The following is a 115,343-nucleotide window of genomic DNA, read 5'->3' as shown; positions in this document are numbered from 1 at the left end:
CTGTCGGGCGTGGTGGAGTACAGCACCGACCTGTTCGACGAGGCCACCGTGGCCGGGATCGTCGAGCGGTGGCAGCGGCTGCTGCGCTCCGTCGTCGCCGACCCAGGCCGGCGGATCGGCCAGGTGGACGTGCTGTCCGCCGACGAGCTCCGCGCGCTGCTCCCGGCGCGCACCGACCGCAGTGAGGCGCCGTCGGAGAGCAGCCTGACCGCGCTGTTCGAGCGACGGGTACGGGCGAACCCGGCCGCCACCGCCCTCACCGATGGCGACGTCACCCTCACGTACGGCGAGTTGAACGCACGCGCGAACCGGCTGGCGCACGCCCTGATCGACCGGGGGGTGGGTCCGGAGCAGCGCGTGGCGCTGGCCCTGCCGCGCTCGGCGGACCAGGTCGTGGCCGTGCTCGCCGTGCTCAAGGCGGGCGGTGCCTACCTCCCGGTGGACCCGCAGTACCCGGCCGCCCGGATCGCCTACCTGCTCCAGGACGCCCGGCCCGCGCTCCTCGTGACCACGAGCCGGATCGGCGACCTGCCGGGCGCGGACCCGGTGGACCGGCTGCTGCTGGACACCGCCGACCTGGACGGGCTGCCGGACACCGACCCTGAGGTCTCCCTCGACCCGGGTTACGCCGCCTACGTCATCCATACCTCCGGCTCCACCGGGCACCCCAAGGGCGTGGTGGTCACGCACCGGAACGTGGTGCGACTGTTCGGCACCACCGAGAAGCTGTTCGGTTTCACCGCCGAGGACGTGTGGACGCTCTTCCACTCCTACGCCTTCGACTTCTCGGTGTGGGAGCTGTGGGGTCCGCTGCTGTACGGCGGCCGGCTGGTGGTCGTGGACCACGAGACCAGCCGCTCGCCCGGCCGCTTCCTGGACCTCCTCGCCCGCGAACGGGTGACGGTGCTCAACCAGACGCCGTCCGCGTTCTACCAGCTGATGCAGGCGGACGCGCAGGCCCCCGAGACCGGCCGCGCGCTCGCGCTGCGCACGGTGGTGTTCGGGGGCGAGGCGCTGGAGCACGCCCGGCTGGCGAGCTGGTACGAGCGGCACCCGGACGACGCGCCCCGGCTGGTCAACATGTACGGCATCACCGAGACCACGGTGCACGTCACGTACGCGGCGCTCGACGGGGCCGGAACCGCCGCGGGACAGATCGGGGCGGCCGTCCCCGACCTGCGGACGTACGTGCTGGACGCCCACCTGCGGCCGGTGGCGCCGGGCGTGCCCGGCGAGTTGTACGTCGCGGGCGCCGGCCTGGCGCGCGGATACCTGAACCGGCCCGGCCTGACCGCCGGGCGCTTCGTCGCCGACCCGTTCGGACCGCCGGGATCGCGGATGTACCGCAGCGGCGACGTGGTGCGCCGCGCGACGGACCGCAGCCTGCGCTACGTCGGCCGGGCCGACCAGCAGGTGAAGGTGCGCGGCTTCCGCATCGAGCTCGGCGAGATCGAGGCGGCGCTGGCCGCGCACCCCGGCGTCGCCCAGGTCGCCGTCCTGGCCCGACAGGACCGTGCCGACGACACCCGGCTGGTCGCGTACCTGGTCCCGGCCGCGGACGCCGCACCGGGTTCGGCCGACCTGCGCGGGCACCTGCGCGAGCGGCTGCCGGAGTACATGGTGCCGTCGGCGTTCGTCGTGCTGGACGCGCTGCCGCTGACCGCCAACGGCAAGCTGGACCACCGGGCCCTGCCCGCCCCCGACCTCGGCCCGGCGGCCACCGCCCGCGTGCCGCGCACCCCGCAGGAGCAGATCCTCTGCGCGCTGTTCGCCGAGGTCCTGGGCGTGGCGTCGGCCGGCGTCGACGACGGCTTCTTCGACCTGGGCGGCCACTCGCTGCTGGCGACCCGCCTGGCCGCGAGGATCCGCGCGACGCTCGGCGTGGAAATGCCGCTGCGCACCCTGTTCGAGGCGCCGACCCCGGCCGGCCTGGCGGCCGCCCTGGTGGCGGCCGGACCGGCGCAGGCCGCCCTGGCACGCCGCGAGCGCCCCGAGACGATCCCGCTGTCGTTCGCGCAGCGGCGGCTGTGGTTCCTGCACCAGCTGGAGGGCGCCAGCGCGAACTACCACATCTCCCTTGCCTGGCGGCTCTCCGGGGATCTGGACCGGCGGGCCCTGGAGGCCGCCGTGGCGGACGTGGTGGCCCGGCACGAGAGCCTGCGCACCGTCTTCCCGGCAGTGGACGGCGTTCCGTACCAGCAGGTGCTGGACGTCGTGACGGCCCGCCCGCAGCTGTTCACGAGCCGGACCACCGAGGCCGGGCTGCCGGCCGCCCTGGCCGAAGCGAAGGCCCGTCGGTTCGACCTGGCGGTCGACGTGCCGCTGCGCGTCTGCCTGTTCGAGCTGGCGACGGACGAGCACGTGTTCCAGCTGGTGCTCCACCACATCGCCGGCGACGGCTGGTCACTGGGCCCGCTCGCGCAGGGCCTGACCACCGCCTACGCGGCGCGCTGCCGCGGCGAGCAGCCGCAGTGGGAGGAACTGCCGGTCCAGTACGCCGACTACACGCTGTGGCAGCACGAGCTGCTCGGCGACGCCGCCGACGGGGACAGCCTGTTCGCCCGCCAAGCGGCCTACTGGACCCGGCAGCTGGCCGAACTGCCGGAGCAGCTCCAGCTGACCGGGGACCGGCCCCGCCCGGCGGTCGCCTCCCACCGGGGCGGTTCCGTGCGTGCCGCGCTGGACGCCGAGCTGCACCGCGGTCTGCGCGAACTCGCCCGAGCCCACGGCACCAGCCTGTTCATGGTGCTCCAGGCCGGGCTGGCGGTGCTGCTGAGCAGGCTCGGTGCGGGCGACGACATCCCCGTCGGCAGCCCGGTCGCGGGCCGGACCGACCAGGCGCAGGACGAGCTGGTCGGCTACTTCGTCAACACCCTCGTGTTCCGCACCGACACCTCGGGCGATCCGACGTTCGCCCAACTGCTGGGCCGGGTGCGGGACACCGCGCTGGCCGGGTACGCCCACCAGGACCTGCCGTTCGAGTACCTGGTCGAGGCCCTCAACCCGGTGCGGTCGCTGGCGCACCACCCGCTGTTCCAGGTCATGCTGGTGCTGCAGAACGCACCCCGGGCCGACTTCGCCCCGCCCGGGCTGCGCGTCGTCGACATGCCGTCGACGTCGACCACCGCCAAGCTCGACCTGGTCTTCACCCTGTCCGAGCGGCACGCGCAGGACGGCTCCCCGGAAGGGATCGACGGGGCCGTCGAGTACACCAGCGACCTGTACGACCCGGCCACCGTCGAGACGATGATCGAGCGGTGGGAGCGGCTGCTCCGCGCCGTGGTCGCCGACCCGCAGCGGCGGCTCAGCCGGTTCGGCCTGCTCACCGCCGAGGAGCACGACGAGCTGACGGCGCTGGGTACCGGCGCGGCGGCCCCGGCCTTCACCGAGGGTCTGCCGGAGCTGTTCCGGGCCCAGGTGCGTGCGACTCCGGACGCCGTCGCGCTGGTCGGGCGGGAAGCGACACTGACGTACGCGGAGCTGGACGCGCGGGCGAACCGGCTGGCGCACGCCCTGATCGACCGGGGCGCGGGGCCGGAGCGGCTGGTGGCAGTGGCCCTGCCGAGGTCGGCCGAGCTGGTGGTGGCCGTCCTCGCAGTGCTGAAGACCGGCGCCGCGTACGTTCCCGTCGATCCGGAGTACCCGGCCGCGCGGATCGCCTACGTGCTCGACGACGCCCGGCCGGTCCTGATGGTGACCGACTCCCGCACCAGGGGTCGACTGCCGGACGGTCCGGCCGGGTGGCTGGTGACCGACGCCCCGGAGACGGCCGCGCTGGTGGCGGCCTGCCCGCCGACGGACCCTGCGGTGGCCATCGATCAGAACCACCCGGCCTACGTCATCTACACCTCCGGTTCCACCGGCAGGCCCAAGGGCGTGGTGACGACGCACGGCGGCCTGCGCAACCTGTTCGCCAGCCAGCGTCCGCTGCTGTTCCCCGAGCGGACGAAGGAACGGCTGCGGGTGGGGCTGACCACGTCGGTGTCGTTCGACGCCTCCTGCGACCAGATGTCATGTCTGTACGCGGGCCACGAGCTGCACGTCCTGGACGAGGCGACCTGGTCCGACCCGGAGGCCTTCGTCGAGTACGCCGCGCGTGCCGGGCTGGACTATGTCAACGCCACCCCGTCCTACCTGCAAGTCCTCGTCGCACGGGGGCTTCTGGACGATCCGCGGTGGCGTCCGGCGGTGCTCTCGATGGGCGGGGAGACCGTTCCGGACCAGCTGTGGGAACGGCTGCGGGCGGCCGACGAGGTGTCCTGCCTGAACTACTACGGGCCGTCCGAGTGCACGGTCGACTCGGTCTTCGCGCCGCTGGAGTCGAGCCCGCGCCAAGTGATCGGCCGACCGCTCGGGGGCGTCCGGCTGCACGTGCTCGACGGCACCCTGCAGCCGGTGCCCGCGGGCATGCCGGGTGAGCTGTACATCGCCGGCGCCGGCCTGGCACGGGGTTACCTGAACCGGCCGGGTCTGACCGCGGGACGGTTCGTGGCGGACCCGTTCGGGCCGGCCGGCACGAGGATGTACCGCACCGGCGACCTGGTGCGGTGGGGTTCGGACAGGAACCTGGAGTTCCTCGGCCGTACCGACGACCAGGTCAAGGTCCGGGGATTCCGGATCGAGCTCGGTGAGATCGAGGCGGCACTGGCGGAACACCCGCAGGTCGCGCAGGCCGCCGTGATCGTCCGGCAGGACCGGGCGGGGGACGCCCGTCTGGTCGCCTACCCGGTGCCCGCCACCGGGGCGGAGCTCCGGCCGGAGGACCTGCGGGCGCACCTGCGCGAGCGGCTGCCGGACTACATGGTGCCGGCCGCGTTCGTCTCCCTCGACGCCCTGCCGCTGACCGCCAGCGGCAAGCTGGACCGGCGCGCCCTGCCCGAGCCCGAGGCCACCGTGACGCGGTCCGGACGGGCACCGCACACCCCCCGGGAACAGGTGCTGGCCGGCTTGTTCGCCGAGGTGCTGGGCCTGCCCCAGGTCGGGGTCGACGACGACTTCTTCGACCTGGGCGGGCACTCCCTGCTGGCCACCCGGCTGGTGGCCCGGGTCCGTACGACCCTGGGCGTCGAGCTGGCGCTGAGCGCCCTGTTCCAGACCCCGACCGTGGCCGGGCTGGCCGCCGGTCTGGGCGGCGCGGACCGGGCCCGTCTCGCCCTGGAGCGGGCGGAGCGGCCCGAGCTGGTGCCGCTGTCGTCCGCCCAGCGCCGGCTGTGGTTCCTGCGCCAGCTGGAGGGCGCCGGATCGGTCTACAACATGCCGCTCGCGTGGCGGCTCTCGGGACCACTGGACGTGGCGGCGCTGGAGGCGGCGCTGGGCGACGTCGTCGACCGGCACGAAACCCTGCGCACGGTCTTCCCGGCCGCGGACGGCGTGCCCCACCAGAAGGTGTTGGCCACCGCGGATGCGCTCCCGGAGCTGTCCCTCACCCCGGCGGGCGAGACGGACCTGCCGGAACTCCTGGCGGGGGCCGCAGTGCGCGGATTCGACCTCGCGGCCGAACCACCGCTGCACGCCGAGCTGTTCGAGGTGTCGGCGGACGAGCACGTACTGCTCCTGGTGATGCACCACATCGCCGGCGACGGCTGGTCGCTGGGCCCCCTGGCCGCCGACCTGGCCACCGCGTACGCGGCGCGCCGCCGGGGCGAGGAGCCGCAGTGGACGCCACCGCCCGTGCAGTACCCCGACTACACCCTGTGGCAGAACGAGCTGCTCGGCGACCCGGCCGACCGGGACAGCCTGTTCGCCCGCCAGCAGTCCTACTGGACCGAGCGGTTGGCGAACCTGCCGGAGCAGATCCGGCTCCCCGCCGACCGCCCCCGCCCCGCGACGCCCTCCTACTCCGGCGGCCACCTCGCGGTCGAACTGGACGCCGAGCTGCACGCCGGCCTGCTCCGGCTGGGCCGGGAGAACGGCGCCAGCGTCTACATGGTGCTGCAGGCCGCCCTGGCGGCGCTGCTGGACAAGCTCGGCGCGGGAACGGACATCCCGGTCGGCAGTCTGATCGCCGGCCGGACCGACCAGGCCCTGGACGACCTCGTCGGGTTCTTCGTCAACACCCTGGTGCTGCGGACCGACACCTCGGGCGACCCGACGTTCGCCGAGCTGCTGGGCCGGGTCCGCGAGGGCGCGCTGGCCGCGTACGCCCATCAGGACCTGCCGTTCGAGCACGTCGTCGAGGCTCTCAACCCTTCCCGGTCGCTGGCACGCCAGCCGCTGTTCCAGGTGCTCCTCGCGCTGCAGAACGTCCCCCGCACCGAATTCGCGCTGAGCGGTCTGGCCGCCGAGATCGTCCTGGTGCGGACGCCGACGGCGATGTTCGACCTCGGCTTCCACCTGCTGGAGCGCGGCGGCACCGGCGGGCCGGCCGAAGGCATCGTCGGACGGGTCGAGTACAGCACCGACCTCTTCGACCACGCCACGGTCGAGGCCCTGGTCGCCCGGTGGCTGCGCCTGCTGGCGACGGTGGTCGCCGAGCCGGACCGGCCGCTGAGCCGGATCGACGTCCTCACCGGCCAGGAGCGGCACGAGCTGCTGGTCGCGCGCAACGACACCGCCCGCCCGGCTCCCGCCACCGGCCTGCCCGCTCTGTTCGAAGCACGGGTCCGGGCCACCCCGCAGGCCCCGGCGGTGGTGTTCGAGGACACCGTGCTGACCTACCGGGAGCTGAACCTCCGGGCGAACCGCCTGGCGCACGCGCTGATCGCCCGCGGGGTGGGCCCGGAGCAGGTCGTGGCGCTGCGGCTGCCGCGCTCCGCCGAACTGGTCGTCGCCGTCCTCGCGGTGCTGAAGACGGGTGCGGCGTACCTGCCGGTCGACCCGGAGTACCCGGCCGCCCGCATCGCGTACATGCTCCAGGACGCGCGACCGGCCGTGGTGCTCGACGACCTCGACGACCTCGCGGCCGTCACCCCGGCAGCGGGGCAACCGGAGCACGATCCGGCCGTCGTCGTGGACGGGCGGCACCCGGCCTACGTCATCTACACCTCGGGCTCCACCGGCCGGCCCAAGGCCGTGGTGATGCCCGCCGCCGGACTGCTCAACCTGCTGGCCTGGCACCACCTGGCCGTCGGGGGCGAACCCGGCACCCGGACCGCGCAGTTCACCGCGATCAGCTTCGACGTCTCGGTGCAGGAGATCCTCTCCGCGCTGCTGTACGGCAAGACCCTCGTGGTGCCGACCGAGGAGCAGCGCCGCAGCGCCGAGCTGTTCGCCCGCTGGCTGGACCGGCACGGGGTCGAGGAGCTGTTCGCACCCGATCTGGTGGTCGAGGCGCTGGCCGAGGCCGCCGAGGAAGCCGGACTGGACCTGCCGGACCTGCGGCTGGTCGCGCAGGCCGGTGAGGCGATGCGCCTCGGCGGTGCCGTGCGCCGCTTCCAGGCCCGGCGGCCGGGCCGGGTGCTGCACAACCACTACGGTCCCGCAGAGACCCACGTGATCACCGCCTACCAGCTGCCGGCCGACCCGGCCGACTGCCCGCTGCCGGTGCCGATCGGCCGTCCGATCGCCAACTGCCGGGCGTACGTACTGGATGCGGCCCTGCAACCGGTCGCCCCCGGCGTGCTGGGCGAGCTGTACCTCGCCGGGGCCGGACTCGCCCGCGGCTACCTGAACCGGCCCGGGCTCACCGCCACGCGCTTCGTCGCCAACCCCTACGGGCCCGCCGGCGCCCGCATGTACCGCACCGGTGACCTGGTCCGCTGGCGCGCCGACGGGGAGCTGGAGTTCGCGGGCCGGGTGGACCACCAGGTCAAGATCCGCGGGTTCCGGGTCGAGCCGGGCGAGATCGAGGCCGAGCTGGCCGCGCACCCGGGTGTCGCCCGGGTCGCGGTGCTCGCCCGGGAGGACCGGATCGTCGCGTACGTCGTCCCCGTGGCCGGGACCGGGGCGAGCGCGGCGGCGCTGGCCGCGTACCTGCGCGACCGGGTGCCGGACCACCTGGTGCCGTCCGCGTTCGTCCTGCTCGACGCGCTGCCGCTGACGCCGAACGGGAAGCTGGACCGGGCGGCGCTGCCCGCGCCCGAGCCGGGCGCGACCGCTGGCGGCCGGGCGCCGCGCACGCCGCAGGAGCAGATCCTGTGCGAGCTGTTCGCCGAGGTACTGGGCGTGCCGCGGGCCGGGGTGGACGAGGACTTCTTCGAGTTGGGCGGGCACTCCCTGCTCGCCACCCGGCTGGTCTCGCGGGTCCGGGCGACCCTCGGCGTCGAACTGGAACTGCGCAGCCTGTTCCGGACGCCGACACCCGCCGGGCTCGCGGCCGGGCTGCACGACGCCGGCACCGCACGGCAGGCCCTGGTTCCCCGGCCCCGTCGCGCACCGATGCCGCTGTCGTTCGCCCAGCGCCGGCTCTGGTTCCTCCAGCAGTTCGGGGCGCCGAGCGCCACCTACCACATGCCGCTCGCCCTGCGGCTGTCCGGCGACCTCGACCGTGCGGCGCTGAGCGCCGCGCTCGCCGACGTGGTGGCCCGGCACGAGACGCTGCGCACGGTCTTCCCGCACACCGCCGGAGTCCCGTACCAGCGGGTGCTGGACACCGGCGAGGTCGCCGTCCCGCTGACCGTACGCGCGGCCGGCGAGGCGGAGGTGCCCGCCCTGCTGCGCGAGGCGGCGGTGCGCGGATTCGACCTGACCTCGGAAGTACCGCTGCGGGCGGAACTGATCGCGGTCGCGCCGGACGAGCACGTGCTGCTGCTGGTCATGCACCACATCGTCGGGGACGGCTGGTCCATGGGCCCGCTGGCCCGCGACCTCGCAACGGCCTACACCGCCCGGCGGGGTGGCGGGGCGCCGGCGTGGCCGCCGCTGCCGGTGACGTACGGCGACTACACCCTGTGGCAGCACGAGGTCCTCGGCGACGAGCAGGACGCGGACAGCGTGTTCGCCCGCCAGGTCACCTACTGGACACAGGCGCTGGCCGGACTGCCCGAGCAGCTGCAGCTGCCTGCCGACCGGCCGCGCCCGGCCACCATGTCGTACGGCGGCGACCTGCTGGACGTCCGGATCGACGCCGGACTGCACGCGGCACTGGTGGGGTTGGCCCGGAGCTCGGGTGCGACCCTGTTCATGGTGCTGCAGGCCGCGCTCGCCGCGCTGTACACGCGGCTGGGCGCGGGCACGGACATCCCGATCGGGAGCCCGATCGCGGGGCGTACCGACGAGGCGCTGGACGATCTGGTCGGGTTCTTCATCAACACGCTGGTGCTGCGCACCGACACGAGCGGCGACCCGAGTTTCACCGAGCTGCTGGGGCGGGTGCGGGAGACGGCGCTGTCGGCGTACGCGCACCAGGACGTGCCGTTCGAACACCTCGTGGAGGCGCTGAACCCGGCCCGGTCCCTGTCCCACCACCCGCTGTTCCAGACCGGGCTGGTCGTGCAGAACGCGCCGGGCGGTGACTTCGAGCTGCCGGGTCTGCAGGTCTCCGGGGTGACCGTGCTCACCGGGACCGCGCGGCTCGACCTGACCTTCGGGTTCGCGGAGGAACACGGGCCCGACGGCACGCCGGCCGGGCTCAGCGGTGCGGTCGAGTACAGCACCGACCTGTTCGACCGCTCGACCGTCGAGGCCCTGGTCGCCCGGTGGACCAGGCTGCTGGCCGCGGTCGCGGCCGCCCCGGAGCGGCCGATCGGCGGGATCGACCTGCTGTCCGACGAGGAGCGCCGCGAACTGCTGCCCGCCGCCGGGAGCGGGGCCGCCACCGCGAGCCTGCCGGAGATGTTCGCGGCGCAGGTGGCGGCGACACCGGACGCGGTCGCGGTCGTCTGCGGTGACGTCGAGTGGACCTACGACCGGCTGAACGCCCGTGCGAACCGGTTCGCGCATGCGCTGATCGCTCAGGGCGTGGGACCGGAGCAGGTCGTGGCGGTCGCACTGCCGCGGTCGCCGGAGTCCGTGGTGGCCGTCCTCGGCGTGCTGAAGGCCGGGGCCGCGTACCTGCCGGTGGATCCGGCGTACCCGGCGGCACGGATCGCGTTCATGCTGGACGACGCGCGGCCGGCCGTGGTGGTCGATGATCCGGCACTGGTGGCCGGGTCTTCCGGCCGGCCGGAGACCGATCCGGGTGTCGTGGTGGACGCCCGGCACCCGGCGTACGTGATCTACACCTCGGGTTCGACGGGCCGCCCCAAGGGCGTCGTGGTGAGCCACGCCGGCGTGCGGGGCCTGGTGGCGGCGCAGGTCGAGCGGCTCGGGGTGGCGCCGGGCAGCCGGGTGCTCCAGTTCGCCTCGCCCAGCTTCGACGCGTCCTTCTGGGACCTGTGCAGTGCCCTCCTCACCGGTGCCGCCCTGGTCCTGGCCCCGGCCGAGGCCCCGCTGGAGGCCCTGACGGACCGCCGGCTCGGCGTCACCCACGTGACGCTGCCGCCCTCGGCCCTGGCCGCCGTGGAGAGCGCCGACCTCACGGCCACCACCCTGGTGGTGGCGGGCGAGGCCTGCACGCCGGAGCTGGTCGCCCGGTGGGCTCCCGGACGCCGGATGATCAACGCGTACGGTCCGACGGAGACGACGGTCTGCGCGACCATGAGCGACCCGCTGTCCCCCGGGCCCGGTGCACCGCCGATCGGCCGGTCGGTCGCGGGCTTCCGGGTGTACGTCCTCGACGAGCGGCTGCGCATCGTGCCGCCGGGTGTGGTGGGCGAGCTGTACGTCGCCGGCCCCGGTCTGGCGCGCGGCTACCTGAACCGGCCCGGGCTGACGGCCGGGCGGTTCGTCGCCTGCCCGTTCGGCCCGGCCGGTGCGCGGATGTACCGCACCGGGGACGTGGTGCGCCGCCGCAACGACGGCGAGCTGGAATACGTCGGCCGCGCCGACGACCAGGTGAAGGTGCGCGGCTTCCGCATCGAACCCGGCGAGGTCGAGGCGGCGCTGGCCGAGCACCTCGCGGTCGCCCGGGCCGCCGTCCTCGCCCGGGGCGACCGGCTCGTCGGCTACGTCGCGGCCGGTCCCGACGCGGCCGTCCGCCCGGCCGAGCTGGCGGCGTACCTGCGTGACCGGCTGCCCGACTACCTGGTACCGGCCGTCTTCGTGGTGCTGGACGTGCTGCCGCTGACGCCGAACGGGAAGCTGGACCGGGCGGCGCTGCCCGCTCCCGACCCCGGCTCGGCCGAGGCCGGGCGGGCACCGCGCACTCCGCAGGAGCAGATCCTGTGCGGGCTGTTCGCCGAGGTGCTGGGCCTCGCCCGGGTCGGGGTCGACGAGGACTTCTTCGACCTGGGCGGGCACTCCCTGCTCGCCACCCGGCTGGCCGCGCGGGTGCGTTCCGTGCTCGGTGTGGAGCTCGGGCTGCGCGCGCTGTTCCAGGCGCCCACCGTGGCGGGCCTGGCCGGGGCGCTGGCCGGGGCCGGCCACGCCCGCCCGGCGCTGACCGCGCACGCGCGGCCGGAGGCGGTGCCGCTGTCCTTCGCCCAGCGCCGGCTCTGGTTCCTGCACCGCATGGACGCCGCCGCCGCGACGTACCACATCCCGCTGGCGCTCCAGCTGACCGGGACGCTCGACCGGGCGGCTCTGGACGGGGCGCTGGCCGACGTGGTGACCCGGCACGAGAGCCTGCGGACGGTCTTCCCGGAGGTCGACGGCGTACCCTGCCAGCTCGTCCTGGACCCGGCCGAGGCCCGGCCCCGGGCGCGACTGACCGAGGTTTCGAAGGCAGAACTGTTCGAGCGACTGGCCGAGTTCGCACGACGGCCCTTCGACCTGGAGGCCGAAGCACCACTGCGGGTGGAGCTGCTCGCACTCGCGCCGGACGAGCACGTGCTGCTGCTGGTGATGCACCACATCGCCGGTGACGGCTGGTCCACCGGCCCGCTGGCACGCGACCTGGCCGAGGCGTACGCCGCCCGGTGCGAGGGCCGCGCGCCGCACTGGCCGGACCTGCCGGTGCAGTACGCGGACTACACGCTGTGGCAGCGCGACCTGCTGGGCGACGCCACCGACCGCCGGAGCCGGTTCGCCGAACAACTCGACTACTGGAAAGGTCAGTTGTCGGACCTGCCGGAGCTGCTCCAGCTGCCCACGGACCGGCCGAGGCCGGCCGTCGCCGGCTGGCGCGGGGACCACGTCGGACTGGAGATCGGGCCCGAACTGCACGCCGCACTGCTGGAGTTGGCTCGAAGGTCCGGTGCGAGCCTGTTCATGGTGCTGCAGGCGGCGTTGGCGGCGCTGTACACGCGGCTGGGAGCGGGCACGGACGTCCCGATCGGGAGTCCGATCGCGGGGCGTACCGACGAGGCGTTGGACGATCTGGTCGGGTTCTTCGTGAACACGCTGGTGCTGCGCACCGACACGAGCGGCGACCCGAGTTTCACCGAGCTGCTGGGGCGGGTGCGGGAGACGGCGCTGTCGGCGTACGCGCACCAGGACGTGCCGTTCGAGCACCTGGTGGAGGTGCTGAACCCGGCCCGGTCCCTGTCGCACCACCCGCTGTTCCAGACCGTCCTGGCGGTGCAGAACGCTCCGATGGGCCGGTTCTCGCTGCCCGGCCTGGACGTCGCCACCTACGCGGTGTCCACCGGTACCGCCAAGTTCGACCTGGGTGTGAGCCTCGTCGAACAGTTCGGTCCGGACGGCAGCCCGGCGGGGATCGTCGGCGCGGTGGAGTACGCCACCGACCTGTTCGACCGCTCGACGGTCGCAGCGCTCGCCAGGCGCTGGACGCGCCTCCTGGAGGCCGTCACCGCAGACCCGGACCGGGCGATCGGACGGATCGAGCTCCTCGACGCCGACGAGCGGCACCGTGTGCTGGAGCAGGGCGACGCGACCGCGCAGGAGGTGGCGGCCGTCCCGGTGCCGCAGGCGTTCGCCGTGCAGGTGGCGGCGACACCCGACGCGGTCGCGCTGGTGCGGGGCGATGCCGAGTTGACGTACCGGCAGCTGAATGCCCGCGCGAACCGGTTCGCGCACGCGCTGATCGCCCGGGGTATCGGACCGGAGCAGACCGTGGCCGTGGCCCTGCCGCGCTCGGTGGAGTCCGTGGTGGCCCTGCTGGGCGTGCTGAAGGCCGGGGCCGCGTACCTGCCCGTGGACCCGGCGTACCCGCAGGCCCGCATCGCGTACATGGTGGCGGACGCCCGTCCGGCACTGGTGGTCGACGACCCGGCGCTGGTGACCGAGGTGTCCGCATGGCCGGACACCGACCCGGTGGTCGCGCTCGACGTCCGGCATCCGGCCTACGTGATCTACACCTCGGGCTCGACCGGCCGCCCCAAGGGCGTCGTGGTCGCCCACGGCGGCGTCGCGAGCCTGGTCGCCGCACAGATCGAACGCTTCGCGATCGAACCCGGCAGCCGGGTGCTCCAGTTCGCCTCGCCCGGCTTCGACGCCTCGGTGTCGGAGATCTACACCGCCCTGCTCCGCGGCGCGGCCCTGGTGCTGCCCCCGGCGGCGGACCCGGTCGCCGCGCTGACCGACCGGGACCTCGCGGTCACCCACGTGACCGTGCCCCCGTCCGTCCTCGCCACCGTGCCGGACGGCTCCCTGCACGTGTCGACCCTGGTGGTGGCGGGCGAGGCGTGCCCGCCGGAGCTGGTGGACCGCTGGGCGTCCGGGCGCCGGATGGTCAACGCGTACGGTCCGACCGAGACCACGGTGTGCGCGACCATGAGCGACCCGCTGTCCCCCGGGGCGGGCGTGCCCCCGATCGGCCGTCCGATCGTGGGCGCCCGGGTGTACGTACTGGACGAGCGGCTGCGGCCGGTCCCGACGGGCGTGGCGGGAGAGCTGTACGTCGCGGGCGCGGGACTGGCACGCGGCTACCTGAACCGGCCGGGCCTGACGGCCGGGCGGTTCGTCGCCTGCCCGTTCGGCCCGGCCGGTGAGCGCATGTACCGCACCGGGGACCTGGTGCGCTGGCTGGGCTGGGGGCACCCCCGGCCGGAGGCTGGGGAAGGCCGGCTGGAGTACGTCGGCCGCGCCGACGACCAGGTGAAGGTGCGCGGCTTCCGCATCGAACCCGGCGAGGTCGAGGCGGCGCTGGCCGAGCACCCCGCCGTCGCCCGGGCCGCCGTCCTCGCCCAGGGCGACCGGCTCGTCGGATACGTGGTCCCGCACCAGGACGAGGCCCGGGACAGTGGCCTGGAAGCGGACCACGTGGGCGAGTGGCAGGACATCTACGACGCCCTGCCCATCACCCCCGGGGAAGCCGACTTCGGCGAGAACTTCGTCGGCTGGAACAGCAGTTACGACACGAGCCCGATCCCGGTCGAGCAGATGCGGGAGTGGCGGGACGCCACCGTGGCCCGCATCCTGGCCCTGCGCCCCCACCGGGTGCTGGAGGTCGGCGTCGGCACCGGACTGCTGCTCTCGCAGATCGCACCGCACTGCGAGACCTACTGGGCGACGGACTTCTCCGCCACGGCGGTCGACGCGCTGACCGCGCAGGTCGCCCGGCAGGACGATCTGGCCGGGCGCGTCGTGCTGCAGACCCGCCCGGCGCACGACACCGAAGGCCTGCCGGCCGGGCGCTTCGACACCATCGTGATCAACTCGGTGGTGCAGTACTTCCCGTCCGCCGACTACCTCGCGGACGTGATCGGGAAGCTGATGCGGCTGCTCGCCCCCGGCGGCACGCTCTTCGTCGGCGACGTCCGCAACCTGCGGCTGCTGCGCCCGCTCGCCACCGCGGTCCAGCTGCACCGGGCCGGTGCCGACGGCGACCTCGCAGCGGTGCGCCGCGCGGTGGAGCAGGCCGTCAGGGTGGAGAAGGAACTGCTGGTCGACCCGGACTTCTTCACCGTCCTGCGGGAGCGCGGCACGGACATCGCAGCGGTGGCCGTGGAGGTCAAGCGCGGCCGCCACCACAACGAACTGAGCCGCTACCGCTACGACGTGACGCTGCACAAGCCGCCGGTCGGTCCGGTGGTTCCGGACCGCCCCGTCGAGCTGGAGTGGGGCCGGCAGGTCGCCGGGTTGGACGAGCTGCGCGAGCTGCTCGCCCGGCCGCACGCGGATGTGCTGCGGATCACCGGGGTGCCGAACCGTCGCGTGGTGCGGGAGTCCGCCCTGGCCCGGGCGGTACAGAACGGCGACAGCTCGCTCGCCGAGCTGCTGGAGCAGCTGCACGCCCCGGAAGAGAGCGAACTCCCCGACCCGGAGGACTTCCGGAGCATCGGGCAGGAGTTCGACCGCTGGGTGGGCGTCACCTGGTCGGCCACCGTGGCCGACGCCGTGGACGTCGTCTTCGCCGACCCGCGGGCGCATCACGGCTCCCCGGTCGAACCGTACCGGTCGGCCCCGACCACCAGCAGGCCGCTGTCGTCGCTGACCAACCGCCCGACCGGCAGCCGCGGCACCGGCGCGCTCCTCGGCGAACTCCGTGCATGGCTGCGCGGGCGACTGCCCGATTACCTGGTCCCGTCGGCGTTCGTGGCGCTGGAGACGTTGCCGCTGACGGCCAGCGGCAAGCTGGACCGCCGCGCGCTGCCCGCGCCCGACCTCGGGCCGGCCGGAGCAGGGCGGGCGCCGCGCACCCCGCAGGAACAGCTCCTCGCCGGGCTGTTCGCCGAGGTGCTCGGCCTGGCCCAGGTCGGCGTCGAGGACGGTTTCTTCGACCTGGGCGGACACTCACTGCTGGCGACCCGTCTGGCCTCCCGCGTCCGGGCGACGCTCGGCGCGGAGCTGGAGGTCCGGACGCTGTTCGAGACGCCGACCGTGGCCGGACTGGCGGCCCGTCTCGACGGCTCCGGCACGGCGCGGCCCATGCTGACCACCCAGCCGCGGCCCGAACGGGTGCCGCTGTCCTTCGCCCAACGCCGCCTGTGGTTCCTGCACCGGATGGACGGGCCGAGCGCCACCTACAACATGCCGTTCGCACTGAGTCTGACCGGCGGCCTCGACCGGTCGGCCCTGCACGCCGCGCTCGCGGACGTGGTCGCCCGGCACGAGAGCCTGCGGACGGTCTTCCGCGAGACGGACGGCGTGCCGTACCAGGTCGTGTTGAGCGCTTCGCAGGCGCACCCCGAGCTGCCGGTGGTCGAGCTCGACGAGAGCCGGCTGGCCGAGCGGCTGGCGGAGGCGGCCCGGCGCGGCTTCGACCTGGCCGCGGAACCGCCGGTCCGGGCGGAGCTGTACGCGCTCACGCCCGACCGGCACGTGCTGCTGGTCGTGGTGCACCACATCGCCGCCGACGGCTGGTCGATGGGCCCGCTCACCGGCGACCTCGCGGCGGCCTATGAGGCGCGCTGCCGGGGCGAGGAACCGCAGTGGTCCCCGCTGCCGGTGCAGTACGCGGACTACACCTGCTGGCAGCGCGACCTGCTCGGCAACACCGCCGACCCCGACAGCCTGTTCTCCCGGCAACTGGCTTACTGGAAGGACGAGCTGACCGGGCTGCCGCAACAGCTGCAGCTGCCCGCCGACCGGCCCCGGCCGCCGGTGGCCTCCCAGCAGGGCGGCCAGGTCGCGGTCCGGCTGGACGCCGACCTGCACCGGGCGCTGCGGGACCTGGCCACCGCGCACGGCGCCAGCATGTTCATGGTGCTCCAGGCCGGCCTCGCTGCTCTGCTCACCCGGCTCGGCGCGGGCACGGACATCCCGATCGGCAGCCCGATCGCCGGCCGCACCGACCAGGCGCTGGACGAACTCGTCGGCTTCTTCGTCAACACCCTCGTGCTGCGCACCGACACGAGCGGCGACCCCGGCTTCGCCGAACTGCTCGGCCGGGTGCGGCAGAAGGCGCTCACCGCGTACGACCACCAGGACGTGCCGTTCGAGTACCTGGTCGAGGTGGTCAACCCGGCGCGGTCGCTGGCGCACCACCCGCTGTTCCAGATCATGCTGGGCCTGCACAATGCGCCGGGCGGCGACTTCGACCTGCCCGGCCTGGATGTGGCCTCCTACCCGGTGGCCGCCATTACCGCCAAGTTCGACCTCGGTGTGAGCCTCGCCGAACGGTTCGGGCCGGATGGAAGCCCGGATGGGATCGTTGGTGCGGTCGAGTACGCCACCGATCTGTTCGACCGTTCGACGGTGGAGACGCTCTTCGTCCGGTGGACCAGGTTGCTGGCCGCGGTCGTGGCTGCTCCAGAGCTGCCGATCGGCAGGATTGATCTGCTGTCCGCCGGGGAGCGCTGCGAGCTGCTGCCTGCCGCCGAGGGCGGCCCGGTCGCCCGGCCCCTGCCGGAGCTGTTCGCGGCGCAGGTGGCGGCGACGCCGGACGCGGTCGCGGTCGCCTGTGGGGGTACCGAGCTGACGTACGCGGAGCTGGATGCGCGGGCGAACCGGTTCGCTCATGCGTTGATGGCGCGCGGTGTGGGGCCGGAGCTGGTCGTGGCGGTGGCGCTGCCGCGGTCGGTGGAGTCGGTCGTGGCGGTCCTGGGTGTACTGAAGGCCGGGGCCGCGTATCTGCCGGTCGATCCATCGTATCCGGAGGCACGGATCGCGTTCATGCTGGATGACGCGCGGCCGGCGGTGATGGTCGACGATCCGGCGATGGCGGCCGATGTCTCAAAATGGCCGGACACCGATCCGAAGGTCGCGCTCGACGTCCGGCACCCGGCCTACGTGATCTACACCTCGGGTTCGACGGGGCGGCCGAAGGGTGTGGTGGTCGGTCACCGCGGTGTGGCGAGTCTGGTGGCCGCGCAGATCGAGAGGTTCGCGATCGAGCCCGGCAGTCGGGTGCTGCAGTTCGCCTCGCCGAGTTTCGACGCGTCGGTGTCGGAGATCTTCACGGCCCTGCTGTGCGGGGCGACGTTGGTCCTGCCCCCTGCGGGGGATCCAGTGGCTGCGCTGACCGAGCCGCTCCTAGGGGTCACGCATGTGACTGTGCCTCCGTCCGTCCTGGCGGCTCTGCCGGAGGATGGGGTGGGCGTGTCGACGCTGGTGGTGGCGGGTGAGGCGTGCGGGCCGGAGCTGGTGGCCCGGTGGGCGCACGGGCGCCGGATGGTCAACGCCTTCGGTCCGACGGAGACGACGGTGTGCGCGACCATGAGTGACCCGCTCTCGCCTGGGGCAGGTGCGCCGTCGATCGGCCGTGCGATCACCAACACGCGGGTGTACGTGCTGGACGAGCATGTGGAGCTGGTGCCGCCCGGGGTGGTGGGGGAGTTGTATGTCGCGGGCGCGGGCCTGGCGCGCGGCTACCTGAACAGGCCGGGCCTGACGGCCGGGCGGTTCGTGGCCTGTCCGTTCGGACCGGCGGGTGCGCGGATGTACCGTACCGGGGATCTGGTGCGTTGGCGTGCCGATGGTGAGCTGGAGTACGTCGGCCGCGCCGACGATCAGGTGAAGGTGCGCGGGTTCCGGATCGAGCTCGGCGAGATCAAGGCGGCGTTGGCCGCGCACCCCGGCATTGCTCAGGCAGCAGTCATCGCCCGCGAGGATCGGCCGGGCGACAAGCGGCTCGTCGCCTACCTGGTGCCGGCTCCCTCGGGGGCGCCCGAGGCGGGTGAGCTGTCCGAGCGGCTGCGCCGCGAACTGCCCGAGTACATGGTGCCGTCAGCGTTGGTCACCCTGGACGTGCTGCCGCTGACCGCCCACGGCAAGCTGGACCGGGCCGCTCTGCCAGCCCCCGACTACGGTGCGCCGGACGCCGGGCGCGGTCCCCGGACGCCGCAGGAACAGCTGCTGTGCAGCCTGTTCGCCGAGGTCCTCGGGCGGGAGCAGGTGTGCATCGACGACAGTTTCTTCGACCTCGGCGGGCACTCCCTGCTGGCGGCCCGCCTGGCGTCCCGGGTCCGCGAGACCCTGGGCGTGGAGCTGGGCCTGCGCATGCTGTTCGAGGCGCCGACCGTGGCCGGGCTTACGGAGCGCCTGGTCATGAACGATCCGGACGACGCGTTGGACGTGGTGCTGCCGCTGCGTTCGACCGGGACCGCAACTCCGCTGTTCTGCATCCACCCCGGTGGCGGCATCAGCTGGTCGTACAGCGGGCTGCTGAACCACGTCAGTCCTCAGCACCCTGTCTACGCGGTCCAGGCCCGCGGCCTCGGCCGGCCCGAACCCCTGCCGACGTCCTTCGAGGAGATGGCGGCCGACTACGCCGACCAGATCCGCAAGATCCAGCCGGAGGGCCCGTACGCGCTCCTCGGCTGGTCCGCCGGCGGGCTGATCGCCCACGCGGTCGCCTGCGAGCTGCAGGCGCGCGGCGAGCGGACCGCCATGCTGGCGATCCTCGACGCCTACCCGGTGAAGGACGTGCAGTTCGAGGAGATGCCCGTGCCCACCGAGCGGGACGTGCTCGCCGGGGTGCTCGACGTCGACCCGGACGAGCTGGGCGACCGGGCGCTGACCTACAGCGAGGTTGCCGAGGTCCTGAACCGGCGGGGCAGCGCGCTGGCCGGCCTGACGGAGCGGCAGATCGAGGTCATCGTCCAGATCATGATCAACAACGCGAAGCTGGCGGTCGACTTCGTCCCCGGCAGCTTCGACGGAGACCTGTTGCTGTTCAACTCCACGATCGACCGGGCCGATGACAACACCGGGCCCGGCACCTGGCGCCCTTACATCGCCGGCCGGATCGAATCGCACGAGATCACCACCCGGCACGACCGGATGACCGAAGCGGGCTCGCTGGCCCAGATCGGACCGATCCTGGCCGCCGAGCTCGCCGAGCTCGCCGAGGCCACCGGTGACACCACCCTTTACCACCAGGAGGACTGATTCCCATGACCAATCCGTTCGACGACCAGGACGGCACCTTCCTCGTTCTCGTCAACCAGGAGAACCAGCACTCGCTCTGGCCGCAGTTCGCGGACGTCCCGGAGGGCTGGACTGCCGTCTGCGGCCCCGGCACCCACGCCGCCTGCCTGGAGTACGTCGAGCAGACCTGGACCGACATGCGGCCCAAGAGCCTCGCCGACGCCATGAACGCCCAGCGGTAGCGCGGCCCGCAGTGAACCTGACCGACACGACGGACGAGGCCCGCTCCACGGTGGGCCTCGCCCCGCCCCACGACCTCGCCTCGGACCTGCTCACCGTCGAGGCCCTGCGGGACCCGTACCCGTTCTACGCCCGGATGCGGCGCGAGAGCCCCGTGCACTACAGCGCCCAGGGGATCTGGTACCTCACCCGGTACGCCGACGTCGAGGCCGCCCTGGGCGACCTGCGGCTGTCCATCGACCGGGACCGGATGACCAGCGCCCTCGGCGCGCTGGGCGGCGACCTGAAGGCCCTCAGCCGGCTCACCGAGCGGCTCGGCCGGGTGATGACCAACACCGACCCGCCGGACCACGCCCGGCTGCGCAAGCTGGCCAACCGGGCCTTCACCGCCCGGCGCGCCGAAGCCCTGCGCGACGGTATCCAGCGGATCGTCGACCGGCTCGTCGACGAGGCGGTCGCGGCGGGGCCGACCATGGACCTGATCGAGGCGGTCGCCTCACCGCTGCCGCTGTCCGTCATCTGCGAGCTCTTCGGCATCCCGCCCGAGGACCGCCCGCAGGTCAAGACCTGGTTCCGCCGCTTCGGCCGGATGGGCGAGGACATCGACAAGTCCGAGGCGGCGATCGAGCAGTACGAGGAGTACCTCGCCCGACTCATCCGCCGACGCCGGGCCGACCCGGGCGACGACCTGATCAGCGCCCTGGTCGCCACGCAGGCGCAGGACGACCGGCTCACCGACGCCGAACTGCTGTCCACCTGCTTCGTCCTCATCACCGCCGGCGAGGAGACCACCACCCACCTCATCGGCAACAGCACCCTCGCCCTCCTGCGCCACCCCGACCAACTGGCCCGGCTGCGCGAGAACCCCACACTGATCCGCACCGCCATCGACGAACTCGCCCGCTACGACACGCCGACCCAGGCGATCGTCCGGGTCGTCGCCGAGGACGTCGCGATCGGCGGGCGGACGCTGCGCGAGGGCGAGCTCGCCTACCTGTTCCTCGCCGCGACCAACCGGGACCCCGAACGCTTCGAGGACCCCGACCGGCTCGACCTGACCCGCCCCGGCAACCGGCACCTCAGCTTCGGCAACGGCCCGCACTTCTGCCTCGGCGGCCCCCTGGCCAAGCTCCAGGCAGAGGTCGCCATCGGCACGCTGGTCCGCCGGCTCCCCGACCTGCGGCTGGCCGACGGCGCGACCCTCGCATGGCGGCCCAACCCACTGCAACGGCGACTGAGTGCCCTCCCGCTCAGCTACTGACAGCCATCAACGATGACGAAGGAGAAGTGACCATGGCCCGAGAGTTCGAGGTCCGCCGGGAACAGGACCTGCCCGCCACGCCCGAGCAGGTCTGGGAGGCGGTCGCCACCGGCGCCGGCAACCTCGGCTGGCTGTACCCGATGGAGGTCGAGCCGCGCGTCGGCGGCAAGGCCACGCGCGGCGACAGCACCGTCGTGGCGTGGGAGCCGCCGCACCACTTCGCGGTCCGGGCGACCCAGGACGGCGGGTTCTCCAACACGCTCACGTACCGCATCGAGCCCGCCGACGGCGGCACGAGCCACCTGCGGATGGGGATCCACTGGGTGCACACGGGCGTCGTCGACGACAGCTGGAACTGGGACACCAAGGCGGACGCGGCCGAGAAGCACGTCGACTTCTACCAGCACTCCCTCCCCGAGTACCTGAGGCACTTCGCCGGCCGCCCCGCCGTCTACGTCAAGGCCGCCCGTGGCGAGTGCACCGAGGACCCCGCCGACTTCGCCGACCTGCGCCGGCACCTCGGCCTCCCCGACGACGCGGCCGTCGGCGACCGGCTGTCGCTCGACCTCCCGGGTACGGACGGCCGCTCGACGGAGGTGGTCGTGGACTGGCTGAGCCCCGACTTCGTCGGCCTGCGGGGCCCGGACGCCCTGTACCGGTTCTTCAACGGCAGTTCCTGGAACTCCCCGATCTGGCTGGGCCACCACCTGTTCGCCGAGGACGCCGACGAAGACCTGGCCACCAAGGCCTGGAACACCTGGCTGGCCGGCGCCTGACCCCGTCGCACGACACGGCCGGAGGACTTCTGGTGGAAACACTCGTCCCGGCGTCGCCCCGCGACCGCTGGTAGCCCGCTCCCGGATCCATGGGCCCGGTGCCGTCCGGCACATCGACCACCGGACGGCAGCGGCCCCGTCACCCCGCGCCGCGCTCAGCGCCGACGGCCCGGGCTCCGGCCAGTTGCTCCCGCGCGGCAACGGCTTGCCGCTGCCCCGCCCGGAACGCGGGTACCCACGCCGACATGTCCAACGGGTCCGTGCCGAGCACCGCTGCCGAGGCCTCGTCAGGGAACAGCGACACCCACGTCTCCACGTCCGTCGCGACCGACGCTTCCTGCCCGACAGCCTGACGTGCCATCGGCTCCACCACGACCACCGTACGCGCGCCGGCCGCGAGGTCCACGTTGGTGCCTGCCCGCAGCGCGCCGTCGATGTAGTGGCGCCCGCCGACCGGGACGGGAGGCGCCGCGCCGGGGAACGCGCTGGAGGCCGCGACGGCAGCCGCCAGCGGGACGCCGCTGTCGCGGTCCCAGACCACCGGCTCGCCGCTTCCCGCCTCCACGGCAGGGATCAGCAGGCGGTGCTCAGCCGACCAGGTGTCCGTGCCGACGAGTCGGCGTCGCGCCGCGACCAAGGCTCGCCCGGCCTCCGGATCGGCCGCGCCGAGGGCGAACCGCCCGACCCGTCGGCGGGCCTCCTGCGGTGGCAGGCCGGCACCGAGGACCGCGAAGACCTCACCCATGAGCCGCGGGTCCCCCTGCGGCGGCCGGGGACCGCCGCCGCCGTCACCGGCGGGGTCGGCGAAGTGCGCGAGGTTCCGGCCGGTGGTCAGCGCGGCGCCCACGATCGCGCCGGCCGAGGTACCGACGACCAGATCCGCCGCGGCCAGGTCGACGCCCAGCCTTCGCAGGCCATGGACGAGTCCGGCCGTCCAAGCGGTACCGACGGGCCCGCCCGGGCCGAGCACGAGCGCGCTGTCCCATGCATGCATCGTTCCCCCATCCGTTGCTGCGGCGATCTCCACCCTAAGACGAACGGGTCGAGGGGACCGCCCGCAGGCATGGAGCCGGAGCGCGGCGAACGACAGCGCACCCGGGCCGGATCCGGTCAGGGACGCTTCCGTCCGTCCGAACCCCCTTCCCCCCACCTGCGCGGTGCGCCGAGCGTAGTGATCGCCTCCAGGGAGCCAGACGCGAACCCGGTCGGCGGCACCGGAGGACACGGCACCGCGGGACGCGAACCCGGAGTCCGACCGGCACACCGGGTGCGGACCACCGACCACGACAGCCCGTCGGGCCGGGAACACGTCCTGGTCGGAATCAGCGCAACAGAAGGGAGTCGTGATGGCACCACGTTCACGACAGTTCAGCAGACGTCAGATACTCACCGCTTTCGCCGGGGTGGCAGCCGGTTGTGCGCTGCCGAACTGCACGGGCGCGCCGTGCGCACCGCTGCTGCCGCGGCCCTGGTGGGGGGTGCGGCGGACGTGAGGGCGTTCCTCGACGAGAAGCTGCCGGCGGCTCGGGCCGAGGACAACAGGTTCACGCTCACCCAGTCCCTGGTCACGGCGGGCAGGGCAACGCGCGAAGGCATCGGCGCGGCGCTGTCGGGCGGCACGGCGGCGGTCGAGACCTTCCTCAAGGGCGGGTTCCAGACCGCGGTGCGCGAGGACCTGAAGGTCGCCGTGACCACGGTCATGGCCCACGGTGGTCGTGCCGTGAAGCGGGATGCGTCCGCTGCGCTGGCGGCCGATCCGGACTTCGCGTTGCGCGCCTTCCTCAGCGGCGGCCAGTTCACCGCTCGTGAGGAGGACGAGCGGGTGCAGGTGACGTCCGTCCTCGTGACGGCGGCGTCACCGCAGGTGCGGGAGTACGCGCAGCGGGCACTGGACGACGGGACGCCGCGGGCGATCCGGTGGTTCCTCGAAACGGGCCAGTACATCGCCCGGGCCCGTGACGAGGAGACCGCGACGATCCAGCAACTGGTCAAGGTCGTGGAGACGGAGGGGCAGCGCGCCGGCCTGAAGACCGACGAGGCCGTCGAGCTGTCGCAGCAGGCGGTCAAGGCTGCCGAGAAGGCGAAGGAGGCGGCGCTGGAGGCCAAGGCCGAGGCCGAAGCCGCCGAACAGGACGTCCAGCGCTCCGCCGGGGCGGCGAACAAGGCGGCGCAGGCGGCCCGGGGCGCGGCAGCCGCCGCGGCGACCGCTGTGTCGGCCTCGCGCACGGCGCAGGCAGCCGCGCAGCGTTCGGTGGCGGCCGCACAGGCCGCCGCCGCAGCGGCCGCAGCGGCGGGACACGCCGCGGCTCGGGCGTACCAAGCCGCGATCGGGGCCTCCAAGGACGCAGCGATGGCGGATGCGGCCCGTGCGGCGGCGCAGGCTGCCACGGCCATGGTCGCGTTCGTCCGTACTGTGGCTCAGAAGGCCGACCTCGCGGCCGCGGCTGCCGAAGCGGCGGATTCCGCGACGCGGCCAACAGTGCCGCCGATCACGCCGCGAAGGCGGCCGCGGCCGCTGTGGAAGCGGCGAACCATGCCGGCCAAGCGGTCGACTACGCCGACCGGTCGACGGCGGCAGCCAATGCGGCCGTCGAGGCGGCGAACAAGGCCGCCGACGCCGTCGACAAGGCACGTGCGGTCGAACAGACGGCTCGTGAGGCCGAGACGGCCAGGCTGGCCGAGGAGACCGCCGAGGCGATCGAGCGGGCGCGGCTCGAGGCGAGCGCGGAAACGAAGCAGCTCGAACGGTACGACCGGGAGCGGACGCAGGAGGCACGCCTGTCCGAGGAGCTGTTCGCGCTCATCGGCTCCGCGGAGTCGGCGCTGAAGGCCGGCAGGACCGCGGATGCCGTGGCGGCCGGACGCAAGGCAGCGATCCAGTTCATCGGGCGGGCGGGAACGTGGACGCGGGAGGCGGCGGAGTTCGCGCTCGCCGGCTCGGACGAGGATGTCGTCCACTGGATCGACGCCGACCGCCTCATCGCTCTCCACCAGGACAACGTCGAGAACCTCGCTGCCATGGCGGCGATTTCGACCAGGAAAGTGGCCCTGGCTGCCGTGGAGGTGCTCAAGACCGAGGACCCCGCGAAAGTGAAGGCGTTCCTCGAGAGCTCAAGTCAGTGCACGGAGTGCGGACCGACGATTCCGGCAACACCCACCTCGCGATGACCGCCGAGAACGACCGCGTCGAATACGACATCCCCGCAAAGACCTGGGAAGGGGTCGGCGAGTCCGTCGACGGCCGCGAACACATCCTGGTCGAAATCCGCATCACCAAGTAGTCCGCGCCGCCTTGTGACGAGGACCGCACGGCGACCGCGGCACCCTCGCGATCCGCGTCGAGCTTCACGTCACCGGCCGACCACCGGTCCCGCACACAGCACGACCGACTCCGACGCACACCCCACCGCATCCTGTTCCTGAAGGAAACCGCACATGTCTGCACTCCGTCCGCGCACCGCGCGGATATCGGGCCTGCTCGTCACTGCGACCGCGGTCGCCGCGGGCCTCGTTCCCGCCGGCTCCGCCCACGCGTCTCCGGCCCGGAGGTGGCGGCCGGCCAGCACGCCTCCGTCGTCAAGCTGAACATCGGCGACGAGGCGAACGGCCGCGGATGTACCGGCTCCGTCGTCGACGTCTCCTGGGTCCTGACCGCCGCGAGCTGCTTCGCCGCGACGCCCGGTACTACGGTGCCGGCCGGTGCGCCCGTGCTCAAGACCACTGTGACCCTCGGCGACGGCCGGCGCGTCGACGTCTCCGAGCTCGTCCCCCGCACCGACCGGGATGTCGTCCTGGCCCGCCTCGCCACTCCCGCCGGCGGCACCGCGCGCATCAAGCAGGCGAACGCCGCCCCGGCAGCCGGCGCCGATCTGACCGCCGTGGGCTACGGACGGACCAGGACCGAGTGGGCGCCCGGCAAGGCCCACACCGGCGCGTTCACCCTCAACACCTCCGACGCCACCTCCCTGACCATCACGGGGAAGGGCACCGACTCCCTCTGCAAGGGCGACACCGGCGGCCCGCTGCTGAACGCCGCCGGTGAGCTGGTCGGCGTCAACAGCCGGTCCTGGCAGGGCGGCTGCCTCGGTACCGACCCTGCGGAGTCCCGCACCGGCGCCATCGCGGTACGCACCGACGACCTCGGCGGTTGGATGGAGGAGACGGCACGACGTTCCCTCGCACAGGGTGGCCTGAACGGTGACGGCCGCTCCGACGCGGTCATGGTCTACCACCACGCCGACGGCTCCGTCGCCTTCTACAGCTCCCTCGCCAAGACCGACGGCGGTTTCGGCGACTCCACCGCCGGCTACACCGTCCCCGCCAACAGCTGGGACCGCAACGCCATGAGGCTGATCACCGGCGACTTCAACGGCGACCACCGCACCGACATGGGCATGATGTACCGCCACGCAGACGGCACCATCAAGATGTACACCGGCCTCGCCAACACCGCCGGACTCATCCAACCCTTCACCAGCAGCTACACCACCCCCGCCACCGCCGGCTGGGACTGGAACGCCATCCAGCTGCACTGACCCTCTCGCCGGACACGGTGCCACCACCCCCCGTCTCCCGCCTCGGCGCCCCTCGGCGCCAAGGCGGGACGGTCGTCCCGGCCGCTGCCGGGGCGGCGAAGGGGTTGGCACGCGGGGCCGACGGAACCGGGTAACGTCTTTGTCATGTTCTTCCAGACGCCGATGTACGAGTGAGAGCGCGACGGGCCGCCTGACGTCCTTCGACGTCGCCGCGCCCGTACCCCACCGATGAATCCGTAGATCACTTCACATCACCACCGGGAGAACCCGTGTCCGACAGCAAGAACATCAACAACCCCGTGGGCCAGGGCGGCGGCCAGCGCAAGAGGCTGTCCCGCACCGAGCGGCAGAACAACGGTCCGCACCGCAACCTGGACCGCCAGGGTGCCGCCGCCCAGAAGGCGGAGCTGGTGCGCAAGATGCGCGAGAAGGCACGCGCGGCCGAGGAAGCCGGACAGTCGAGCGACGACACCGCACGGAGCTGACGCACCGCCGCCGCAGGACGGCACCGCACGGGGCAGCCGCGGATCCGGCAGCCCCGTCACCCCCAGCGGTTCAGCGCACCCTTCCCCTGGGCTTCAGGTGGGTGGGGGGCAGTGCCGGCGCCGGGATCGGGGGGCCGTCGTAGCCCTTGACCTCGCCGTAGCGGGTGCCCTCCATCCAGTCGTGGCGGAACTGCTCGATCTCCTCGTGGGAGCGGCCGATCCAGTTCCAGAACATCACGATCTCCTCCTCGAACGGCTCGCCGCCCAGGAGCATCAGGCCCGCGTCCGAGGCTGCGCGCAGCGGGAGTTCGGTGCGGCCGCAGCCGAGGTAGAGCATGGATCCCGGGAGGACCGGGACGCCGTCGACGTGGGCCTCGCCGGACATGGACAGGACCGCGTACTCGAAGTCGGGGTCCAGGGGGAGCCGGGCCTCGGTGCCCGCCGCCAGGGCGATGTCCGCGCCGACGATCGGGGTGTACGCGGTGCCGGGCGAGGTGGCCGTGTCGAGGGTGCCCAGGATCACGGTGGCGCTCAGGCCGGGGGCGGTCACGTGCGGCAGCTCGGCGTGGTGCTGGAAGTGCGGCTCCACGTCGCGGTGGGCGTCGGGGAGGGCCACCCACAGCTGGGCGCCGTGCAGGAACCGGCCGTGCGTGCGGGGGCTCTCCTCGGAGTGGCTGATCCCGCGGCCCGAGGTCATCAGGCCCAGCTCGCGCGGCCGGATGGTCTGCAGGCTGCCGACGCTGTCGCGGTGGAGCACCTCCCCGGCGTGGAGCCAGCTCACCGTCTGGAGGCCGGAGTGGGGATGGGGCGCAACCTGCATGCCGGGTTCGCCCGCGATGTCGTCCGGGCCGTAGTGGTCGACGAAGCACCAGGCGCCCACCATGCGGCGCCCCAGGTTCGGCAGGAGTCGGCGGACCTCGGTGGATTCCCCGAGCTTGACCGTGCGCGGGCTGAGGAGCTCGCGCACGGGTTCGGCCACGACGAAGCCGCGGCCGCCGCAGGCGGAGAGAGCGGGCTGGCGATCAAGATTGCTCATGCGGACCAACTTAGTACCGCCGCGGGCGCCGTGTTCCGTGGAATGCCAGGCTCCCCTCCCGTGTTGGAGGGGGCGGACGCAGCACCCGAGCAGCGGAAGGAACCCGATGGACGCGCCGACGACGTACTACGAGCAGGGGACGGCAGCCGAGCGCTGGGCGCGCGCCCGGCTCTTCTTCGACGCGAAGGAGTACGCGACGGCCGCGAAGGTGCTGGACGCGCTGGCCGCCGAGGTCCCCGAGCAGCTCGCCCCCCGGCTGCTGCTGGCCCGCGCCTACTACCACTCCGCGCAGCTCTCGCGCGCCGAGCAGGAGCTCCGCGCGATTCTGGAGCGCTGGCCGGTGGAGGACTACGCGCAGCTGCTGCTCGGCCGCACCCTGGAGCGTCGGGGCCGCGCCGCGGAGGCGGCGCCGTACCTGCGGCTGGCCGCGGCGATGGCCGGCGACTTCCCCGAGTAGCGGCCGGGTCCGCCGCTCTTCCCGGCACGCGCGCACGCCGTCCGGCCCCTCCCGCCGCGCGTGCGTGCGGGGGCGGGGGGCCGGCTCGGTTAGCCTGGGGGCACGATGAACCGTCTGACCACGCCTTTCGGCTCCCACGAGCTCACCCGCTTCCCCGCCGACCCGCGCGACCGCCTCCGGGCCTGGGACGCCGCCGACGAGTACCTGCTGCGCCACCTGGACGCCGGTACGGGCGAGCGCGGCCCCGTGGACCTGGCCGGCGCCGGGCAGGTCACCGTGCTCGGGGACCGCTGGGGGGCGCTGGTGACGGCGCTGGCCGCGTACCGGCCGGCCCAGATCACCGACTCCGCCCTGACCCGGGCCGCCACCGAGGCCAACCTGGCGCGCGCCGGGGTGGCCGAGGGCACGGTCACGCTGCTGACCACGCAGGACGCGCCGCCGCAGCGGATCGACGTGCTGCTGGTGCGGGTGCCCAAGAGCCTGGCCCTGCTGGAGGACCAGCTGCTGCGGCTCGCCCCGCACGTCCATGCGGGCACGGTCGTGGTCGGCACCGGCATGGTCAAGGAGATCCACACCTCCACGCTGAACCTCTTCGAGCGGATCCTCGGCCCGACCAGGACCTCCCTCGCCGAGAAGAAGGCCCGGCTGATCTTCTGCACCCCGGATCCCGCGGTCACGGCGGCCGCGACCGCCGCCGCGCCGGCCGGCGGCGGCTGGCCGCTCACGTACACGCTGGACGGGGACGCCGGCTCGGGGGCCGGGCTGACCGCGGTCAACCACGCGGGGATCTTCTGCGCGGACCGCCTCGACGTCGGCACCCGGTTCTTCCTGCAGAGCATCCCGACCAACACGGACGGCGCCCGCGTCGTCGACCTGGGCTGCGGCAACGGCATCGTCGGCACGGCGGTCGCGGTCGCCGACCCGGGCGCGGAGGTCGTCTTCGCGGACGAGTCCTACCAGGCGGTGGCCTCCGCCCGGGCCACGTACGAGGCGAACGTCCGGCGCGGCTCCCGCGACCGGGCCGAGTTCCTCGTCGGCGACGGGCTGTCGATGCTGCCGGCCGGATCGGTGGACCTCGTCCTGTGCAACCCGCCGTTCCACTCGCACCAGGCCATGACGGACGCGACGGCGCTGCGCATGTTCGCGCAGTCGCGGCGGGCGCTGCGGCCGGGGGGCGAGCTGTGGATCGTCGCCAACCGCCACCTCGGCTACCACACGCACCTGCGCCGCCTCTTCGGCAACAGTGAAGTCGCCGCGAGCGAGCCGCGGTTCGTGGTCCTGCGGGCCGTGAAGCGGGAGAAGCGCCAGCGCCCCATGTGACCAGCCGGTACGTCCTACACTCGGCCGCGTGAGCAGCCTGGTGCGGGACGACGTGGACGGCGCGGACGGCGTGGACGGCGAGAGCGGCCAGGAGGGCCGGGAGGGCGGCGGCGCCGCTGCGGTTCCGGGCCGCTACCGCCGGGAGGAGCTGGCGCTGGCGGCCGGCGTCAAGGTGCGCAACCTGCGCTACTACCAGGAGCGCGGGCTGCTGCCGCCGCCGCGCCGGGAGGGCCGGATCGCCTGGTACTCCGAGGACCACCTGACCCGGCTGCGTCTGATCAGCGATCTGCTCGGGCGGGGTTACACGGTCAACGGCATCGGGGAGCTGCTGCACGCGTGGGAGGCGGGCGGGGGCCTGTCCCAACTGCTGGGCCTGGAGCGGGCGATGACCCGGGACTGGGTTCAGGAGGACCCGGTCACCATGACCCTGGCGGAGCTGGCCGAGCTGTTCGGGCCGGCGGCGACGGCCGAGGACACCCGGCGGGCGGCCCGGCTGGGGTACGTACGCATCGACGGGGACCGGGTCACGCACCGGAGCCGGCGGCTGCTGGAGGCGACGCTCACGCTGGTGCGGCAGGGCGTGCCGCTCGCGGAGATCCTCGACGCGGGGGACCTCGTCCAGACACAGGCGGCGGCGCTCGCCGACCGGTTCGTCGGACTGTTCCGGCGGCATGTGATCGGCCCGGACGGGCTGGAGCACCTTTCGGCCACGCAACTGGATCACATCAGCAGCGCGGCGGCGGCGCTGCGTCCGGTGGCCGGCGAGGTCGTGGCCACGGAATTCGCCCGCGCGATGGCCCGGAGGATGGAGGACGAGGTCGCCGAACTCCTGGGCACGGAGCGGTAGGCGGGACGGGACCGACGGGTAGGACTCGGCCGAAACGGTACGCCCGAGCAACCTTGCCAACCCCTATTGGCACTCTTACATTCAACTCGTCGGTAACAACGGTGCACAGCCGAAATAAGGGACGATCCCCATGACCGATTCCCCGCACTTATCGGACGTATCCGGCCCGCCCGGCAGTGCTGCCTCGGCCCCCGACGAGGGTGCCGGCCGGGTCCGTTGGCGTCGCTTCGCCGTCCTGACCCTCCCCGCCGTGGCCGTGACCGCCGGCCTCGGCATCGCCCTCGCGCAGGGCGCGCTCGCCGCCTCCTTCGCCGTCTCCGGCCAGCAGTTCAAGGTCGCGGCGTCGAGCCTCGACGGCGAGGGCTTCGCCCAGTACGGCAGCATCGACGTCAACGCCCGCCAGGAGCTGATCCCGGTGGCGGTCACCGCCATCAAGGAGGCCCGCCTGCACAACCTGTGCCAGTCGGTCGTGACCTCGCTCCCCCTGGTCGGCGACATCTCGCTCAACCTCACCGCCGGCAAGAACGCACCGGTCGAGGCGAGCAACCTCTTCGTCGACGCCACCCAGCTCTCCGGCAACGCCGTCTTCACCAACATCGAGATCGGCCGCGACGCCTCCACCCTCGACAAGGGCCCGGCGGAGGCCGTGGGCATGCAGGACCTGTTCGCGCAGCAGGCGGACACCGTCAGCATCACCGATCTCCAGCAGACCGCGTGGGCGACCAACGCGGGCACGTTCAAGCTCTCCGGGCTGAGCATGGGCATCAGCAAGGGCAAGAAGGAATGCTTCTGAGCCGCTGGCGGCGGTGGCGGCGCACCAGGCCGTTCTGGGGCGGGCTCTTCGCCGTCCTCGCCGGAGCCGAGATATGCGTCCTGCCGCTGGCACCGCTGAAGGTCATGCTCCAGCAGGGCGTGGCGGGCATCCCGTCGGTCCTCATGGGGATCGTCATGATCGTGCTCGGTCTCACCGCCTGGTTCGCCCCCGCCCAGCGCGGCCTCGCCGGGGTCCTCACCACGCTCATCGCGACCGCCGCGCTGGTGCTGTCCAACCTCGGCGGGTTCCTGATCGGCACCCTGCTCGGCATCCTCGGCGGCGGCCTGATGTTCGCCTGGCAGCCGTACGCCGCCCCGCACCCCGCGTCAGCGCAGGACGCCGCGTCCACGCAGGGCACCACGTCCGCGCAGGGCACGCCCGCGGGGGGCTCCCCCACACCCCCGCAGGCACCCTCTCCGTCCCCTCCCACCCCCGCACCCGCTCCCCCCTCCGCCCCGCACCACGATCCCCAAGGAGCACAGCCATGAGCCGAAAGCGCACCGCGCTCGCCCTCGGGATGGCAGCCGCCGGAGTGCTGTCGGTGGCCTCGGCCACCGCCACCGCCACCGCCGTGCCCCGGCCGGTCGCCGGGTCGACGACCGTCACCCCGGCCGGCCACTCCTTCAAGGCCACCCTCAGCGGGAAGGCCACCCTCAAGGCCGGCGCGGTCACGGTGACCTGCACGGTCTCGGTCACCACCGGCGCCGTCCCGGCCGCCCCCGGCAACCAGAACCCCGCCGGACCGGTGTCGTCCCCGATCACCCCGCCGACGTACAGCTCGTGCACCGCCAGCCTCCCGGGCGTGACCCCGACGGTCACGACCAGCGGCGCCTGGTCGGTGTCGATGCAGTACGGCTCCCCCGTCACCGCCACCATGACGGTCCCGGCCGGCGGGCTCGTCCTGCAGACGAGCGGCCTGGCCAACTGCACGGTCACCGCCGCGCCCTCCGGCCCGGCCAACGTCTCCGGGACCTGGGCCAACGGCGCCCCGCCGAGCCTGACCTTCACGAACGCCACCGTGCCGGTGACGGTCACCGGCGGCTTCGGCTGCCCGACCAGCGCCACGACGTCCACCTTCAACGCCGTCTACAAGATCACCGACACCACCGACCCGGCCCAGCAGATCACCGTCGGCCCCTGACCCCCGGCCGGCCCGCGCACGGGCGGGCCCGCCCGCCCCGGACCTCCCGGGGGCGGGCGGGCCCGGCCTGGCGTACGTCAGGGGCCCGCCGGCCCACGGCGCTAGCCCCGGTAGGCCTCCAGGAGCCTCAGCCACACCTCGCTGATCGTCGGGAACGACGGAACCGCGTGCCACAGCCGGTCGACCGGCACCTCCCCGGCGACCGCGACGGTGGCCGCGTGCACCAGCTCGGCCGCGCCCGGCCCGACGAAGGTGACGCCCAACAGCACCTCCCGGTCCAGGTCGACGACCATCCGGGCGCGCCCGCGGTAGCCGTCGGCGTACAGCCCGGCCCCCGACACCTTCCCCATCTCGTAGTCCACGGCGCGGACCCGGTGGCCGGCCCGTTCGGCCTCGGCGAGGGTGAGGCCCACCGCCGCCGCCTCCGGGTCGGTGAACACCGCCTGCGGCAGGGCCCGCCGGTCGGCGGTCGCCGCGTGCGCACCCCACGGGCCGTCGTCCAGTTCGGGGGTGCCGGCCGCGCGGGCGGCGATGGCCGCGCCCACGATCCGGCCCTGGTACTTGCCCTGGTGGGTGAGGAGGACGCGGTGGTTGACGTCGCCGACCGCCCACAGCCAGTCGTGCCCCGGCACCCGGCAGCTCTCGTCCACGTCGATCCAGTCGCCCGGCGTCAGCCCGACGGTCTCCAGCCCCAGGTCGTCGGTCCGCGGCGCGCGGCCGGTCGCCATCAGCAGCTCGTCGCCCTCCACGATCTCGCCGCCCTCCAGCACCACCCGGACCGGCCCGGCCGGCCCGTCGCGGACGACCGCTTCGGCCGAGACGCCGGTACGGACCTCCGCGCCGGCCTCGCGCAGCGCGTCCGCGACCATTTCCCCGGCGAAGGGCTCCATCCGCGGCAGCAGCCCGGAATCGCGCGCCAGCACGGTGACCTTGGAGCCGAGCGCCTGCCAGGCCGTCGCCATCTCGGCGGCCACCACCGAGCCGCCGACGATCACCAGCCGGCCCGGCACCTCCCGGGCGGAGGTGGCCTCGCGACTGGTCCACGGCCGGGCCCCGGCGATCCCGGGCAGCGGCGGGATGACGGCGCGGCTGCCGGTGGCGACCACCACGGCGTGCCGGGCGGAGAGGACGTGGTGCTCGCCCTCGGCGCCTTCGACGACGACCTTGCGGGTCCCGGCGAGGCGGCCGTGGCCCCGGTAGGTGTCAGCGCCGATCGAGTTCAGCCAGTCGACCTGGCCGTCGTCCTTCCAGTTCCCGGTCCAGTAGTCGCGGTGCGCGAAGACCGCCTGTGGGTCGAGGCCGCCCGTGACGGCACCCGCCAGCCCGGGCACCCGGCGGGCGTCCGCCCTGGCCAGCGCGGGGCGCAGCAGCGCCTTGCTGGGGACGCAGGCCCAGTACGAGCACTCGCCGCCGATGAGCTCGGCCTCCACGAGGGCGGTGCTGAGCCCGGCGGCACGGGTCCGGTCCACGACGTTCTCGCCGGCCGGCCCGCCGCCGAGGACCACGACGTCGTACTCCACCTCTTGCGCCATGCGCGCCTTCCCAGGGGTGTCGGGGCCGGTGATCGGGGTGGTCCCCCGGCCGGTCCCCGTCACACTAGCCCTGGTCCTGCTCCGCGGCGGCGATCTTCGCGCGGACTTCGTCCATGTCGAGGGCGCGGGCCTGCCCGATGAGGTCCGTCAGGGCCGGCTCCGGCAGCGCGCCGGGCTGGGCGAAGACGGCCACCCGGTCCCGGACGATCATCAGGGTCGGGATCGAGGTGATCGCGAAGGCCGCGGCCAGCTCCTGCTGGGCCTCGGTGTCCACCTTCGCGAACACCAGGTCGGGATTGGCCTCGGAGGCCTTCTCGTACACCGGGGCGAACTGCAGGCAGGGCCTGCACCAGCCCGCCCAGAAGTCGATCAGCACGAACGGGTTCTCGCTGACCGTTCGGTCGAAGTTCTCTTTGGTGAGCTCGACGGTAGCCACGTTTCCAGACCTCCTGATTGGCTCGTACGGTCCTTGAACGAACGACCCGCCCCGCGCATTCCGGCCAGGGGCCGAAGGGGGGACGGGCGCCGACGGACGGACGCACCGGCTGGTGCACTAGAACGGGTGCCCGGCCGGAGCGGACCGCAGCGTGCTCCAGCGCAGCTCGGTGAACGCGTCGAGGTTCGCCTCGCCGCCGAAGCGGACCCCGGTGCCGGAGGCGGCGACCCCGCCGAAGGGGGCCACGGCCTCGTCGTTCACCGTCTGGTCGTTGACGTGCGCGATCCCGGTCGGGATCCGCGCGGCGAGCTCCAGACCGTGCGCCGCGTCCCGGGTGACGATGCCGAGGGAGAGGCCGTACGGGCCGGCCGAGGCCAGTTCCACCGCCTCGTCCTCCGTCGCGAAGGACCGGACGGGCGCCACCGGCCCGAAGACCTCCTCCGCGTACGCGGGCGTGTCGTCGCCGACGCCGGCCAGTACGGTCGGCCGGTAGAACAGGTCCTCGTGGGTGCCGCCGGCCACGAGCTTCGCGCCCTGCTCCGCGCTGGCCCCGACCAGCGCGTGGACCCGGTCGAGCTGGGTGCGGTCGATCAGCGGCCCCAGGTGCACCTGCTCCCGGTACGGGTCCCCCACCGCCAGCGACTCGGCGCGGGCGGCGAGCCGCTCGACGTACTCGTCGTACAGGGAGGCGTGGACGAGGTGCCGGCCGGTGGTCATGCATATCTGGCCCTGGTGGAAGAAGGACCCCCAGGAAGCCTGGGCCACGGCGGCCTCGACGTCCGCGTCGCGCAGGACGAGCAGGGCGGAGTTGCCGCCCAACTCCAGGTGCAGCCGCTTGAGGTGACGGCCGGCCAGTTCGCCGACGGCCCGGCCGGAGGCCGTGGACCCGGTGAACGACACGACCCGCACGAGGGGGTCGGCGACCACTGCCGCCCCGGTGTCGGGGCCGCCGGGCAGCACCTGGAGCAGCCCGGCGGGCAGACCGGCCGCGGCGAACACGGCGGCGAGCGCGAGGCCCCCGCACACGGCGGTCCGGTGGTCCGGCTTGAGGAGTACGGCGTTGCCGAGGGCCAGTGCCGGGGCGACGGAGCGGATCGACAGGATCAGCGGGGCGTTGAACGGGGCGATCACCCCGACCACCCCGGCCGGGACCCGGCGGGTGAAGGAGAGCCGGGGAGCCTCGCTCGGCAGCACCTGCCCGGCGGGCCGGGAGGCCAGGGCCGCGGCCTCGTAGCACTCCTGGGCGGCGACGTGCAGCTCGAAGTCCGCCTTGCCGGGTATGGAGCCCGACTCGCGGACCAGCCAGTCGCGCAGCTCCGCGGCGTGGGTGGTGAACAGGTCGCCGGCCCTGCGCAGGACGGCGGCCCGCTCGGTGTGCGGGGCCGGGCCCCAGTCCTGCTGCGCCGCCCGGGCCCGCGCGGCGGCCTCCGCGACGTCGGCGGGTGCGGCCAGGTCGACGGTGGCGAGGGTGCGGCCGGTGGCGGGCTCGACGACCGGCGCGGTACCGCCGGTGAGGGTCGGCCCGTCCTGCCAGAGCGTCGGTTCGAGGAGCGGCATGGCGCGGTGCCTCCGGAGGGGTCGGCGGAACGGCTGGCGGCGGGGGGCGGCGGCAGAGCAGCACGCGCCATCGTGCCAGACCGCCAGGCACCACATCTGTTCAGTTATTGGGCAGTTGAGGCCCGCGTTGACCGGAAACGATCGCTGCGGGCCCGTCGCTGCTCAGCGCTCCAGGACCAGCGCGATGCCCTGTCCGACCCCGATGCACAGCGCCGCGATGCCCTTGCCGGAGCCCGCCGCGGCCAGCTGGTGCGCCACCGACCCGGCGAGCCGGGCGCCCGAGGCGCCGAGCGGGTGCCCGATCGCGATGGCCCCGCCGCGCGGGTTGACGACCGCCGGGTCCAGCTCCGGCCAGGCGGCGAGGCAGCCCAGCGCCTGCGCCGCGAAGGCCTCGTTCAGCTCCATGACGGAGAGGTCGGCCAGGCCGGTGCCCGCCTTGGCGAGGGCCCGCTGCACGGCCTCGACGGGGCCCAGCCCGAACAGCTGCGGCTCGATCCCGGTCACCGCGGAGGCGCTGATGCGGGCCAGCGGCTCCCGGCCGGTGGCCGCCAGGCCCGCCTCGTCGGTCAGGAGCAGCGCTGCGGCGCCGTCGTTGAGCGGGGAGGCGTTCGCGGCCGTGACGGTACCGCTGCCGTCGGTCCGGAAGACCGGCTTGAGGCGGGCCAGCGCCTCCGGGGTGGACCCCTCGCGGATGCACTCGTCGCGGACGAGGTCGACGTCCGGGTACGGCACGACCTCCTCGTCGTACAGTCCGGCCGACCAGGCACCAGCCGCCTTGCGGTGGCTGTCCAGCGCGAACAGGTCCTGCGCCTCGCGGGTGATGCCGTGCTTCTCCGCGATGAGTTCGGCACCCTCGCCGAGGGAGACGGTCCACTCCTCGGGCATCCGCGGGTTGGTCATCCGCCAGCCGAGCGCGGTCGACCACATCTGCTGGTGGGTGGCGGGGAAGGGGCGCTCCGGCTTCTGCACCACCCAGGGCGCGCGGGTCATCGACTCCACGCCGCCCGCGATGGCGACGGACGAGTCGCCCAGGGCGATGGACCGGGCGGCCTGGATCACCGCTTCGAGGCCCGATCCGCACAGCCGGTTGACGGTGACGCCGGGCACGGTCACGGGCAGTCCCGCGAGGAGCACCGCCATGCGGGCCACGTCCCGGTTGTCCTCGCCGGCGCCGTTGGCGTCGCCGAAGACGACGTCGTCGATCCGGGCCGGGTCGAGGGAGGGCGTACGGTCCACCAGCGCGCGCACCACGTGCGCGGCGAGGTCGTCCGGGCGGACCCCGGCGAGGGCGCCGCCGAACTTGCCGATCGGGGTGCGGACGGCGTCGACGACGTACACGTCGCGGACGGTGCGGATGCTCATCGCGTCTCTCCTGGGCGGATCCGTGCGGGCGGCGGCGGGACGGTGCCGCCGTCGGCACCGGGCACGACGCCGGGCGCGCCCAGTGGGGCGCGCCCGCAGTCTCCGTCCGCCGGTCACCGCCTGTCAACGGCGGCAGGGGGCGGGGTGGCACGGCGTGCCGGGGCCGGGTCGGCCGGGCCCGCGGCGCGGGACCAGGTGGATCGGGTGGATCGGGTGGATCAGGTGGAATCGCGGCGGACGGCGGTGGCGGCCACCGGGCCGTGCCGGTCGGGGGTCTCCTCAGGCTCCCGTACCGCCCGGTCCACGAGCTCCGCGAGGTGGTCACCGGTCGGCATCTCGAACCGCACGGTGCTCAGCCGGGGCCGCAGCAGCCGGCCGAGGAGCAGGTCGCCCGCCCCGATGACGGCGACGTCCTCGGGGATCCGCAGCCCCTCGTCCAGCAGGGCGCGCATGAGCAGCATCGCGTACTCGTCGTCGTACGCGAACACGCCGTCCAGGCCGAGGGTGCGCCAGCGGGCGGCGAGCTCCGCGGCGGACTCCTCGGTGTAGGCCATGGTGAGGGGCACGACCGGGGGCACGGCCGGGGGCACGGCCGAGCGGACGGCCGAGCGGGCTCCCTCCAGGCGGGCCGCGGCGGACAGCGCCGGACCCTCCTCCGCCGGGACGACCACGCCGATCCGCCGGCGGCCGCGTTCCAGCAGGTGGGCGGCGGCCCGGGCACCCACCTCGGCCTGGTCCGTGATCAGGGCGTGCGCCCCGGGGACCCGTGCCGGGCCCATCGTGATCACTGCGCGGGCCCCGGCCCGCTTGAGGGTGCCCACGTTGTGGGCCGACGGCGTGATCCGCCCGAGGCAGACCACGGCGACGGGACGCAGCTCCGCCCAGGCGCGGGCCGCCTCGTCACCGCTGAGGCCGAGGCTGCCGTACTGGACCACCGTGTAGTCGAGGCGGCGCAGCGCCCGCTGGAGCTCGTTGAGGAAGCCGCTGTGCAGCGGGCCGACGGGGCCCTCGGAGGCGGGCAGCAGCACGATCCGGGTGTGGCCGGCGCGCAGGCTGCGCGCGGCGGCGTGCGGCACGTACCCGAGCTCCTCGGCGGCCCGGCGGACCCTGCGGCGGGTCGGTTCGCTGATGCGGACCGCTTCGGCGTTGTTGAGGACGTACGAGACCGTCGCGCGCGAGACCCCGGCAAGGCGGGCCACGTCGGCGCTGGTGGGCGCGGACGGCGGCGTCGGCGCCGCGAGGGACGGCTTCGGCGGCTTCGGCGGCTTCGGTGACTGTGTCATCGCCGTGGCATCCTTCCAGACCGGTTGCGGCCGGGGTCGGGCATGTGGCCGGATGTGGGCCCGCACGGCGGCGCCCCTGCATCGCCCCCGGGAGCGGACCCGCCGCTGCTCCCGCGGGTGCCGGTACCGCGGCCCGGTGGTCGCGGGGCTCTGGCGCGATCACGCCCCTCCCGGACCGGTGGTGGCGACAATGCCCGTGTATCGCAAGCCCGTTCGGAACTGGAAGGAATCGGCGGCATGCAGTTGCACACCCGTACCTGGGGCGAGGGCGACCGGCTGGCCCTGCTCATCCACGGCATCATGTCCGACCACCGGACGTGGCGGCGCGTCGGGCCCGCCCTCGCCGAACGCGGCTACCGGGTCATCGCCGTCGACCTGCGCGGGCACGGCGCCAGCGGGCGCGGCACGTACGGCCCGGACGTCTTCGCGGACGACGTCGTCGAGACCCTGCCCACCGGGGCTGAGCTCGCCGTCGGCCACTCGCTCGGCGCGCTGACGCTGTCCCTGGCCGTCGACCGGCTCCGGCCGCAGCGGGCGGTGTACTCCGATCCGGCCTGGGGGCTGGCCGGCGCCATGCAGGGCGTCAACCTGGGGTTCCTCGCCCAGTTCAAGCACGCACCGCGGGAGCAGGTGAAGGCGCTCAACCCGCGCTGGGAGGAGGAGGACGTCGACAACGAGCTGGCAAGCCTGGCCGTGTGGGACGAGGCGACGGCCGAGGGCCTGGCCCCGCTGGTCGACGCGGACCTGCTGCCGGACGCGCCCGTGGTGCCCTCGCTGGTCCAGCTCGCCGACCCCAGCCTCTTCCTGTCGGCGGAGCAGGTGGCCGAGCTCCAGAAGCGCGGTTTCGAGACACGTACGGTCGCGGGCGCCGGACACACCGTCCACCGCGACGACTTCGCCGGGTTCATGGCCTCGTTGGAGGGATGGGTCTAACTCTAGGGAATCGATGACCTCTGGCGTTACCGTCGGTTCTACTGATCGGTAACGGGGAGGGGTTGAGGGGCGATGGCCGTCTCATCGGGTACGCAGGCGCCGACCGCCGGCCTGGCTGCCATGGCGCAGGAACTCGCCGAAGGGCGCGTCTCCTCAAGGGAGTCGACGGAGCGGGCGCTGGAGCGGATCGCCGCCGCCCAGCCCCGGCTCAACGCCTTCCGCATCGTCCGCGCCGAGGCCGCGCTGGCCGAGGCCGACGCCGCGGACCGGCGGCTGGCCGCCGGCGAGCGGCTGCCGCTGCTCGGTGTGCCGCTGGCCGTGAAGGACGACATGGACGTGGCCGGGGAGCCGACCGCGTTCGGCTGCGCCGGGGACTTCCCGCCGAAGGCCGCCGACAGCGAGGCGGTACGCCGGCTGCGCGCGGCCGGCGCGGTCGTCGTGGGGAAGACCCAGACGCCGGAGCTGGGGCAGTGGCCGTTCACCGAGGGGCACGCCTTCGGGGCGACCCGCAACCCGTGGAACCCTGACCACACGCCCGGCGGCTCCTCCGGCGGCTCGGCGGCCGCCGTCGCGGCCGGCCTGGTCCCGGCGGCCCTCGGCTCCGACGGCGCGGGGTCGGTCCGCATCCCGGCGGCCTGGACACACCTGGTCGGGGTCAAGCCGCAGCGCGGCCGCATCTCCACCTGGCCCGAGCCGGAGTCGTTCCACGGGCTCACCGTCAACGGGGTGCTCGCCCGCACCGTCGCCGACGCCGCGCTGCTGCTCGACGCGGCGAGCGGCCCGCACCCCCGGGACCGGCACCGTCCGGCCCCGATCACGGCGGTGGCAGCCGCCGCCCGGGCCCCGCGGCGGCTGCGGATCGCCCTGTCCTTCGGCATGGCCTTCACGGCCACCCCGAAGTCCCTCGACCCGGAGGTCCGCGCGGCGGTGGAGCGGCTCGCCGGGCGGCTCGAATCGCTGGGCCACGAGGTGGTCCCGGAGGACCCGCGGTACGGCCAGATCGGCCTGACCTTCGTGCCCCGGGCCGCCACGGGCGTACGGGACCACGCGGCGCGGGTGCCGGACACGGGGCTGCTGGACCCCCGCACGCACGGGGCGATGCGCACGGGCCGGATCCTGGGCGGGCTCCCGCTGCGCGTGTCGCGTCGGGCGGAGTCGTACCTGCGGTGGCGGATCGGGGAGCTCTTCGGCCGGTTCGACGCGGTCCTGACCCCGACGACGGCCACCCCGCCGCTGCGGATCGGCGCACTGGCCGGGCTGAGCACCATGGCCACGGACCGGGCGATGATCGCCGCCTGCCCGTACGCCTGGACGTGGAACGTCCTGGGCTGGCCCGGGGTGAACGTCCCGGCGGGATTCACGACCTCGGCCCTCCCGATCGGAGCCCAACTCCTGGGTCCGGAGTCCTCGGAGCCCGTCCTGCTGAGCCTGGCCGCGCAGCTGGAGGCGGAGGAACGGTGGCAGCGGCACTGGCCGGGGGAGGCGGCCACGGCCTGACGGGCGGCGGGAAACGGGGGGTGGCGTCGCGCAGCCACCACCCCCTGTCCACAAGGGTGTTGGGCCCCCTTGCCGTCATGTCGTCATGTAAGTTCCCATGAGGAACTTACATGACGAGGGGGCAGAGGCGATGGATCAGCAGACCTGGACGGCCGTGGACGCGTACTTCGAGGGACTGCTGGTCCGTGAGGACGATGCGCTCGTCGGCGCCGTCGCCGACTCCACCGCCGCCGGTCTGCCCGGCCACCAGGTCGCACCCAACCAGGGCAAGTTGCTGAACCTCCTCGCCCGCATCCACGGCGCCCGCCGCATTCTGGAGATCGGCACGCTCGGCGGCTACAGCACCATCTGGCTCGCCCGGGCGCTGCCCGCCGACGGAGAGCTGGTGACCCTGGAGGTCGACGAGGCGCGCGCCGACGTCGCCGCCGCGAACCTCGCGCGGGCCGGGCTCGGGGACGTCGTCGACGTGCGGCGCGGGCCGGCCCTCGAACTGCTGCCCGGGCTCCTCGGCAGCGCGCCGTTCGACCTCGTCTTCATCGACGCCGACAAGCCGTCCAACCCGGAGTACCTGGAGTGGGCCGTCAGGCTCACCCGGCCGGGCAGCGTCATCATCGGCGACAACGTCGTCCGTGACGGCGCCGTCGTCGACGCCGACAGCACCGACCCCCGCGTCCAGGGTGTGCGGCGGTTCACCGAACTCATCGCCGAGCACCCGCGGTTGACGGCGACCGCCCTGCAGACCGTCGGCAGCAAGGGTTACGACGGCCTGGTCCTCGCCCTCGTCACCGACTGACTCCCCCACCCCTCCCCCGCCCCCGCGGCGCGCGGGGGCGGTAGCCTCGCGCCCGTGACGGCACACACGCACCACCACCCCGACCCCGTCGAGCAGCCCGGGCGCAGCGGCACCACCGCCACCACCGAGGCGGACCCGGAAGCGATCGGACCGGTACGGACCTCGTACGCCCCCGTCCGCGACGGGGATCCCGACCCGGGCGAGATCGTGTGGACGTGGGTCCCGTACGAAGAGAACGACGGCCGGGGCAAGGACCGCCCGGTGCTCATCGTCGCCCGGGAGACGGGCCGGCCGACGCTGCTCGCCGTACAGCTGTCCAGCAAGCGGCACGACGACGACCGGGAGTGGGTGCCGATCGGGGTCGGGCCGTGGGACCGGGCCGGGCGGGAGTCGTGGGTGGCCGTGGACCGGGTGCTGCGGGTGCACGAGGCGGGGATGCGGCGGGAGGCGTGCGCACTGGACCGCGGCCGGTTCGGGCTGGTCGTGAACCGGCTGCGGGAACGGTACGGCTGGGCGTAGCGGCCCGCCGGACCCGCCTGCGACCTGCCACGGCCCGGCCCGACCCGGCGCGCGCCGCATCCCCTCAGCCCTCCCGCACCGCCCCCGGGCCGGTGGCGGCGCCCCCGCCCTCGCACCCGAAGGCCCGTTCGAACGCCTTCCGCGGTGTCGGATCGCGGTCCAGGACGGCGAAGACCACCCGTTCGAAGACGCCGGCGAAGCGGCCGGCCAGGAGGCCCCGGAAGGCCTCTGCGACGTCCGCCGGGTCGTTGCGGAACACCCCGCAGCCCCATGCGCCCAGCACCAGCCGCGGGTACCCGTGCAGGGCCGCGGTCTCCAGGACGCGCTCCGCGCGCCGGGCCAGCGCGGCCGGGATCTCGGCGGCGCGCTCCGGTTCCTGGCGGCGGATCGTGCCGGCGTTGGGGGCCGGGGAGGTCAGGAAGCCCGCCCTGAAGGGCTCCTCCAGGAGTTCGCCGCGGTCGTCACGGAAGACGGGCACGCCGGGCGAGTGAATCACCCGGTCGGTGTAGAAGGTGCTGCGTTCCGCGCGGTGGACCTCGTAGTACTCGGGAGCCCGGAGCAGCGTCTCGTACAGGGCGGAGGCCCGGCACAGCGCCTCCTCCTGGGCCTTGGCGCCGCGGACGTAGCCGCCCCCGGGATTGCGGGCCGAGGCGAAGTTCAGGACGGCCACCGCGCCCGGGCCGGAGGGGTCCGCGGCGAGCCTACGGGCTGCGACCGTGCTGCTCTCCCCCGTCACCTCGATGGCCGTCCGGTACTGCCTGGCCGGAAGCCGTCCGTCTGGAATGACCTGGTTCGGCCCATATATTCTGGTCTCTGCCCTGGCCTCCGCCAGGGCGGCGGCCAGGGAGACGTGCCGCCCCGTTCGCGTTCGGTACCCACCGGACGCCAGGATCGTCGCGTTCTCCCGCGCGATCTCACGCAGTCTGCTGCTCATCGGGCCATCATCAGTCGCAGTTGGGCACCGGTTCCACTCACATTTGCGCAAACGCGACCGGATTCGGCTCTTCAGCCGGACAAGGACGGGTAGGCATGGTCAGGTCACAGTCCAGGACAGGAGATTCGGCCATGCCCCAGGGCTCATCCCCTCCATCCGCACCGACGTCCGCATCTGCACCACCATCACCCGCACCACCCACCTCGTCTTCACCCGCCCCCTCCCCCATCACCGAGGGCGCCGCCGAGGACCTGGTCCACGGCATCTGCTTCAAGACCGGCCCGCCCCGCGTCCTCGGCGCCGAGCTCGAATGGCTCGTGATGGACGCCGAGCGGCCCGGTGAACCGCTGTCCCCCGACCGGCTGACGGCCGCGCACGACGCGGCCCGCACCCTCCCCCTGCACTCCCGCCTCAGCATCGAACCCGGCGGCCAGCTGGAGCTCAGCTCGGCCCCCGCCGACTCCCTCTCCGCCTGCGTGGACACCCTGCAGGCCGACCTCACCGCCGTACGCAGCACCCTGCGCTCCCAGGGGCTGGTCCTGCGCGGCATCGGCCGAGACCCCCGCAGCCCCGTGCACCGGCTGGTGCACAGCCCCCGCTACGACGCCATGGAGGCGTACCTCGACCGCTTCGGCCCGGCCGGACGGGCCATGATGCGCACCTCCGCCTCCGTACAGGTCTGCGTGGACGCCGGCTACGAGGAGCCGGGCCCGCTCGGCTACGGGCGGCGCTGGCGGCTCGGCCACCTGCTGGGCGCGGTGTTCGTGGCGGCGTTCGCCAACTCCCCGGCGACCGGGGGCCCGTACGCCGGATGGGTGTGTGCCCGGCAGGGGATCTGGCGGGACCTGGACGCCCGGCGGGCGCTCGCCCCGCCGTTGGACGCCAAGCCCCGGTCGGGGTGGGTCCGGCACGCGCTGGACACCGAGCTGATGTGCATGCGGGCGAACGGCAACGGGCCCTGGACGGCGCCCCGCGGCATGACGTTCCGCGACTGGCTGCGCGCCACCACCCCGTCCCCGGCCCTGCCCTCGACGCCGGCCCCCGGCACGCTGCGGGCGCCGACCGCCGAGGACCTCGCGTACCACCTGACCACGCTGTTCCCGCCGGTGCGCCCGCGCGGCCACCTGGAGCTGCGGATGATCGACGCGCAGCCGGGGGACGACGGCTGGCTGGTGCCGGTCGCGGTCGTGCACGCACTGTTCGACGACCCGGAGGCCGCCGAGACCGGGTACCGGGTGGCCAAGGCGCTCGCCGACCGGTACGGGCAGGTGCGCGCGCCCCGCAACCCGCTGTGGCAGTCCGCGGCCCGGTACGGCCTGGCCGATCCGGCGCTGCGGGCGGCGGCAGCCTTCTGCTTCCGCGCGGCGGCGGAGGCGTTGCCCCGGCTCGGGGCGAGCACGCACGTGCAGGACACGGTGGGTGCCTTCATCGAGCGTTTCGTGCTGCGCGGGCGCTGCCCGGCCGACGAGAACGCGTACCAACTCACCGGGACGGGGGCCCGCCCATGACCGCTGAACCGTTCGTGTCCGAATCCGCTGCGCCCGGTGGGCCCGCGGAACTCCGTGAGCGGGCCCTGGCGGCCCTGACCGCGGCCCGGGTCCGCACGGCCGCGCTGACCGACGCGGTGACCGACGAGGACCTGACGGCCCAGCACTCGCCGCTGATGTCGCCGCTGGTGTGGGACCTCGCGCACATCGGGAACCAGGAGGAGTTGTGGCTGCTGCGCCGGGTCGCCGGCCGTGAGGCCATGCACCCGGAGATCGATCCGCTGTACGACGCCTTCGAGCACCCGCGCTCCGAACGGCCGAAGCTGCCGCTGCTCGGGCCCGCCGAGGCCCGCCGGTACACGGCCGAGGTGCGCGGGCGGGTCTTCGACCTGCTGGAACGGACGCCGCTGGAGGGCACCGCGCTGCTCGACTCGGGCTTCGCCTTCGGGATGATCGCGCAGCACGAGCAGCAGCACGACGAGACGATGCTGATCACGCATCAGCTGCGGCGGGGTGCCGCGGTGCTGGCCGCCCCGGATCCGGCGCCGCCGCCGGGGCCGCCGCCGGCCCTGTCCGAGGTGCTGGTTCCGGGCGGCCCGTTCACCATGGGGACCTCTGCGGAGCCGTGGGCGCTGGACAACGAGCGGCCCGCGCACGTCCGGGAGACGGGACCGTTCTGGATCGACACGGTGCCGGTGACGAACGCCGCGTACCAGGCGTTCATCGCGGACGGCGGCTACCTCGACGACCGCTGGTGGGTGCCGGAGGGCTTCGAGCAGATCCGCCGGCACGGGATCGGTGCGCCGCTGTTCTGGTACCGGGAGGCCGGCCAGTGGCTGCGCCGCCGCTTCGGGGTGACCGAGCCGGTGCCGGAGGAGGAGCCGGTCCTGCACGTGAGCTGGTACGAGGCGGACGCGTACGCGCGCTGGGCGGGCCGGCGGCTGCCGACGGAGGCGGAGTGGGAGAAGGCGGCCCGGCACGATCCGGCGACCGGGCGCTCCACCCGCTACCCGTGGGGGGACTCCGATCCGACGCCCGCGCACGCCAATCTGGGGCAGCGGCACCTGCGTCCGGCGCCGGCGGGCAGCTACCCGGCGGGGGCGTCCCCGCTCGGGGTGCGCCAGCTGATCGGCGACGTGTGGGAGTGGACGTCCTCGGACTTCCTGCCGTACCCGGGGTTCCGGGCGTTCCCGTACCGGGAGTACTCGGAGGTGTTCTTCGGGCCGGAGTACAAGGTGCTGCGCGGCGGCTCGTTCGCGGTGGACCCGGTGGCCTGCCGGGGCACGTTCCGCAACTGGGACCTGCCGGTGCGGCGGCAGATCTTCTCCGGGTTCCGGACGGCGAGGGATGCCTGATGTGCCGCCATATCGCCTATGTGGGGCCGGAGGTGCCCCTGGGGCGGCTGCTGAGCGATCCGGAGTACTCGCTCGTCCGGCAGTCGTGGGGGCCGCGGCGGCAGCGCCACGGCACGGTGAACGCCGACGGCTTCGGGGTGGGCTGGTACGCGGAGGGTGATCCGGTGCCGGCCCGCTACCGGCGGGCGGGGCCGATATGGGGGGACCTGACCTTCGCGGACCTGGCCCGGGTGGTGCGGGCCGGGGCGGCGCTGGCCGCCGTACGGGACGCCACGCTGGCGGGGGCGGAGGGGGAGGCCGCAGCCGCCCCGTTCACCGGCGGACGGTGGCTGTTCAGCCACAACGGCGCGATACGGGGCTGGCCGGGCACGGTGGCCCCCCTCGCGGCGGCCCTGCCGCCCGCGGACGTACTGGCGCTGGCCGCGACGACGGATTCGGCCCTGGTCTGGGCGATGGTGCTGCACCGGCTGCGCCGGGGCGACGACCTGGGCACGGCGCTCGCCGAGCCGGTGCGGGAACTCGCGGAGGCCGCGCCCGGTTCCCGACTGAACCTGCTGCTGACCGACGGCCGGTCGATCGCCGCGACGGCCTGGGGGGACTCGCTGTGGTACCTCGCCGATCCGGCCGCCCAGCGCGTCGTGGTGGCGTCGGAGCCGTACGACGACGATCCGCGCTGGCACGAGGTGCCCGACCGGACCCTGCTGACCGCACAACGCACACGGGTCGACCTGACCCCGCTCAAGGAGACCGTCCAGTGAGTGACTTCCAGTTGACCCGCACCCTCGACGAGCACGCCGCCGATTCCGCGCTGCGCGAGGACGTGCTGAACGGGCTGACGCGGTCGCCGAAGGTGCTGCCGCCCAAGTGGTTCTACGACGCCCGCGGCAGCGAGCTGTTCGACGAGATCACCCGGCTGCCGGAGTACTACCCGACGCGCGCCGAGCGGGAGATCCTGCTGGCCCGGGCCGAGGAGATCGCCGCGGTGAGCGGGGCCCGCACCCTCGTGGAGCTGGGTTCCGGTTCCTCGGACAAGACCCGGCACCTGATCGCGGCGATGCCCGCGCTGGACACGTACGTCCCGGTGGACGTGAGTGCGAGCGCGCTGGAGGGCGCGGCGCAGACCCTGCAGGCGGAGCACCCGCAGCTGCGGGTGCGGGCGATGGTGGCCGACTTCACCGAGCCGCTGCGGCTTCCGCAGACGCCCGGGCCGCGGCTGGTGGTGTTCCTCGGGGGGACGATCGGGAACCTGCTGCCGCCGGAGCGGGCGGCGTTCCTGTCCTCCGTACGGGCGATGCTGTCGCCGGGGGACGCGCTGCTGATGGGGACGGACCTGGTGAAGGACGAGTCCGTGCTGGTGGCGGCGTACGACGATGCGCAGGGGGTGACGGCCGAGTTCAACCGGAACGTGCTGGCCGTCATCAACCGGGAGCTGGGTGCGGACTTCCGAGCCGAGGACTTCTCCCACGTCGCCGTGTGGAACCGGGAGCACGAGTGGATCGAGATGCGGCTGCGGGCCCGGTCGGAGCTGGTGGTGAAGGTCCGGGCCCTGGATCTGCTGGTGCCGTTCGAGGAGGGTGAGGAGATCCTCACGGAGGTCTCCGCGAAGTTCCGTCAGGAGGGCGTGCGCAAGGAGCTGGCGGCGGCGGGGCTGGAGCTGGCCCGGTGGTGGACGGACGCCGAGGGCCGGTTCGCGCTGTCCCTGTCGGTGGCCGACGGCGGGTCCGGCTGGGCGGGCAGGCCCGGCAGCAGTGCCGTGGGGGCGGGTACGGAGACCGGGTCGTCGGAGGTGATCGCGGCCTGAGCCGCGGCCGCGAGGTCCCGCCGGTGCGCGAACCGGCCCGGCGGGATCCGCGGCAGCAGCCGCACCTCGGCGCGGATGCCGCGGGCGCGCAGGATCCGCCACAGGGAGGCGGTCAGCGGGTCGTCGCCGACGAAGGAGGCGGCCCCGGCGGTGTCCCCGCCGGGCAGCCGGTAGTCGAGCCGGATCGGCTGGACGGGGACGCGTGCGTCGAGGGCGGACTGGAACGCGGCCCGCCGGAACGACCCGTGGGCGCGCCCGCACCAGGTGCTGCCCTCGGGGAAGACGGTGACCCGGTCGCCGGCCAGCAGGGCGCGGGTGAGGGTGGCGACGGTGTCCGGGAGGGCACGGATGCGGTCGCGTTCGATGAACAGGGTGCCCGCCTGGGCGGCGAGCCGACCGAGGCCGGGCCAGGCGCGGATGTCGCTCTTGGCGAGCATCCGGGAGGGCAGGACGGCCGCGACGAGGGGGATGTCCAACCAGGAGACGTGGTTGGCGACGACGAGGCGGGCGCCGTCCGCTCCCGCACTTCCGTGAACGGTGATCCGCAGTCCGAAGACCCGTACCAGCGCGGCCGACCAGGCCCGGATCACGGTGTGCCGGGGGCCTGCCGGCAGGAGCCGCACCGGCGGCGCGCCCAGGACGCCGAGGAGGATCAGGCCGACGGCGGCGGTGAGCCGCAGGACCGCGCGCGGGACGCCGACGGTGTGCCCGTCGTGGTCGGCGCAGTCCTGCGGGGTGCAGGGCGAGGTGGGCAGCCAGACGCTCATGCCGTCGGGACGAGCGAGAGGAAGTGCTTGAGGTAGCGCGGATTGGTGCGCCGCAGCGAGAGCAGGACGTACAGGTCGGCGCAGCCGAACTCGGCGTCGTATGCGGGCTCTCCGCAGACCCAGGCGCCGAGCCGCAGGTAGCCGCGGAGCAGCGGCGGGAGTTGGCTGCGCTCGGGGAAGGTGATGCCCTCCGGGTTCCAGGGGGTGTGGGGGGTGACGCGGTACTCGACGGGGGCGAGGTTGCGGGGCAGGACGTTGTCGCGGGTGGCGGCGGCGAGCCCCCCACCGTCGGCGAGCGGTATCGAGCAGCACCCGGCGAGCCAGTTGTGCCCGGAGCGGTCCATGTAGCGGGCGAGGCCCGCCCAGATCAGGGCGATGGCGGCGCCGTTGCGGTGGTCGGGGTGGACGCAGGAGCGGCCGACCTCGACGAGGTCCGGGCGGATGGGGGCGAGGGCGGAGAGGTCGAACTCGCTCTCGGAGTAGAGGCGTCCGGCGATGGCGGCGCGCTCCGGGGGCAGCAGCCGGTAGGTGGCGACGACCTGCTCGGCCTCCTCCTCGACGACGAGGAGGTGGTCGCAGTAGGCGTCGAAGGCGTCGGAGTCGAGGCCGGGCTCGGGACCGTCGAGGCGGGCGCCGAGCTCCCCGGCGAAGACCTGGTGGCGCAGCCGCTGCGCGGCGCGGACCTCGTCCTCGTTGCGGGCGAGGCGGACGGTGTAGTGGGGGGTGACGGCGGGGGCGGCGGCGGTGGGACCGGCGCCGGGGGCCGGGACGAGGGCGGGGACGGGGGCGGGAGCGGCGAGGGGGGAGAGGGCGGACGGCGAGAGGGGGGCGATGGTCATGGCGGCTCCTGGTCCGGGCACGGAGTGCGGGCCGCAGGTGTGGCGACCCGGCTCCTTTACTTCTTCCGTGACCGGCTGGACTCGACATGACCGCTTCGCGGCAGGCGGATGTGCGGAGTCTGAACTCGCCGGGGTCAGCGGGCCGGGTTCAGCACCTTGGTGATCTTCTCGGAGGCGGCCTTGGCGGCCTTCCCGGGGTCCTGGCCGCTGAGGACGGCCGTCATGTAGGACTTGATCGGATTGTCGGCCTCGACCTCGGCCCAGCGGGCGGACTTGGGGGTGGCCCGGCCCTGTGCGGCGCCGGCGGCCATGCTCGCGGCGCCTTCGTCGCCCTCGACGACGTGGGCGAGGCTGGTCTTGTTCGGCACGTAGCTCATGGTGCGGGCCAGGTCGGTCTGCCAGCGCTCGCTGACCAGGTCCGTGATCACGTCGAGGGCGTGGTCGCGCTGCCCGGTCCTGGCAGGGATGATCAGGACGGAGCCGCCGGTGAAGACGGCGCCGGGCTTGTCGGAGGTCTTGCCGGGGACGGGGAAGAAACCGAGCTTGCCCTTGAGGGCGGGGTCGGCGGCCTCGATGGCCGCGGCCTGGCCGGGCGGGGCGATGATCTGGGCGACGTTGCCCCGGGCGAACACGTCGGCCTGCGGGGGCGTCTCCTCGTCGGCGTCCTTGGGGCCGTCGCCGAGGGCCTGGAGCTGCTTGTAGAACTCCATGCCGGCCAGGGCCCTGTCGTCGTGGAGGGCGCCGCTCCAGGTGCCGTTGCCGTCGGTGGCGAGGTCGCCGCCCTCGTCCCAGATGAAGCCGGACAGGACGTACCAGTTCTGGCCGGGGAGGTAGATGCCCTGCTGGTCGCCCTTGTCGAGCTTCCGGGTGACCTGGAGCCACTCCTGGCGGTTCTTCGGCGGGTTCTTGATCCCGGCGCTCGCGAAGAGGTCCTTGTGGTAGATCACGACGCGGTTGGCCGCGTACCAGGGGACGCCGTACTGGGCGCCGTTGATGCTGCCGGGGTCGGCGAGGCCTTCGAGCCAGTCCTGGTTGCCCCAGGTGCGGAGCCCTTCGAGGGTGAGCTCGGACAGGCCGCCGGTCTCGATGTACCGGGCGACCTGGGTGTTGCCGACCTCGATGACGTCGGCGCCCTCCCGGCTCCTGCCGGACAGCACGGCGTTCACCTTGTCGCCGACGCCCGTCCACTCCTGGATCCTGACGTCGAGGTCGGTACCGGGGTGCTCCTTCTCGAAGGAGGCGGTGAACCGGGCGACGAAGTCCTCCGATGCGCTGCCCTTCATCAGCCAGAGCGTCACCTTCTGCGGCTCGGGGGCCGCGCCTGCCGGGCCGCTGCACCCGGTGAGGGCGGCCGCGGCCATGAGGGCGGTACACGCGGCGGGGAAACGCATCTTCACGTGGGGCCACCTTCCGGGTGATCGGAACTGGCTTGAAAATTGGCATAGACCAATGGGCCGGTCAAGGCTCTTTCACCCGGGACTTGTCGTGGCACAGTTCGCGTAAGAGGACGTACTGGGGCACCGTAGAACACGACATAGCCCCCACTCTCGGGAGACCTCCATGTCCAACCACACCTACCGGGTGACCGAAATCGTCGGCACGTCCACCGAGGGCATCGACCAGGCCATCCGCAACGGGATCGCCCGGGCCAGCCAGACGCTGCGCAAGCTGGACTGGTTCGAGGTCACCCAGGTGCGCGGCCACCTGGAGGAGGGCCGGATCGCGCACTACCAGGTGGGACTGAAGGTCGGCTTCCGGCTCGACGAGGAGGACTGACACACGCGACGGCAGGGCCCCCGGGGGTGCACCCCGAAGGCCCTGCCGCTCGACCGCCCGGGATCAGGTACGGCCCTCCACCTCCTGTGCGGCGCGGAGCTCCGGCGCGTCCGCCGCCCAGGTCGCCGGCACCACCCGGAACCCCGCGGCGCGCGCCGCCCGGCACACCAGCTCGTCGTCGTCCACCAGCATCCGCACCTCGCGCCCGCGGGCGATGCGCCGGAGCACCTCCAGCTTCGCCGTGCGGGCGGGCCGGCGGTCGCCGTTCCGCCGCATCCACAGCCGACCCTCCGGGAGCCCGTGCCGGGCCAGCCACTCCACCGTGTCCGCCCGGCAGCGCTCCGGGCGGCCGGTCAGGTACACGACCTCGCAGTCGGCGGCGCGTTCGACCGCCAGGGCCACACCGCGCGCGAGCGGAGGATCGGCCGGGGCCGCGGCGAAGAAACCCTCCCAGTCCCGGGGGCGGCGCTCCAGGAAGTGCTGGCGGTGGTCGGTGCCGGCCAGGGTGTTGTCTATGTCGAAGACGGCCAGCGGCGGGCGATCGGTTCGGTCACTCATACGGGCCAGCCTAAGGAATTGCGGGTCGCCGTCCGCCGCCGGAAAACCGGTACCCCGCGAGGTGCCGGCCGTGCCAGGCTGACGGGCTGACGGACCGTCCCCCGCCCCCGCCGCCGCGTGCGGTCGGGCCCCCGCCACGGGAGCACCCTTGACACCACCCCGGCTGATCCCCCTCGTCGAGCAGTTCGACTTCGCGTACGAACGCCTCGCCGCGCGCATGTCGGGGCCCTTCATGGACAGCGGCGACGGAACGCGGACCCAGGTCGATACCCCGCTGACCGACGAGGAGTACCTCTGGGAGCCGGTGCCGGACTGCTGGTCCGTACGGCGCCGCACCGAAGGGCCGGGCCCGCGGGCGACCCTGCTGGCCGGCGCCGGCGACTGGGGGCGCGACGCGGCGGCCTACCCGCACCCCTGGCCGCCGCCGTTCACCACCCTGGCGTGGCGACTGAGCCACCTCGGCGAGATGCTGACCCTGCGCGCCGACCACACGACCGGCACCCGCACCCTGACCCGGGACGACCATCCGGTCAGCGGGACCGCCGCGGAGGCGGTCGCCGCCTTCGAGGCCGGGGCAGCGGCCTGGCGGAAGGCGCTGCTGGGCCTCGACGACACCGCGCTCGACACCACCGGCTACTGCACCTACCCGCACGGCAGCGACCCGGAGGAGCCCCTCCTCGACGTCGTGTGGTGGGTCAACCAGGAACTGCTGCACCACGGGGCCGAGATCGCCGTGCTGCGCGACCTGTACCGCTACCGCCCGGGCGGGAATCCTGGCGGGCGCGAAACGTTGGGACCTGTGTGATCCGCAGACTCTCCGTCCTCGACCGGTCCCGCACCCGCGAGGGCCACCCCACGTCCCAGGCCCTGCGCGACACCGTCGAGCTCGCCCGGCAGGCGGAAGGGCTCGGGTACCACCGGTTCTGGGTGTCCGAGCACCACAGCGTGCCCGGAGTCGCCGGCTCCGCGCCGACGGTCCTCGCCGCGGCCGTCGCCGGAGCCACCCGCCGCATCCGGGTCGGGACCGGCGGGGTGATGCTGCCCAACCACCGGCCGCTGGTCGTCGCCGAGCAGTTCGGGGTCCTGGAGTCCCTCTTCCCCGGCCGCATCGACATGGGGCTCGGCCGCTCCGTCGGCTTCACCGGCGGGATCCGGCGCGCCCTCGGCCGGGACACCGGCGACGCCGACCGGTTCGAGGAGCAGCTCACCGAACTGCTGGGCTGGTTCGACGGCACCCAGCGGGCCCACCCCGAGGTGCACGCCCACCCGGCCGAGGGGCTGGCCGTCCCGGCATTCGTCCTGGCCACCGGCGAGGGCGCCGAGATCGCGGCCCGGGCCGGGCTGCCCCTGGTGGCGGGCGACCTGCGCCGCCGGGACAGGGTCGCCGAGATCGTCGAGCGGTACCGCACCGGGTTCCGGCCGTCCGCGCGGCACCCGGAGCCGTACGTCGTGGTGTCCGGGACGGTCGCCGTCGCCGCCACCGAGGAAGAGGCCCGCCGGATCCTGGTGCCGGAGGCCTGGTCGCTCGCCCGCTCGCGCACCCGGGGCAGTTTCCCACCGCTGCGCCCGGCGCAGGAGATCGAGGCTCTGGAGATGACCGCGAAGGAGCGGGAGCTGTACGAGGGCGCGCTCGCCGGGCACCTCCACGGCACCGCGGAGCAGGTGGCGGCCGAGCTGGCCGAGGTGTCCGCGCTGACCGGGGCGGACGAGCTGCTGGTGACCACCTCCACGTACGACCGCGGCGCCCTGCTGGACTCCTTCGGGCGGCTGGCCCGCCTGGCCGGGCTGGCGGGTCCCTGAGCCGACGGAGCCCCCGTAAGGTGGGGCGAATGCACCAGACCGCCGAGCCCGCCGAGCCTCCCGCACCCGCCGAGCGCCCGTCCGCCCCGCCCCAGGGCCGCGATCCGTTCATCCGGGTGCGGGGTGCCCGCGAGCACAACCTGCGCGGCGTCGACGTGGACATCCCCCGCGACGCCCTGACCGTCTTCACCGGGGTCTCCGGCTCCGGCAAGAGCTCGCTGGCCTTCGGCACGCTCTACGCCGAGGCCCAGCGCCGCTACTTCGAGTCGGTGGCCCCGTACGCCCGCCGTCTGATCCACCAGGTCGGCGCGCCGAAGGTCGACTCGGTCACGGGGCTGCCGCCCGCGGTCTCCCTGGAGCAGCGGCGCTCCTCCCCCGGCTCCCGGTCCTCGGTCGGCACGGTGACGCTGCTGTCCAACTCCCTGCGCATGCTGTTCTCCCGGGCCGGTACGTACCCGAAGGGTGCACCGCGGCTCGACTCCGACGCCTTCTCCCCCAACACGGCCGCCGGGGCGTGCCCTTCCTGCCACGGAATCGGCAGCATCCACCGGACCAGCGAGGAACTCCTCGTCCCCGACCCCGGGCTGTCGATCCGTCAAGGGGCCGTCGCCGCCTGGCCCGGGGCATGGCAGGGCAAGAACCTGAGGGACATCCTGGAGGTGCTCGGCCACGACGTGGACGTGCCGTGGCGGGAGCTGCCGGCGGCCGACCGGGAGTGGATCCTGTTCACCGAGGAGCAGCCGGTGGTGACCGTGCACCCGGTGCGGGACGCGGACCGGATCCAGCGGCCCTACCAGGGCACGTACATGAGCGCCCACCGCTATGTGATGCGGACCTTCGCGGACAGCAAGAGCGCCACGCTGCGGGCCCGCGCCGAGCGGTTCCTGACCGACTCCCCCTGCCCGGGCTGCGGGGGGCGGCGGCTGCGGCCGGAGGCGCTGGCGGTGACCTTCGCGGGCCGGACGATCGCGGAGCTGGCGGCGCTTCCGCTGACCGCCCTGGACCGGGTGCTGGCGGAGGCCGCGCCCGCCGGGCCGGGCGGGGCGGGCGTGGCAGGCGTGGCGGGCAGGGCGGGCGGGGCGGGCAGGGCGGGCGGGACCGGCGGGGAGGCTGCGCGGGTGCTCGCCGAGGACCTCCGGTCCCGGATCGGGCCCGTCGTCGAGCTCGGGCTCGGCTACCTGAGCCTGGAGCGGACCGCGCCCACCCTGTCGGCGGGCGAGCTGCAGCGGCTGCGGCTGGCGACGCAGCTGCGGTCCGGTCTGTTCGGCGTGGTGTACGTGCTCGACGAGCCGTCGGCGGGGCTGCATCCGGCCGACACCGAGGCGCTGCTCGGCGTACTGGACCGGCTCAAGGCGGCGGGGAACACGGTGTTCGTGGTGGAGCACCACCTGGACGTGGTGCGGCACGCGGACTGGCTGGTGGACGTGGGTCCGCGGGCCGGCGAGCACGGCGGGCGCGTGCTGCACAGCGGGCCGCTGCACGAGCTGGCCGCGGTGGCGGAGTCGGCGACGGCGCAGTACCTGTTCGACGGGGACGGCCCGGTACGGGAGGAGCGGGCGCTGCGGGCCGCCACTGGTGTCGTCCGGCTGGAGGGCGTCGACCGGCACAACCTGCGCGGCGTGGAGGTGGAGTTCCCGCTCGGGGTGTTCACGGCGGTCACCGGGGTCTCCGGATCGGGCAAGTCGACGCTGGTGGGGCAGGTGCTCGCCCGGGAGGTCGGGGAGCGGCTCGCCGAGCCGGACTACCCGGTGCGGCGGCTGGTGGAGGTGGACCAGAAGCCGATCGGCCGCACCCCGCGGTCCAACCTGGCGACGTACACCGGGCTCTTCGACGTGGTGCGCCGGCTGTTCGCGGCCGCTCCGGAGGCGCGGGCGCGCGGCTGGAAGGCCGGCCGGTTCTCGTTCAACGTGGCGGGCGGCCGGTGCGAGACCTGCCAGGGCGAGGGCTTCGTCTCGGTGGAGCTGCTGTTCCTGCCCAGTACGTACGCCCCGTGCCCGGACTGCGGGGGCGCGCGGTACGACGGCGAGACGCTCCAGGTGCGGTACGAGGGGCTGCACATCGCGGAGGTGCTGGCGCTGACCGTGGAGTCCGCGGCCGCGTTCTTCGCCGGGGTTCCGGCGGCGGCGCGGAGCCTGCGGGCGCTGGAGGAGATCGGGCTGGGCTACCTGCGGCTCGGGCAGCCGGCGACCGAGCTGTCGGGCGGCGAGGCCCAGCGGATCAAACTGGCGACGGAGCTGCAGCGGCAGCGCCGGGACCACACCCTGTACGTGCTGGACGAGCCGACGACCGGGCTGCACCCGGCCGATGTGCGGGTGCTGCTGCGGCAGTTGCACGGGCTGGTGGACGCCGGGCACTCGGTGGTGGTCGTGGAGCACGACATGGACGTGGTGGCGGGCGCGGACTGGGTGGTGGACCTCGGTCCCGGCGGCGGTGCGGACGGCGGCCGGATCGTGGCCGCGGGCACACCGCAGCAGGTGGCGCGGGCCGGACGGGGCCGCACGGCGGGCTACCTGGCCCGGGCACTGCGCACGGCGTGAGGACCGCTCGCGACGGGCAGCCCTAGGCGTCGCCGGCGAGCAGGTGTTGCCCGACCTCGCGGAAGCTCCAGCGGCCCCGGCTGCGGGTGAACAGCCACACCAGGTCGTGGCGGTCGGGCCAGACGGCGGGGACGCCGAGCACCTGGTGGGCCCCGAGGGCGCGGATCAGGCGCGGGACGCCCTGGTGCTCCCAACAGACCAGCACCGGCTTCGGGGCGGCCAGTACGGCGCCCGCCAGGGCGGCTTCGGCGCCGACGGCGAACTCGGTGCGGATGCGGGTGTGCAGGGCGGCGGCCAACGGGGCGACGGTCTGGCGGCAGTGGGCCGGAGCCGCGGCCCCGCCGGCGGCGAAGACGGCGGCGGGGCGGGGCAGCAGGGCACTGCGGGTCGGCGTGAAGAGGCGGGGCAGTGCCTCGGCCCGGCGCAGGCCGCGGGCGGCGAGGTAACCGGGGCTCTCGTTGCCGGCGCCGTCCTCGCCGGTGTCCCCGGTGTACGGCTGCTCCGCGTGCCGGACCACCATGACCAGCGCGTCCTCGGCCGCGGCTCCCCCGGGGCCCGGGGCCGGGGGGTGGGCCGGCTCCTCGGCGGAGCAGCCGGCCGTCGCGAGGGTGGTGAGGGCGGCGGCCAGCACCGTTCGGCGTCGCGGCCCGGACCCGCGGAGGGCTTCTGGCATGGGGCCACTGTTGCCCATGTGCCGGGGCGGTCGGGGGCGCGGCACGTCGTGCCCGGGCACGAGCGCCCGGTCGGCCGAGCGGACAGCCGGGCGGGCGGGTGACCGGATCATCCGATCGGATCAGCCATGGGAGCTCGGGGAGCGGGCCGAGCGGACCGGCCGGCGGGACCTGGCCGGCGGCCCGCGCGATCGGGTGGGCCATCGGCGCAGGCCGGGAGAGTGAGGGGTCAGCCCCGGGTCCTGCCGCCCTTGCCGAGGGCGCGCAGCCACTCCCGGTTCATGGCGGCGATGGACGGCAGCGGGATGCCCTTGGGGCAGGCCGTGGCGCACTCGCCGGTGAGGGTGCAGCCGCCGAAGCCCTCCTCGTCCATCGCGGCGACCATGTCCAGGACGCGGGTCTCCCGCTCGGGCGAGCCCTGCGGCAGCACGTTGAGGTGGTTGATCTTGGCGGAGGTGAAGAGCATGGCGGAGCCGTTGGGGCAGGCCGCCACGCACGCGCCGCAGCCTATGCACTCGGCGTTCTCGAACGCGTGGTCGGCGGCCTCCTTGGGCACGGCGGTGGCGTGTGCCTCGGGGGCCGAGCCGGTGGGGGCGGTGATGTAGCCGCCGGCCTGGATGATCCGGTCGAAGGCGCTGCGGTCGACGACGAGGTCCTTGACCACCGGGAAGGCGGCGGCGCGCCAGGGTTCGACGTCGATGGTGTCGCCGTCGGTGAAGGACCGCATGTGCAACTGGCAGGCGGTGGTGCGTTCGGGGCCGTGGGCATCGCCGTTGATGACGAGGCTGCAGGCGCCGCAGATGCCCTCGCGGCAGTCATGGTCGAAGGCGACCGGGTCCTCACCGCGGAGGATGAGGTCCTCGTTGAGGGTGTCGAGCATCTCCAGGAAGGACATGTCGCGGGAGACGCCGTCGACCTCGTAGGTGACCATGGCGCCGGGGGTGTCGGGGTTCTGCTGGCGCCAGACGCGCAGGTTGAGCCTCATGCGTAGCTCCGCTGGGTGGGGTGGACGTACTCGAAGACGAGGTCTTCCTTGTGGAGGACGGGCGGGGCGCCGGTGCCGCGGAACTGCCAGGCGGCCGCGTAACCGAACTCCTCGTCGCGGCGGGCGGCCTCGCCGTCGGGGGTCTGGGACTCCTCGCGGAAGTGGCCACCGCAGGACTCGGAGCGGTGGAGGGCGTCGAGGCACATGAGCTCGGCGAGTTCGAGGTAGTCGACGATGCGGTTGGCCTTCTCCAGCGACTGGTTGAACTCCTCGCCGGTGCCGGGCACCTTGATGCGCCGCCAGAACTCCTCGCGGATCTGCGGGATCCGGTTGAGTGCCTTGCGCAGGCCGGCGTCGTTGCGGGCCATGCCGCAGTACTCCCACATGAGTTCGCCGATCTCGCGGTGGAAGGAGTCCGGTGTGCGGTCGCCGTCGACGGCGAGGAGCCGCTCCAGGCGGTCGCGGGTCTCGCGGACCGCGGCGGCGACCTCGGGGTGGTCGCCGTCGACGGGATCCTGGTGGGGGTGGCGGGCCAGGTAGTCGTTGATGGTGGAGGGGAGGACGAAGTAGCCGTCGCCGAGGCCCTGCATGAGGGCGGAGGCGCCCAGGCGGTTGGCCCCGTGGTCGGAGAAGTTGGCCTCGCCGATGGCGAAGAGGCCGGGGACGGTGGTCTGGAGGTCGTAGTCGACCCAGAGGCCGCCCATCGTGTAGTGCACGGCGGGGTAGATCCGCATCGGGACCTCGTACGGGTCCTCGGCGGTGATCCGCTCGTACATCTCGAAGAGGTTGCCGTACTTCTCCTCCACCTTGTCGCGGCCCATGCGGCGGATGGCGTCGGCGAAGTCCAGGTAGACGCCCTGGCCGCCGGGGCCGACGCCGCGGCCCTCGTCGCAGACGTTCTTGGCGGCGCGGGAGGCGATGTCGCGGGGGACGAGATTGCCGAAGGAGGGGTAGATCCGCTCCAGGTAGTAGTCGCGCTCCGCTTCGGGGATGTCGGCGGGCCGGCGGGTGTCGCCCTTGGCCTTGGGGACCCAGATGCGGCCGTCGTTGCGCAGGGACTCGCTCATCAGGGTCAGCTTCGACTGGTGGTCGCCCGTGCGGGGGATGCAGGTCGGGTGGATCTGGGTGAAGCAGGGGTTGGCGAAGTACGCGCCGCGGCGGTGCGCCCGCCACACGGCGGTCGCGTTGGAGTTCATGGCGTTGGTGGAGAGGTAGAAGACGTTGCCGTAGCCGCCGGTGGCGAGGACGACGGCGTCCGCCCGGTACGTGGAGATCGCGCCGGTGACCAGGTCGCGGGCGACGATGCCGCGGGCCCGGCCGTCGACGACGAGCAGGTCGAGCATCTCGGTACGGGCGTGCATCTCCACGTTGCCGGCGGCGATCTGCCGGGACAGCGCCTGGTAGGCGCCGAGGAGGAGCTGCTGGCCCGTCTGGCCGCGGGCGTAGAAGGTGCGGGAGACCTGGACGCCGCCGAAGGAGCGGGTGTCGAGGAGGCCGCCGTACTCGCGGGCGAAGGGCACGCCCTGCGCCACGCACTGGTCGATGATCTCCACGGATATCTGGGCGAGGCGGTGGACGTTCGATTCGCGGGCCCGGAAGTCGCCGCCCTTGACGGTGTCGTAGAACAGCCGCTGGATGGAGTCGCCGTCGTTGCGGTAGTTCTTGGCGGCGTTGATGCCGCCCTGGGCGGCGATGGAGTGGGCGCGGCGCGGGGAGTCGGAGTAGCAGAACTGGACCACGTGGTAGCCCTGTTCGGCGAGGGTGGCGCCGGCGGCGCCACCGGCCAGGCCGGTGCCGACGACGATGACGGTGTGCTTGCGGCGGTTGGCCGGGTTGACGAGCTTGGCCTCGAAGCGGCGGCGGTCCCAGCGCTCGGCGATGGGGCCGTCCGGGGCCTTGGTGTCGGCGAGGGGTTCGCCGGTGGTGTAGCGCGCGTAGTCGTTCACGGTCAGTTCACCACTCCGGTCATGACGGCGACGGGGACGGAGACGAACCCCGCGAAGAGGAGGAGGGCCAGGGCGTTGGCGAGGGCTTTCAGGGTCCGGTCGCGGCGGGCGCTGCCCGCGCCGAGGGTCTGGGCGGCGCTCCAGAAGCCGTGCCGGACGTGCAGGCCGAGGGCGGCCATCGCGGTGATGTAGACGACGTTGCCGTACCAGGTGGAGAAGGTGGCGAGGACGTTCTCGTACGGGTGGCCGGCCCAGGCGCGCTCGTTGACGGTGAGCGTGGTGAGGTCGAGCAGGTGCCAGACGATGAACAGGCCGAGGATGACGCCGCCCCAGCGCATGGTGCGGGTGGCGTAGCTCGCGCGGCGTCGCTTGTGGGCGTACCCGACCGGGCGGGCCTTGATGTCGCGGCGGCTGAGCTGGTAGGCGGAGACGGCGTGGGCGACGACGGCGGCGAGCAGTACGACGCGGGCGGCCCACAGGCCCCAGTGGCTGTGCAGGAAGGGCTCGCCCATGTGCCGCAGCCAGTGGGCGTAGCCGTTGAAGTCGTCCGCCCCGAAGAAGATCTTGAGGTTGCCCATCATGTGGACGACCAGGTAGCCGAGCATGATCAGGCCGGAGACCGCCATGACGGCCTTCTTGCCGACGGTGGATTCCCAGAGCGTGCGCGTGGTGGACGGCCGTCGGCCCGTCCGCGTTGCCAGAGCCATGGAACAAGACGCTACGGACGGGCAGCCCGAGAGGTCCAAGACATGATGGTGCTGATCCCGATAGGCATGGGCTATGGGAGCGGCTAGCCTGGGGGGATGCAGTTCCAGCAGCTGGTGTACTTCGTGGCGGTCGCCGAGACCCGGCACTTCACGCGGGCGGCGGAGCGGGTGCACGTGGCCCAGCCGTCGCTCTCCCAGCAGATCAAGGCGCTCGAGCGGGAGCTGGGGGCAGAGCTGTTCAGCCGGGCGCGGGGCAACATCGCGCTCACCGATGCGGGCGAGGCACTGCTGCCGTTGGCGCGGCGGATCCTGGCGGACGCGGACACGGCGCGACTGGAGGTGCAGGAGCTGGCGCAGCTGCGGCGCGGGCGGGTCCGGCTGGGGGCCACGCCGAGCGTGTGCACGGGCCTGCTGCCGGACGTCCTGCGCGCCTTCCACACCGAGCATCCGGGGATCGAGCTGCTGATCGAGGAGAGCGGCTCGCTGGATCTGGTCCGGGAGCTTGCGCGCGGGGCCCTGGACCTGGCCCTGATCGCGCTGCCGCTGCCTCCCTCGGCGCCTGCGCTGGACACGGTGGAGCTGCTCACGGAGGACCTGGTGGTGGTCTCCTCGGCGCAGCTGCCACCTCCGGGGGGCGGCGGTCCGCTGACCGTGTCGGGTCTGCGGGACGAGCCGATGGTGATGTTCCGTCACGGCTACGACCTGCGGGACCTGACGGTGGCGGCCTGCCGGGCGGAGGGGTTCGAGCCGGTGTTCACGGTGGAGGGCGGCGAGATGGACGCCGTGCTGGGCTTCGTCCGCGCGGGTCTCGGGGTCGCGGTGGTGCCGGCGATGGTCGTCGGCCATGCCGGGCCGGGCCTGCGCCGCACTCCGCTGGAGGGTGCTCCGCTGCGCCGCACGATCGCGCTGGCCCACCGCACGGACGTCGCACCGCCGCGGGCGGCCCGCGAGCTGAAGCGCATGCTGCTCGGCGGCTGACCCGCGGGCCGGCGCGCGGCCCGCGGCGGGCGGCCGTCAGGCGCGGGGTACGGGCAACTCCTTGTCGAGCCCGTCGGCCAACATGCCGAAGGCCAGGTCGGCGTCGGCGACGGCCGCGGGGTGGGCCTCGTCGGCGCTCATCCCGCCGGCGATCCGCCGCCAGTTCTCCCGGGCCAGCTCGTGCCGGACCGTCACCAGGTGCGCCGCCGCCAGACGCGCCGGGAGCGGCGGGACGGATTCCGACTCCAGTACGGCGGCGAGCAGTTCGACCTCGCGGGCCGTGTAGTGGACCAGCCGGGATTCCAGGCTGGCGGTGCCGAAGAGGAGCTGCTGGAAGGCGAGTACCTCCGGGTGGTCGCACAGGCCGGTGATGGGGTCGTGCTCGGCGAGGGCGGCCCGGAAGTGCGCGTGCACCGCGGCAACCGGGGACCGGCCGGCGGGCCGGTCGCGCACGATGCGGGCCGCCTCGTCCTGGTGGTCGGCGAACCGGTCGAGGACCAGGTCCTCCTTGCTCGGGAAGTACCGGAACAGGGTGGGCTTGGAGACCTCGGCCTTCGCGGCGACGTCCGCCACCGACACCGCGTCGAAGCCCCGCTCCAGGAACAGCTCCAGTGCAGTGGCCGCCAGCAGGCGGCGCGTGCGGAGCTTCTTGCTCTCGCGCAGACCCTTCGTGCTCTCCATGGACAGAACCTACCACATCTTCGTGACCGAGTAAATTTTGTAACCGGGTTGCTTTTCCTAGTGGGAGCCGCTTTCCTTGAGACAACGACGAGGAGAGGACATCCGATGACCGACGTACTCATCACGGGTTCCGGCCCGACGGGACTCACGCTGGCGTGCGACCTGGCCCGCCGCGGCCTGGGCGTGCGGGTGGTGGAGCAGCGCGCGGAACCGCACCGCGAATCGCGCGGCAAGGGCCTGCAGCCCGACAGCCTCGGCGTCTTCGCCGAACTCGGCGTGGGCGCGCGCATGGCCGCCCTCGGCCGCAAGGGGCTGGTGCTGCGCAAGTACTTCGACGGCGCCCCCGTGCGCGACACCCCCACCGTCGGCGACGGACTGCTCATCGGCCAGTGGCAGGTCGAACAGGTGCTGCGCGACCGGCTCGCCGAACTCGGCGTGCACGTCGAGTACGGGGCCCGGCTCGCCGCTGTCCGACAGGACGGGACGGGCGTGGACGCCGAGCTGGCGGACGGCACGGTGATCCGGGCCGCGTACCTCGCCGGGTGCGACGGCGGGGGCAGCACCACGCGCAAGCTCCTCGGGATCCCCTTCGAGGGGCACACCGCGCAGGAGGAGGAGATGGTGCTCGGGGACGTGCGGGCGCCCGGGCTCAGCCGGGAGTTCTGGCACCAGTGGTTCACCTCGGACGGGGGCGGGATCCTGCTCTGCCCGATGCCCGGGACGGACGCCTTCCAGCTCCAGGCCTCGCCGGAGCGGGACGCGGAGGGCAGGCAGCTGCCGCCGTCGCTGGAAGGCTTCCAGCGGCTCTTCGACCGGCACGCCCGGATGCCGGGCATCCGGCTGGCGGACCCCACGTGGTTGTCGTCCTGGCGGGTCAACGTGCGCATGGCCGCCCGGATGCGCGAGGGCCGGGTCTTCCTCGCGGGCGACGCGGCCCACGTCCATCCGATAGCCGGCGGGTTCGGCATGAACACCGGCATCCAGGACGCGGCCGCCCTCGCCCGGACCCTGGCCACGGCCCTCACCGGGACCGCCGGGCCGGACGTGCTCGATGCCTACGAGGCGGAGCGGCTGCCGGTCGCGGCCGAGGTGCTGGCCGACACCACCCGGCGGCACGAGCGGGTGGTCGAAGCGGTGCGCACCCCCGGCAACGGGACCGAGGCCGGGGCCGCGTAACGCCGCGGGACTGCGCGGCCGGGCCGGGCGCGGGGTCAGGAGGGGGCGGGGACCGCGTCGGAGAGGGAGAGGGCGTGGATGCGGTCGGGGGCGCCGGGGCGGGCGTAGTACCAGCCCTGCGCGGTGTCGCAGCCGAGTGCCCGCAGCTGGGCCGCCTGGGCGCCGGTCTCCACCCCCTCGACGGTGACGGCGAGTTCGAGGCTGTGCGCCAGCGCGACGATGCCTTCCACGATCTTGACGTCGACCGGGTTGGCGGGCTGCTGCTGCATCCCCTTGGTGAAGGAGCGGTCCAGCTTCAGCACGCTGACCGGCAGGCGGCGCAGGTTCGCCAGGTTCGAGTAGCCGGTGCCGAAGTCGTCCAGCGCGATGTCGACGCCGAGCTCGGCGAGCCGGTGCAGCGGTTCCAGGAGCTCGTCGTCGGCGCCGATCAGGGCCGACTCGGTGACCTCCAGGCACAGGGCTCCGGGGGCGAGGCCCGCGCTCTCCAGCACCGCGACGGTGTCCGCGACCAGCCCGGGGTGCTGGAGCTGGGTCGGCGAGAGGTTGACGTTGACGCGCAGCGGCGAGCCGCCGTGCTCGCGCTGCCAGGTGCGGGCCTGGCGGACGGACTCCTCCAGGACCCAGCGGCCGAGCGGCACGATCAGCCCGGTGCGTTCGGCGAGCGGGATGAACCGGTCCGGGCCGAGGACCCCGTACTGCGGGTGCTCCCAGCGCACCAGCGCCTCGGCGCCGCGCACGCTGCCGTCGAGCATGTGGACCAGCGGCTGGTACTCGATGAAGAACTCGCCGCGTTCCAGCGCCGCGGGCAGGGCGTTGGTCAGGCCGTGCCGGGTGATGGCGCGGGCGTCGGCCTCGGCGTCGGCGAACTCGAAGCGGCTGCCGCCGGCCGCCTTCGCCCGGTACATGGTGATGTCGGCGCTGCGCAGCACCTCGGCCGGGGTGCGCTCCCCCGCGGGACCCTCCACGATGCCGATGCTGCCGCGCACCGACAGCTCCCGGCCCTCGATGCGGATCGGCGCCGAGAGGGCGGACAGGATGCGGACGGCGAGCTCGGTCACCTTCTCCTCGGTGTCCGGGCCGGTGGTCAGGGCGACGAACTCGTCGCCGCCGAGCCGGGCGACGACCTCGCTCTGGCCGGTGACGCAGCTCTGCAGCCGGTCGGCGACCTCCACGAGCAGCCGGTCGCCCGCCGAGTGGCCGAGGCTGTCGTTGACCGCCTTGAACCCGTCGAGGTCGAGGTAGCACAGCCCGAAGCGGCTGCCTCCGATCCCGCTCAGGGCCTTCTCCAGCCGCTCGAAGAACAGGGTCCGGTTGGGCAGGCCGGTCAGCGCGTCGTGGGTGGCCTCGTAGCGGAGCCTCAGGTTCAGCAGCCGGCGCTCGGTGGTGTCCTCCATCAGTGCCAGCTGGTACTGCGGGGTGCCGTCGGCGTCGCGCAGCAGCGACACCGTCAGGTTGGTCCACAGGACGGTTCCGTCGTGCCGGTAGTACGGCTTCTCCACGCGGTAGCTCTCGCGTTCGCCGCGCACGAGCTCGCCGTACATCCGCCACACCTGCGGGGCGTCGTCGGGGTGCCCCCACTCGCTGACGTTGCGGCCGTGGACGTGCCCGCCCATGCCGCCGAACATCTGCAGCAGCGCGTCGTTCACCTCCAGGACGTTGCCCTCGAGGTCGGCGATGCCGATGCCGACGGCCGCGCCCTCGAAGACCGCCCTGAAGCGTTCCTCGCTCGCGTGCAGGGCCTGCTGGGCGTCGACGCGGGCGGTCAGCGCCGAGCGCGCGATGGCCTCCTGCTCCTTGAGGGTGCGCTCGCGCAGGGCCCGGGCGAAGCCCGCCGCGATCTGGTGCTGGAGCCGGGCGCACCGGGACCGGTACTCCTCGGCGCCCTCCACGCCGACGCCGTCGGGGCCGCAGTAGAGCACGAGGTACGACTCGACCACGCCGAGCGTGCCGGCCAGCGCCTCCGGGTCGGTGCAGTGCACGGCGACGAGCTCGGCCCCGACCCGCTGGGCGGCGGCCGCGTCGAAGGGCCGGGCGTGCAGGGCCTCGGCGAGCGTGCGGGTGAGCGGCACCAGGTGCTGCTCGAACTCGACGCGGGTCAGCGAGGTCGCCGTGAACGGGAAGATGGCTCGGCCCCAGATGGTGGCGAAGCGCCCGATCCGGTCCTCCAGCCCGCTGCGCAGCGCGGCGGGGCCCGCCGGGGTCGCCGACGGGCCGGCGGGCGGGTCCTGGAGGGGCTCGCCCTGCGCGGGGTGCGCGCTCTTCGGGGTCGGTGTGCCGGGAGGCACCGCGGCCGGGGATCTCACGCCTTGCGTCCCACTCCGGCGAAGCCCGCGAAGGCGTACGGGTCCTCCGGCATCTCGCCGTCCTGGGGGGCGGCGAGGCCTTCGGGCTGCCAGTTCGGCATGGACACGAGCCCGGGGTCGACGAGTTCGAACCCGTCGAAGAAGCGGACCACCTGCTCGCGGGTGCGCATCACGAGGGGGCTGCGGATGTCCCGGTAGACGTCGACCATCCCGCCTGCGACCTCCTCGGACAGCGGCAGGCCTTCATACGAGGCATGCGTGAGGACGAGCAGACTACCGGAGGGCAGGGCGTCGCGGAGTTCGGCGACGGCTGCGTACGGGGCGTCCGCGTCCTCCACGAAGTGCAGCACGGCGACCAGCAGCAGGGCGACCGGACGTTCGAGGTCCAGCAGCCGGGCGACCTCGGAGGAACCCAAGACGTCCTGCGGCTTGCGCAGGTCGGCGGTGACGACCCCGGCGCGGTCGCTGCCGGCGAGCACGGCCCTGCTGTGCGCGACGGCCACGGGGTCGTGGTCCACGTACACGACGCGGGCCTCGGGGCTGGCCTCCTGGGCGACCTCGTGGACGTTGCCGAAGGTGGGGATTCCGGAGCCGATGTCGAGGAACTGGGTGACGCCCTGGTCGACGGCGTAGCGGACGGCGCGACGCATGAAGGCGCGGTTCGCCTGCATGATCTTGGGCAGGCCCGGGGTGAATTCCATGGCGCGGCGGGCGGCCTGCCGGTCGACCTCGAAATTGTGCGAGCCGCCCAGGTAGTAATCGTAGATCCGGGACACGCTCGGCACCGATATGTCGATCCCTGGCGGGGCCCAGGCGGGGCGCTCCATCGCGGTCTCCAAGCCGTAGTCCGTGGCGGTCGTCCGGGGTAGGACACCTGTCCGAGCCGAATGTACTGATCATTGCCCAAGGGAGCGAGCAAAAGCGGAAATTGGTGATCCGTTCTTCATCACACACCAAAGACCCCGACGGCCTCCGCCGCCACGAATGACCGAAACCGACAAGTCTCTTATGCCGAGCGACAAGGTCGCGACCGAGCCGCACCGTTTCATGGCTCAAACCTCTACGGTCCGCGCGCCACCCGTTCGGACGAACCAGAGCCGAGCCCCGCGTGCGCGGGCGCGCCCGAGCCCATGATCCCGGCGTGAACAGAGCCTCTGCCAGGCACCTGATGGTGGCCCCGGTCCTGCTGTGGGCGGCGTTGTCCGCCACCCCGGCCGTGGCCGATAGCTGCGCATACGCGACGATCCGGTCCGGTGACGGCTCGGCGGCCGTCACGGCGGTCGCGGTCGCCGGCAGCGGGGCCGTGGCCGTGGTCCGGGGTGGCGCACATCACGCCGACGGTCCGTCAGACGGCGGCGGGAACGGCCGGGGAAGCGGCCACGACGGCGGCCAGGGAAAGGGCCACGACAAGGGCCGCGGAAAGGGCCACGGACACCACTGCCCGCCGCCGCCTCCCCCGCCCTGCCCGCCGAAGCCCACGCCCGGGCCCACCCCGACGCCGACCCCGAAACCCACGCCGAAGCCCACCCCGCCGCCCAAACCGACACCCCCGCCCGTCCCGAAGCCCCCGCCCCCGCCCCCGCCCGCTCCCCCGGCCCCGCCGAAGCCGCAGCCGAAGCCGGCTCCCGCGAAGCAGTACGCGGCCCCGGTCGCGCCCCCGCCTCCCCCGGCTCCGCCCGCACCGCCACCGCCACCGCCACCGCCCGCGAAGAAGGTCGTGGCCAGGCCGGTCTACCGGGCGCCGGCCCGCAAGCCGGTGGAGCACCACATCTCACCGGTCACCTTCACGCTCATGACCGCGGCCCCGGCGGTGCTCGCGCTGGCCGCACTGCGTCCGCGCTGAGGCCCCGACCCCGTCCCCGGCCCCGTCCACCCGCGCCCCCCCTTGGGAGTCGTCTTGTCGGAATGGCTCGTCCTGACCATCGCGATGGCCGCGGCCTGTGCCGTGGTGCTGGCCATCGTCTTCATCAACCACCGGCGGATCGGCGACGACGACGATCCCAGCGAGACTCCGGACGTCATCGAGTACATGACGATGATGATCGGGGTGATCTACGCCATCGTGCTGGGCCTGGCCATCGCGGGCGTCTGGGAGGGCCGGGGGGCCGCCCAGGAGTACGTGCGCCAGGAGGCCCAGGCCCTGCACGAGATCAGCGCCCGCTCCGAGGTCTACCCGGCCGAGGTGCGCAAGAAGATCCGGGCCGACGTCGACGCGTACGTGTCCCACGTCGTGGACACCGAGTGGAAGCAGATGGCCGAGCAGGGCACCCTCACCGACCGCGGCGCGGAGCTGCTGGAACGTATCCGCCGGGACGTGACCGACTACGAGCCCCAGACCGACCACGAGGGGCAGGCCTACCAGCCGCTGGTGGACCAGGTGGCGCTGGTGGACGACGCCCGCAGCTCCCGGGCCGGGAGCGCGGGGGCGACCATGCCGGGGGTGGTGTGGTTCGGCCTGATCACCGGGGCGCTGGTGACCGTGGGCCTGGTCTTCACCCTGCAGATCCGGCGCTCGTTCAGGGAGTTGCTGCTGGCGGGCCTGTTCAGTGCGCTGATCGCGTTCCTGCTGTTCCTCATCTGGGACTTCGACGCGCCGTTCGGGCGCGGCATCGCGGCCACCGCGGAGCCGTTCCTCGCCCAGTTCCCGCACCTGGACCTGGGCGGCTGACCGGCGGGAGACCCAGGGGGCACCCCCCGGAGGCGACCCCGGGAGGCGGGCAGAGGAGGCAAACCGGGGAGGGGCCCTCCGTCCCCGGTTCGGCCCACCGATGTGCCCCATTCGCCCGTTCCTGATCGCGGGCCACCCCGCCCGCGCCTAGCGTGTCGAGCGTCGAGGTGCATCCCCCTCCCCGTGCGGAAACGGTTCCGCGGCTGCTCCTCGGGATCCGGAGGACCAATCATGGGTGCGATACGTACCTCCGCCACTGCCCTGGTCGGCACCGGCGCCGCGGCCGCCCTGATCGCGTTCGGCGTCCTCGGCCCGCCCGGTGCGGGGGCGGCCGGGGCCCAGCCGATCACCTCGTTCGGCTTCGCCGTCACCCCGGCCACGGTCGCCCCCGGCGGCCAGGTGACGCTCTCCCTCAGCGGTTGCAACGCCGCCCACGCCACCGTCTCCTCCGGTGTCTTCGACACCGTGACCGTCGAACGCGGCAGGACCGCCCGGGTCACGGTGGACCGCGACGCCCGCCGCGGGGCCGTGTACTCGGTGACCTTCACCTGCAACGGCGAGAACGGCTCGACCGACCTCACGATCACCGGCGGCAGCACCCGTCCCACCACGAGTTCCACGTTCGGGGCTCCGGCCGTCGCCGTACCCCCTCCTGCGGCGCGCCCCGCGCGCGGGGTCCGGGGCGGGCTGGGCGGCAGCGTCGCCGGAATGGACCCCTGGGCCGTCGGCGCGGGAGCGGCCCTCTTCCTCGCCGCCGCGGCCGGGACCGGGTACGCGGTCCGGCGCCGCGCGGGCGCGCGCGGACACTGACGCCGTGCGCGTCGCCGGAGCGCCGACCGGCGAGCGCCGACCGCCGGCGGCCCGGGGTCCTGCGGGACCCGGGGCGACCGGCGGTGTCCGGGGCCAGGACCGGGGAGGCCCGGCCGGTCGTCAGGCCCGGCTGCGGACGGGGCGGCGCCGGCGCAGCACGTGGGCACCCGCTCCGAGGGCCGCGGCCCCCACGAGGCTCGACCCGATGGCGGTCTCGGCGGTGGACGGCCCGATGGAGCCTCCGAGACCACCCTGTGCGCCCCGGCCTTCGAGGATCGTGAAGCGGTGCGTGGCGACCAGGCTGTTGTCGTCGCACTTGACCGACAGCGTGTGGTTGCCGGGCGAGGCGTGGTTGAAGATCCGGACGGTGGCGAACCCGATGGACCCGGCCGACAGCCGCTCCTGCTGAAAGTTGTTGGGCGACCAGACGGTGCCGCCGCGCAGGCAGCCGGCCGCGCTGACCTGCATGGTGGAACCCTGGTGCACGGAGTACGGGTTGACCGTCACGTTGCTGGGCCCGTTGCCGCCGCCCCCCGGCGATCCGGCCGCTGGCTGACCGGCCGCGGGCACACCGGCCGCGGGCACACCGGCCGCTGGCTGACCGGCCGCGGGCACACCGGCTCCTGGCGAGCCGGCCGCCGGGGCGTCGTTCGCCGTGGCGAGGGGCGTACTGAGTCCGATGGTGGCGCTGGCCGCAGCGGCCACGGTGAGAGCGCGCAGAACACGCATGGTGGAACCTCCAGCGGAAAGCGCCCCGGAGCGGTCGCCCGGGATGATCGACGAGAACGCCTCCCAAGCACGACCCTCGGGCGGGCCCGCAACCAGCGCATGTCCGGCTTTGGGCCGCACGGTTGAGCGACACGCCGGGCGGTGCGCGCGTCGTCTGACGGATCCGCAGGTCACGACCCGTCAGCTGTTTATGTGATGAATACCTGGATGGGCGCACCCCGTAGGACCCCGCCACCCGTTCGCCGTTCAGCGATCGCCGTCTTGCGGAAACGGCCTTAGCGTGCGGGGGAAAGGGCGTACCGGGGTGGGACGCGAACGCGGGTCGGGACCCCCGCGTCGGGAAGGGATTGCCATGACCGAGGACGAGAGCGAGCAGCCGCGCAGGAGATGGTCGCCTTGGGGCGTGCTCGCACTGGTCATGCTCAGCGGGCTCGCCGTGATGCGCAACGGAGCGGACGTCGGGGACGGTCCGCCGCAGCCGACCGCCGCCGCGGCGGTGTCGGCGCCCGTGGGGCAGCCGCCGGGTGCGTCACCGGGTCCTGCGACCGCGTCGCAGGTGTTGGACCACTCGTCGGTGCAGCGCATCCGGATCCCGGCGATCCGGGTGGACGCGCCGGTGATGACGGTGGGCCTGGACGCGCAGGGCTGGGTCGACGCCCCGCCGCCCGAGGACCCGAACCTCGCGGGCTGGTACCTCAACGGCATCTCGCCGGGCCAGCGCGGGTCCTCGGTGATCGTGGGCCACGTCGACAACGCGGCGGGGCCGGCGGTCTTCTACGGGCTCGGCTCACTGCGCAAGGGCCACCGGATCGAGGTGGACCGCTACGACGGGCGCACGGCGGTGTTCGAGGTGTACGGCGTGGAGGTGTTCTCGAAGGACACCTTCCCCGGATCGCGGGTGTACGGGGACACCGGCCGGCCGGAGCTGCGGGTGATCACCTGTGGCGGCGGCTACTCGAAGGCCCGGGGCTACGAGGGCAACGTCGTCGTCTTCGCCCGTATGGTGGAGGCCCGCTGAGCGCCCTCCCCGGCCTCCCACCACTTCCGCCCGCCCCGCCGGGGAGACGCCTCCTCAGCGGGGCGGCAGCGTGGGCAGCGTCATCCGGTAGCCGCGGGCGATCAGCTGGGGCAGGTAGGTGTCGAGGGCCCGGACGCTCTGCGAGCGGTCGCCGCCGGCGTCGTGGTTGAGCACGATCACGCCGGGGGCGGCGCCCTGCAGGACGTGCGAGACGACCACGGACGTGCCGGGATCCGTCCAGTCCATGCTGTCGACGGTCCAGGCGAGCGGTTCCATGCCCAGTTGGGCGCCGATCTCGAACGCGGCCCGGTTCCAGGCCCCGTAAGGCGCCCGGAACCAGACGGGCGCCTCCCCCACGGTCTTCGCGACGACCTCGCTGGTGGAGGCGATCTCGTCGGCGAGTCCGGGCCGGCTGAGCCGCGGGATCAGGGGATGGGACCAGGTGTGGTTGCCGATGACGTGGCCCTCGTCGGCCATCCGGCGCAGCAGGTCGCGGTTCTCGTCGGCCCTCTCCCCGCAGACGAAGAAGAGGGCGGGGACGCGGTACCGGGCGAGGGTGTCGAGGATGGTCGGGGTGTAGCGGGGGTCGGGGCCGTCGTCGAAGGTGAGCACCATGGCGCTGGCCGTGCTGGCTGCGGGCGGGAGTTCGAGGATGGGCCGGGTGCGTACGACGGGCCTCGCCACCGGAGGGCGCAGCGGCCCCTCGGCGGTCATGGGGCTGAGCCGGTACGCGGTGCGGCCCGGGGTCTGCGGCCGCACGGCGCGGACCCCGCCCGGTCCGGCGGCTCCGCCGGCGCCGGGCTGCCCGAGGGCCGTTCCGGCACCCGAGCCGGCACCCGAGTCGGCTCCCGCGCCGGTGCCCGCAGCGGTGCCCGCCCCCGGCCCGCCTCCGCCCGCGGGGGGCGGGTGGCCGGGCAGTGCGTCCTCTCCGGCGGCGAGGAGTCCTGAGGCGGCGGCGATTCCGAGGAAGACGGCGGTGCGCACGATCACGCGCCGCCCTACTGTCGGCTCGTCATTTTTCATTATTACTACGTACCAACGAGACCGCCGCGGATGCCGGGAGGCGCGGACGCGGCCCCTTCCGCCCACCCGTTCAGCCGCGCCGTACCAGCGGGAACGGCAGGGTCTCGCGGATCGTCAGGCCCGTGAGGAACATGACCAGCCGGTCGACGCCGATGCCCAGACCACCGGTCGGCGGCATCGCGTACTCCAGCGCGTCCAGGAAGTCGTCGTCGAGCTCCATCGCCTCCGGGTCGCCGCCCGCCGCCAGCAGCGACTGGGCGGTGAGCCGGCGCCGCTGCTCGACGGGGTCGGTGAGCTCCGAGTAGGCGGTGCCCAGTTCGGTGCCGAAGGCCACCAGGTCCCAGCGCTCGGCGAGGCGCGGGTCGCCCCGGTGCTGCCGGGTGAGCGGGGAGACGTCGGTCGGGAAGTCCTTGTAGAAGGTGGGCAGCAGGGTCTTCTCCTCCACCAGCCGCTCGTACATCTCCAGCACCACGTCGCCGCGGGTGTCGTCGGGGGCGTGCGGCACCCCTGACCGGTCGCACAGCCGGCGCAGCGCGTGCTCCGGGGTGTCGGCGTCGACCTGTTCGCCGAGTGCCTCGCTGATCGCCCCGTACATCGTCTTGACCGGCCAGGGGCCGGAGATGTCGTGGACGACGAGCTTGCCGTCCGGGCCCGCCTTGTGGGCGACGGGCGTGCCGAACGCGGCCGTCGCGGCGCCCTGGATCAGTTCGCGGGTGAGGTCCAGCATCACGTCGTAGTCGGCGAAGGCCTGGTACGCCTCCAGCATCGTGAACTCGGGGTTGTGCTTGTAGGAGACGCCCTCGTTGCGGAAGGTGCGGCCCATCTCGAAGACCTTCTCCAGGCCCCCGACGCAGAGCCGCTTGAGGTACAGCTCGGGCGCGATGCGCAGGTAGAGGTCGAGGTCGTAGGCGTTGATGTGGGTGCGGAACGGCCGGGCGTTGGCCCCGCCGTGGATCTGCTGGAGCATCGGGGTCTCGACCTCCAGGTAGCCGCGGTCCAGCAGCCCCTGGCGCAGTGCCTGGACGGCCGCCGAGCGGGCCCGTACGACGTCGCGTGCGTCGGGGCTGGCGACCAGGTCGAGGTAGCGGCGCCGGACCCTGGCCTCGGGGTCGGCGAGGCCCTTGCGCTTGTCGGGGAGCGGGCGCAGGCATTTGCCGGTCAGCAGCCAGGAGGAGACCACGAGGGAGGGCTCGCCGGTCCGGCTGGTGCCGGCCTCGCCGGTGACGAGGACGTGGTCGCCGAAGTCGACCCGGGAGGCGAAGGAGTCCAGGACCTCGGGGCCGGTCTCGTCGCGGGTGAGCATCAGCTGGAGGTCCCCGGACCAGTCGCGCAGGACGGCGAAGACGACGCCGCCGAGATCGCGTACGACCATCACCCGGCCGGCGAGGGTGGCCCGCTCACCGGTGCGGGTGCCGGGCGGGTGCCCGGGGTGGGCGGCGCGGAGGGCGGCGACGGTGTGGGTGCGCTGCGGGATGCCGACGGGGTAGGGGTCGACCCCGGCGGCGCGCAGCCGCCCCAGCTTTTCGTGCCGGACGCGCACCTGTTCCGGGAGCCGCTCGACGGGGACGGCCGGCGGCTCCTGCGACACGCCTTCCAGGCCGAGGGCGTCGAGCGGGGGCAGCCCTTCGGTGGTGGCGGGGGCGGTCAGGCCCCTGAGGTGTGCGTTGCCCCAGAGCTTGCGCAGGCTGGGTACGGAGACGAAGCCCTCGGCGATGCCGGAGGCGAGGCTGACCCGGGCGAGCGAGCCGGCGTCCTGGTAGCAGAGGAACCGCGGGTACCACTCGGGGCCGTACTTCACGTTGGAGCGGTACAGGGCCTCCAGCTGCCACCAGCGGGAGAAGAACAGCAGGAGCCTGCGCCACAGCTTCAGCACCGGCCCCGCACCGATCCGGGCGCCCTCCTCGAACGCGGACCGGAAGACGGCGAAGTTGAGGGAGATCCGGCGGACGCCGAGGCCGGGTGCGGCGGCGCACAGCTCGGCGACCATGAACTCCGTGACGCCGTTGGGGGCGGTGCGGTCGCGGCGCATCAGGTCCAGGGAGATGCCGTCCGGGCCCCAGGGGACGAAGGACAGCAGGGCGATCAGCTCGCCCTCCCGGTCGAAGGCCTCGACGAGCAGGCAGTCCCCGTCGGCGGGGTCGCCTAGCCGGTTCAGGGCCATGGAGAAGCCGCGCTCGGTCTCGGTGTCGCGCCAGGTGTCGGCGCGGTCGATGATCCGCTGCATCTCCTCCTCGGCGAGCGCGGAGTGCCGGCGGATCAGGGTGGTGGCGCCGGCCCGCCGGACGCGGCCCACGGCCTGGCGGGTGACGCGCATGTCACGGCCGTCGAGGTCGAAGTGGGCGACGTGGAGGATGGCCTCGTCACCCAGCTGGAGGGCTCCGAGCCCGGAGCGGGCGTACGCGGTGGCGCCCTCCTCGGAGGCGCCCATGACGGCGGGCTGCCAGCCGTAGCGGCGGGCGACGCCCAGCCAGGCGTCGACGGCGGGGCTCCAGGCGGTGGGGTCGCCCACGGGGTCGCCGCTGGCCAGGCAGACGCCCGCCTCGACGCGGTAGGTGACGCAGGCCCGGCCGTTGGGGGCGAAGACGACGGCCTTGTCCCGGCGGGTGGCGAAGTAGCCGAGGGAGTCGCTGCGCCCGTAGGCCCGCAGCAGGGCGCGGATGCGGGGCTCCTCGTCGCCGTGGAGGGCGGCGGTCAGGCGCTGGGAGCGGAAGAGGGCGGCGGCGGCGTTCAGCAGGGCGAGGGCGCCGAACAGGCCGAGGAGGAAGTACAGCGGGCGCGGCGGGTGGCCCTCGAACTGGCGGGCCGAGAACAGGCCGCCGAAGACCTGTTTGGCGGCCCAGTCCAGCCACTGGTCCGGCGGGAGGGTGCCGGGGAAGAGCGCGACCAGGCCCCAGCCGAGGAGGACGGCGGTGAGCAGGCCGAGGCCCAGGACGAGCAGGGCCCGCCAGAAGGCCCCGGGGCGGGAGGCGGCGTAGAACTCCCTGCGGGCGGCGATCAGGAGGACCAGCGCGGCGACGGCGATGACCAGGGAGGGGCCGCCGATCCAGAAGTCCCCTTGGAGCATGATCAGCGCGTCGACGAGGATCAGCAGGGCCAGGTAGGTGACGACGATCCACCAGGCGACCTTCTTGCGGGTGCCGAGCGCGGCGGCGAGCAGGAAGAGGAAGACGGCGTAGGCGAGGTTGGCGCTGACCGGCACCACGAAGGCGTCGAGGAACCAGACGACGTGCCGCAGGAGGTGGCGCAGGGTCGGGGAGAGCGCCAGGACGGCGCAGACCAGCCCGAGGACTCCGAAGAACGCGGCGTACGCGTCGGGCACCCGGCCCAGGAAGCGGTTCCGGGTGTCCCTGGTCCGTTCCAGGGTGGCACTCATGGTTCGCACTGTAGGGAGGGCGGCGGAGGTCCGCGCGCCGAGCCGCCTACCCTCGGAAGGGTGACGGAGCACGGGAACACGGGATTCGAGCGCGGTACCGACGGCCCGAAGGTCATCCTCGCCGGGGTGGACGGGTCCGCGTCCTCGCTGCGCGCCGCAGCCTACGCGGCCGGGCTGGCCCGGCGGCAGAACGCGCTGCTGGCGCTGGTGTACGTCCAGCCGGTCATGGCGGCCGGGGCGTCGCTGGGCGCGCCGGTGGCGGGGACGACCGAGGAGATCGCCGAGGGGCTGGTCGCCGAGATCCGGGAGGCGGCGGAGCGGCTCAGGGGGATCTACGACGTGCGCTGGGAGTTCCACACGTTCCGGGGCGACCCGTACGCGGGGCTGGTGGGCGCGGCGGACGAGCTGAAGGCCGACGCGGTGGTGGTCGGCGCCTCGGAGCAGGCCGGGCACCGGATCGTGGGCTCGGTGGCGGTGCGGCTGGTGAAGGCGGGGCGGTGGCCCGTCACGGTGGTGCCGTGACGGGCCGCGCTCCCGCCGACCGCCCGACGGCGGGTGCCCGGCGGGCGGTGACGGCTACCTGCCCATCGTCAGGCCGCTCTGGGCGGCGCCGCGGGAGAGGACGGCTTCGCTGATCGCCTCCTGGGCGGTGCGGTAGCGGTCGTCGTGGGGGTCCTGGGCGAGCGCTTCGGGCAGGTTGACGACCTTGCCCGCGGCGAGGTCCATCATCTGCGGGACGAACTCGGCCTTGGTGACCTGCCAGCGCTCCCCGGCCGCGGCCGGCGGGGCGAAGGTGAAGCGGCCGATCGAGCCGTAGTTGCCGCGCAGGTCCCGTGCGCCGGAGTGGTTGAACATCTCGCCGGCGATCTGGTCGCCCATGCCGTAGACGATCCAGGTCCCGTTGACCTTCTCGTAGGCCTGCGGGATGTGTGCGTGGGTGCCGAGGATCATGTCGATGTCGGGGCGGCTCCCGGTCCGGGAGGCGGTGAGCGCCTTGCCGAGCGAGAGCTGCCGCTCGTCGGGTTCGGTCCGCCATTCCGTGCCCCAGTGCAGGCTGACGAGGACCACGTCCGCGCCGGCCTTCCGGGCGGCCCGCGCATCGGCGATGATCTTGTCCTGCTCCATGAGGTTGACGGCCCAGGGCTGCCCCTTGGGCAGGGGGTAGCCGTTGGTGTCGTACGTGTACGCGAGGTGCGCGATCTTCGCGGATCCGGCCTGGTACACCCTCGGTGCGGCCGCCTCGGCGGCGGTGCGGGCCGAGCCCGCGTGGCCCAGCCCGACCCGGTCGAAGGCGTCGAGGGTGCGCTTGATGCCCTCCGGGCCGGCGTCGAGCGTGTGGTTCGAGGCCGTGGAGCAGCCGTCGTAGCCGGCGTCGCGCAGGCCGTCGGCGACCTGCGGCGGGGAGACGAAGGCCGGGTAGCCGGTGAAGGGCCCGCCGTCCGGTCCGTAGACGGTCTCCATGTGGCACAGGGCCAGGTCGGCGGCCGAGACCAGGGGTTTGACCCGGGAGAACATCGGGCGGAAGTCGTGGCCGTCGCCGTCCGCGTCGGCGGCGGCCCGTTTGATGATCGAGTCGTGCGGCAGGACGTCGCCGCTCGCGACGAGGGTGAAGCCGCGCGCGGTACCCGCGCCGCCGGACGGGGGTGGGTCGTGCGGTTTGCCGAGGCGGGCGGGCGGTGGCTCCCCTCCGGCCGAGCAGCCGGCGGCGGCACCTGCGAGCAGGGCCGCCGTCAGGAATGCGAGGGCCCGCCGGGTCTGTGTGGTCATGTGGACCATCTCCCATTAGTACGACTATCTGATCATCTTTTATGTCATGGAGAGAGATGCCGCCCGTCCAGGAACGGCTCCCTCCGCTCCCGCCCTGCGGGGCCGGGTGCGTCCCGGCGGCCGTTCGCCGCGCCGTTCGACCGTTCGTCGCCGGTCGCGCCCGCTGACCGGTCGGCCCGGACGCTTGGGCGCAACGCGCCGGCGTGACCGTTCCCGAGGCGCTCCCCGCAGGTGAGGGTGGGTGCGTCAGGACCCGACGGCCCCAGGAAGGAGCCACCCGTGCCGCTTCCCCCCACCCTCGCGCGCACCGACCCCGAGGCACTGGCCGAACTCCAGCGCGACCACGGGCGGGCCCTGTTCGGTTTCCTGCTCGGGCTCACCGGCGGCGACCCCCAGCGCGCCGAGGACCTCGTCCAGGAGACCCTCGTACGGGCCTGGCAGCACCCCGAGGTCCTGGCGAGCGGCCACGACTCCATGCGGCCCTGGCTGTTCACGGTCGCGCGGCGGCTCGCGATCGACGCCCGCCGGGCACGCCTGTCGCGGCCGCAGGAGGTCGACGCGGAGTCCCTGGAACAGGCGCCGGCGGCCGAGGACGCCGTCGCCGGCTCGGTCATCGCCATCGACGTCCGGCGGGCGGTGGGCTCCCTCGGGCCCGAGCACCGCGCCGTGTTGATGCAGGTCTACTTCCAGGACCGCTCGGTGGCCGAGGCCGCCGCGGAGCTCGGCATCCCGGCCGGCACCGTCAAGTCCCGCACCCACTACGCCCTGCGCGCCCTGCGCAAGGGGCTCCAGGGATACGGCTACGGGTACGGCCTCGGCGCCTGAGCGCAGCGGGGTGGCGTAGCGGGACTCCCAGGAGGAATCCCGTGGAATCCCGGAGGAATCACGCGCAGAACGATCCCAATGGACCGGGATCGGACAGAAAGCGCATGGAAATCGGCCGCAGACCGTTCAAGTTGAGTAAACACGCCCCGTCGTGCAAGCCGGTCGAGGAAGGCTCGACGCTGACGGAGGCAAGCTCGACACGCGGGAGAAGGTGGAACGGTGCAGCCCGAGGGTACGAACGGCACCAGTGACGGCGGGCTCGCGGTGCCCATGGCATGGCTCTACGCCGAGTACATCGCCGACGAACTGCTGCGCACGGGACGGCTGATCCCGGTCAGTACCCTGGAGTTCCGTGCCGGGCGCGACACGCTCGCCCTGACCATCTACCTCTCCGACGCGGCCGGCGAGCTCTCCGGGATCCGGGTCGTCTCGCAGCTCGACGAGTGGCTCTCGCTGACCGCGTACGGGCACCCCTGGCGCGACTGGGTGCACACCCGGTTCCTCGCCCTCGGCGAGGAGGCCCGGGACGGCGGGCGCGACGAGGACCCGGACCTGGAACTGGCCCGGGCGGCCTGGCGCTGGCTCGACAGCACGGAACTGTTCGCCACCAACCTCGACCCCGGCCGGTCCGGCCCCGCCGACGGCCCGCAGGCCCTGGACGAGAACGCCCGGGTCTGGACGCCCGCCTGGCAACTCGGCCTCCCACTGGGCCACTTGGCGATGCACCTCTTCTGAGGCCCGGCACCGCTCCCGCACCGCCGGAGCCGGCCCGACCGCGTACCGGCGGGCCGCCGGAGCGGCCCTACTGCCGCCGCGGCGGTACCGGGGCCTCGGCCGGGTCCGCCACCAGGCCGGTGAAGTCGGCCTCGTTGCGCTCGGCCCGGCCGACGTACCAGCGGGCGATCAGCCACAGCACCGGGTAGACGGCCAGGCCGAGCACCGCCCACACCAGCGGCCCCGGCGCGGGTCGGGCGAGGGCGAACAGCACGGGCAGCGTCCCGACCAGCAGGGCGAGGGCGGCCAGCGCCCCCAGCCCGGCCCGCAGCTGACTGCGCATCAGGGCCCGTACGTACGTGGCTCCCAGGGTGGTCTGCTCGGAGATCTCCGAGCGGGCCGGGGTGTGCGCGGGAGGCCGTCGGCGGGCGCCGCGCGGGACGCCCGTGACGGTCTCCCTCCGGGGCGGCGGCAGCGGCCGCTCCCGCGGGGACGGCTGCTCCTGCGACATGCTGCGGGAGTCTACGCAGCCGGCGGGGACCGGGGGAGGTCATTTGAGCAGACGCGAGAGCCTGCGGTCGGCGAGCGGCTTGCCGCCGGTCTGGCAGGTGGGGCAGTACTGGAGCGAGGAGTCCGCGAAGGACACCGAGCGGATGGTGTCCCCGCACACCGGGCAGGGCTCCCCGTCCCTCCCGTGCACCCGCAGCCCGCTCTTCTTCTCCGCCTTGAGGCCTCCGGCGGCCACGCCGTGGGCGCGTTCCACGGCCTCGCGCAGGGTGCCCCGGACGGCCTCGTACAGCCGGGTGACCTGCTCCTCGTCGAAGGCCGAGGCCAGCTTGTAGGGGGAGACCCGCGCGGCGTGCAGGATCTCGTCGCTGTAGGCGTTGCCGATGCCCGCGATCACGCTCTGGTCGCGCAGGACTCCCTTGATCTGCCGCCGCTCCCCCACCAGCACCGCGGCGAACGCGTCCCGGTCGAAGTCGTCGGCGAGGGGGTCCGGGCCCAGGCGGGCGATGCCGGGCACCTCCTGCGGGTCGCGGACGACGTGGACGGCGAGGCGCTTCTGGGTGCCCGCCTCCGTGAGGTCGAAGCCGCTGCCGTCCTCCAGGACCACGCGCAGTGCGAGGGGCCCCTTCCCGGGGCGCGGCGGGCGTTCGGGCACGGTGTCGTGCCAGCGGAGCCAGCCGGCCCGGGCCAGGTGGGTGACCAGGTGCAGGTCGCCGATCCGAAGGGCGAGGAACTTGCCGTACCGGGCGGTGGGGCCGGCCGCCCGCCCTTCGAGGGCGCTCGGCGGCGGGTCGTACGTCTTGAGCACGCTGACGGCGAGCGGGAGGACGCGGGCGACCACCCGCCCGGTGAGGTGCTCGTCGAGGAACTCCCTGAGGGCCTCGACCTCCGGCAGCTCGGGCATGCCCCCAGCCTGACGCGACCTGCGGCGGACGGCGAGCGGACGGGGTCACTCCATCAGGAACTCGCACCACACGCACTTGCCGCTGCCGCGCGATTCCACGCCCCAGGCGTCGGCGAGGCGGTCCACCAGCATCAGTCCGCGGCCCGAGACGCCCGAGTCTCCGGCCTCGCGGCGGCGCGGCAGGGCGCTGGAGCGGTCCTCCACCTCCACCCGGAGCCGGCGTTCCGGGGCGGTCAGGACGCGCAGGGTGACGATGGCCGGGCCGTCGGTGTGCATGAGGGCGTTGACGATCAGCTCGTCGGCGATGAGTTCGATCTCGTCGGCCCGCTCCCCCGCGCCCCAGGCCCGTACCGCGGCCCCGATCATGTGGCGGGCGGCCACCAGGGCCTCGGGGTCCCCCGGGGCCACGTGCTGCTGGAGCCGGCCCCCGCCCTGCGCGGTCTCCTCCACCCGGCGGCGCAGCAGGAGCAGCGCCATGTCGTCGTCGCCGCCCCGCTCGTCGATGGCCTCGCACAGCCGGTCGGCGAGCTCCTGGAGGTCCGAGGGCCCGCTGCGGACCAGGTCGCCGAGCAGCCGGACGCCGTCGTCGAGGTCCGCTCCGGGGTGCTCGACCAGACCGTCCGTGCACAGCAGGAGGGTTTCCCCGGGGTCGAGCTCCACGGTGGTGACCGGGTACTCCAGCCGGCCGAACTCCGCCGAGAGGCCCAGCGGCATCCCGCCCTCGGCCGACAGCGGCCGGCAGTCCCCGTCCCGGGTGCGCAGCAGGGGGTCGATGTGCCCGGCCCGTACGACCTGCAGGACGCCGGTCGCGAGGTCGGCCTCGACGTAGGTGCAGGTCGCGAAGCGGTCGGTGTCCAGCTCGTGCAGGAACACCGAGGCGCGGGCGATGACCGTGCCGGGCGAGTGCCCCTCGGCGGCGTAGGCGCGCAGCACGATGCGCAGCTGGCCCATCACGGCGGCGGCGTGGGTGTCGTGGCCCTGGACGTCGCCGATGACCGCGCCGACCCTGCCGCCGGGCAGCGGGATGACGTCGTACCAGTCACCGCCGATGTCCTGGCCCATCCGGGCGGACCGGTAGCGGACCGCGATCTCGCCGCCGTCGACGGCGGGGATGCGGCGCGGCAGCATGGCCTGCTGGAGCCCCTCCGCGAGGTCGTGCTCCTGTTCGAGCAGCATGGCGCGCTGCAGGCTCTGGGCGATGCTGCTGCCGAGGGCGACGAGGAGGTTCCGCTCGTCCTGGGTGAAGCCGGCCTTGTCCTGGTAGAGCAGGCCGATCGCGCCGATCGGGCGGGCCTGGGCGACCAGCGGCAGGTAGGCGGCCGCCGAGATGTCCATGTAGGAGATCTTCTGCCAGAGCCCCGGATAGTCCTCGGCGAACTCGTGCGGGGAGTCCAGGAAGCGCGGCTGGAGCGAGCGGACGACCTCGCTCATCGGGTAGTTCTCGTCGATGCGGGTGTAGCGGGTGCCGGGCACGAAGCTGCCCTCGGGGCCTTCGGCCACCAGGTGGATCCGCCCGGCCTCGACCAGGCCCATCACCATGCCCATGGAGCCGAGCCGCTCCAGACCGTGCGCGTCGCCGATGACGTCGATGACGTCCCGCACGGTCCGGGCGTGGGCGAGGGCGGCGGTGGTGCTCTCCACGACGGAGGTCTGCCGGCGCCGCTCCTCGTCCAGGCCGAGGCGTTCGGCGGAGTGGGTGAGCTCCTCGGTGGCGTCGCGGACGATGCCGATGATCCGGTACGGGCGGCCGTCGCCGTCGCGCATGACGCGGCCCTGGGTGTGGGTCCAGCGCAGCCGTCCGTCCCGGCACCGGATGCGGAAGTAGGCGCCGTAGCTGTCGTCGCCGGCCTTCAGGGTGCTGGAGACGAGGGCGTCGAGCCGGACGGACTCGGCCTGTGGAACCCGCGCGGCGAGCGAGTCGGGCCGTCCGTCGTACTCCTCGGGCAGGGTGTCGAACACGTCGAGGGCGGCCTCGTCCATGTGCATGACGCCGGCGACGAGGTCCCAGTCGAAACTGCCCATGCGGTTGAGCGAGAGCGACCGGTCCGGGTGTGCGGGCCAGTCGTCCGGCAGCGATACGGTGGTCGGCACCGGTCCACCATGACACACGGGCGGGTCAGGCGCTCTCCAGATCCGGGGCGGTGGCCGGCGGAAGCGCTTGGTCCGGGACGGGGAACGCACCGTCCTCGTACGTGTTCCCCTGCGCGGGCTCCTCGTACACGTCGTAACGGTCGAAGGCGTCGAACGGGTCCGAGGGCTGGGCGGGGTCGGCCGGGACGGCCGGATCGGCCTGGAGCGGAGGGTCAGCCGGAACCGCGGGGTCCACCGGGACGGCGGGGTCGGCCGGGACCGCGGGATCGGCCGGAAGCGGAGGGTCCGCCGGCACGGCGGGATCGACCGGCCAGGGCAGCGAGAGGTCGGGGTCCTGCGGCCCCTGCGGATCCGCCGGCACGCCGCCGGGGGGCAGCGCCGGCGGAACGGCGGGGGCGCCGCCCGGCTGGCTCGGCTGCGGGTCCGGGCGCGGTGGCGCGGCGGGGGCGTTGGGCACGCCCGGCGCCGACGGCCGGCCCGTGCCGTCGGGCGGGGCGGCCGGCCCGGTGGGCTGCGCGGGGGGCGGTGAGCCGGTCGGGATGCCGTCGGCCGGGTTGTGGGCGGGCTGCACCGCGGGGATGCGGTCCTGGGCTCCGTCGTCTCCGGTGCGGCGTTCGATCCAGGTGTTGTCGGCCGCGTTGGCGATGAGCAGGCTGCCGAGCAGGTGGGGCGTCGGCTCGATGACGATGACCTGGTTGGGCCGGTAGCCGTTCCACTGCTCGCCCTGCAGCGCCGGATCGCCCTTGGGGGTGCGCGGCGCGAGCAGCGGGTTGCCGCAGCCGCAGCGGACCCGGGGCATGCCGGCGCCGTCGACGAGGACGGCGGTCCCCGCCTGGAGGACGGACTGGTAGGCGTAGGCGCCGCCGTCGCGGAAGCCGTGGTTGGTGACCCGGGTGTCGGCGCGGAGCACCACCGGGGTCAGGCCGCGCACGTACTCGGCGACCTTGGCCTCCTCGACGGCGGAGATGGCCGCGAAGGCGCGGACCTTGGCCTCGTCGGTGGTCAGGGCGCGCAGCTGCTGCTCGACGTCGCAGCTGCCGAGCCGCCGGGTGCCTCCGTACAGGCCGGGGGTGCCGCCGCTGACGGTGCGGACGCCCTGCCCGGTGGGGTTGGGCAGCGGGGGCTGGACGGGGGCGGACTCGCCGACGGCGCTGGAGGGGGTGAAGGGGTCGGGGCCCGCGGTGGCGACGGGCTGGAGGTGGAGGTTCTGGCTCTCCGGGCCGGGCGCGCTCGCGGGCTCCTCCTGTCCGCCGCAGGCCGCGGCGGACAGGAGGAGCAGGGTCAAGAGGGCTGCGCGGGCCGGTGTGTGACGACGCAGCGTCTGACGCGGTGTCGGAACGTGCACGTGATTCTCCCTGTTCGCCCCGGTTGCTCCCTCCTGTCTGCCGTATCCGCGCAGGGCCCGCAACCCGAGCGTCGGCCACGGCGGGGGCATCCGCGGGCCACCGTCGACCCAGAATCTTGAACATGTTCAAGAAACCCCGTAAGGTCACGACCGCGGATTGAACGCGTTCAAAGCGCTCGACCGCGGTGGGGAGGGGAGTCCACGGTGACGGTACTGGTGAACGCGATCGTCACCCTGGGCATGCTCGGCATCGTCCCCGCCGGTCTGCTGCTCATCGACCCGATCGGGCTGCGCAGGACGGCCCGGACCTGGCCGCTCGCCGCCGCCCCCGGGGCCCTGTGCCTCTGGCTGCCGCGCGGCGCCCCCGCCGTGGCGCTCGCCGCCGTGTACGCCGTGGCCGCGCTGGCGCTCGCCGCCCGGGTCCCGACCCGGCTGCTGCGGGCGAGGGCCCGGGCCCTCGCCCGCACTCCGTCCGGGGGGCCCCGCCCGCGCGGCGGGGCCGCCGCCGAGGCCGCGGTGCTCACCGCCCTGGCCTCGCCCGCGGTCGCCGCGACCGCCCTCGTCGCCGAGCGCGCCGGGTACCGGCTGTTCGGCTTCGACCTGGACGTCCTGGCCCTGACCGTGCCGCACTTCCACTACGCCGGCTTCACCGCCGCCCTGGTCGCCGGGCTGGTGTGCCGGGCCGCCGCGGCCGGGCGCACCGGAGGAGGGGCGGACCGGGCGCGCCCGACCCGCTGGGCGCGCTGGGCGGCGTACAGCGTGCCCGGCGGAACCCTGCTGGTCCTCCTCGGGTACTTCGTGAACGACTGGGCGGAACTGGCGGGCGCGGTGGTGCTGACCGCCGGGATGTGGCTGGTGGCGCTCGTGACCTGGCAGGAGATCCGGCCGGCCGGCCCGGACCGGCGCACCCGGGGGCTGCTGGCCGTCTCGGCGACCGTCCTCGGGGCCACCATGGTGCTCGCCCTGTGGTGGGCGCTCGGCGAGGCCACCGGGATCCCGCACCCCACCCTGACCTGGATGGCCGCGACCCACGGCCTCGGCAACGCACTCGGCTTCGCCCTGTGCTCGGTACTGGCCTGGCGCCGGCTCACCGCCGGCCCACGACCGGAGGAGACCACCCCGTGACCCGGATCACCAGCGCGGGCCGACCCGCGCTCAGCTACCCCGAACGCGGCGCGACGGCCGAGGGCCGGCCGCTGCCCGCCGGCTACCACCACCTGCACCACCGGACCCGGATCGGCCGGGGCCGGGCCGCCTTCGAGGCCGCCGGGGCCGCCGTCACCACCCTCGGCCTCCACCGGGCCTCGGGCATGCGGGTCCGCTGCGACGACGCCGCGGTCCGGCCCGGGAGCCGCGTGAGCATCGGGATGGGCTGGGGGCCGCTGCGCATCGACGTCCCGTGCGAGGTGATCTGGACGGAGTACGGGCCCGCACGCACCGGATTCGCCTACGGCACCCTGTCCGGCCATCCGGAGCAGGGTGAGGAGTCCTTCCTGGTCCGCCGGGACCCCGACGGGACGGTCTGGTTCGAGGTGACCGCCTTCAGCCGTCCCGCCCGCTGGTACACCCGCCTGGCGGGCCCGCTGGTCCCCCTCCTCCAGCGGTGCTACGCCCGCTGGCTGGGCCGGACGCTGCGCCGGCTGGCCACGGCGGCCTGATCGACCCGACGGCCGGATACTGGAGTCGATGGACTGGTTCACGGCGCCCGGCTACTGGCTGGCCCGGCTGGTCTTCCAGCGGGCCCTGGCCGGCGTCTACCTCTTCGCCTTCCTCGGGGCCGCCCTGCAGTTCCGGGCCCTGATCGGCGCGCACGGCATGCTGCCCGTGCCGCGGTACGTGCGGCACGTGCCCTTCCGGCGCGCCCCGAGCCTGTTCCACCTGTACTACTCCGACCGGTTCTTCGCCGGCTGCGCCTGGGCGGGGACGGCGGTCGCCGCGGCGCTCGCGGCGGGTGCCGGGGACCTGGTCCCGCTGGGCGCGGCGATGGCGATGTGGGCCGTGCTGTGGCTGCTGTACCTGTCGATCGTGAACGTGGGGCAGACCTGGTACGCCTTCGGCTGGGAGTCGCTGCTGCTGGAGGTGGGGTTCCTCGCGGTCTTCCTCGGCAATGCGCGGGTGGGGCCGCCCGTGCTGGTGCTGTGGCTGCTGCGGTGGGTGGTCTTCCGGGTGGAGTTCGGCGCCGGGCTGATCAAGATGCGGGGGGACGCCTGCTGGCGCGAGCTCACCTGCCTGTACTTCCACCACGAGACCCAGCCGATGCCGGGGCCGCTGAGCTGGTTCTTCCACCGTCTGCCGGGGCCGCTGCACCGGGTGGAGTGCGCCGCGAACCACGTCACCCAACTGTTCGTGCCGGTGCTGCTGTTCACTCCGCAGCCGGTGGCCTCGTACGCGGCGGGGGCCGTCATCGCCACGCAGCTGTGGCTGGTGCTGTCGGGCAACTTCGCCTGGCTGAACTGGCTGACGATCACGCTGGCCGTCTCGGCGGTCGACTTCACCGGGCTCGCGGGGCCCCCGCCGGCCGCGGCCTCGGCCGGGGCGCCGCTGTGGTTCGCCGTGCCGGTGTGCGCGGTGACGGTGCTGGTGCTGTGGCTGAGCCGGCGCCCGGTGGCCAACATGATCTCGCGCCGCCAGGTGATGAACCGCTCGTTCGACGCCCTCCACCTGGTCAACACCTACGGGGCGTTCGGCACCGTGGGCCGGATCCGCGACGAGGTGGTGGTCGAGGGCACGGCGGACCGGGTCCCGCGGGAGGACGGCGACTGGCGGGAGTACGAGTTCAAGGGCAAGCCGGGCGGCCTGCGGCGGGTGCCGCGCCAGTTCGCCCCGTACCACCTGCGCCTGGACTGGCTGATGTGGTTCGCGGCGCTCTCCCCCGGCTACGCGCACCCCTGGTTCGGGCAGTTCGTCGAGCGGCTGCTGGCGGGCGACCGGGACACGCTGCGACTGATCCGCGGCAACCCGTTCCCGGACGCGCCGCCGCGCTACGTCCGGGCCCGGCTGTACCGCTACCGGTTCACCACCTGGCGGGAGCTGCGCGAGACGGGGGCGTGGTGGCACCGCCGGCCGGTGCGGGAGTACCTGCCGCCGACCCGGCTCGCGGTGGATTCCCGGGCCGGCGGTGCCGGGGGCGGGTCACAGGCCGAGTAGGGCGGCCTCCCGCTCGGGGTCGACGCCCTTGGCGGGGCGGTCCGGGCGGTGCGGGGGCGGCCCGTCGAGCGACTGCAGCCACGCCCAGGTGTCGGCGACGGTCTCCTCGACCGGGCGGCACGTCAGCCCGGCCGCCAGCGCCTTCGAGACGTCACCGCCGGCCATGTAGTCGTACAGCTCGCCCGGCGGCAGCCACATGGGCAGTTCCGTCCAGGGCTCGATGCCCGCTTCCGCGATGGCCTCCGGAGCCGTCCAGCGGAGCTCGGCGCGGCCGCCGGTGACGGCCGCGCACGCCTCCAGGAGGCTGCCCGTGGTGGCGTGCCCGAGCGGGGAGACCGCGTTGTACGGGCCTGCGAGCCCGGCCCGGGCCGCGTCCAGCATCCAGGTCGCGAGGTCGCGCACGTCGATGTACTGGAGGGCGAGGTCGCGCGGGCCGGGGGCGAGGGTGGGGCCGCCGCGGGCGGTGCGGTTCAGCCACCACGGGAGGCGGCCGACGTTCTCGTACGGGCCCACGATCAGGCCGGCGCGCACCAGCAGGGCGCGGTCGCCGAAGGCGGCGGTGGCGGCGAGCTCGCCGCCGGCCTTGTCCTCGGCGTACGCGGTGGCGTCCGCGTCGGGCGAGCCCTCGACCAGGGGGCCGTCCTCGGCCATGCCGATCGGGGCGGGGTAGGCGTACACGGAGCGACTGGAGACGTACGTGTAGTGCCCGGCGCGGTCGGCGAGCAGGCGGGCGGCGTCGCGGACGGCGGTGGGGGCGCCGGACCAGGTGTCGACGACGAGGTCCCACTCCCCCGCCGCGGCGAGGGCGTCCAGTCCGCCGGGGGCGGTGCGGTCGCCGTGCACGGCGCGCACACCGGGCGGCGGGGCGTGGTGGCCCCGGTGGAAGACGGTGACGTCCCAACCCCGGTCGAGGGCGTCGTCGGTGAGGGCGCGGCCGACGAATTCGGTGCCGCCCAGCATCAGCAGTTTCGTCATGCGTCCCAGCCTGCCCGGGGAGGCCGGGCCGGAGAAGCGTTGATCGCCGTCAGCGATGACGCTCACGGCGTACGCGGAACGGGAACTCCGCGGACCCGCCGGGCCCCGGGGACGGGGGGCCCGCCGACGCGGGTCGGTCAGTCGATACCGGGCAGGATGTGGGACTCCGCCAGGTCCTCCTCGTACCCGGCGAGCCGGATCGGGGCGGAACGCGCCCAGACTTCCAGGCTGCCGAGCTCGTCGGAGTGGGGGCGGACGCGCCAGCCCGTGCGCTCCAGCAATTCGTCGGACTTCGCCTTCGTGTCTGTCACCGCGCGCTCCTCGTGTCGCTCGAACCGGCGGCCTCTGCACGCCGGGCAATGTGGGGATAAAGGGTTTCCAGACGCGGTGGCGTCATGGTGGAGCTGACCTGGTGGGGCCGTTCTGCTGCCCATCAGATTACACATTTGAGCGCGGTGGCGCTCTAAGGATTGGTCAAATCCACCCCGACGGCCCGAATTTCCGATGTGTTCAGGAGGTGGTTCCGTGCCGTTGTCCGGACGTACACCACAAAAACGGACACGCTCCGGCCCCTCGGAGGAGGGACCGGAGCGTGTCCGGAACGGTGCGGGTGCGGGCCTACCAGTTGGCCGGGGAGTAGTCCTTGAGGAAGACGCCGTACAGGTCCTCGCCGGCCTCGCCGCGCACGACGGGGTCGTAGACCCGGGCCGCGCCGTCGACCAGGTCGAGGGGGGCGTGGAAGCCCTCCTCGGCCAGGCGCAGCTTGTCGAAGTGCGGGCGCTCGTCGGTGATCCAGCCGGTGTCGACCGAGGTCATGAGGATCCGGTCGGCCTCGAACATCTCCTGGCCGCTGGTCCGCGTCACCATGTTCATGGCGGCCTTGGCGGCATTGGTGTTCGGGTGCCCCGCGCCCTTGTAGCCGCGGCTGAACACGCCTTCCATCGCCGAGACGTTGACGACGTACGCACGCCCGCTGGCCGCCTTGCGGGCCGCCTCGGCCATGGCCGGCCGCAGCGCGCTGATCAGGATGAACGGCGAGGTGTAGTTGCACAGCTGGGTTTCGAGCAGCTCCACCGGGGAGATCTGGTCGATGGTCTGCACCCAGGTGTTGGTCTCGACGACGTCGGGCAGCAGGCCGCCCGCGTCGATGGCCGTGCCGTCGAGGTGCCGTTCGAGGCTGGCGTTGCCCGCGACCAGGGCGAGGTCGGCGACCTTCTGCGCTTCGATCCCGCTCACGCCGACGGGCAGCGCCGCCAGGCCGTCGACCGCGCCGGAGTTGAAGGCGCCGATCACGTGGTGGGCGGGGAGCTCGCCGGCCGGCAGCGGGGCGCCCTCGCCCTCGACCAGCGCGGCGTAGGCGGTGGGCAGGCGGCGCACGGTCTGCGTCGCGTTGTTGATCAGGATGTCCAGCGGGCCGGCCTCGGTCACCTGCTCGGCGAGCGCGACCGCCTGGGCGGGGTCGCGCAGGTCGATGCCGACGACCTCCAGTCGGTGCATCCAGTCCGCCGAGTCCTCCATCGCCTTGAAGCGGCGGATGGCGTCCTTCGGGAAGCGGGTGGTGATCGTGGTGTGGGCACCGTCGCGCAGCAGCCGCAGCGCGATGTACATGCCGATCTTGGCCCGGCCGCCGGTGAGCAGCGCGCGCTTGCCGGAGAGGTCGGCGCTCGCCTCGCGCTTGGTGCGGTTCACGGTGGCGCAGTCCGGGCAGAGCTGGTGGTAGAAGTAGTCGACCTCGACGTACCGCGTCTTGCAGACGTAGCAGGAGCGCGGGCGCTGGAGTATCCCGGCGATCCGGCCGGCCTCGGTGACCGAGGAGGGCAGGATGCCCTCGGTCTCGTCGTCGATGCGCTGCGCGGAGCCCGTGGCGGTGGCCTCGGTGACGGCCTTGTCGTTGGCGGTCTTGGCGGCGCGGCGCTCCTGGCGGCGGCGCTGCTTGACCGTGCGGTAGATGCCCGCGGTGGCGCGGCGCACGGTGATCGCGTCGGGGTGGTCGACCTCGATCCGGTCGAGCTCCTCCAACACGCTGAGACAGACGGCCATGCGCTCGGGGTCGATGCCCGGCCCGTATTCCTGGTTCTCTTCGGTCTCGGTCACCGTCATGGCCGCTGCCGTTCCTTGATCACTCGTCCGCGTCCGCCTGCTGCGGAAGTCCCCAAAACGGCAACTGTACGGATCCGGCACGCCCGGAACCAAACCCGTCGGCCGCACCTTCACGGACCGCGAGGAGCCCGTCACGCAGGGCGGGGGGCGGGGTGGGTGCCGGGTGGGGTGCCGGGCGTACCGCGCACGCAGGGGGCGGGGGGTCGCGTACTGCTCGAGGCGTACGTCCGGGGTGGGATCGATGCCCTCCTGCAGGGGGAGGAAATGGCCGGTCGGCTGGGGCATGGTGGATTTCATGAGTGCCCTGGTGCTGTCGGTTCTGCTCTGTCTGGTGTCGGCCGTCGCGTACGCAGGTGGTGCGATCGTTCAGGAGCGTGTGGCGGAGAGCACCCCGGACCGGCCGTACGCCCCGCTGCGCCGGGCGGCGTGGTGGGCTGCGGTCGCGCTGAACTGCCTCGGTGCACTGCTGCACGTGGTGGCCCTGGCGTACGGGCCGCTCAGCCTGGTGCAGCCGCTGGGCGCGCTCACCATCGTCTTCGCGCTGCCGATGGCCGCCGTCCTCGTGCACCGCCGGGCCGGGGCGGCCGCATGGCGGGGCGCGGTCCTGGCGACGGTGGGCCTGGCCGGGCTGCTGGCCCTGACCGGCGGGGACGGGGGCCGGCTGCCGGCGGGCGGGGAGCGGAGCCTGCTGCTGGCGGCGACCGGGGCCGCGGTGGGCGTGCTGTTCCTGGCGGCGCACCGGATGCGGCGGGCGGTGCTGCGCAGTGTGCTGCTGGCCGCGGCGGCCGGTACGTCCTTCGGGATGGGCTCGGTGTTCACCAAGTCGGTGGCCGAGGGGGTCACCGCGGGGGCGGCCGTCCCGGCAGGGGCGGCGAGTCAGGTCTGGCCGGAGCTGGCGGCGATCGCGGTGCTGGCGTCGGGCGGGCTGCTGCTGTCCCAGGCGGCCTACCGGGGTGCGGGGCTGACCGCGCCGCTGGCCACTGTGACCGTGGTCAATCCGGTGGTCGCGGCGGCGGTCGGCATCACCCTGTTCGGGGAGGGCTTCCGGTACGGGACTGCGGGCGGGGCGGTGGCCCTGGCGAGCGCCGCGCTGGCGGCGGCCGGCCTGGTGGTGCTCACGGCCGTGCCGCCGCACGTGCGGGGGTCAGATGCCGGCCCCGTGGGAACGGAGGTACTTCAGCGGGTCGATGTCGGAGCCGTAGCCGGCCGTCGTGCGGATCTCGAAGTGCAGGTGGGGCCCGGAGGAGTTCCCCGTGGATCCGGAGCGGCCGATGCGCTGGCCGCCCGAGACCTGCTGCCCCTCCTTGACCCCGAGCGCCGACAGGTGGGCGTACTGGGAGTACCGGCCGTCGGCGTGCCGGATGACGACCTGGTAGCCGTACGCACCGGCCCAGCCGGCGGAGACGACCTCGCCGGGGCCGACTGCCTTGACGGTGGTACCGGTGGCGACCGGGAAGTCGACACCCGTGTGATAGCCGCTGGACCAGGCGGAGCCGGCCTTGCGGTAGGCGGTGCCGATGGCGGAGTCGACGGGGGCGACGAACCCGCTCGCGGCCGGCTGCTGCTGCGGGGCTGACGCGGGCTTCTCCGCGGGCTTGGCGGCCGGCCGGGCCGCCTGCCCGCCGTCGGGCTTCGGGGCCGGCTGCTCGGCGGGCTTCTCGGCGGGCTTCTCCGCGGGCTTCTGGGCCGGCGCCTCCGCGGTCTTCTGCTCGGCGGGCTTCTGCTCCACGGGTGCCACGGGCGGCACCGGCTCGGCGGTGCGCGGCGGCTTCTCCGGGTTCTGCACGGGCGGGGCGGCGGTGATGCGCAGGGTGAGCCGCTGCCCGGGGAAGATCAGGTTCGGGTTGCTGCCGACGGTGGCCCGGTTGGTCTCGTACAGCGCCTGCCATCCGCCCTCGACGTGCCGGCGGGTGGCGATCGACGAGAGCGAGTCGCCGGGCGCGACCACGTACGGGTTGGGCAGGACCGAAGTGCCCGTCGGGCGGGGCTCGGTGGCCGGCCGGTCGCCGGCCGGGGCCTGCGGCGCCTGGACGGTGACGACCTTGTGCTGCGGCGTCAGGTCGGGGGCCGGGCCGCCGCGGGCGAGCCCGGCGTGCTTGCCGCAGTTCGGCCAGGCCTGTGGGCCCTGGCCCTGCAACACCTTCTCCGCGACCGCGATCTGCTGTTCCCTGGTGGCCTGGTCGGCGCGGGGGGCGTACACGGTGCCGCCGAACGCCCGCCAGGTGCTCTGGCTGAACTGGAGTCCGCCGTAATAGCCGTTGCCGGTGTTGATGTGCCAGTCGTTCGTGGACTCGCAGTCCGCGACCTTGTTCCAGGTGTCCACCGATGCGGCCTGCGCGGTTCCCGCCCCGGCTCCGACGAGCGGGAGCGCGATGCCGGCTCCGCCGGCGGTGACGGCGAGCGACGCGCGGTTGATGCTGCTCGGCTGGTACCGGCGGTGCCGGCCCCGTACCCCCATGGAAGCCCCCTCCACGACATCAGGAATCCCACAACCTAACGACGAGCACAAGCCCTGACAAGGGGCGCAACCGGGCGCACGGAAGAACAAGTTGACATTGTTTTGTGAGTAGAAAGATCCGCGGGCGTGCGCACCGGGGTAGCGTCGAAGTCCCCGCACGTCGAAGCACTCAGGAGCGCACGCATGAGCAGCACGGCCCAGATCGGTGTCACCGGGCTTGCGGTGATGGGCAGCAACCTCGCCAGGAACTTCGCCCGCAACGGGTTCACCGTCGCCGTCCACAACCGCACGGCGGCCAAGACCGAGGCCCTGGTGCAGGAGTTCGGGCACGAGGGGTCCTTCGTCGCCGCCGCGTCCGCGAAGGAGTTCGTGGACGCGCTGGAGCGGCCGCGCCGCCTCATCATCATGGTGAAGGCCGGGGAGCCGACCGACGCCGTGATCCGCGAGTTCGCCCCGCTGCTCGAGCCGGGCGACGTCATCATCGACGGCGGCAACGCCCACTTCGAGGACACCCGGCGGCGCGAGCGGGAACTGCGCGAGCAGGGCATCCACTTCGTGGGCGTGGGCATCTCGGGCGGCGAGGAGGGCGCACTGCGCGGGCCGAGCATCATGCCCGGCGGCTCCGAGGAGTCGTGGGACTCCCTGGGCCCGCTCCTGGAGAAGATCGCCGCGAAGGCCGCCGACGGCACGCCGTGCACCTCGCACGTGGGCCCCGACGGCGCCGGGCACTTCGTGAAGATGGTGCACAACGGCATCGAGTACGCCGACATGCAGCTCATCGCCGAGGCCTACCACCTGCTGCGCGACGTCGCCGGCTACTCCCCCGCGCGGATCGCCGAGACCTTCCGGGCCTGGAACCGGGGCCGGCTCGACTCCTACCTGATCGAGATCACCGCCGAGGTGCTCGCGCACACCGACGCCGCGACCGGGCGCCCGTACGTGGACGTCGTCGCGGACGCGGCGGAGCAGAAGGGCACCGGCCGCTGGACCGTGCAGATCGCCCTGGACCTGGGCGTGCCGGTGTCGGGCATCGCCGAGGCGGTCTTCGCCCGCGCCGTGTCGGGCCACGCGGAGCTGCGCACCGCCGCCCGCGGGCTCGCGGGCCCGTCGGCGGAGCCGCTGCCGGCCGCGGAGGCGGACGCGTTCGCCGCCCGGGTGGAGCAGGCCCTCTACGCCTCGAAGATCGTCTCGTACACACAGGGCTTCCACCAGATCCAGGCGGGCAGCCAGGAGTACGGCTGGGACATCGACCTCGGCGCGATGGCCTCGCTCTGGCGGGGCGGCTGCATCATCCGGGCCGCCTTCCTGGACCGCATCCGGGCGGCTTACGACGCGCAGCCCGGCCTGCCGAGCCTGCTGGCCGACGCGGGCTTCGCGCAGGAGATCGGCGCGGCCCAGGACGACTGGCGGGCCGTGGTGACGGCCGCGGTGGGCCAGGGCATCCCGGTGCCGGCGTTCGCGGCCTCGCTGGCCTACTACGACGCGCTGCGCGCGGAGCGGCTCCCGGCGGCGCTCACCCAGGGGCAGCGGGACTTCTTCGGGGCGCACACGTACCGGCGCACGGACCGCGAGGGCTCCTTCCACACCCTCTGGAGCGGCGACCGCTCGGAGGTCCGCACGGCCTGACGCGACCGCGCGGCGGCACCGTCGGCGGCGGCAGCGCCGTCGCCGACGGGCCGCGGCCGGTCGGTGTCAGCTCAGCGGGCCGGGCTGGGGGACGGGCGCGGGCCCGGGCGGTGCGGGCACCGGATCCGGCTCGGGAAACGGACCGGGCACCGGCGGAACCGGCCGCGGAATGGGCTCGGGATCCGGGAACGGGTTCGGCCCGGGGCTGGGCGGCGGCTCGGGCACGGGCGGCTGCGTGTCCTCGGCAGTTCGGCGCCGCACATCGCGCACACCTTGAACGTCTTGCACCATACGCCCCACCTTCCCCGGATCCAGGCGGGTACGCCTCCCGGCCCGGACCGGGCGGGGGTCAGCCGTAGCCCCCGGCGACGACGGCTGCGGCCAGGCCGGGGGCCGGGCTGGAGAGGAGCGGGACGGTCGTCGTCGCGAGGGCCGTGGCGGCGGCCATGGACGCCTGGGCCAGGACGACGGCGTCCGCGTCGGCCACGGCGTCGGCGGCCTCGGCCACGAGTGCCAGGTACCCGGCGGTGTCCCCCGCCTCGAAGCGCTCCCAGGCTCCGGCGACGACACGGGGCGTGATCACCACCGGCCGGCCGCCCGCCTCCTCGGCGAGCAGCTCGGCGGTGGGTCCGAGCGTCGACTCCAGGGCCGCCAGTACGACGATCCGCGGGCCGGTACGGACGGCGGCCGCGGCCATCGGCCGGTCGACCCGCAGCACCGGCACCCCCAGTTCCGCGGCCAGGGACTCCGCGACCGCCCCGATCGTCGAGCAGGTCACCAGCACCGGGCCGGCGCAGTCCGCCAGCAGCGCCCGCAGGTCCGCGGCCACCGAGCCCGGGCCCTGTGCGCGGGCCCGGTCCAGCAGCTGCGGCACCACGAGGTGGTGCAGTACGGCCCCCGGGTGGTTCCGGTTCCGCAGTGCGTCGAAGACGGGGACGTGGACCGGCGAGGTGTGCAGCAGGGTCAGGCAGGTCACCACAGGTCGGCGCTGGCGTTCAGCTGCGCCCGGGCCGCGGCGACCACCTCGGCGGGGGCCTCGGGCGCCTGGTCGGGGTGCCGGGCGGCCCAGCTCGCGGCGTAGGGGCAGAAGGGGACCACGGGGACCCCTTCGGCGGCGGCGATCCCGTAGAGGGCGTGCACCAGGTCCCCGGCGATGCCCCGCCCCTCGTGGCCGGGCTCGACGATGGTGTGCACGGCCACGAGCGCGCCGGGCTCCCGGTCGAGCACGAAGTACGCGACGAGGCCGACGGCCTCCCCGTTCTCCAGCGCGAGCAGCCGTCCGGCCTCCCGCTCGTCCTTGAACTCGATCGACCCGGCCTGCGTCATGGTCCCCGACTCCTCTCAGACGGCAACCGCGTGGGGGCTGCGCTCCTGGTCCGTGCCCGGCACCGGGGCGGACGGGTCCGCTCCCAGCTCTACGATGCGGTTGTGCGCGTCCACGTGCACGACGCGCGGGGTGAACGTCCTGGCCTCGGCGTCCTCGAACTGCCCGTAGCTGATGAGGATGACCAGGTCGCCCGGGTGCACGAGGTGCGCGGCGGCGCCGTTGATCCCGATGACCCCGGACCCCCGCTCGCCCTCGATGACGTACGTCTCCAGCCTCGCCCCGTTGGTGATGTCGACGATGTGGACGAGCTCCCCGGGCAGCAGGTCGGCGGCGTCGAGCAGATCGGCGTCGACGGTCACGGAACCGACGTAGTGCAGGTCGGCCTGCGTGACGGTAGCCCGGTGGATCTTGGACTTGAACATGGTGCGAAGCATGCGGAAACTCCCGGTTCGTCTGCTCCCTGCCTGCGGTCGTGCAGGTCAAGTGCGTCGCCCGGAGCGTACAACGGTTCGCATGTTCGGTCAGCCTCCTCGCCCGCCGGAGCATTCTCCGGAAGCGTCCCGTGGTGGCGTTCCCCATTCGGTTGAGTGGGCGCTGTGACGTGTTCTTTGGGCTTCGGTGAGACCGACTTGCGGCGGCTGGCGGGTGCGCGCTCCTTCGAGCGGGGACGCGGCTACCTGTCCGCGGTCACCCGGCTGGAGATCGGAGCCGAACCGATCAACGCGACCGTCGACGGCAGCGATGCCTACGAGGTGGAGCTGACCGAGGACGGGGGCGGCGCGCTCACCGCCTGGTGCGACTGTCCGTACGGCCAGGAGGGCAACTTCTGCAGACACTGCGTCGCGGTGGGTCTCACCGTCCTCGCGCAGGCCGAATCCGTGCCCCGGCAGCGGTCGGCGGCGGCCTCGCGCACCCGGGTGCTGGACACCTGGCTGGAGTCCCGCACCCGCGAGCAACGCTCGCCCTGGTACGGGAACAGCTCGCCGAGGACCGCGGTCTGCGGCGCCGCCTGGAGCTGCGCGCAGCCACGGCCGCGGAGGATGTCGGCGTCGTCCGCGAGCGCATCCTGAGCCTGCTCGACACCGGCCCCTTCGCCCGCCACGGCTACGTCGAACACGCCGACGCCCGCGCCTACGCGCGACAGGCGGCCGAGGCGGTCACCGCCCTGCGGGCACTGGCGGCCGGCGGCAGGTCGGCGGACGCGGTGCGGGTGGCGCGCGAGGCGCTGAGGGAGCTCGGGCGTTCCCTTGGGATCGGCCCGCCACGCGGCCACCACGATGTCCCGGGCGCGGGCCAGACCGGGCCCGCCCAGCACGTCCCGGTAGTCGAAGAGGTCGATGTCGGTGGCGTAGTGCACGTCGTCGAACAGGTGGTCCACCAGCCATTCGGCGGTCTCGGCCGGGTCGGGCCGGGCGCTGGATGGGCGGAGAAGCACCTCATGGAGCGCTTCCTGGAGGCCGACGGCGGGGACGTGGACGCACTCGTCGCCGTCCACGCTGCGGACCTCGCCCCGAACGGCCACACGCACCGCGTGATCGCCGAGGAGCTCGCAGCGGCGGGCCGCTCGGTCGAGGCCCTGGAGTGGGCCGAACGCGGCCTGCGGGAGGCGGTGTCCGACTGGGGTCCGGACGACGAGCTCGTCGCCTTCGTCTGCGAACGCTACGCACGGGCCGGCCGCCTCGCCGACGTGGTCACGGTCCGCCGGGACCTACTGCGGGCCCGTCCCTCGCTGGCCACCTACCAGCACGTACGTACGGCGGCCAGCGCGGCCGGCATCTGGGAGGGCGAGGGCTCGGAGCGCGCGGGCGCCCTGGAGACGCTGAAGGCCGCAGCCCGGCCCGACAAGGGCGTCTGGTACGGCGGCTCGGCGCTGGTCGGCGCGCTGTTGGACGACGACGACCTCGACGCCGCCTGGCAGGCCGCGACGGATACGCGGACCAGCGGCAGTGGCTGGCCCTGGCCGACGCGGTCCGCGACCAGCGGCCGGCCGATGCACTGACCGTCTACCTGCGCTGGATCGAGCCCCTGCGCGGCCGAACCGGCGACGACACGTACGCTCGCATGGCGGGGTAGCTGCTCGGTGTCCGCGCCTGTCACCGTGCGCCGGGCACGGAGGACGAGTTCGCCACGTACCTGGCCGCCCTGCGCGCCGACCAGAAGCGCAAGCGGAAGCTGATGGCGGTGCTCGACCAGCACGGCCTCTGAGCGGTCCCTTTCAGCCGCGTGGGATCGCGAAGGACGTGAGGGCCGCGGCGGCCGGGGCGAGGGCGGACCAGGGCGCGGGGCAGCTGAGGACGGCGACGGCCGAGGTCGGGAACTTGGTCGCGATGCGGTCCAGGTCCGGGGCGGGGGCTTCGCCGGCCAGGAGCAGGACCAGCTCCTGCAGGCCCGGGTTGTGACCGACGAGGAGCAGACGGGCGACCTCGGTCGGCGCGTCCCGTACGGCGTCGAGGAGGTCCTCGGCGTCGGCCCCGTACAACCGCGGCGCGAAGCGTACGGGCGGCTGATCGGGGAGTTCCGCGGCGGCCAGCTCCCAGGTCTGGCGCGTGCGCCGGGCCGTGGAGCACAGGACGAGGTCTGGCAGGAGGGCGGCCCGGGCCAGCAACCGCCCGGCTGCGGGGGCATCGCGCAGTCCGCGCGGGCCGAGGGGGCGCTCACGGTCGGGCACGCCCTGCGGCCAGGCGCTCTTGGCGTGCCGAAGGATCACCAGGTCCGGCATGGGCCGAGCCTAACGGACGGCCGGCAGGACGCATGCGAACGACCTACGAAGCGGGCTCCCTGCGCCGGCATTGTCCGGATCAGGTGCTGGGGGTCGCCTTCGGGTCACCACACCCTCGGGCCTCTCAGCCAGACAGCTGCTGTCGGTCCCGGCGGACGTTCTTCTCTTCCGCCGCAATCGGCTACTCCTGTCGAGCTCCCTCGCTCACTTCATAGGCCTACTCCTTGGCTACCCCGCAGCAGAGGAGGGAAACATCCCTTTTCCACTATTTCCTCCCCGCCGGAGCCGGTGCTCCCTGGACGTGAACGTGGTGCGAAGCATGGGGACGCCGCGGTCCGCGGGGCTTCGGGGGCGGTGGTCGACGCCCGGGGGCGCCGCCGCCCGCTGCCGACCGGGCGCGGAGGTTAGAAAATGGACTATGAGCAACTATCTGGGGGACCTCCGGCGCTGGCTGCTCCGCTCGGACGCGGGCGTTTCCGCCGGGCCGCGAAGGCCCCGCTCGGGGCGCCGCCGGGAGCCCCGGTGGCAGGCCCCGCCCCCCCGGGCAGGGGGGCGGCCGCAGCGTCTGTCCTCGCTCCTGAGCGTGCGCAGCGTGGCCGGCGAGGTGTTCCTCCTCCAGCTGGGCGTGGTGGTGCTGCTCGTCGTCGCCGCGGTGGTGGCGCTCGTGGTGCAGGCCCGCAGCGCGGCCATGCTGGACGCCCGGCACCGTACGCTCGCCGCCGCCGGAGCGTTCGCGGAGTCTCCGGGGATCGTCGCGGCCCTGCGCAGCGCCCATCCCAGCGCGGTGCTGCAGCCGAGCGCCGAGGCGGCGCGGAAGATCGCCGGGGTCGACGGCATCAACGTGTACACGCTCGACGGGGTCACCCTCACCCACAGCAATCCGAAGCAGATCGGGAAGCACGTCGTCGGGCCGTTCTCCAGGGCGGCGGCCGGCAGGTCCTTCACCGAGACGTTCGCGGGGTCCCTGGGGCAGTCCGTGGTCTCGGTGGTCCCCGTCAAGGACCCGTCGGGCCGCGTGATCGCCGTCGTCTCGTCCCCGGTCACGGTCCAGAACGTGCAGAGCATGGTGAACAGGCAGCTGCCGGTCGTCCTCGGCAGTGCGGCCGTGGTGCTCGCCCTGTCCGCCGGCGGCACCGCCCTGGTGAGCCGCCGGCTGCTGCGCCGGACCCACGGACTCGGGCCGGCCGAAATGACGAGGATGTACGAGCACCACGACGCGGTGCTGCACGCGGTCCGCGAGGGCGTGCTGATCGTCGGCGACGGCGGACGGCTGTTGCTGGCCAACGACGAGGCGCGCCGGCTGCTGGACCTGCCGGCGGACGCGGAGGGGCGCCCGGTCACGGACCTGGGGCTGGAGGAGGGGATCGCCGAGCGGATCGCGTCGGGCCGGTCCGCGACCGACGAGGTGCACATGGCCGGCGATCGGCTCCTGGCGGTGAACATCCGGCCCACCGCCCCCTACGGGACGGCCGGGACCGTCGTCACCCTGCGGGACACCACCGAGCTGCGGGCGCTGTCCGGCCGGGCCGAGGTGGCCCGCGAGCGGCTGAAGCTGCTCTACGACGCGGGCGTGCGGGTGGGGACGACGCTGAACGTGGAGCGCACGGCGGAGGAGCTGGCGGAGGTGGCGGTCCCGCGGTTCGCCGACGTCGTCACCGTGGACCTGCTGGACCCGGTGCTGCGCGGCGAGGAGCCGCCCGAGGTGAACACCGAGATGCGCCGCACCGCCGCGGTCGGCCTCCGGGGCGAGCACCCGCTCTACCCCGTCGGCAAGCTGATCCGGTTCGTCCCCGCCAGCCCCATGGCCACCGGGCTCGCCGGCGGCCATGCGGTCCTGGAGGCGGACCTGCACGCCACCCACGGCTGGCGGACCCAGGACCCGGCCAATTCCCTGCGGATCCTGGACCGCGGCATCCACTCCATGATCGCCGTGCCGCTGCGGGCCCGGGGGGTCGTGCTGGGGATGGCCGGCTACTGGCGGGGGCAGGATTCCCCGCCGTTCGACGAGGAGGACGTGTCCTTCGCCGAGGAGCTGACCGCGCGGGCCGCCCTGTCCGTCGACAACGCCCGCCGCTACACCCGCGAGCACACCGTGGCCGACACCCTTCAGCGCAGTCTGCTGCCCCGCGGTGTACCGGAGCAGTCGGCCGTCGAGGTCGCGCACCGCTACCTGGCCGCCCAGGCCGGTGTGGGCGGTGACTGGTTCGACGTCATCCCTCTGCCCGGGACACGGGTGGCGCTGGTGGTCGGCGACGTCGTCGGCCACGGGCTGCACGCCGCCGCCACCATGGGTCGCCTGCGCACCGCCGTGTACAACTTCTCCACCCTCGACCTGCCGCCGGACGAGCTCCTGAGCCACCTGGACGAGCTGGTCTCCCACATCGACGCCGACGAGCAGGAGTGGCAGGGGATCACCGGAGCCACCTGCCTGTGCGCCGTCTACGATCCCGTCACGGGGCAGGTGACGACCGCGACCGCCGGTCATCCGTCCCCCGCGCTGGTCCTCCCCGACGGCACGGTGTCCTTCCCCGAGGTGCCGGTCTCCCCGCCGCTGGGCCTGGGCGCGGGCATGCCGGTGGAGACCACCACGCTCACCCTGCCCGAGGGCTCCCGGCTGGCGCTGTTCACCGACGGGCTCATCGAGAGCCGCGACCGCGATCCGGACGCGGGGCTGGCAGCGCTGCGCGCCGCCCTGGCCGGGCCCGCCCGCACCCCGGAGGAGACCTGCACCGCGGTGATCGACGCGATGCTGCCCGCGAAGCCCGTCGACGACGTCGCGCTGTTGGTGGCCCGCACCCGCCGGACCGATCCCGCACGGATGGCCGAGTGGGACGTGCCGCCCGACCCCGCTGCGGTGTCGCGGGTGCGCAACGCCTGCGCCCGCCGGCTGGAGGACTGGGGCCTGGAGGACATCGCGTTCACCACGGAACTCATCCTCAGCGAACTGTTGACCAACGCCATCCGCTACGGCAGCGAGCCCATCAGGGTGAGGCTGCTGTACGACCGCGGCCTGATCTGCGAGGTCTCCGACGGGGCCAGCACGTCCCCGCACCTGCGGCGGGCGGAGGACACCGACGAGGGCGGTCGCGGCCTGTTCCTCGTCGCGCAGTTCGCCCAGCGCTGGGGCACCCGCTACACCGCCCGCGGCAAGATCATTTGGAGTGAGCAGGCCCTCCAGGACGGGGCGGCACCGCCCGTGGCGGTGCCCGGGGAGGCGCTCCTGGCCGGGTGGGACGACGAGGCGTTCTGAGAGCGGCGACGGCGCGGCAGCGGCGGGGAAGGCGGCGGACACCACCGGCTGGGACTGCACTGCCGGGGCCGCCGAACGTACTCTGGCCTTGATCGGTTCGCGACCGTTATGGAGCCTTTGTGCCCGCACCCCGCCTCCGGAAAGCCTCCGTCGCCGTCTGGCTGGCCCTCGTGGCGGCGCCCCTCGGCGCGTGCGGGGAGGAACCCCCCGCCACCCCCGCGACACCCGCGGCGGCCACCTCCGCGGCGGACGCCGGCGGCATGGCAGCGCTGACGGCGGCGGCGAAGAAGGAGGGGACGCTCAACGCGATCGCGCTCCCGGACGACTGGGCAGGCTACGGCGCACTGATCGACGGCTTCGAGAAGAAGTACGGCATCAAGGTCACGGTGGAGAACCCGGAGGGCAGCAGCCAGGACGAGATCGCCGTCCTGAAGGAGCACCGGCGCGACGGCCGGGCCCCCGACGTGATCGACGTCGGGACCTCGTTCGCACAGCCCGCGGCTCGGCAGGGCCTGCTCGCTCCGTACGAGGTCGCGGTCTACGACGACATCCCCAAGGAGCAGAAGGACCCGCGGGCCCGCTGGGCCAACAACTACGGCGGCTACGTCTCGATCGGCTGTGACGCCACGCGCGTCGAGACCTGCCCCGCGACCTTCGCCGACCTGCTCAAGCCGGAGTACAAGGGCAAGGTCGCGCTCAACGGCGACCCGACGACGTCCAACTCCGCCTTGGCCGGCGTGTATGCGGCGGCCCTGGCCAACGGGGGTTCGTTCGACGACATCCAACCCGGTATCGACTTCTTCGCCGAGCTCAAGAAGAAGGGCAACTTCATCCCGATCGAATCCACCCCGGCGACGATCGAGAAGGGCGAGACGCCGATCAGCATCGACTGGGACTTCCTCAACCTCGGGTACGCCGACGAGTTCCGCAGCAAGGGCATCGACTGGCGGACAGCCATCCCCTTCGACGGCAGCTTCGCCCAGTACTACGCCCAGGCGGTGAACAAGGACGCCCCGCACCCCGCGGCGGCACGGCTGTGGCAGGAGTACACCTTCAGCCCGGAGGGCCAGAACCTACGGCTCGGTGCCTACGCACGCCCCGTCCTCATGGAGGCCATGGAGAAGAACGGCACCCTCGACAAGGCGGCAGCGGACGAACTGCCGACCGTCGAGGGCACGCCGACGTTCCCGACCGAGGCCCAGACGGAGAAGGCGAGACGGACCGTCAACCGCAACTGGGCGAAGGCCGTCCAGGACTGACCGGGACCGGCTCTTGCTCTTGCCCGCGGCGGGCGGCTCAGAAGTCGGCGTGGACGCGGGCGTCGGCGCGGCCCACGGATTCGAGGCCGTACGTGCGGCAGTAGACGGAGCGGATGTACTCGATGTCGCGGTCCCGGGCGCGGGATTCGCCGACCGGGTAGAGGACGGTGAGCTCCCAGGACTTCTCGCGGTTGATGTCGCCGTCCTTGTCGCGCCACTGGCCTCTGGCCTCCTGGAGGGTCAGGCCGGCCGGGAAGCGGGGGGTGATCACGTCGGAGACGAACTTCGAGAACTCCTCGTCGGGGATGGGCGGCTGGCCGCCGTGCCGGCCCGTTCCGAAGTAGAGGTGGGTGGACACGTACGGGAGGCCGCTCTCCACCACGGCCTCCTGGCGTGCGGCCGGGGCGGCGTCCGAGACCGGGCTGCCGGAGGCGGCGAAGACGACGGCCGAGACGAGTACGGCGACGGCCGCGGACATCGGGATCCGGATGTGGCGCATGGCAGGGCTTCCTATCTGTGCGTCGGGGGCGTGGAGGTGGTGCGGTGTGCTCAGGCGGGCAGTGCGGCCCGCAGGTGGACGGCCGCGTCGCGCAGGCGCGGGGGGACCCCGACCGTGCGGCACAGTGCGGCGGCCGTCCTGCCGAGGGTTTCGGTGGTGCGGGCCGAGCCGATGCCGGCGGCCCGGGGGGCGAGGTCGGCGATGAGCTGCTCGGCCTCGTTCCATGCGCCGGCGCCGGCCAGCGCGGCCAGCAGCTGCGCCGTGAACAGGTGCCGGTAAGAGGGTCCGGGCGCGGTCGCCGCCCGGTGCAGCAGCGGGACGGCCCGCTCCCGGTCGCCCAGCCGGGCCAGGACCCAGCCTTGGTGGCCGGTCAGCTCGGTCTCGTCGATCCACCAGGCCCAGTGCGGGTCGTGGCGGGAGATCCCGTCGAGGAAGCGGCTGCGGGCCCGGTCGATGAGGTCGAGGGGTTCGCGGCGGGCCCCGAGCAGGGCGGTCGCGTGGGCCCGGCGGATCAGGGTGAGGCTGTGGACCCGGGCGGGCAGCGGGCGGCGGCCGGGCACCCGGGAGACGGTGTCGAGGGCGGCACGGGCCCGGCCGGTGTGGGTCTGGAGCATGGCGTGGTTGAGGTGGACGAGCCGGGCGGTCCAGTGGTCCCCGGCGAGGTGGGCGAGGTGCAGCGCCCGCCGGTTGGCGGCGCTGGCGGGCGCGTAGTGGCCGGCGTCGAACAGGATCCAGCCGATGACCTCGCACAGTTCGGCGACGGCGGCCAGCCGGTCGCGGTCCCGGCGCCGGGCGGCCAGGCCGCCGGGGGCGGCGGTGAGTTCGGGGAACTCCCGGACGGCGGCGCGGGCGGCGGGGACCGCGGCCGTGGCGCCGTGTTCGGCGTCCAGGGCCACGAGCCGCTCGACCGCACGGAGGGCGGCGCGGCTCACCGGGCCACGGTCCGGGAACCGGAGCCGGTGTCGGTGCCCTCGTCGGTCCCGGGGCCGCTGCCGCTGTCGGTGCTGCTGCCGCCGTCGTTGCCGCCGGCGGTGCCCGGGCGCGTACGGGTGCGGGGCGCGCCGGCGGTCCGGCGGCCGAGGGTGCGGAAGGCGGCGGCCACCTCGGTCAGCCAGGCCACTTCGGCGCGGAAGTCCTCGTACGGGGGTCGGGCCGGCATGTCGGCGGTGTCGGGCGGCTCGGCGGTGCGCGCGGCGGCCGGCCGGTCCACGGCGACCCGCAGTTGCAGGGCCTCGCCGAGGGGGGTGGTCGGGTCCTCGGGCAGGCCGCGGTCCCGGGCGGCCCGGGCGAACTCGGCCTGGGGCAGGCAGGCCCGCAGCATCAGTTGGCCGTCGCGGATCTCGACCACGCGGCGGTAGAGGCTGTAGTGCGGGTCGCGGGGCGGCAGCAGGTCGCGGGGCCAGGAGCGGGGCGGGTCGAGGGCGATGTCGGGGGTGGCCCGGTGCAGGGCCTGCCACAGGGGGCGGAGCCGGAGGTAGGCGCGGTAGCTGCGGATCCAGCCGCGGGCCCGGGTGAGGTGGATGCCCCAGGAGGGGATGGTCCAGCCGGTCACCTGGAGCAGGGCGCCGACGCTGCCGCAGGTCCACTGCACGGGGTCGAGGGCGGCTCCGTCGAAGTGCAGCCGGGTACCGGCTATCTGGATGCCGCGGGTGACGCAGTAGACGAGGATGAGGCTGGCGCCGAGGGTGACCGTGCGCATGCCGACGACGAGCCACTGGCGGTTGGCGACGCGGGTGAAGCGCAGGGACAGCCGTACCGTCTCCCACTGTCCGATGGCGCAGATCAGCAGGTAGCCGGACATGTAGAGGGCGTATCCGCCGTCCTGGATGCTGAGCAGGATCGTCGAGGTGGCCGTCTCGGACTTGGCGACCGGGCCGACGTGGAACGAGGCCGCGACCAGTGCGGCGAGCGCCGCGGCGTAGAACAGCACGCGGCGGCGGCTCCTGCGGCGGGCCTCGGCCGGTGGCGCCGACCAGTGGACGAGCACGACCTGCTGGGCGGCGGTGAGGACCACCACGGCGACCTGGGTGATCAGGGAGGTGATGTTCGGCAGGCCGAAGAAGGCGGAGATCTTCAGCCGGATCAGGTCCAGGTCGACGAGGAAGCTGACGCCGGAGCAGAGGAAGTAGACGCACAGCGCCCACAGGGCGGTGTCGCGGGGCCGGCGCCGCAGGTCGGGCAGCCGGTAGGCGAAGGCGGCGAGGCCGACGGCGGTGCAGATCCATGCCAGGGCGGTGTAGACCGCGGTCACGGCTGCTCCGTGCGGCCGAGGCCGAGTTCGATGCGGGCCACGACGTCGGCGGCCTCGGCGGGGGCGCTCCAGGCGGGTTCCACCCAGCGCTGGCTGGCGCGGGACAGCAGCAGCGAGGCCAGGGTCTCCGCCTCCTGTTCCTCGTCGTCGCTGTAGCGCGAGCGCATCAGCAGGCCGCGCACCTCCGCCGGGTCGACGTCGGACAGCAGGCGGCCCGCGTCGTCCTGGCCGCCGAGCTGGACCGGGCCCTGGTGGTCGAAAGCGATGTGGGCGAGTTCGTGGGCGATGATGTGTTCCTTGTGCGCCGGGGACGCCGACTTCTCGAAGGCGACGATGTCGAATTCGTCCAACTTCAGCCAGATGCCGAAGAGATGGCGGTCCGGAAATGAAGTGGGAATCAGATGGATCGGGCGTCCGCGCCGTGCGCACAAATACCGGTGGAGTTCGTCGATGCCGAATCCCTGCTCGATGCCCCACTCCGCGATCCGCGCCTCGCACGTGCGGCGGACCTGCTTGAGCCGGCGCCTGAGCAGTCTGCCCTCCGAAGTCGGTAAACCTGCGCCAGGTATCTTCATCCCCATCTCCGAGCAGACGACGCGGCCATGATGCCACAGCGGCAACACGCCACCGTCCGGCGCGAGTTCGATTCGGCCAAGGGGGACTTCGGGCGGTACGGGCGGAATTCCCGCACCGCGTGCCGCATTTCCGGAGCGGGCGACCGTACCCCCGTCACATGCCCGCGGGTTCGCGGAGGCGGCCGGGGTGGCCGGGCCACCGTCGACGGCCCGGGACCGGCGGGCGCGCGGGCGTCCGCGGTCGGACGGATTGGCCGGATCACCGTGGGCGCCCCGGGGGGGCCGACAGTACCTGTCTCATTGATCACGCCAGGTTGTACGCTACCGTACACATCACTTATACGGTGTCGTATAGAACTGAGGGGGCCCTGCCGTGCCGGAACGTACAGAGGTCGGTGACCGTGGAAAGCGCCTGGTCCGCTGGGCGAGCGGGATCTTGGTCGGACTGGGGACGGGGCACCTGTCCCTGCTGACCTACGCCGCCCGGGACGACATCGCCGGGTGGGTGGACCGGGGCGCCTGGGCTGCCGTCCCGCTCGGTCTCGCCGACGGTGGCGCCAACCCGACGGTGGAGGCCTTGCAGACCAAGGTCGCGTTCTGGGCCGGGGCGGGGAGCTTCGCCGTGCCGCTGATCGTGCTGGGCTGCCTGATGTGGCACCTCGCCGGGCGCGGGGTGGCGGTGCCCGCCTGGGTCGGCTGGGGCCTCGCCGCGTGGAGCGCGCTGGGCGGTGTCCTGCTGGTGCCCTCGCCCTACTTCGCAGGGACCGCCGCCGCGCTGCTCGTCGTACTGGCGGCGCGCCGGGGAGCGGCCCGGCCGCAGACCGCCCGGCTGCAGACCGCCCGGTCGGGGGCGGCCGCCAACGCGGGGGCGGGCCGATCGGAGGCGGGCCGGGGGTAGCCCGGGGTGAGCCCGGGGTCCGCGGCGGCGCGTCGCGGGGACGCGCGGAGCGGCCTGCGCCGAGGATGGGGCCCCCGAGCGGCTGGAGGTGCCGTGGAGATCAGCGAAGGGACCGTGTCCGTCAGGGGCCGGCGCACCTGGTACCGGATCGCCGGCCCCTGGCCCGCCGAGGGGGCGCGGTCGCCGCTGCTGGTGCTGCACGGCGGTCCGGGGGTGCCGCACGGCTATCTGACGGACCTGGACGACATGACCTCCTCCGGGCGCACCGTCGTCTACTACGACCAGGCGGGCTGCGGGAGGTCGGGTCCCCTCGACGACCCGGCGGAGTGGACCCCGGACACCTTCGTGGAGGAGGTGGGCGCCGTCCGTGAGGGGATCGGCCTCGACCGGGTGCACCTGTTCGGCCACTCCTGGGGCGGCATGCTCGCCCTCGAGTACGCGCTGCGGCGCCCGCCCGGCCTGGCGAGCCTGGTCCTCGCCGGGACCTGCGCGAGCGTCCCGCTGCTCGCCTCCGAGGTGCGGCGCCTGATGGACCGGCTGCCGGCCGGGGTGCGCGAGGCCCTCGCCCGGCACGAGGCGGCCGGGACCACCGACAGCGCGGAGTACCAGGAGGCCGCGGCCTCGTTCTTCAGGCTGTGGATGTGCCGCCTCTCGCCGCTCCCGGAGCACGTGGCGCAGGCCTCCGCCGCCGTCAACGCGGAGCTGTACGGGGCCATGTTCGGCGCCGAGTGGAACATCACGGGGACGCTCAGGGACTGGGACGTCACCGCGCGCCTCGGCGAGCTCGACCTGCCGGTGCTGGTCACGACGGGCCGGTACGACGAGATCACCCCGGCGGTCGTCCAGCCCCTGGTGGAGGGGATCCGCGGGGCCCAGTGGATGGTCTTCGAGGAGAGCGCGCACCTGCCGATGGCCGAGGAGCCCGAGCGGTACCGGGCCGGGCTGGAGTCGTTCCTCTCCCGGGTGGAGAGCGACGCGCAACACCCTTAGGCCGTGCGGGTCACCGTGCCCATCCCTCCGGGTGATGGGCGGCTCCTCGACGACTGGACCGGGTCCGTAAGGGGAGCAATCAAGGCATGACCGTTACCGCGAACATCGACAGCAGCCGCCCCGTCGCCACCCTGATCAACGTCTTCACCGTCGCGCCGGAGCGCCAGCAGGAGCTGATCGCCCTGCTGACGCACGCCACCGAGGAGACGATGAAGCACCAGCCGGGCTTCGTCTGCGCCAACTTCCACGCCAGCCAGGACGGCGAGCGCGTCATCAACTACGCCCAGTGGGAGAGCGAGACGCACTACCGTGCCATGCTCGCCAACCCGGAGGCCCGGGTCCACATGGACCAGGCGGCCACCATCGCGACGGACGTCCAGCCCCGCCTCTTCCACGTGACCTCCCACCACAAGAGCGCGTAGCCGGGCCCGGGCGCCCCCGGGCGGCTCACGGGGAGGTGTGGCCCTCGTGGGGGGTGGAGCCGTGGGCGGCGCCCGATTCGAGGCTGCCGCCCAGTTTGTCGTGCAGGGGGCCGAGCGCCTCGGGCGTGGCGGCGGTGACGACCCAGCGGGGTCCGACGAGGTAGTTCCCGCCGTACATGCGGGATTCCGCCAGCCAGGCGCTGCGGCCCTCCTCGGTGGTGAAGGTCGCCATCCGGTACGCCTGCGGGCCCGTCCCGCACGCCCCCTCGCGGATCTCCTCGGCGTCGACGGTGACCTCGGGGGTGCAGCCGAGCGCGGCGGCGATCTCCTGGAAGGAGTCGGGGCGGGCGGACGGACTCGCGGACGGGTTCCCGGACGGACTCGACGGACTCGCGTCCGGCGCCGCGGACCCGCCGGTGGCGGCGGCGCCGGCGACCGCCCGGTCCTCCGCGCCGGATCCCTGTGGGGCGGCCGTGCCCCCGCCGGCGCAGCCGCCGCACAGGAGCAGCACCGGCAGGACGGCGCAGGCCGCGAGGTGGCGGGGGGTCGGGGACACGGCTGCCTCACAGGGGGTTCTGGTGGAGGGGGAGGGGGGACTGCCGGCGCGCCGTCAGGCGGCCTTCTTGCCGTTCTCGGTGACGGCGAACCACAGGTTCTGCTTCTTGTGACCGTTCGTCTGGCCGGGCTCGGTGTCCCCGGTGAAGGTGTAGACGGGCCAGCAGTCGATCGTCAGCTGCTCGGTTCCGTCCGGCCGCTTCACCGTGCCGATCAGCTCGGGCTTGACGCCGATCGCCTTCGTCTTGTCCACGGGGGCGGCGGGCTTCCAGGTGTCCGTGCAGGCCCCGACGCACGCGATCTTCATGGGCCAGGCACTGTCCTTGTCGAAGCGGTAGAGGGTGCGCCACTGGCCGTCCACCAGGATCTTGCCGAGCTTTTCGTTCGCCGCCACGGAGAGCTCCGTCTCCTTCTTCGCCGACTGGTCGCCCGATCCGGAACCAGAACCAGAACCCGAACCGTATCCGGATCCCATTCCCGAACCGGATCCCGATCCCGTGTCCGTTCCCGAATCACCGCCCGTCTTCTGTTTCTTGTCGACCGCCTTCTTGCCGTCCGGGGCCAATGCGTGCCACGTGCCGCCGACGCCCTCGCCGTTCGCCTCACCCGCCTTCGTGTCCTTGGCATACCGGTACACGGGCCAGCCCGCGAGGGTGAGCTGCTTGGTGCCGTCCGAGCGGGTGACCGCACCGAGGAGACCCGCCTCGATGCCGGCCGAGGCCGACGCGTCGTCCGCGGGGACCGGCGGCCAGGTGGTGGCGCAGCCCCCGTCGCAGTTGGACTTGGGGGGCTGCGGGGTGTCCTTGTCGAAGCGGTAGAGGGTGTTGCCGCCGCTGTCGGTGACGACACTGCCCACGTTCGCGATCTCCCGGACGGCGAGCTGGCCCGCCGCCCCGCCCTTGCCCTTGGCGTCCGCCCCGGCGCCCGAACCGCTCAACTGTCCGGGGTTCGCCCCGTACCCGCCCGTCCCGTTCCCCGATCCGTACCCGTCCGCCAGGGCCTTTCCGGCACCTACCGGCTGTACGGAATTACCGCCGCCGGCGGCGTTTCCGCCGCTGCCGCAGCCGGCCGCCAGCAACAGTACGGCGGCCACCGATCCGGCAGTTGTCACGCGGCGCATCTTGTTCACGGTCACTCCTTCGGGTTGGTCCCGGGGGGTTGTCTTGCTGAGTAATTCATAAACCCTGGGGAGGCCTCGAAATTGAAATTCTCGGGAATTTATCAGATCCCGCTAATCCCTGAACTCCGGGCGACCGACCGAGGGTTGCGGCCGGTTCATTCCTGGATGCGCAGCGCGAGCGCGGGGCAGCGGCGCACCGCGCGAGCGGCCTTCGGCCGCAGCCGTCCCGGGAGCGGCATGACGGCCTTGTCCGGGTAGCCGTCGATGTCGAGGCGCACCACCTCCGGCAGGAGGTCCACGCACAGGCCGTGGCCCCTGCACAGGGTCCAGTCCACGACGAGCTGTTCGGTGCTCTCGTCGTCATCAGGCAGCGCCAGGCATCCGATGACACGGCGTCCGCAGCCGCTGCCGAGGGCGTGGTCGCGCAGTTCGTCGGGGAAGGTGGCGAGCGCGGAGGCGACGAAGTTCGCCGTGCCGTCCGGATGACTGCAGGCGCCGCGCTTGCGCACCGCCTGCATGCGCAGTTCGATCGCGTCGAGGGCGGCGCGGCCTCCCCCGGTGGCCACGTCCTCCAGGGCGGAGGCGAGCGAGGGCAGTCCGCGGAAGCACGGCCCGCACTGGCCGGCGGTTTCGTCGGCCATCCAGCGGGCCACCCGGGCGATCTCCCCCGCCGGGCAGGTGTCCTCCGGTAGCGGCAGCACCGCCCCGGCCCCGAGCACGGCCTTGACCGTGGCCAGGGACTGCCGGGAGAGCAGCACGTTGCGGGCCGCCTGGGCGCTCAGGAACTTGCCGTGGTAGCCGCCGATCAGGACGCCCTGGCCCGGTGAGGTGCCGCACAGGTCGAGGACGTACGCCAGTGAGGTCCCGAGCGGCACTTCGAGGACGGTCGAGCCGGCGACCGTGAGCAGCATGGTGCCCGGCTCGGTCGGGAGGCCGGCGGTGCGGTAACCGGCGGCGCCCATCCGGGCGGCGATGGCGAGTTGGGCGTAGGTCTCGGTGTTGGACAGCAGGGTCGGCAGCCCGCCGAGGCCCCGGTCGCTGGTCCGTACCTTCTGCCCGGACGGGAGGGTGGGCCCGCCCTCGATGCCGTTGATCATGGAGGTGCCCTCGCCGGTGACGAAGCGCTCGGGCAGCATGGCGACCCGCACCAGGCTGCCGGCCCCCCGTTCGGCGATGGCGGTGCGCAGGGACCGCTCGACGTCGTCCCGGGTGACGCCGAAGACGACGTCCTCGGCGCCGATGGCCGAGGCGGCGAGCAGGGCCCCGTCGATGACCAGGTGCGGGGAGTTGAGCAGGATCGCCTTGTCCTTGAGGCAGCTCGGCTCGCCCTCGCTGCCGTTGATGACGAGGGCGGTGCGCCCGTCGCGCGAGCGGGCGGTGCGCATGACGGCGCGCAGCTTGCGGGCGAACGGGAATCCGGCTCCCCCGCGGCCGCGCAGGTCGATGTCCTCGGCGAGTTCGACGAGTTCCTCGGGTCCGTACGAGGGCACGGGCCCGTGTACGACGAGGTGGTCTTCCCGGTCCAGACGCGGCAGGGCGTCGAGTCCTGCCAGCACCCGGGGCTGGCCCACGCAGCCGAGGGCCGGGGTCACCGTCACGACCGCCTCCGTGCGCCGCCCGCGGGCCGGCCGCCGGGCCGGTCGGTGGAGACGTCGAACCGGCGGCTGCCGAAGGTGGAGGCCGCACCGTACGGCGGGGTCGCGGGTACGGGCCGCAGCGGCGGCCGCTGCGAGGGCACGCCCTGTGCGGTGGCGGAGGCGAGCAGGGGGTCCGCCACCGGGTCGGCGAAGGTGCCAGCGTACGGGTCCGCGGGCTGCTCGGGAAGCTGCTGCGTCGGGCCGCCGGGGCTGCCGTCCGTCTGTCGGGCGAGTCGGGCGGTCAGGCGCTCTGCGGCCCACTCCGCGGGCCGGCGCAGGAACCCGTCGTTCGAACGCCCCCGCTCCGGCCCGGCGCTGCGGGCCGCCGTCGGCGGCTGTGCGGCGGCCGGCTTGTCGCGCTCGACGCGCAGCCTCCTGCGGAGCCGGATGAGGAGCACCCCGGCGACGCCGACGAGGCACATCCCGTACGCGACGGTGACCCAGCCTGCCGCGACGCGGCCGGACTGGAGGCCGTGCACCAGCGATGCGCCCCAGGCCGGATAGGCGCCGACGTGCAGGGCCCGCCACCACAGCGAGCGCCCTTTGGTGGCGAACGCGCTGCGGACCGCGCCGGAGACGGCGACGCTGATGAAGAGGTATCCGGCCAGACTGCCGAGTCCGATCAGTACCGGCTGGTCCTCGTCCGTGAAGGGGATGAGGGCGTTGACGGCGCTGGTCCGCGACTCCGCGATCTTGATCCAGATGTGCAGGGCGAGGAAGCCGAGGCCCGAGACGGCGAGCCCGCGGTGCACCCCTTGGGCGACGATCCGCAGGCCGGAGGTGAACAGGAGGCGGTCGGTGGCCGCGAGGCCCCACAGGACGGCCGAGGTGAGGGAGACGAGCGAGAGGACGCCCGCTCCGAAGTCGAGGAAGTCCCACAGGTTGGTGAGCCCGCCCGCCCGGGCGGCCACGCCCAGGAGGAGCAGGACGGCGAGGGCGACGGCGGCCAGCGCCGCGGGGTGCAGACCACCGGCCGCGGACAGCATGAGCGGCCGGCGCAGGGCACGCCGGCCGGCGGCCGCGGCCGCATCGGCGCGGCGTCTGGTACTGCGTGCCCGGTGGGAGCGGGGCGCGCGGGTCTGGGACAAGGGCATCGGGTTCTCCCATACGCCCGGGCCCGAGGCTCTCCACTTCGCACTCGGCGCCCGGGGTAGTCGACGGAACTGCTCCGCGGCGGGCCGGAGATGAGGACCGCGCCGGCCGGGAGCGGGGGGCCGGAGTGCAGAAGCATCGTGGACCTTTGCAACGCCTCCACAGGATTTATCGAATCGTGACAAGTTCTTGTGCGTGTGGCATCGTCCTGCCGACCGGCCCCGGAAGATTCCGTTCCAACGGTGTGGTGGAAGCCGAGTCACGCCTTGTCCGCCACCACACCTCCCCGTCGGCAAAAACGAGGCAAAGTCGCGGGACCGCAAGTGGATGACCCTCTCCTGAGAGGGCGTACGAGTGCTCAACTCCTCCGTCTGCACAGGCGCCGACGAGGGAGGGAAGCCACTCGACGGGCCTGTTTACACCCCCATGGGACAGGCCGTACCCCGGCATGAACGAGGTAACAATGTGCGAACTGCTGAACCGTATCTGGGCCCGCCCCCGCGGCGAATGGACCCGGGTCCTGCGCAGGGAACTGCCCGCGCTGGCGTCCGGGATGGTGGAGGAGCTGAGGGACGGGATCCCCGGCTTCGCCGCACTGGTCGATGACCTCGACGACGAGGTGGTCAGAGCGCAGTTCGAGGCGGCCCTGCTCACCGCCCTCGGATACCGCGAGCCGGTGGCACAGGACCAGGGCCCGCGGGCGGAGCACGACGCCGCCCCCGACCAGCGGCCCCGGTCGACCCGCGGTGCGGGCGCGTACGACGCCGCGGCCGGACATCCGGACCTGGACGAGGACGACCGCGTCGACGAGTACGAGGACCCGGTCGAGGACCGGTACCCGACCCCCGGCCGGGAGTCGGATCCGGACGAGGCCGTACTGGCCGAGATCCGCGGCCGGATTCCTAAGCAGGGCCGCAGGAGGATCGCGGCCCCGCTGACGGTGGTGTCGTCCGACCGCACGGGCAACGCCTCCGAACGGGCGCGGCGGGAACTGTTCTCCGCCCTTACGTCTGACATGCCCATGGCCGAAATTGCCCTGTCCGAGCTGGCCCGCGTGGCCAACTGGCCGCTGCCGGCCGAGATCCGCGCCATCGCCCTGGTCACGCCGGGCGAGACCCAGCAGCTCGCGGCCGCCCTGGACGACGCCCTCGCCGGCATGGTCGGGGGCCAGCCCTGCCTGCTGGTCCCCAGCCCGGAGGACCCGGACGCCCGCGCCTCCCTGGAGGTCCTGCTGCGCGGCCGGTTCGCCGCCGTGGGCCACCCGGTCGCCCCCCGCGACACCTCCCACTCCCTGCGCTGGGCGCTGCGACTGCTGTCGCTCACCCCGAACCGCACCGGTCTCGACGGGAGGCCCCTCTTCGTCGACGACCACCTCTCGACCCTGCTGCTCCTGCAGGACGAGCCGCTCGCCCACGCACTGGCCGCGCGCTGGCTGCGACCGCTGGCCGATCTGACACCCCGCCAGAGCGAACGGCTCGAAGTGACCCTGCTCGCCTGGCTGGAGGGCGGCGGAGCACCCGAGGCCGCGAAAGCGCTGAGCGTGCACCCGCAGACGGTGCGCTACCGCATGCGCCAACTGGAGAAGCTCTTCGGCCCAGGGCTGCGCGACCCCCGGACCCGTTTCGAACTGGAGATGGCCCTGCGCAGCCGCCGCCTGATCGCCCAGGTGCGGCGCCAGTACTCGCGGGTGGGGCGCAAGGCGCGCGCCGCCACGAGCGATTTCGGTTCTCTGGGCGTGGGCCGGATGGCCCGCGTCAACGGTCTGTAGCAGACGTCAGCCGTGCACGGGGCGGAGCCTCCTCCACCGCGTCCCGCCACGGCCCGGTCCGACACCCCCTTCGGCCCCGGTTCCCTCGCCACCCGCACGGCGCGAGGGAACCGGGGCCGCGGTGCGTCAGCGGCCGGCGGCGACCTGCGGGGCCGCGGGGCACAGCGCGGCATTGAGGTCGAGGAGTTCGGCGTACGCCCGCGAGCAGGACCGGCACCCCGCCAGGTGGCGGGCCAGGCTCCGGCCGCCGCGCGACGTCCCGCGGCGCCGGACGGCCGCGCCGAGCACGCTGCCGAAGCGGCGGCAGCGACCGTCGGCCGTGGTGGCGGCGGTCTCGACGTGCGCCCGCAGGTACGCCTCGCGCAGCCCCGCGCGGGCCCGGAAGGCCAGCGAGGTCACCGCGCTCGGGGTGATCCCCAGCAGCAGGGGGACGGGATGCGGGCAGTCGTCCTCGACGAGGGTGTGCCACAGCACGGCCTTCCACCGCTCGGGCAGCGTGTGGAAGGAGCGGGCGACGAGCCTGCGGTCCTCGTGCTCCAGCATCCGGCGCTGCGGGTCGTCCCCGCCCTGCCCGGGCGGGCACCACGGCTCGACGTCCGGCGTCAGGACGGTCCGCCCGGCCCCGGCCCGCCACTCGATGGCGGTGTGGCGGACCACCGTCAGCAGGTACGGGCGCCAGTGGTCGCGCGGCCCGGCTCCCGAACGGACGGCCTGGAGCGTGCGGATGAAGGCCTCGGAGGCGAGGTCCTCGGCGTCCTGCGGGGCCCGGCAGCAGCGGCGCGCGCACGCGAAAGCGGCGGCTCCGTGCCGCCGGTGGAGGAGTTCGCAGACCTCGGGGGCGCCCGTACCGGACGCGTACGCCTGCCGGAGCCGGCGGATCAGGTCCCCGTCGGAGGGTTCGCACCGCCCGGCCGCGGGGGCGTCGCCCGCGGTTTCGGGCCGGGGCCGGTGCGTTAACCGGGGCGGTGACTCGGCTGCGGAAGGGCGGGCGGGGACGGCAAGAGGCCCCTCCGCGCACTGCGGAAGGGCCGTGGGACGGCGGGAGCCGGGCATGGCGGGCACTCCTGGAGACGTTCCGGGGCCCTCGGGCCCCTGCGGGCGGCGGCACGGACAGACGTGGGGGGGGGGGGGGGGGGGGGGGGGGGGGGGGGGGGGGAGGTTGGATGGGGTGGCAAGGGGGGGGGGGGGGGGGGGGGGGAGTGGGATC

The 115,343-nt window shown here is 73.9% G+C and carries 91 protein-coding genes and 2 pseudogenes (1 of these 93 running past the window's edge); 49 read left to right on the top strand and 44 right to left on the bottom strand.

Annotation, left to right across the window (positions count from 1 at the left end):
• The 4 genes in view from ACZ4VL_RS03770 to ACZ4VL_RS03755 are tightly spaced (at most 32 nt apart) and all read left to right on the top strand, a layout consistent with a single transcriptional unit that may run on beyond the window.
• Positions 1–19,590, top strand: the 3' portion of a protein-coding gene (locus ACZ4VL_RS03770; RefSeq protein ID WP_468195396.1) for a non-ribosomal peptide synthase/polyketide synthase. 4,359 nt of this gene lie to the left of the window's left edge; 19,590 of the gene's 23,949 nt are visible here — the last part of the coding sequence; the start codon falls outside the window, past its left edge; the stop codon is at positions 19,588–19,590.
• Between the two features lie 5 nt (positions 19,591–19,595).
• Entirely contained in the window at positions 19,596–19,811 is a 216-nt protein-coding gene (locus ACZ4VL_RS03765; RefSeq protein WP_468195394.1) for an MbtH family protein, read from the top strand.
• A gap of 11 nt (positions 19,812–19,822) precedes the next feature.
• Positions 19,823–21,070, top strand: coding sequence for a cytochrome P450 (locus ACZ4VL_RS03760; protein WP_468195392.1), 1,248 nt, complete (start codon positions 19,823–19,825; stop codon positions 21,068–21,070).
• 32 nt (positions 21,071–21,102) lie between these two features.
• Positions 21,103–21,846, top strand: a complete 744-nt coding sequence (locus ACZ4VL_RS03755) for an SRPBCC family protein (protein ID WP_468195389.1) — start codon at positions 21,103–21,105, stop codon at positions 21,844–21,846.
• A 139-nt stretch (positions 21,847–21,985) separates the two neighbouring features.
• Here the strand turns inward: ACZ4VL_RS03755 and ACZ4VL_RS03750 are convergent, their stop codons facing one another.
• Positions 21,986–22,840, bottom strand: coding sequence for a patatin-like phospholipase family protein (locus tag ACZ4VL_RS03750; RefSeq protein WP_468195387.1), 855 nt, complete (start codon positions 22,838–22,840; stop codon positions 21,986–21,988).
• A 273-nt stretch (positions 22,841–23,113) separates the two neighbouring features.
• Between ACZ4VL_RS03750 and ACZ4VL_RS03745 the strand changes: the two genes are divergently transcribed.
• The 5 genes from ACZ4VL_RS03745 to ACZ4VL_RS03725 all read left to right on the top strand — a co-directional run bounded on the left by ACZ4VL_RS03745 (position 23,114) and on the right by ACZ4VL_RS03725 (position 26,866).
• Positions 23,114–24,673, top strand: a complete 1,560-nt coding sequence (locus ACZ4VL_RS03745; RefSeq protein WP_468195386.1) for an ALF repeat-containing protein — start codon at positions 23,114–23,116, stop codon at positions 24,671–24,673.
• A 23-nt stretch (positions 24,674–24,696) separates the two neighbouring features.
• On the top strand, positions 24,697–25,014 hold the full coding sequence (locus ACZ4VL_RS03740) for an ALF repeat-containing protein (RefSeq protein ID WP_468195384.1): 318 nt from the start codon (positions 24,697–24,699) through the stop codon (positions 25,012–25,014).
• Positions 24,975–25,127, top strand: coding sequence for a hypothetical protein (locus ACZ4VL_RS03735; RefSeq protein ID WP_468195382.1), 153 nt, complete (start codon positions 24,975–24,977; stop codon positions 25,125–25,127). The genes ACZ4VL_RS03740 and ACZ4VL_RS03735 overlap by 40 nt, the downstream gene beginning before the upstream one ends.
• A gap of 129 nt (positions 25,128–25,256) precedes the next feature.
• Complete coding sequence (locus tag ACZ4VL_RS03730; RefSeq protein WP_468195506.1) at positions 25,257–26,381, top strand: trypsin-like serine protease; 1,125 nt, start codon at positions 25,257–25,259, stop codon at positions 26,379–26,381.
• A 269-nt stretch (positions 26,382–26,650) separates the two neighbouring features.
• Positions 26,651–26,866 (top strand): DUF6243 family protein, encoded by a 216-nt coding sequence (locus ACZ4VL_RS03725; protein ID WP_468195380.1) that lies wholly within the window; start codon positions 26,651–26,653, stop codon positions 26,864–26,866.
• 70 nt (positions 26,867–26,936) lie between these two features.
• On the opposite strand, the gene ACZ4VL_RS03720 is transcribed toward ACZ4VL_RS03725, so the two are convergent.
• A complete protein-coding gene (locus tag ACZ4VL_RS03720; protein WP_468195376.1) occupies positions 26,937–27,902 on the bottom strand; it encodes a pirin family protein in 966 nt (321 codons plus the stop codon).
• Positions 27,903–28,008: 106 nt separating this feature from the next.
• Between ACZ4VL_RS03720 and ACZ4VL_RS03715 the strand changes: the two genes are divergently transcribed.
• The 6 genes from ACZ4VL_RS03715 to ACZ4VL_RS03690 all read left to right on the top strand — a co-directional run bounded on the left by ACZ4VL_RS03715 (position 28,009) and on the right by ACZ4VL_RS03690 (position 32,481).
• Complete coding sequence (locus ACZ4VL_RS03715) at positions 28,009–28,359, top strand: tetratricopeptide repeat protein (RefSeq protein WP_361085943.1); 351 nt, start codon at positions 28,009–28,011, stop codon at positions 28,357–28,359.
• A 114-nt stretch (positions 28,360–28,473) separates the two neighbouring features.
• Positions 28,474–29,679 (top strand): methyltransferase, encoded by a 1,206-nt coding sequence (locus ACZ4VL_RS03710; protein WP_468195503.1) that lies wholly within the window; start codon positions 28,474–28,476, stop codon positions 29,677–29,679.
• A gap of 28 nt (positions 29,680–29,707) precedes the next feature.
• A complete protein-coding gene (locus tag ACZ4VL_RS03705; RefSeq protein ID WP_468195372.1) occupies positions 29,708–30,526 on the top strand; it encodes a MerR family transcriptional regulator in 819 nt (272 codons plus the stop codon).
• Positions 30,527–30,656: 130 nt separating this feature from the next.
• A complete protein-coding gene (locus ACZ4VL_RS03700; RefSeq protein ID WP_468195370.1) occupies positions 30,657–31,319 on the top strand; it encodes a DUF6230 family protein in 663 nt (220 codons plus the stop codon).
• Entirely contained in the window at positions 31,310–31,828 is a 519-nt protein-coding gene (locus ACZ4VL_RS03695; RefSeq protein ID WP_468195365.1) for a DUF6114 domain-containing protein, read from the top strand. The genes ACZ4VL_RS03700 and ACZ4VL_RS03695 overlap by 10 nt, the downstream gene beginning before the upstream one ends.
• Positions 31,825–32,481, top strand: coding sequence for a hypothetical protein (locus tag ACZ4VL_RS03690; protein ID WP_468195360.1), 657 nt, complete (start codon positions 31,825–31,827; stop codon positions 32,479–32,481). The genes ACZ4VL_RS03695 and ACZ4VL_RS03690 overlap by 4 nt, the downstream gene beginning before the upstream one ends.
• 101 nt (positions 32,482–32,582) lie before the next feature.
• Here ACZ4VL_RS03690 and ACZ4VL_RS03685 read toward each other — a convergent pair whose 3' ends face one another.
• The 5 genes from ACZ4VL_RS03685 to ACZ4VL_RS03665 all read right to left on the bottom strand — a co-directional run bounded on the left by ACZ4VL_RS03685 (position 32,583) and on the right by ACZ4VL_RS03665 (position 38,651).
• Positions 32,583–34,013, bottom strand: coding sequence for a dihydrolipoyl dehydrogenase family protein (locus tag ACZ4VL_RS03685; protein WP_468195357.1), 1,431 nt, complete (start codon positions 34,011–34,013; stop codon positions 32,583–32,585).
• A gap of 64 nt (positions 34,014–34,077) precedes the next feature.
• On the bottom strand, positions 34,078–34,449 hold the full coding sequence (locus ACZ4VL_RS03680; RefSeq protein WP_468195355.1) for a thioredoxin family protein: 372 nt from the start codon (positions 34,447–34,449) through the stop codon (positions 34,078–34,080).
• A 117-nt stretch (positions 34,450–34,566) separates the two neighbouring features.
• Positions 34,567–36,006, bottom strand: coding sequence for an aldehyde dehydrogenase family protein (locus ACZ4VL_RS03675; protein WP_468195352.1), 1,440 nt, complete (start codon positions 36,004–36,006; stop codon positions 34,567–34,569).
• Positions 36,007–36,168: 162 nt separating this feature from the next.
• Positions 36,169–37,368 carry a thiolase family protein gene (locus ACZ4VL_RS03670; RefSeq protein ID WP_468195350.1) on the bottom strand — a complete coding sequence of 400 codons (1,200 nt, stop codon included), beginning with the start codon at positions 37,366–37,368 and terminating at the stop codon, positions 36,169–36,171.
• 218 nt (positions 37,369–37,586) lie between these two features.
• Complete coding sequence (locus ACZ4VL_RS03665) at positions 37,587–38,651, bottom strand: LacI family DNA-binding transcriptional regulator (RefSeq protein ID WP_468195347.1); 1,065 nt, start codon at positions 38,649–38,651, stop codon at positions 37,587–37,589.
• Positions 38,652–38,888: 237 nt separating this feature from the next.
• On the opposite strand from ACZ4VL_RS03665, the gene ACZ4VL_RS03660 reads away from it, so the two are divergent.
• The 4 genes from ACZ4VL_RS03660 to ACZ4VL_RS03645 all read left to right on the top strand — a co-directional run bounded on the left by ACZ4VL_RS03660 (position 38,889) and on the right by ACZ4VL_RS03645 (position 42,393).
• On the top strand, positions 38,889–39,584 hold the full coding sequence (locus ACZ4VL_RS03660; protein ID WP_468195343.1) for an alpha/beta fold hydrolase: 696 nt from the start codon (positions 38,889–38,891) through the stop codon (positions 39,582–39,584).
• A 72-nt stretch (positions 39,585–39,656) separates the two neighbouring features.
• A complete protein-coding gene (locus ACZ4VL_RS03655) occupies positions 39,657–41,081 on the top strand; it encodes an amidase (protein ID WP_468195340.1) in 1,425 nt (474 codons plus the stop codon).
• 130 nt (positions 41,082–41,211) lie between these two features.
• Positions 41,212–41,874 (top strand): O-methyltransferase, encoded by a 663-nt coding sequence (locus ACZ4VL_RS03650; RefSeq protein ID WP_468195337.1) that lies wholly within the window; start codon positions 41,212–41,214, stop codon positions 41,872–41,874.
• 54 nt (positions 41,875–41,928) lie between these two features.
• Positions 41,929–42,393 carry a type II toxin-antitoxin system PemK/MazF family toxin gene (locus tag ACZ4VL_RS03645; protein WP_468195334.1) on the top strand — a complete coding sequence of 155 codons (465 nt, stop codon included), beginning with the start codon at positions 41,929–41,931 and terminating at the stop codon, positions 42,391–42,393.
• Positions 42,394–42,457: 64 nt separating this feature from the next.
• Here ACZ4VL_RS03645 and ACZ4VL_RS03640 read toward each other — a convergent pair whose 3' ends face one another.
• Complete coding sequence (locus ACZ4VL_RS03640; protein WP_468195332.1) at positions 42,458–43,327, bottom strand: TIGR02452 family protein; 870 nt, start codon at positions 43,325–43,327, stop codon at positions 42,458–42,460.
• A 131-nt stretch (positions 43,328–43,458) separates the two neighbouring features.
• Here ACZ4VL_RS03640 and egtA point away from each other — a divergent pair, with 131 nt between their 5' ends.
• The 4 genes from egtA to egtD are packed head-to-tail and all read left to right on the top strand — an operon-like array spanning position 43,459 to position 47,970.
• Complete coding sequence (gene egtA, locus ACZ4VL_RS03635; protein WP_468195330.1) at positions 43,459–44,835, top strand: ergothioneine biosynthesis glutamate--cysteine ligase EgtA; 1,377 nt, start codon at positions 43,459–43,461, stop codon at positions 44,833–44,835.
• Positions 44,832–46,169 carry an ergothioneine biosynthesis protein EgtB gene (gene egtB, locus ACZ4VL_RS03630; RefSeq protein WP_468195329.1) on the top strand — a complete coding sequence of 446 codons (1,338 nt, stop codon included), beginning with the start codon at positions 44,832–44,834 and terminating at the stop codon, positions 46,167–46,169. Before egtA ends, egtB begins: the two co-directional genes overlap by 4 nt.
• Positions 46,169–46,927, top strand: coding sequence for an ergothioneine biosynthesis protein EgtC (gene egtC / locus ACZ4VL_RS03625; protein WP_468195326.1), 759 nt, complete (start codon positions 46,169–46,171; stop codon positions 46,925–46,927). The genes egtB and egtC overlap by 1 nt, the downstream gene beginning before the upstream one ends.
• The gene (gene egtD / locus ACZ4VL_RS03620) at positions 46,924–47,970 is read left to right on the top strand and encodes an L-histidine N(alpha)-methyltransferase (RefSeq protein ID WP_468195324.1); all 1,047 of its coding nucleotides are present in this window, start codon (positions 46,924–46,926) and stop codon (positions 47,968–47,970) included. Before egtC ends, egtD begins: the two co-directional genes overlap by 4 nt.
• Positions 47,971–48,209: 239 nt before the next feature.
• Here the strand turns inward: egtD and ACZ4VL_RS03615 are convergent.
• From ACZ4VL_RS03615 to ACZ4VL_RS03605, 3 genes and pseudogenes are all read right to left on the bottom strand, one after another.
• Positions 48,210–48,737, bottom strand: a pseudogene (locus ACZ4VL_RS03615) (lysophospholipid acyltransferase family protein); the annotation flags it as partial.
• The gene (locus ACZ4VL_RS03610; protein ID WP_468195322.1) at positions 48,734–49,576 is read right to left on the bottom strand and encodes a GNAT family N-acetyltransferase; all 843 of its coding nucleotides are present in this window, start codon (positions 49,574–49,576) and stop codon (positions 48,734–48,736) included. The pseudogene ACZ4VL_RS03615 and the gene ACZ4VL_RS03610, both read right to left, overlap by 4 nt.
• A 134-nt stretch (positions 49,577–49,710) precedes the next feature.
• Entirely contained in the window at positions 49,711–50,973 is a 1,263-nt protein-coding gene (locus tag ACZ4VL_RS03605) for an extracellular solute-binding protein (RefSeq protein ID WP_468195319.1), read from the bottom strand.
• A 163-nt stretch (positions 50,974–51,136) separates the two neighbouring features.
• On the opposite strand from ACZ4VL_RS03605, the gene ACZ4VL_RS03600 reads away from it, so the two are divergent.
• Positions 51,137–51,352: a dodecin gene (locus ACZ4VL_RS03600; RefSeq protein WP_468195317.1), complete on the top strand. Its 216-nt coding sequence runs from the start codon at positions 51,137–51,139 to the stop codon at positions 51,350–51,352.
• Between the two features lie 63 nt (positions 51,353–51,415).
• Here ACZ4VL_RS03600 and ACZ4VL_RS03595 read toward each other — a convergent pair whose 3' ends face one another.
• Positions 51,416–51,910 (bottom strand): phosphatase domain-containing protein, encoded by a 495-nt coding sequence (locus tag ACZ4VL_RS03595; RefSeq protein WP_468195314.1) that lies wholly within the window; start codon positions 51,908–51,910, stop codon positions 51,416–51,418.
• Between the two features lie 148 nt (positions 51,911–52,058).
• Here ACZ4VL_RS03595 and ACZ4VL_RS03590 point away from each other — a divergent pair, with 148 nt between their 5' ends.
• From ACZ4VL_RS03590 to ACZ4VL_RS03580, 3 genes are read left to right on the top strand one after another with little or no spacing between them, the layout of a single operon-like run.
• Positions 52,059–52,715, top strand: coding sequence for a DinB family protein (locus ACZ4VL_RS03590; RefSeq protein WP_468195311.1), 657 nt, complete (start codon positions 52,059–52,061; stop codon positions 52,713–52,715).
• Positions 52,712–53,710 carry an LLM class flavin-dependent oxidoreductase gene (locus tag ACZ4VL_RS03585; RefSeq protein WP_468195309.1) on the top strand — a complete coding sequence of 333 codons (999 nt, stop codon included), beginning with the start codon at positions 52,712–52,714 and terminating at the stop codon, positions 53,708–53,710. The genes ACZ4VL_RS03590 and ACZ4VL_RS03585 overlap by 4 nt, the downstream gene beginning before the upstream one ends.
• A 29-nt stretch (positions 53,711–53,739) precedes the next feature.
• The gene (locus ACZ4VL_RS03580) at positions 53,740–56,247 is read left to right on the top strand and encodes an excinuclease ABC subunit UvrA (protein WP_468195307.1); all 2,508 of its coding nucleotides are present in this window, start codon (positions 53,740–53,742) and stop codon (positions 56,245–56,247) included.
• 22 nt (positions 56,248–56,269) lie between these two features.
• Here ACZ4VL_RS03580 and ACZ4VL_RS03575 read toward each other — a convergent pair whose 3' ends face one another.
• From ACZ4VL_RS03575 to ACZ4VL_RS03560, 4 genes are all read right to left on the bottom strand, one after another.
• Complete coding sequence (locus ACZ4VL_RS03575; protein ID WP_468195304.1) at positions 56,270–56,920, bottom strand: hypothetical protein; 651 nt, start codon at positions 56,918–56,920, stop codon at positions 56,270–56,272.
• A gap of 227 nt (positions 56,921–57,147) precedes the next feature.
• Positions 57,148–57,903 (bottom strand): succinate dehydrogenase/fumarate reductase iron-sulfur subunit, encoded by a 756-nt coding sequence (locus tag ACZ4VL_RS03570; RefSeq protein ID WP_385804674.1) that lies wholly within the window; start codon positions 57,901–57,903, stop codon positions 57,148–57,150.
• A complete protein-coding gene (locus tag ACZ4VL_RS03565) occupies positions 57,900–59,849 on the bottom strand; it encodes a fumarate reductase/succinate dehydrogenase flavoprotein subunit (RefSeq protein WP_468195299.1) in 1,950 nt (649 codons plus the stop codon). The genes ACZ4VL_RS03570 and ACZ4VL_RS03565 overlap by 4 nt, the downstream gene beginning before the upstream one ends.
• A gap of 2 nt (positions 59,850–59,851) precedes the next feature.
• Complete coding sequence (locus tag ACZ4VL_RS03560) at positions 59,852–60,556, bottom strand: succinate dehydrogenase (protein WP_468195296.1); 705 nt, start codon at positions 60,554–60,556, stop codon at positions 59,852–59,854.
• A 96-nt stretch (positions 60,557–60,652) separates the two neighbouring features.
• Between ACZ4VL_RS03560 and ACZ4VL_RS03555 the strand changes: the two genes are divergently transcribed.
• Positions 60,653–61,534 (top strand): LysR family transcriptional regulator, encoded by an 882-nt coding sequence (locus ACZ4VL_RS03555; RefSeq protein ID WP_468195294.1) that lies wholly within the window; start codon positions 60,653–60,655, stop codon positions 61,532–61,534.
• 36 nt (positions 61,535–61,570) lie between these two features.
• Here ACZ4VL_RS03555 and ACZ4VL_RS03550 read toward each other — a convergent pair whose 3' ends face one another.
• Positions 61,571–62,215 (bottom strand): TetR/AcrR family transcriptional regulator, encoded by a 645-nt coding sequence (locus ACZ4VL_RS03550; protein ID WP_468195291.1) that lies wholly within the window; start codon positions 62,213–62,215, stop codon positions 61,571–61,573.
• A gap of 105 nt (positions 62,216–62,320) precedes the next feature.
• Here ACZ4VL_RS03550 and ACZ4VL_RS03545 point away from each other — a divergent pair, with 105 nt between their 5' ends.
• Positions 62,321–63,391, top strand: a complete 1,071-nt coding sequence (locus tag ACZ4VL_RS03545) for an FAD-dependent monooxygenase (RefSeq protein WP_468195289.1) — start codon at positions 62,321–62,323, stop codon at positions 63,389–63,391.
• 35 nt (positions 63,392–63,426) lie between these two features.
• Here ACZ4VL_RS03545 and ACZ4VL_RS03540 read toward each other — a convergent pair whose 3' ends face one another.
• Both ACZ4VL_RS03540 and ACZ4VL_RS03535 read right to left on the bottom strand, forming a co-directional pair.
• Positions 63,427–65,571 carry a putative bifunctional diguanylate cyclase/phosphodiesterase gene (locus tag ACZ4VL_RS03540; protein ID WP_468195500.1) on the bottom strand — a complete coding sequence of 715 codons (2,145 nt, stop codon included), beginning with the start codon at positions 65,569–65,571 and terminating at the stop codon, positions 63,427–63,429.
• 119 nt (positions 65,572–65,690) lie between these two features.
• Positions 65,691–66,521, bottom strand: a complete 831-nt coding sequence (locus tag ACZ4VL_RS03535; RefSeq protein ID WP_361086038.1) for an SAM-dependent methyltransferase — start codon at positions 66,519–66,521, stop codon at positions 65,691–65,693.
• An 890-nt stretch (positions 66,522–67,411) separates the two neighbouring features.
• Between ACZ4VL_RS03535 and ACZ4VL_RS03530 the strand changes: the two genes are divergently transcribed.
• The 3 genes from ACZ4VL_RS03530 to ACZ4VL_RS03520 all read left to right on the top strand — a co-directional run bounded on the left by ACZ4VL_RS03530 (position 67,412) and on the right by ACZ4VL_RS03520 (position 69,172).
• Complete coding sequence (locus ACZ4VL_RS03530; RefSeq protein ID WP_468195286.1) at positions 67,412–67,537, top strand: hypothetical protein; 126 nt, start codon at positions 67,412–67,414, stop codon at positions 67,535–67,537.
• 54 nt (positions 67,538–67,591) lie between these two features.
• Complete coding sequence (locus ACZ4VL_RS03525) at positions 67,592–68,362, top strand: bestrophin-like domain (protein ID WP_468195283.1); 771 nt, start codon at positions 67,592–67,594, stop codon at positions 68,360–68,362.
• Positions 68,363–68,593: 231 nt separating this feature from the next.
• On the top strand, positions 68,594–69,172 hold the full coding sequence (locus ACZ4VL_RS03520) for a hypothetical protein (protein ID WP_468195281.1): 579 nt from the start codon (positions 68,594–68,596) through the stop codon (positions 69,170–69,172).
• A 120-nt stretch (positions 69,173–69,292) separates the two neighbouring features.
• Here ACZ4VL_RS03520 and ACZ4VL_RS03515 read toward each other — a convergent pair whose 3' ends face one another.
• Positions 69,293–69,901 carry a hypothetical protein gene (locus ACZ4VL_RS03515; protein ID WP_468195279.1) on the bottom strand — a complete coding sequence of 203 codons (609 nt, stop codon included), beginning with the start codon at positions 69,899–69,901 and terminating at the stop codon, positions 69,293–69,295.
• 352 nt (positions 69,902–70,253) lie between these two features.
• On the opposite strand from ACZ4VL_RS03515, the gene ACZ4VL_RS03510 reads away from it, so the two are divergent.
• Entirely contained in the window at positions 70,254–70,919 is a 666-nt protein-coding gene (locus ACZ4VL_RS03510) for a class F sortase (protein ID WP_468195276.1), read from the top strand.
• Positions 70,920–70,973: 54 nt separating this feature from the next.
• Here ACZ4VL_RS03510 and ACZ4VL_RS03505 read toward each other — a convergent pair whose 3' ends face one another.
• Both ACZ4VL_RS03505 and lysX read right to left on the bottom strand, forming a co-directional pair.
• The gene (locus ACZ4VL_RS03505) at positions 70,974–71,942 is read right to left on the bottom strand and encodes a polysaccharide deacetylase family protein (RefSeq protein WP_468195274.1); all 969 of its coding nucleotides are present in this window, start codon (positions 71,940–71,942) and stop codon (positions 70,974–70,976) included.
• A gap of 70 nt (positions 71,943–72,012) precedes the next feature.
• Positions 72,013–75,315 (bottom strand): bifunctional lysylphosphatidylglycerol synthetase/lysine--tRNA ligase LysX, encoded by a 3,303-nt coding sequence (gene lysX / locus ACZ4VL_RS03500; RefSeq protein ID WP_468195272.1) that lies wholly within the window; start codon positions 75,313–75,315, stop codon positions 72,013–72,015.
• Positions 75,316–75,375: 60 nt separating this feature from the next.
• Between lysX and ACZ4VL_RS03495 the strand changes: the two genes are divergently transcribed.
• Positions 75,376–75,837 carry a universal stress protein gene (locus ACZ4VL_RS03495; RefSeq protein WP_468195269.1) on the top strand — a complete coding sequence of 154 codons (462 nt, stop codon included), beginning with the start codon at positions 75,376–75,378 and terminating at the stop codon, positions 75,835–75,837.
• A 54-nt stretch (positions 75,838–75,891) separates the two neighbouring features.
• Here ACZ4VL_RS03495 and ACZ4VL_RS03490 read toward each other — a convergent pair whose 3' ends face one another.
• A complete protein-coding gene (locus ACZ4VL_RS03490; RefSeq protein WP_468195267.1) occupies positions 75,892–77,082 on the bottom strand; it encodes a CapA family protein in 1,191 nt (396 codons plus the stop codon).
• A 279-nt stretch (positions 77,083–77,361) separates the two neighbouring features.
• On the opposite strand from ACZ4VL_RS03490, the gene ACZ4VL_RS03485 reads away from it, so the two are divergent.
• Positions 77,362–77,907: a sigma-70 family RNA polymerase sigma factor gene (locus tag ACZ4VL_RS03485; protein WP_404234735.1), complete on the top strand. Its 546-nt coding sequence runs from the start codon at positions 77,362–77,364 to the stop codon at positions 77,905–77,907.
• Positions 77,908–78,177: 270 nt separating this feature from the next.
• Positions 78,178–78,642, top strand: coding sequence for a hypothetical protein (locus ACZ4VL_RS03480; RefSeq protein WP_468195498.1), 465 nt, complete (start codon positions 78,178–78,180; stop codon positions 78,640–78,642).
• Between the two features lie 67 nt (positions 78,643–78,709).
• Here the strand turns inward: ACZ4VL_RS03480 and ACZ4VL_RS03475 are convergent, their stop codons facing one another.
• Genes ACZ4VL_RS03475 through ACZ4VL_RS03460 form a run of 4 tightly spaced genes read right to left on the bottom strand, consistent with a single transcriptional unit; the run spans position 78,710 to position 83,408 of the window.
• Complete coding sequence (locus ACZ4VL_RS03475) at positions 78,710–79,132, bottom strand: DUF485 domain-containing protein (RefSeq protein ID WP_468195263.1); 423 nt, start codon at positions 79,130–79,132, stop codon at positions 78,710–78,712.
• A 39-nt stretch (positions 79,133–79,171) separates the two neighbouring features.
• Entirely contained in the window at positions 79,172–80,032 is an 861-nt protein-coding gene (locus ACZ4VL_RS03470) for an Fpg/Nei family DNA glycosylase (protein WP_468195261.1), read from the bottom strand.
• A 45-nt stretch (positions 80,033–80,077) separates the two neighbouring features.
• Complete coding sequence (locus ACZ4VL_RS03465) at positions 80,078–82,141, bottom strand: SpoIIE family protein phosphatase (RefSeq protein WP_468195258.1); 2,064 nt, start codon at positions 82,139–82,141, stop codon at positions 80,078–80,080.
• Between the two features lie 7 nt (positions 82,142–82,148).
• The gene (locus ACZ4VL_RS03460; RefSeq protein ID WP_468195255.1) at positions 82,149–83,408 is read right to left on the bottom strand and encodes a DUF6777 domain-containing protein; all 1,260 of its coding nucleotides are present in this window, start codon (positions 83,406–83,408) and stop codon (positions 82,149–82,151) included.
• Between the two features lie 264 nt (positions 83,409–83,672).
• Between ACZ4VL_RS03460 and ACZ4VL_RS03455 the strand changes: the two genes are divergently transcribed.
• From ACZ4VL_RS03455 to ACZ4VL_RS03445, 3 genes are read left to right on the top strand one after another with little or no spacing between them, the layout of a single operon-like run.
• Complete coding sequence (locus tag ACZ4VL_RS03455) at positions 83,673–84,593, top strand: YndJ family protein (RefSeq protein WP_468195254.1); 921 nt, start codon at positions 83,673–83,675, stop codon at positions 84,591–84,593.
• Positions 84,590–85,126: a DUF1990 family protein gene (locus tag ACZ4VL_RS03450; RefSeq protein WP_468195251.1), complete on the top strand. Its 537-nt coding sequence runs from the start codon at positions 84,590–84,592 to the stop codon at positions 85,124–85,126. The genes ACZ4VL_RS03455 and ACZ4VL_RS03450 overlap by 4 nt, the downstream gene beginning before the upstream one ends.
• Before the next feature lie 28 nt (positions 85,127–85,154).
• A complete protein-coding gene (locus ACZ4VL_RS03445) occupies positions 85,155–86,615 on the top strand; it encodes a lipase maturation factor family protein (RefSeq protein WP_468195250.1) in 1,461 nt (486 codons plus the stop codon).
• On the opposite strand, the gene ACZ4VL_RS03440 is transcribed toward ACZ4VL_RS03445, so the two are convergent.
• The 3 genes from ACZ4VL_RS03440 to ACZ4VL_RS03430 all read right to left on the bottom strand — a co-directional run bounded on the left by ACZ4VL_RS03440 (position 86,601) and on the right by ACZ4VL_RS03430 (position 89,690).
• Positions 86,601–87,590, bottom strand: coding sequence for an NAD-dependent epimerase/dehydratase family protein (locus ACZ4VL_RS03440; protein WP_468195246.1), 990 nt, complete (start codon positions 87,588–87,590; stop codon positions 86,601–86,603). The genes ACZ4VL_RS03445 and ACZ4VL_RS03440 overlap by 15 nt on opposite strands.
• Positions 87,591–87,727: 137 nt before the next feature.
• Positions 87,728–87,901, bottom strand: coding sequence for a hypothetical protein (locus ACZ4VL_RS03435; RefSeq protein ID WP_361086190.1), 174 nt, complete (start codon positions 87,899–87,901; stop codon positions 87,728–87,730).
• A gap of 307 nt (positions 87,902–88,208) precedes the next feature.
• Positions 88,209–89,690, bottom strand: a complete 1,482-nt coding sequence (locus tag ACZ4VL_RS03430) for an SDR family NAD(P)-dependent oxidoreductase (protein WP_468195244.1) — start codon at positions 89,688–89,690, stop codon at positions 88,209–88,211.
• Between the two features lie 241 nt (positions 89,691–89,931).
• Between ACZ4VL_RS03430 and ACZ4VL_RS03425 the strand changes: the two are divergent.
• Positions 89,932–90,732: pseudogene (locus ACZ4VL_RS03425) on the top strand (DMT family transporter); the annotation flags it as partial.
• A 102-nt stretch (positions 90,733–90,834) separates the two neighbouring features.
• Here the strand turns inward: ACZ4VL_RS03425 and ACZ4VL_RS03420 are convergent.
• Positions 90,835–92,148 carry a transglycosylase family protein gene (locus ACZ4VL_RS03420; protein WP_468195242.1) on the bottom strand — a complete coding sequence of 438 codons (1,314 nt, stop codon included), beginning with the start codon at positions 92,146–92,148 and terminating at the stop codon, positions 90,835–90,837.
• 183 nt (positions 92,149–92,331) lie between these two features.
• On the opposite strand from ACZ4VL_RS03420, the gene gndA reads away from it, so the two are divergent.
• Positions 92,332–93,774, top strand: a complete 1,443-nt coding sequence (gndA, locus tag ACZ4VL_RS03415) for an NADP-dependent phosphogluconate dehydrogenase (RefSeq protein WP_468195240.1) — start codon at positions 92,332–92,334, stop codon at positions 93,772–93,774.
• A 349-nt stretch (positions 93,775–94,123) separates the two neighbouring features.
• On the opposite strand, the gene ACZ4VL_RS03410 is transcribed toward gndA, so the two are convergent.
• From ACZ4VL_RS03410 to panD, 3 genes are read right to left on the bottom strand one after another with little or no spacing between them, the layout of a single operon-like run.
• Positions 94,124–94,753, bottom strand: coding sequence for an aspartate/glutamate racemase family protein (locus tag ACZ4VL_RS03410; protein WP_468195238.1), 630 nt, complete (start codon positions 94,751–94,753; stop codon positions 94,124–94,126).
• Positions 94,747–95,100, bottom strand: coding sequence for a GNAT family N-acetyltransferase (locus tag ACZ4VL_RS03405; RefSeq protein WP_468195235.1), 354 nt, complete (start codon positions 95,098–95,100; stop codon positions 94,747–94,749). The genes ACZ4VL_RS03410 and ACZ4VL_RS03405 overlap by 7 nt, the downstream gene beginning before the upstream one ends.
• 15 nt (positions 95,101–95,115) lie before the next feature.
• Positions 95,116–95,535 carry an aspartate 1-decarboxylase gene (gene panD, locus ACZ4VL_RS03400; protein WP_468195232.1) on the bottom strand — a complete coding sequence of 140 codons (420 nt, stop codon included), beginning with the start codon at positions 95,533–95,535 and terminating at the stop codon, positions 95,116–95,118.
• Positions 95,536–95,688: 153 nt separating this feature from the next.
• On the opposite strand from panD, the gene ACZ4VL_RS03395 reads away from it, so the two are divergent.
• Positions 95,689–96,171 (top strand): SWIM zinc finger family protein, encoded by a 483-nt coding sequence (locus ACZ4VL_RS03395; protein WP_468195230.1) that lies wholly within the window; start codon positions 95,689–95,691, stop codon positions 96,169–96,171.
• A 368-nt stretch (positions 96,172–96,539) separates the two neighbouring features.
• The gene (locus ACZ4VL_RS03390; RefSeq protein WP_468195227.1) at positions 96,540–97,100 is read left to right on the top strand and encodes a hypothetical protein; all 561 of its coding nucleotides are present in this window, start codon (positions 96,540–96,542) and stop codon (positions 97,098–97,100) included.
• Positions 97,101–97,316: 216 nt separating this feature from the next.
• On the opposite strand, the gene ACZ4VL_RS03385 is transcribed toward ACZ4VL_RS03390, so the two are convergent.
• Complete coding sequence (locus tag ACZ4VL_RS03385; protein ID WP_468195224.1) at positions 97,317–97,820, bottom strand: SixA phosphatase family protein; 504 nt, start codon at positions 97,818–97,820, stop codon at positions 97,317–97,319.
• A gap of 583 nt (positions 97,821–98,403) precedes the next feature.
• On the opposite strand from ACZ4VL_RS03385, the gene ACZ4VL_RS03380 reads away from it, so the two are divergent.
• A complete protein-coding gene (locus tag ACZ4VL_RS03380) occupies positions 98,404–101,070 on the top strand; it encodes a SpoIIE family protein phosphatase (protein WP_468195221.1) in 2,667 nt (888 codons plus the stop codon).
• Between the two features lie 119 nt (positions 101,071–101,189).
• Positions 101,190–102,329, top strand: a complete 1,140-nt coding sequence (locus ACZ4VL_RS03375) for an ABC transporter substrate-binding protein (protein ID WP_468195218.1) — start codon at positions 101,190–101,192, stop codon at positions 102,327–102,329.
• A 37-nt stretch (positions 102,330–102,366) separates the two neighbouring features.
• On the opposite strand, the gene ACZ4VL_RS03370 is transcribed toward ACZ4VL_RS03375, so the two are convergent.
• The 4 genes from ACZ4VL_RS03370 to ACZ4VL_RS03355 are packed head-to-tail and all read right to left on the bottom strand — an operon-like array spanning position 102,367 to position 105,654.
• Complete coding sequence (locus ACZ4VL_RS03370) at positions 102,367–102,828, bottom strand: DUF3574 domain-containing protein (RefSeq protein ID WP_468195215.1); 462 nt, start codon at positions 102,826–102,828, stop codon at positions 102,367–102,369.
• A gap of 50 nt (positions 102,829–102,878) precedes the next feature.
• A complete protein-coding gene (locus ACZ4VL_RS03365) occupies positions 102,879–103,760 on the bottom strand; it encodes a DNA-binding protein (RefSeq protein WP_468195213.1) in 882 nt (293 codons plus the stop codon).
• The gene (locus ACZ4VL_RS03360) at positions 103,757–105,079 is read right to left on the bottom strand and encodes an MAB_1171c family putative transporter (RefSeq protein WP_468195211.1); all 1,323 of its coding nucleotides are present in this window, start codon (positions 105,077–105,079) and stop codon (positions 103,757–103,759) included. Before ACZ4VL_RS03360 ends, ACZ4VL_RS03365 begins: the two co-directional genes overlap by 4 nt.
• Positions 105,076–105,654: a toxin gene (locus ACZ4VL_RS03355; RefSeq protein ID WP_468195208.1), complete on the bottom strand. Its 579-nt coding sequence runs from the start codon at positions 105,652–105,654 to the stop codon at positions 105,076–105,078. The genes ACZ4VL_RS03360 and ACZ4VL_RS03355 overlap by 4 nt, the downstream gene beginning before the upstream one ends.
• 373 nt (positions 105,655–106,027) lie before the next feature.
• Here ACZ4VL_RS03355 and ACZ4VL_RS03350 point away from each other — a divergent pair, with 373 nt between their 5' ends.
• From ACZ4VL_RS03350 to ACZ4VL_RS03340, 3 genes are all read left to right on the top strand, one after another.
• Positions 106,028–106,552: a DUF6463 family protein gene (locus ACZ4VL_RS03350; RefSeq protein WP_468195205.1), complete on the top strand. Its 525-nt coding sequence runs from the start codon at positions 106,028–106,030 to the stop codon at positions 106,550–106,552.
• Between the two features lie 93 nt (positions 106,553–106,645).
• Complete coding sequence (locus ACZ4VL_RS03345; RefSeq protein ID WP_468195203.1) at positions 106,646–107,542, top strand: proline iminopeptidase-family hydrolase; 897 nt, start codon at positions 106,646–106,648, stop codon at positions 107,540–107,542.
• A gap of 86 nt (positions 107,543–107,628) precedes the next feature.
• The gene (locus ACZ4VL_RS03340) at positions 107,629–107,964 is read left to right on the top strand and encodes an antibiotic biosynthesis monooxygenase family protein (protein ID WP_468195199.1); all 336 of its coding nucleotides are present in this window, start codon (positions 107,629–107,631) and stop codon (positions 107,962–107,964) included.
• A 25-nt stretch (positions 107,965–107,989) separates the two neighbouring features.
• On the opposite strand, the gene ACZ4VL_RS03335 is transcribed toward ACZ4VL_RS03340, so the two are convergent.
• The 4 genes from ACZ4VL_RS03335 to ACZ4VL_RS03320 form a co-directional block, all read right to left on the bottom strand.
• Complete coding sequence (locus tag ACZ4VL_RS03335) at positions 107,990–108,520, bottom strand: hypothetical protein (protein WP_468195196.1); 531 nt, start codon at positions 108,518–108,520, stop codon at positions 107,990–107,992.
• Between the two features lie 54 nt (positions 108,521–108,574).
• The gene (locus ACZ4VL_RS03330) at positions 108,575–109,639 is read right to left on the bottom strand and encodes an SCO0930 family lipoprotein (RefSeq protein WP_468195495.1); all 1,065 of its coding nucleotides are present in this window, start codon (positions 109,637–109,639) and stop codon (positions 108,575–108,577) included.
• A 155-nt stretch (positions 109,640–109,794) separates the two neighbouring features.
• A complete protein-coding gene (locus ACZ4VL_RS03325) occupies positions 109,795–111,237 on the bottom strand; it encodes an NADH-ubiquinone oxidoreductase-F iron-sulfur binding region domain-containing protein (RefSeq protein ID WP_468195193.1) in 1,443 nt (480 codons plus the stop codon).
• Complete coding sequence (locus ACZ4VL_RS03320) at positions 111,234–112,370, bottom strand: hypothetical protein (RefSeq protein ID WP_468195191.1); 1,137 nt, start codon at positions 112,368–112,370, stop codon at positions 111,234–111,236. Before ACZ4VL_RS03320 ends, ACZ4VL_RS03325 begins: the two co-directional genes overlap by 4 nt.
• 446 nt (positions 112,371–112,816) lie before the next feature.
• Here ACZ4VL_RS03320 and ACZ4VL_RS03315 point away from each other — a divergent pair, with 446 nt between their 5' ends.
• A complete protein-coding gene (locus ACZ4VL_RS03315) occupies positions 112,817–114,136 on the top strand; it encodes a PucR family transcriptional regulator (RefSeq protein ID WP_468195188.1) in 1,320 nt (439 codons plus the stop codon).
• 126 nt (positions 114,137–114,262) lie between these two features.
• Here ACZ4VL_RS03315 and ACZ4VL_RS03310 read toward each other — a convergent pair whose 3' ends face one another.
• Positions 114,263–115,189 carry an RNA polymerase sigma factor gene (locus tag ACZ4VL_RS03310; protein ID WP_468195185.1) on the bottom strand — a complete coding sequence of 309 codons (927 nt, stop codon included), beginning with the start codon at positions 115,187–115,189 and terminating at the stop codon, positions 114,263–114,265.
• Positions 115,190–115,343: the final 154 nt, after the last annotated feature.

The sequence above is a fragment of the Streptomyces sp. NPDC029014 genome (assembly GCF_055564695.1).
Note: the sequence above shows the minus strand (reverse complement) of the source record. Positions and strands in the feature narration are given on the sequence as shown.

Coding starts and splice junctions, on each gene's coding strand:
- ACZ4VL_RS03765 (WP_468195394.1), top strand. CDS start 19,596: ATGACCAATCCGTTCGACGACCAGGACGGCACCTTCCTCGTTCTCGTC.
- ACZ4VL_RS03755 (WP_468195389.1), top strand. CDS start 21,103: ATGGCCCGAGAGTTCGAGGTCCGCCGGGAACAGGACCTGCCCGCCACG.
- ACZ4VL_RS03750 (WP_468195387.1), bottom strand. CDS start 22,840: ATGCATGCATGGGACAGCGCGCTCGTGCTCGGCCCGGGCGGGCCCGTC.
- ACZ4VL_RS03720 (WP_468195376.1), bottom strand. CDS start 27,902: ATGAGCAATCTTGATCGCCAGCCCGCTCTCTCCGCCTGCGGCGGCCGC.
- ACZ4VL_RS03715 (WP_361085943.1), top strand. CDS start 28,009: ATGGACGCGCCGACGACGTACTACGAGCAGGGGACGGCAGCCGAGCGC.
- ACZ4VL_RS03700 (WP_468195370.1), top strand. CDS start 30,657: ATGACCGATTCCCCGCACTTATCGGACGTATCCGGCCCGCCCGGCAGT.
- ACZ4VL_RS03695 (WP_468195365.1), top strand. CDS start 31,310: ATGCTTCTGAGCCGCTGGCGGCGGTGGCGGCGCACCAGGCCGTTCTGG.
- ACZ4VL_RS03690 (WP_468195360.1), top strand. CDS start 31,825: ATGAGCCGAAAGCGCACCGCGCTCGCCCTCGGGATGGCAGCCGCCGGA.
- ACZ4VL_RS03685 (WP_468195357.1), bottom strand. CDS start 34,013: ATGGCGCAAGAGGTGGAGTACGACGTCGTGGTCCTCGGCGGCGGGCCG.
- ACZ4VL_RS03675 (WP_468195352.1), bottom strand. CDS start 36,006: ATGCCGCTCCTCGAACCGACGCTCTGGCAGGACGGGCCGACCCTCACC.
- ACZ4VL_RS03670 (WP_468195350.1), bottom strand. CDS start 37,368: ATGAGCATCCGCACCGTCCGCGACGTGTACGTCGTCGACGCCGTCCGC.
- ACZ4VL_RS03665 (WP_468195347.1), bottom strand. CDS start 38,651: ATGACACAGTCACCGAAGCCGCCGAAGCCGCCGAAGCCGTCCCTCGCG.
- ACZ4VL_RS03660 (WP_468195343.1), top strand. CDS start 38,889: ATGCAGTTGCACACCCGTACCTGGGGCGAGGGCGACCGGCTGGCCCTG.
- ACZ4VL_RS03655 (WP_468195340.1), top strand. CDS start 39,657: ATGGCCGTCTCATCGGGTACGCAGGCGCCGACCGCCGGCCTGGCTGCC.
- ACZ4VL_RS03650 (WP_468195337.1), top strand. CDS start 41,212: ATGGATCAGCAGACCTGGACGGCCGTGGACGCGTACTTCGAGGGACTG.
- ACZ4VL_RS03640 (WP_468195332.1), bottom strand. CDS start 43,327: ATGAGCAGCAGACTGCGTGAGATCGCGCGGGAGAACGCGACGATCCTG.
- egtA (WP_468195330.1), top strand. CDS start 43,459: ATGCCCCAGGGCTCATCCCCTCCATCCGCACCGACGTCCGCATCTGCA.
- egtB (WP_468195329.1), top strand. CDS start 44,832: ATGACCGCTGAACCGTTCGTGTCCGAATCCGCTGCGCCCGGTGGGCCC.
- egtC (WP_468195326.1), top strand. CDS start 46,169: ATGTGCCGCCATATCGCCTATGTGGGGCCGGAGGTGCCCCTGGGGCGG.
- ACZ4VL_RS03610 (WP_468195322.1), bottom strand. CDS start 49,576: ATGACCATCGCCCCCCTCTCGCCGTCCGCCCTCTCCCCCCTCGCCGCT.
- ACZ4VL_RS03600 (WP_468195317.1), top strand. CDS start 51,137: ATGTCCAACCACACCTACCGGGTGACCGAAATCGTCGGCACGTCCACC.
- ACZ4VL_RS03595 (WP_468195314.1), bottom strand. CDS start 51,910: ATGAGTGACCGAACCGATCGCCCGCCGCTGGCCGTCTTCGACATAGAC.
- ACZ4VL_RS03580 (WP_468195307.1), top strand. CDS start 53,740: ATGCACCAGACCGCCGAGCCCGCCGAGCCTCCCGCACCCGCCGAGCGC.
- ACZ4VL_RS03575 (WP_468195304.1), bottom strand. CDS start 56,920: ATGCCAGAAGCCCTCCGCGGGTCCGGGCCGCGACGCCGAACGGTGCTG.
- ACZ4VL_RS03570 (WP_385804674.1), bottom strand. CDS start 57,903: ATGAGGCTCAACCTGCGCGTCTGGCGCCAGCAGAACCCCGACACCCCC.
- ACZ4VL_RS03560 (WP_468195296.1), bottom strand. CDS start 60,556: ATGGCTCTGGCAACGCGGACGGGCCGACGGCCGTCCACCACGCGCACG.
- ACZ4VL_RS03555 (WP_468195294.1), top strand. CDS start 60,653: ATGCAGTTCCAGCAGCTGGTGTACTTCGTGGCGGTCGCCGAGACCCGG.
- ACZ4VL_RS03550 (WP_468195291.1), bottom strand. CDS start 62,215: ATGGAGAGCACGAAGGGTCTGCGCGAGAGCAAGAAGCTCCGCACGCGC.
- ACZ4VL_RS03545 (WP_468195289.1), top strand. CDS start 62,321: ATGACCGACGTACTCATCACGGGTTCCGGCCCGACGGGACTCACGCTG.
- ACZ4VL_RS03535 (WP_361086038.1), bottom strand. CDS start 66,521: ATGGAGCGCCCCGCCTGGGCCCCGCCAGGGATCGACATATCGGTGCCG.
- ACZ4VL_RS03520 (WP_468195281.1), top strand. CDS start 68,594: ATGGGTGCGATACGTACCTCCGCCACTGCCCTGGTCGGCACCGGCGCC.
- ACZ4VL_RS03515 (WP_468195279.1), bottom strand. CDS start 69,901: ATGCGTGTTCTGCGCGCTCTCACCGTGGCCGCTGCGGCCAGCGCCACC.
- ACZ4VL_RS03510 (WP_468195276.1), top strand. CDS start 70,254: ATGACCGAGGACGAGAGCGAGCAGCCGCGCAGGAGATGGTCGCCTTGG.
- ACZ4VL_RS03505 (WP_468195274.1), bottom strand. CDS start 71,942: ATGAAAAATGACGAGCCGACAGTAGGGCGGCGCGTGATCGTGCGCACC.
- lysX (WP_468195272.1), bottom strand. CDS start 75,315: ATGAGTGCCACCCTGGAACGGACCAGGGACACCCGGAACCGCTTCCTG.
- ACZ4VL_RS03490 (WP_468195267.1), bottom strand. CDS start 77,082: ATGACCACACAGACCCGGCGGGCCCTCGCATTCCTGACGGCGGCCCTG.
- ACZ4VL_RS03480 (WP_468195498.1), top strand. CDS start 78,178: ATGGCATGGCTCTACGCCGAGTACATCGCCGACGAACTGCTGCGCACG.
- ACZ4VL_RS03475 (WP_468195263.1), bottom strand. CDS start 79,132: ATGTCGCAGGAGCAGCCGTCCCCGCGGGAGCGGCCGCTGCCGCCGCCC.
- ACZ4VL_RS03470 (WP_468195261.1), bottom strand. CDS start 80,032: ATGCCCGAGCTGCCGGAGGTCGAGGCCCTCAGGGAGTTCCTCGACGAG.
- ACZ4VL_RS03445 (WP_468195250.1), top strand. CDS start 85,155: ATGGACTGGTTCACGGCGCCCGGCTACTGGCTGGCCCGGCTGGTCTTC.
- ACZ4VL_RS03440 (WP_468195246.1), bottom strand. CDS start 87,590: ATGACGAAACTGCTGATGCTGGGCGGCACCGAATTCGTCGGCCGCGCC.
- ACZ4VL_RS03430 (WP_468195244.1), bottom strand. CDS start 89,690: ATGACGGTGACCGAGACCGAAGAGAACCAGGAATACGGGCCGGGCATC.
- ACZ4VL_RS03420 (WP_468195242.1), bottom strand. CDS start 92,148: ATGGGGGTACGGGGCCGGCACCGCCGGTACCAGCCGAGCAGCATCAAC.
- gndA (WP_468195240.1), top strand. CDS start 92,332: ATGAGCAGCACGGCCCAGATCGGTGTCACCGGGCTTGCGGTGATGGGC.
- ACZ4VL_RS03405 (WP_468195235.1), bottom strand. CDS start 95,100: ATGACGCAGGCCGGGTCGATCGAGTTCAAGGACGAGCGGGAGGCCGGA.
- panD (WP_468195232.1), bottom strand. CDS start 95,535: ATGCTTCGCACCATGTTCAAGTCCAAGATCCACCGGGCTACCGTCACG.
- ACZ4VL_RS03390 (WP_468195227.1), top strand. CDS start 96,540: ATGGAGCGCTTCCTGGAGGCCGACGGCGGGGACGTGGACGCACTCGTC.
- ACZ4VL_RS03385 (WP_468195224.1), bottom strand. CDS start 97,820: ATGCCGGACCTGGTGATCCTTCGGCACGCCAAGAGCGCCTGGCCGCAG.
- ACZ4VL_RS03370 (WP_468195215.1), bottom strand. CDS start 102,828: ATGCGCCACATCCGGATCCCGATGTCCGCGGCCGTCGCCGTACTCGTC.
- ACZ4VL_RS03355 (WP_468195208.1), bottom strand. CDS start 105,654: ATGAAGATACCTGGCGCAGGTTTACCGACTTCGGAGGGCAGACTGCTC.
- ACZ4VL_RS03340 (WP_468195199.1), top strand. CDS start 107,629: ATGACCGTTACCGCGAACATCGACAGCAGCCGCCCCGTCGCCACCCTG.
- ACZ4VL_RS03330 (WP_468195495.1), bottom strand. CDS start 109,639: ATGCGCCGCGTGACAACTGCCGGATCGGTGGCCGCCGTACTGTTGCTG.
- ACZ4VL_RS03320 (WP_468195191.1), bottom strand. CDS start 112,370: ATGCCCTTGTCCCAGACCCGCGCGCCCCGCTCCCACCGGGCACGCAGT.
- ACZ4VL_RS03315 (WP_468195188.1), top strand. CDS start 112,817: ATGAACGAGGTAACAATGTGCGAACTGCTGAACCGTATCTGGGCCCGC.
- ACZ4VL_RS03310 (WP_468195185.1), bottom strand. CDS start 115,189: ATGCCCGGCTCCCGCCGTCCCACGGCCCTTCCGCAGTGCGCGGAGGGG.